Consider the following 109,943-nt stretch of genomic DNA (forward strand, 5'->3'; position numbering starts at 1 on the left):
TAAATGAATCCATAAACATTAGTGATACATTGCTTTCTAGGTATTTCTTATGTGCTTTTTTTGTAAGACAGTTTTCTGTAGTTTGGGTTGTATTTAGTTTTGAAGAAGATTCTCTTATGGGGAAGGTATCTCCGTATTTAATTCAACCTTTAAATCCATTTTTCAGATATTTTGCACAACATCTTGCAGAACAAATAACAAGATTTCCTTTCGCAATAATAATCGCATTTTTCTTTTTTATTTTTAATCCAGAAAGTATATGGATACCAAATTTAGGTATTTTACTTTTATCGATAGTATCTACTTTCTTATCCTTCTTGATTCAATTTTTAATTCAGTCAATAGTTGCATGTCTATGTTTCTGGACAGAGAAAGCGTCATCGATAGAAAGATTGTTATTTATTCCAACTTTATTTCTCTCAGGTCTTCTAGCACCAGTAGTTTCATTTCCCGCATATGTTAAATCTTGGATTTATTTAACTCCTTTTCCATATCTAATTGATTTCCCTGCAAACATACTTTCAGGTAATGAAACAAATATTCTTGGAGGGTTAATTATGCAAATTCTATGGATTTTTATACTTTTCCCATTATTTAAGAAAATCTGGTCTGAAGGAACAAAAAAATATACAGCAATGGGGTCATGAATTTAAGAAAATATCTAAAAGTTTATAAAAAATTCTTACATACTTCTTTAGCTTCTGAATTGGAGTATAAGACAAACATATTAGTTGATTTAATTACTGCAATTTTAAGTTTAGTAGGGAGTATTTTTCTATTATCTATTTTCTTTCAAAATAGTGGATATATTGGAGGTTGGAAATTTGAACAGGCACTAATAATCCAAGCTATTTATACAATTTTGAATGGGATAACAAATACATGGTTCAATCCTAATCTTACAGAAATAGTTAAACATATAAGAGAAGGAACATTAGACTTCGTACTTTTAAAACCTATTGATAGTCAATTTTTTATTTCATTAAAAAAAATAAATCCATCTGGATTTTTAGAAATAATGCTTGGATTTTTATTGTTGTTCTTCTGCATGAGAATAAATCAAATTAATTTAAATTTAAGTTTTCTGACCCTATCCTTGATTACTATAAGTTGCTCGATTTGTATTTTATATAGCTTATGGTTTTTTATCTCTACTACTACTATTTGGTTTGTTAAGACTTGGAATGCAATAGAAGTATTAAGATCATTCCTTTATATTGGAAGATTTCCTCTAAGTTCATTTTCATTTTCTTTAAGAATATTTTTTAGTGTTTTTATTCCTATTGCTTTTTTAACTACAATTCCTTCTGAAGTTTTTCTAGGACTTTCTGTATTTTGGAAAATATTGCTTGAAATTATTGTGGCGACAATATTTCTTATTAATTCAAGAAAGTTCTGGTTATTTGCATTAAAATTCTATTCATCAGCCTCTAGTTAAGTATTATTTATTAACCTCGCTACAAAATTTCCAAATTTGTTGTTTACTTTTCAAATTAGAAAGCCTAGATAATTTTTTAAAATGAGGTTTAGATTTTTCCACAGATAAAAGCCTGCAGTTGTATTCAATTTTATGAGTTCTAGATATGATGCCGAATTTGAGTGCTATATCACCAAGGATAATTATTAAAGTAAGAAAAAAAAATATTCCGAAAAATTGTAAAAATGATTTTGAATAATTTTCTTTTTCAGTTTTTAATTCAAACTTCATTACTTAACTATATGCTGAGGGCACTTAATTGCAGCAATAGCAACAGCCGTTACTTTAAAATTTTTTGACTTCTCAATAACCTTTTTAACCTCTAATGGACCAAATTTATTACTTGCATCACTGTAGGAAAGAAGTAAAGATTTATAGTTATCATGGCCTAGATTTCTATACTCACAGAAATTATCCCCAACATAATTCAAAAGAGTTAGTAGAGTTAATTCAATCATTAAAACTTTTTACTAGCGAAGTTCTTACGAATGATACTGTGCAGGACATTTTTAACAAGTAAAATTACCAAAAACATTTGAAATTATGAAATTAGATTTTCATTGATAAACTTTAAAGTTTCAAAATTATTTCAGAATTTATTAATTCACATACATGAAAATCATTAAAGCACTATCTGTAGTGTAGTAAGTTAACAATAATTGCACTACAGATAGGGGGTTGCATTTTTTAAGAAATTGGTTTAAAAATAAGATTCCCCATCACCCGGCCCCACATATGTGAGGCCTTTTTTTATGGTTTTTAAAATAAGGCATATTTAAAAGTTTTATTTAATAAAACAAGTAATTAATCCCTTTAATAATGAATAAAGATAATAATTTATTTATTTTTTAATTTATAATCATGCTTTAGAATTTTTACCAAAATGTACTGCTATCCTCCAATAATTTTATAAAAAGCTTTTTATGGATTTAAACAATAAGCTAATACCAACCAAAATACAAACTGTTATAAAAGTTTTCTTAATTAGAGTATTCCCATTTAATTTTGATAGGTGAGCTCCGAAATATCCTCCTGTAAAGGAACCAATTATTAAAACTATCAATAAATTAAATGGAACCGATCCTATTCTTGCCAAAGAAACTGCTCCAATAAAATTCCAAAAAATCCCAACAGTAAAGAATGTCATACTTATAGCTCTAAGAAAATCCATTTCAAAAGTTTTTATTAAAAGTATTGTTACGAGCAATCCAGTTCCTGAAGAAATAGAACCATTTAATATACCTATAAGAAAAATAAAAATTAAAAATCTAATTTTATGAACAAAATTAAGCTTTTTACTACCAGATGACATACCTAAATCTGGTTTAAGGAATGAGTAAAAAGCTAATAATATGGATATTATTCCTAAAATTAAGTACAAGTACTTTTCTGATATATATTCAACTACAGAAGCCCCAAAAATTACTCCTGGTAAACCAAAAATTAAAATTTGCCAAGCAACACTTATATCATTACCTAAAGATTTGTAATTTCTTAAGGAACCTCCTATTCCTAGTGCTACTGTTGCTAATTTATGACTAGCCAGAGCCTGATAATAAGGAACTCCAGATAAAATCAATGCTGGCAATTGTAATAATCCTGCTCCTCCTCCAGAAATCGCTGAGAACGTATTAGAAAAAAACGATATCAAAAAGATATAAGTACTTTTAAATAAAGAATGATCAAAATTTCCTAATAATATTGTTAATAAATAAAGCATTTACTATAAATTGCCTTTTGTATTAATAAGTGAAAATTATTCTTTTCATAAGAGGAATTTGCTTTAAGAAGTCTTAACTTATCTTTTTCAATCATACTTTAAAAAAAACTGTTATTATCAGAAAAATTATCAAGAATTTTTATGCATAGACAAGATGCAATTTACCTTGATCAGTTTTGTCCCAAGATAAGTAATAAAAATTGGAGAGATTCACTTAATAAAGTTACTAATTATAAATGTGTTTATTGCGGTAAACCCTCACAATCACTCGACCACCTTCACCCAATGTCAAAAGGGGGGATTAGCATTACAAGTAATTGTGTACCATGTTGTTTGTCATGTAATGGGAAGAAATCAGATTCGGAAGTTCTTAGTTGGTACAGAAAACAAAATTTTTATGATCCTCGAAGAGCTATGGCGATACGAGCATGGTTTAATAATGATTTAAAACTAGCGTCAGTTCTTTTGAACTACTTAAATTAAACAATGAGTGATAAATTGATTGAGATTCTAAAAAATATTTTTGTATACCCTTGAATAGGATCCTTTATTTTAGAAAGCAATGTTTTTATTAAATTATTCTTATTGTTTCTAAATTTATATTATTGCTTTCAATAATCGAGATATTAGAAAAATCATCTTTCCACATTATTGGTGAATCTATAACCTTTCTCTCCGGAGACTTTACTGAAAAAATCAATCCAAATACAAAAAGAATAGTAATCAATATGATTGTCATTACTAATTTGTCTGAAATATTATTCATTAACCTAATCTATCTTGAAAAATTTTTGTCAGGAGTAGTTTTTTCGTAAATTTCTAGAAAATATGATTTAAAATATTTAATCCCCTCATTTCCAATCAATCCAATTGACCGACCGCAATCATTTACTACTTGTGATGAAATTTGATTTGCCAAGTCACTCTTCTCAATCCATTTTTTCTGAGGATTGTAAGAGAAAGATATAATGTTTTCAGTTTTTACAATAGCTGATTTCATTGCTTCATCTTTAGAAAGACCATTTTGGATAGCATTGCAATATTTCTTAGAGAAATTATTAGAGATCCTATTTTGTAGCAAAATAACACTAGGATCGGACGTTTCAAAAGCTAAACCCATTGTAGGTTTTAGTTGGAAAATTATAAATAAAAGTAAGACAAAAAATAATTTTAACAACAGCTATTAATCAATTGTTTATAGGTAATATAATAGTATTTTAAAATTGTCTTTTCAATTAAATCTGATAATTATTAAAAGCAAATTAAATTTCAATTTATTAAAAATTCAAAGTATTGCGATAAGTTCAGCAATAATAGTCAGAGATTTATCCGACTACTTATATGTACGAATCATTGATGACATTGCTATTTTTTCCTGACTGGACAAATGGGCTACCTTCAGACTTTTTAATCCTTCATTTTTTCGTAGGAGCTGTTATTTTCCCATTTAACATGATTCATGCTAAAGCAAGAAAAATTGATAGTCAGAACCCACAGGAAGCAGCTAATGGGTATAAAAACGGTGACAATACTACATTTTTTGGATACGAAGAAATCAATTAGATTTCCATAAATTTCTTTAAGGAATTACTTAATTGATGATAATTTACCTAAATACAGCTTTAGATCTTAAAATTTTTAGCCCCAGTGAACCATTAGGAATATTAATTATTTTTTTAGGATTAATATTTACTGGTATGATTTTCTATATTATTTATGCAGTAAGTACTAATAAAGAATCACTAGAAGATAAAAAAATAAGAACTAAAAAGGAGTACTTGCAAAAGGAGAAAATAGGAAAATTATTTCCTAAGAAAAAATAGATTTTATTGTTTTATTACTACAAAGGTAGTTATTTATATTATTAATGATCAAATCGGTAGGGTCCAAAAACATAAGTTTTAACTCTTTTAAATCAAACATTTTCTAAAATTCCATTTTAACAACTAATTTTTTTTGCGAGGAGTATATATTGTTAATTGCACTACAAAATAATTTTCATATCATGCAAAAAATGTTAAAAATGGGAAAAATGATTAGAAGTCTTGGAGAATTCACCTCAATATCTATTTCTTGCTAGTGGAGTAAATAATGGAGAAGGTTTTTGGATAGTGGGAATAAAAAATTGCGATGAAAATATTCTTGAGGATGAAAATCTTTTAGATTGCCATAGAAAAGAATTAATAGGTAATGAATCAGCAAAAGATATTCTTTTAGCTATTAATTTAAACTTGAATAATTTATTAAATGAACTCAAAAACAAAAATTATTTAATTGGAAGTCCTTCAATGGGAATTTCATTTGATCTCCCTTTAGAAATCTTGGAAAATATTTTTGATTTTTGGTTAGATATTTATAAAAATCAAGAGGCTTGGGAAGCTTGTCTAGGACTTCTTAAAGTTAGAAAAAGGATTCCGTTAACAAACCTAATTGAAAGCGAAAGTTTAAAGGGAAACTCTAAAAAATGGGCAATAAAAATTGAAACTTTACATACTTATGTTCCTTCTTCACTTAAAAAAGAAAAATTAAATGAGCCAATGTGGGAATAATAATATCATTAAATACTAAAAATATTTACTTCGTTGGATATTTAAGTAAAAATAAAAAAAATTAATAATTTAAAAATGAATAAACCATATTCTTTTAGTATCGATCAAATGAACGGGATAGTTGAGGATACATACGCAAAGATAATAAATGAATGTGAAAATTTAAAAAAAAATACTAATTGTCCAAATGAGCAAGTGTTAGCACTTTTAAGTGTAATTGCTTCAAATTACGCTGCTAAAACAGTAAACAAAGATAATTAAGATGATAAGTTATTTTACTTGGAGAGAATTTGATGAGAGCGTAGAACAAATAGCTAATAAATGCAGGTTTAAGGACTTTTCTGGAATATATGGAGTTCCTCGTGGTGGCTTATGTCTTGCTGTAGCACTAAGCCATAAATTAAAAATTAAATTAATTTCAGAACCACTAAAAAATTCACTAATAGTAGATGATGTTTATGAAACCGGTCTTACATTAACGAACTTCAAGGATATTGAAGGAGCAATGTTTTTTGTATTATTTAGTAAAATCAAACCTACATGGTGGAATACAGTATTTATATCTAAAAAAAGCCAATGGATAGTTTTCCCTTGGGAAAATACTTTAACTGCAAAAAGTGACTGCGAAGATTACATCAGAAAAAGAGGTTTGAGTTGAGTAAGAAATTATATTTGGCAAATCCATATGGATTTTCAAAACAAACTAAAACACTTTTAGATGAATTTATTGAAATCTTCAATGATTTAAATATAGAAGTATTTGAACCTTTTGAGAGAGCAAAACTATTAACACAACAAAACAGTCAATGGGCATATGAAGTTGCAAAAAGTAATTTCAATGATTTAAAAGAATGTGATTGTATTTTTGCGATTGTTAATGGAAATCCTCCAGATGAAGGTGTAATGATTGAATTGGGTATCGCAATTGCTCTAAAAAAGGAAATCTTTCTATTCAGGGATGATTTTAGAAATTGTTCTGATAGCGATCAATATCCATTAAATCTAATGTTATTTCTTGGCCTGCCTAAAGATAATTGGGAAAAATATTATTTTGAATCATTACAAGACATAAAAAGTAATAAAAAAAGATTTATGGAGTGGGCAAAAAATTAGCCAAATAAACAATTAACCCTCGCTTAGAAGTTTATAGTTTAAATGTATCTGTTCAGGTGCTAGAATAAGTTTTATTTAGAAAATTTTGACACAAGTTACAGTTGGAGAGAACGAGGGGATTGAGTCAGCCCTCAGAAGATTTAAAAGACAAGTATCTAAGTCGGGAATCTTTGCAGATTTAAAAAGACTTAGACATCACGAAACTCCTATTGAAAAATATAAAAGAAAGTTGCAACAGAGAAGAAAAGCAAGAAGAAGATAGTCTGCTACAGCTCATAAATTTTTTTAATATGAGTTGATATTAAAATTTTCTTAGAAAGGTTTAAAATAAAATTTTAACTACTTAAGCTTTTTAAGCTTCTTAACAAAATTTATTCCAACTCCTGACACAGCAAGAAGATCTTTTTCATCTGCAGCGATAACTGCCTTTGTTGTTTTAAATCCAGCCTCATACAAAGCTTTTGCGCTTTTTGCTCCAACACCTGGAAGTGTAGTCAAAGTTTCAATATTTTTCTTAGAATTTACTGCTTTGGTTTTTGTTTTTGATTTTGTTTTTGTTTTTGTTTTTGCTTTTGCAGACTTTGCTGACTTTGCTACTTTTTTTTCTTTCTTTAAAGGAGTTTCAGAAATTACTTCACTTTTAAATAAAATTGATTTTAGTTTGCTGAGAAATTTAGAAATCATTGAAATATATAAGTAATAAAATTAGCTATTCAGTTTATTATTTTCTATTAAATTCTATAGGAATTAATAACAAGATAACAATAACTGTATAGAAATAATTTATTTACAATTATATAAAGACACACATTTAATATTTATGCAAGCTTACGAGCCATTGCAAGGAATTCTAAATTATTTTAAAAACTAAAAAAGTTAAAATGTATATTCAAAATTTAAAGGTATTTATAAATAGTAAAGTTAAAATCTTATTAAAGAACAAATCATAAAAATGAAGCTTATTTTTATAAGTGGACCTTCTGGAAGCGGGAAAACAACTTTATCAAATAAAATAATAAAAAAAAATAAAAATGGTTTCGTGTTAAGTACCGACAATTACTATAAGACAGGGTTATTAAGTAAATTACTACCTAAATTTATAGAAGGTTTTTTTGATAGAAGTATTAGTTTTAATAACGAACTATTCAAAAAAGATTTTGATTTTATTTATAAGAATGGAATTTCAATCTGTGATCGTTATTATAATTTCGAAAAGAAAACAATTAAAAATATCTTAAACGAAACAAATAATATTAGTTTTTTAATTGTTGAGGGTATATTTGCTAAAGAATTATCAAACACTTTAAATATTAAGGATTATATTTTTTTAGAAATAAAAACTAAAAAAAATGAGTGTATGAAAAGAGTTTTACAAAGAGATATAAAAGAAAGGGGGAAGGATAAAAAACAAGCTGAGAATGACTTCTTAAAATCATGGAGTATTTATTATGAAAAATTCAAACCTGATAGCATAAAAAATAATACAAATAAATTCATTATTGAAAAAAACACTGACATAGATAACATTCTGAAAAAATTATTTAATTAAGTCTTTAATTTTTTTTTCTAATATTAAAGCACTTAAAATTGAACCTTCAATTCTGCCAAATCCATCTCCTTCAAACCAGTCTCCGCAAAATCCAATTTTATATTTTCTACTAAGTTGTAAAGATAATGGTACGGCAAGGCCAGAAGGCTGTGAAGCTCTCCATTTCATAATAGATATTTTTTCATCAAAAGTTAATTTATTTACTAAGGAATTCTTTTCAAACAATTTATTGAAATTTTTAATTATTTTTTGTTTAAAAACTTCTTCATCTTTTGCACTAATATAAGAATTAATTAACTCTGCATTTTTTGAATGTACTACAATTCCTAATTTATTATTATCTTGCAGCTGAAAAATAATTCTTTCAAATCTATATTTTTTTTCTAAATTATTTTTTAAATAAAAATACCTTTGTTTTTTAGAATAATAATCTTTATAACTATATTTTTTATTTGTATAAATTAGAAAAGTTAACCTGGGAATAAATGTTTGTTCTTCTAAGAAATTTAATAGTAAATCTATTTTTTTATCACTATTAATAGGAATTGCTTTTCTTAATGGAATTTGATTTACGTTTAATATTTTTAAAGACCTCTTATGTAACAACAAATTAGTTGAACAAATTAGATATTTAGACTTGAATTTGACGCCATTTTTAGATGTTAGTAACCATTCCTTATCATTAAACTTCATATCTACTATTAAGGTTTCAAAGAAAAAATCAATTTCCTCTTTAAAATTATTTGACTCAATTATCTTTTTCGATAAATCACTCATGGAATCTAAAGATAAATAATTAACCCCGCAAGAAAATTCAGATTTTTTTATGGTTTCTAATTTAGAATCTTCATTTAAAAAAAATATTTCTGAGTCGTCAATTTTTATATATTTATTTTCCAATAATTCATCAATATACCTTTTTAATAGAAGATTATTTTTACTGTTAGATATATTAAAATTTGGAGAACCATGATTTAGTTTCCATCCTTCATATTTTTTGCTTATTCTTGTACTGGATCTCCCTCCAAGTCCACGACCAATTTCAATTAATCCAACTTTTTTTGTAATATTATTTTTCAGATACTTCGAAGCGAAAACACAAGCAGATATACCTCCACCTATTATTAATAAGTCATATGTAACATCACTTTTCATAGGTATGATATTGACAGAAATTATCTTTCATTTTCAAGAAAACTATAAACAGAATGAAGTTTTTCTAATGATGAAAAATCAGATTCAATTACAGGTGTAATATTATTTTTTTTATAAAAACTAACTAAATCGTTTGTGAAATCAAAAAAATTCTCCAAGTCAGATAAACACTTTTCAGATATATATACCTCTTTCCAAGGACGAAATTTAAACCGTGCTATAAATTGTTTAGAAGGAATAAATAAACTTCCAAATAAATTTAATTTTTCTTCTTTTGCTACGTTTTTAAGATAAGTCATCTCATTCTGAAGAACTTTAATATCTGTACCATATTGAAACCAAATTGAATTTATTAACCCAGTCGAAATTTTTTTTTCGAACCTTTCTCTTTCTGAAGAAATATTATAATATTTTTCCAAATATGGATTGTAAGCTATACCTAATTTAACTTTTAAATATTTTTTTCTTTTTAAATAAGCTAACACATCAACTGAGTCAAAGTTTTTTTTCTTATTTGATCCCGACACAAGCAGAATTTCATAAATTTTATTAGTCTTAGAACTTTTAACAAAATCTAAAAATTCCTGATACGATTTTTCTTTATTTTTTGAATATTGATGATAAAGACTATAGTGATAGGTTACATTAAATTCATTATAGTTTTTTGATATATATTTAATAGTTGAGTTAAATAAATCCTTCTTTATAAGTCCTTTACATGGAATATTAATATTTTTGATATTATTTAATTTGCAGAAATTAAGTTTATCGTCTAACTGAGAAATATTTTTAAATGATAATTCAAATCTTATTTTATTGTTCATTATTTAGTAGTCATATTTAGTCACTCAACATATTAACGAAAACACGCATCTGCTACGATTCTGATTTTAGAAGACGTCTTTTTATTCTTAGCCTTTAGAAGGTAACTGGGGGAAATCTCTAATGCAGCTTTTAAAGAAATTTTATCTTGTGCAGATTTTGCAATAATTTGATTAAAACATTTCCAATTTTCTGGTATTACTAAACCGGGCCATGATAAATAAAGACCTACAAAAATACCGAAAAATAAAAATAAAAATAACCTCATGAGAAATAAAATTTTAATTTTACTAATTAAAATAAAAAACAATAGTTAAATTGTATTAGAAAATAATTAACAAATTATTTCCTTTCTTCTTATCGCGGATATTTAATCCATGAAAGATTTTCATGAACTCGAGAGGTTAGAATAACAAAAAAAGTATTATTTTAGAATATGGCTAGCCAAGATTATCTAATTGCAATAGCTTTAATAGAGCAAAACTTAGTTAGAGCAATGCCTCTTGGAGGTAAAGAAGTTAAAGATAATTTAGAGGAATCAGAAAATTTCAAGAAACTTGGAGAAGAGGTAATTTTAAATCTTCTAATGAGAGTGTTTCAAAGAAGTGATGAAGGTGCTTTAAAAAGGGCTTCTGAAGAAAAAGGTTTGCTCCTTGTTCATATGCATCCTAAAAGAATGCAGAAAGAGCTTCCATTCATTAAATCTGAATGGATAAGAGATGGAGATACACAACAGTTTCTAAAATACCTTGGCAATCTCTCAAAAGAAGTATGGACTGCATCTTTCGTAAAATACAAAGGGATTGAATTTACTTCTATCTCGAAGAATGATGAGATCTAAAAGATATTAAAAATATTTTCTTTTCAAAGAATTTCTTTCTTTACAAGATTATTTTCCCTTGCAACTCTAAAGCAGTTTCTACCATTACCAAAATCAATTGTGGAATAGTCAATATCATTTTTAATATGCAAGGCACAATTGCCCTCAATACATATACAAGATTCAATAATTTCTCTCTGAATAACATCATTAACGTAAGGCTCCCTCTCTTTCTCTTCATCGAAATGCGGGCATGCAATACCTTCAACTATGCCTAAGCAATCAATTATGGCTAATTCATTAGCATATGAATCAGTTATACCTTTATCAAACCAACAAATAGCCCCAGCACTTACACCACTCATTACAATTCCTTTTTCGTAAGCATTTCGCAAAATTATATGTAAATTCCATTCTTTCCAAACAGCTAACATACTTTTTGTATTTCCTCCGCCAACATAAATGATGTCTTGAGTTAAAACTTTCTCTTCTAAGTTTTCTGTTCTAGAGAAGAAATCAATATGGCTTGTTATACAATCAAGTTTAGAAAATGCTCTATAAAAATTTAGTTTGTACAAACTACTATCGCCAGATGCTGTTGGAATAAAGCAAATTTTAGGTCTTTTTTTATTACTTAGAGAAACAATATATTTTTCAATTTCAAGTGAGCCTAATGAACGTCCAAATCCTCCTCCCCCAATTGCGACTATATTTTTACTAGGCATATTAAATAAAAGATTTGTATATGAATTTAAGACAAATCACTATTAAAGATCAACTGGAATTAAAGAAGGTTTATTTTGATTCAATTCAATCTTTAGATGAAAAAATTTATAGTCAAGAACAAAAAAGAGCTTGGTCAAGCCAAGCTTGGAATAACCCAAATTTTAATAAGTCAATAGTTAAAGGGAAAGGATGGCTTATAACTAAAAAAGGAATTATTATTGCTTTTGCCACAAGATATCCCAACGATAGAATTGCTCTATTTTACTGTAAAGGTATATTTCAAAGAAAAGGATACGGCTCTAAATTACTTCATAAATTAGAAGATGAAGCAAAGAAAGAAGGTTTAGATTCTCTTTATACTGAAGCGAGCTTAATAAGTTATGAATTATTTCTTAAAAATGAATGGGAAATTATACGTAAAGAAAAAGTCATTATAAATAACATTTTTTTTGAAAGATATAAAATGACTAAAACTATAAAAATTAATTAATAATGTCTGGCAAAAGAAAGGGATTAATTCTGATTCAAAGGGTTCTAATTTGGGCGTTATACTTTTTTTCAGGATTTATACTTTATTCAAACCAAAGTATTTTGCCTTCATTGATAATTACTTTCTCAAGAATAATTTATCCATTATCTATTTTTTGGTTACAAATAAGAATTAAAAAAAGAACCAATTTTCTGCCTATTGATTCAAAAATGACAACTTCGCAATTGTGGTTCAATTTATTACCCGTTATTGCATCTCTATTAACAGTAATTTTTTCTTTAACTAATTCTTTCTTATATATCGTAGTAAAATTAATTAATTCTTAAATAAATTAATTATTAATTATTAGCCTTAGAATTTTCTCTCATAAAAAACATAATGTAAAGAAATTTGTCTTTTACTCATATTTGTTTAAATTTTAAATAGTGATCATATAAATCATGAAGAACATTTCATTAAAGGGAAATATTAATTTTGATAAAAAAAAAGATATAAATGATTATGAATTATTTTCTTTAAAAATCACAGATAGTTTATATAAAAAAGATATTGGAAAATTCCTTGAGACTCTCTCTTCTCACTTTATTTAGGAAAATATTTTTTTTCTGATCTTCAAATTCAAACAGTCCCATTAATAAATAAGTATTTGAGGGATAATGAATAAAACTTTGAGAATACTCCAATGCAATTATTTCTTGCTGACTGCCAATTCCCAGATATTGAGAATCAAGTGAAAGCTTATCAATTATTTGTAGAAGCATGGGAAAATGGTGAAATTGCAAAATCAGATAAAACGGACAAATTTGAGATGCTATTTAGAGTTCATGCTCCAGGGGAGGGTAGAGTAGTTTGTTTATGTAAGGCAGAGAGTGATAAAGAAATTTTCGAGCATTTTGCTCCATGGAGAGCCAAATTTGGCATTCATATGGAATTTACACCTGTAATAAGTTGTCAAAATGTTGTTGATTACCATAAAGATTTGTTCAAAACATTAGGGTAATTAGCTTAAATCTAAAATTTATCGTGATTAAACCTTTTTCCAATCTTATTTATAAAAAAAAAGATAAAAATTTTCCTTCTTCAAAAAATAAGCTTAAGAAAGAAGAAAATGTCAAATCTAAACCATTAATAATATTTGGTTTTATTATCTCATTAACTTCCATCTTTTTACTTTTATTTACCATTAATAATAAATTTGGATGATATATGAGTAATTAGAACTATTACCTGGGAACAATTATGTTCTATTATTGATTTATAAATAATTAACTAAATGGCGTTTAACGAAGGGGGGATGGCATCGGGCCTTCTAATCATCGCAGTATCAATAATTTTTGCTGCTGGTTTTGGATTTTTAGTCTTGCATTTTGTACCTGGAACGCCATTTTAGGTTATCCAACTGAATTTGGTTCAAAAAATATCTTAAACATTAACAGTTTCTAAATCCTGCATTTGATTATCAACAGAATTAGATTTCTTTTTTAATCGATATGCATAAATTAATGATCCTAAAGCTACGGTACTAGAGGCAAAAATACCCGATATGAGTATCAAGGCAAAAAGACCACCTATTAGTCCCCCTTTTAATCTAAGCAAATTTGATTTAATTAAAAGTATTGATAAAAAAACAATAGTAGCTTTAAGAGAAGAGATTTTCAAAAAAGTAAATGGATAAAAAGGATTTAACAACATTTCTTTGGCGGAATATGATTTAAATTGATTCTAAAAATAAATTTAAAAAACCGCATAAAAAAAGACTCAAATGAGTCTTTTAAAATCTATATAAAATATGATGATTTATGCATCAGGGTCAAAATTCTTTAGGTTTGGACCCGCAACAAGACCAACAAGACCAAAAAGGACTAAAGAACCAATTCCAAAGCCTGCTGCCCATGGATTGAAACCACCTAAAGCAAAAGAAGCTAATAAATTCATGATTTTAAAACATAATATCTCCGAGTTAGCATACAGATTTTTATGAAAAATATACCTATATTGAGACATTTCTTCGTAATTATTAGAATCGTTTAACTATCCCTTTATAAAAATCCACAAAATTTTTATTATTTGTTTTATTATCGAGGCATTACTATTTTGTTGGTGCACTTTAAAACCATCAAAACTGTTTTTTTCTAATGACTTCCAACTATACCTTTATTTATGATGGAGAATGCCCATTCTGCAATCATTTTGCTGAGCTCCTTGAGATCAGAAGCAAATTAAATAATATTAAAGTTCTTGATGGTCGTAAAAATCTAACCCTGATTAAATCCCTCCTAGATAAAGGTTATGACCTAGATAAAGGAGCTATTCTCCTGAAAGATGAAGATATCTTTCATGGGGCAGATGCAATTAATACTATTTGCAAACAGATAAATAATCCTTCAAGTAGTTTACTTTTGTTACTTTCTAGAGTGTTTAAATCTAATAAACGAACAAATTTGATATTTCCTTTACTAGTAAGAGCAAGAAGATTGGCATTGATATCAAAAGGTATATCAATATCCCTAGTTTAAAAATAAAAACTTTCTAAATATTAAATAACATATTTATAAGCTTCTGTATCAATAAATGATAATTAATTATTTCTTGGCTAGAACTAGGTGGTAACAACAAGTATTAAATGATAGAAAACTTCAATCCCTTTATTTCATTGGGTGGTGATAACCAAAAAGTTAATCATATGGCTGAAGCGGCACTTGAAATGAATTTAACTTGCAATGATTTAAAGAAGGATTTAAATTTAACTGATGGTGATGTAGTTGATATGCTGCAACTAGTCATGGATAGGTTTAAAAATAATAATTAAAAAAATATTGTAATTAATCACCATATATCCATTATTTTTTAATGAAAACAGTACAAATTGAGTTTTCGAAATATGAATCAGTTAGCTTTTTATGGCCTGAATTAATAGAAGACTACGGATTTGATAAAGCCAGATCAATAGTTTCTCAAGCTATTGACTTACAAAAAATGAATGGGAATAAAAATAGCACCATGCCAATCATATTTTCAGGAACAGGAGGATTAGCTCTAATACCGATACAAATGCTAGAAAAAGAAAACTTGGAGATTAGTTATAAAGATAATCAAGTTTTAATATTTAATCTTAAAAGAAAGTCATTTCAAATCTTAAATGAAGCAAACTAATCTAAATTAGTAATTTCTCGATAAAGCCAAAAGTGCCTTATAGTCTAATAAAATAATTAATTGATAATGGCTTTTGAAGCGACCTACCTTGGTTCAAATGGTTGGTTTATAAAATTTAAAAAAACCAATTTAATTATTGATCCTTGGCTAAAAGGAGATTTAATATTTCCTCCTGGTGAGTGGTTTTTTAAAGGATCATTAGAAGAAGAAATTTCAATAGATAAAAATATAGATATTATTTTATTAACCCAAGGATTACCTGACCACTGTCATGTTCCAACATTAGAAATGTTCAGGAAGGATATTCCTATAATTTGCCCTAAAAGTGCTGTTGAAACATTAAAAAAAATTAGTTTTAATTCAATTAAAGTGCTTAAGCCAACTGAAAAGACAAACCTTCTTAATTTAAGTTTTGAAGCAACTGCTGGGGCTCCAGTGCCACAAATAGAAAACGGATATATTGTTAAAGACGATCAAGATAATGGGTTTTATATAGAACCCCATGGATATCTTGATGAAAATTTAAACAATCAAAGTCTTGATGCAGTAATTACTCCTACAAAAAATTTAGAATTACCCATAGTTGGTTCTTTTGTAAAAGGTGCTGATATAATCCCTAAATTGATTAACAAATTCAATCCAAAATATATACTTTCAAGCACCATAGGCGGAGATGCAAAATATTCAGGTTTTTTAAATAATTTTATTTCAGTTCAGGATTATGAAGAGGAATTAGATTGTAAGCTTGTAGATCTAAAAAGTATGCAATCTATTATGATTTAAATCGATCCAAAAAGATCTTTAATTAAGTCATTTAGCTTGAAAGTAAATCTACTTTAAAAGGAGCTCAAAAAATTCATTCATTTTTTATTACCTCAATACTTTTATTAGCTTTAAATAGTAGCTATGTATGTGAAAATTCAAAGCTTAACCTTGTGATGAGAAATAATATTAATGGTGACTTTTCCATAGTAGAAGAGATATCTGAATTAAAGCCAGGAGCATTTATAAATATTAATTGGAATAAAAAAACGCTTATGCTTCCATATTCTCTAAGAAAAGATTATATTTCCTTTACAGATAAAAAATGGGACTGGAGGTACCAATTTAATAAGGACGGATCGCCTGATATTAATAATCCTTCTCTATACGAACTACTACCTTCTGGGGAAATTAAAACACATTTTTGTGAAACAGATGATAATAAGCCAAACTTATAGTTTTAAAATAAGTATTCTAGATTTTTTAACTTCTGAACTTCTTTGTAAAGATGAATAATCCAAAAACCCAAAATAATATTTCAAGATATGTGAAACTTGAAGATTACAAAGTTTTTGATTATGAAATTCCAGAAATCTTTTTGGACTTCGTAATTAAGAAAAATGTTGTGAATGTTACGACCAAACTAAAATTGGTAAAAAAAAATAAGAATACCAGAAATCTAATTCTAGATGGTACGGATATATTAATAAAAAAAATATTTATAGATGACTCACTACTGGGAAAGGAATACTACAAACAGCAAAAAAATAACTTAAAAATTGAAAATATAAACAAAGATAATTTTTTATTAAAAATAGAGGGAATAATTAAACCGAAGGAAAATACATCCCTTTTAGGAATGTATGAGAGCAATGGAATTATAACTACGCAATGTGAGGCTGAGGGATTTAGAAGAATAAGTTTTCACTCTGATAGGCCTGATATTCTAAGCAAATACACCGTGAGAATTGAGGCAGACAAGAATGATTACCCTGTCTTACTTTCAAATGGTAACGTCGTAAAAGAAAATAATCTTGCAAATAATCGACATGAAATAATTTGGGAAGACCCATATCCGAAGCCCTCATATCTATTTGCATTGGTAGCGGGGAACCTTAATTGTGTAAAAAACAATTTCATAACAAAATCGAATAAAAAAGTAGAAATAAATATTTATGTTGAGTATGGCGATGAAAAATATGTTCAACATGCAATAAGTTCCTTAAAGAAATCTATGAAGTGGGACGAGGATAAATATAACCTTGAATACGATTTGTCATTATTCAATATTGTTGCAGTCAGACACTTTAATATGGGAGCAATGGAAAATAAAAGTCTCAATATTTTCAACTCAAAACTAATACTCGCTAATTCTGAAACAACAACTGATGAAGAATTAGAAAGAATAGAGGGCGTGATCGCCCATGAATACTTCCATAATTGGACGGGGAATAGAGTGACTTGTAGAGATTGGTTTCAACTATCTCTAAAAGAAGGCTTAACAGTATTCAGAGATCAACAGTTCACAGCAGACCTTCATAATCATGAAATCAAGAGACTTGATGATGCGAAATTTCTTAGGAAAAATCAATTTAGAGAGGATTCTGGTCCAACATCACATCCTGTAATGCCAGAGAGATACCAAGAAATAGACAATTTCTATACGACCACGATTTACGAGAAAGGAGCAGAAATAATTAGAATGCTTAATAAGCTTGTAAAAGATGAAAATTTCTATAGAGGATTTAGTAATTACATCTCAACATATGATGGAAAGGCAGCAACAATAGACCAATTTGTCGATAAAATATTAGAGCATAATAAGGAAATCGATCCTGAAAAGTTTAAAATCTGGTACAAACAAAATGGGACCCCAAAAATAAAATTCAAGAGAATCTGGGATCAAACAGGCAAAAAACTTACAATTGAAGCCTCACAATGTAATCCAATAAAGAACAACCCATATAATGATTTACCACTAATAATTCCTATAAATCTGGCTATATTTTGCGGTGATAATATAACGATAGAAAAAACAGTTGTTTTAAAAACAAAAAAACAAGAATTCATTTTTAGGAATGTAAGATCTGACATTCAAATGCCTTTAGTAACTTATTTTCGCGAATTCTCTTCACCTGTTGAGTGGGAATCAGATACTACCTTGGATGAAAAATTTTTAATTTTAAAATATGAAAAAGATTTTTTTACACTATCTAATACTGTAAAAGTATTTTATAAAAAAATTATTTTATGCAGATTAGATGAAAAACCAGATCATAAAATTGAAAATAAATTAATAAGCACCTTAATATCATTTATAAAAAATAAAGATATTAATTTATCCCTTTTATCAGAATTACTAAGTATACCGACATTTGCTGAAATTGAATCGGAGATAGAAAATATAGACCCTTTAAAGATATATAAAACTATTGACGAATTAAATCATTTATTTGGTACCAAATTAAAAGAAGAATTACGTTTTAAGCTCCAAGAAATAGAGAATAATCTAGATAAAGTTTGGCCAGAAGGTAAAAATGAAAGAAAAATAATCGAAACTATTTGGAAACTACTCTTAAGCAGTGATGATAGGGAAATTAAAGGCAAAATAATTAATTATGTCGATAGTAATTCGATGACGTTAGCAAAAGCTGCAATGAATTCTATCAGTAGAATTAATTGTCCTGAAAGAAAAATTATTTCAAATATATTCTTCAATAAATGGAAAAATAATAGTGTCGTTTTGGATAGTTGGTTCTCATTTAATGCATCTATAGAAATTGATGAAAAAACAAGCAGCATTGAAAAATTGTTTGAAAACAAGTTTTTTGATTCAAAATCACCCAACACTTTAAGAGCTATATTAAATACATTCGTAACAAAAAATAGTACTTTTCATGCAATTAATGGTTCTGGTTATAAATATATTGCAAAAAAGATAATTGAATTTGATAAATTAAATCCAATAGTAATTTCCCGTTTTGTAAAAGTATTTAGTAGATATAATTATTATTCAGAACCTTACAAAAGTAATATGATAGAAACAATAAAGCAGATTAAAAAAAATAAACTATCAAAAAACACTAAAGAAGTATTAGATGCAATAATAGATTGATTTTTTGATGATATTTAACTAAATATAATAATAACAATTGTAAATATTAATAATAAAATAAATATAAGATACTTATTAACAAAAATATAATCAAATACATTAATATTATTATCGTTATTCCACTTTTTATTTACATATTCCTTAGTTATAAATTTATTAGGTCTGCCACAATATAAACATGTTGGGGCAGTTTTTAAAATTAAATTTTTACATTGGGGGCACTTTTTTTTTTCCATAATTTAATCTTACTGAATAAAATTGAAATAAGAAACAATAAATAAAATAAGTAATTTAAATTTAAATTTAAATTTAAATTTTATTTTTATATATTGAATAATTAAATATCATTGCAAAAAAAAATTTGATTCTAACTATTTAATAAAATTAAATATAATGAAAAATTAGTATTTGGTTTGAAATGTTTGCAATTGCACTTGGAATGTCCCCTGTCGAAAAAATCACTGTTGCAATATCTGCTTCAATTTTTATAATCGCCTTTACATGGGTCTCGATTAAGGGAGATTTAAGAAAACTTGCTAATGAACTAATTGAAGATAATGAAAATAATCAGGATAATTAAAAAAATCTATCAACCTACTTTGCATGCAAGCTAGGATAATCAATAATATGCCTAATTTCTTTTAGAGAAGAACCATAGATTTTTTCACCATTAAAGTGAACACCAATCCATTTTTCCTTTTGATTAAAAAAATTACTTTTAGTAGTATCCCTCTCGAGATAATCTTTATTATCCCAATTTAAAGTTATATCCCAACCTTTATAATTTTCTATCATTGAGAAAGAGAGCACATACCCAAATAATACTCAGAGAGACACTTAATAAAAACAAAGGAAATAAGTATTTTTTTCGTTATTTTTATTTAATATTTATATACTACTGACTTTTATTTTAAAAGCAGCTTCATCTGCATTTTTTCTAGCCAAATTAATGTCAGAATTTGATGAGAGAACAACACCCATTCTTCTGCCTTTTCTGGAAACTGGTTTGCCAAATATGAGCACTTTGGTCTTTTCAAATTTTAATGCTTCATTAAGACCCTCATAAATAGGATTAGGATACTCTTGGTTAGAGAGTATAACTCTGGTTGCAGAGGGCTCTATTAGATCTATGCGCGGTATTGGTAAATTTAAAAAAGCCCTTAAATGTAATTCAAATTCATTAATATTTTGACTAACTAATGTAACCATACCAGTGTCGTGTGGTCTTGGAGATAATTCTGAAAATATAACCTCACTTCCTCTTATAAAAAATTCTACTCCGTATAATCCAGCTCCATTAAGGTTATTTAATATTCTACTTGTCATTCTCTTAGCTTCAATAATTAAGGATTCCTTGATCTCTAAAGGTTGCCAACTACATTGATAGTCTCCATTAGATTGCAGATGTCCAATTGGTAAACAAAAAATATTTTCACCATTTTCTTTTCTTACAGTTAAAAGAGTAAACTCAAAATCAAAATTAATAAATTCTTCAATAATTACACCTTTGACCTTTCCTCTTGAATTTGCTTGTGCCTGATTCCAAGCATTTTGTAAATCATTTTTTGTTTCAACCAAACTCTGCCCTTTTCCTGAAGAGCTCATTAAAGGTTTAAGTAAAAGTGGGAATCCAATTTCATCTGCTTTTTTTTCTAAATCATCAAATTCAAGAATATAATCAAACTTTGCAGTTTTAATTTTTAAATCGTTAGAAGCTAAGTCTCTAATTTTATCTCTATTCATTGTAATTTCTACAGTTCTGGCGTTGGGAACAATATTGAATCCTTCATCCTCGAGTTCTTTTAGGGCCTCAATTGAAAGTGCCTCTATTTCTGGGACAACATAATCAGGCTTAAATTCTTTTATAACACTTTTTAAAATATTTTTATCTCCCATATCAATTACTCTTGAATAATCAGCAACTTGCATTGCAGGAGCTTTTTCATATCGATCAATTGCAATAACTTCTAATCCTAATCTTTTGGATTCTATTACTAATTCTTTTCCAAGCTCGCCACTACCAAGTAATAAAATTCTCTTTTTAGAAAAAATTGATTCTTTCATATATATAAAACTTATTCCTCATCACCAGAAGGTTGTGAAGATGTATCATCTGTAATTTTTTTATCTTTAGAAAAACTAAATAAAAAATTTCTACCATACCAATTTTGACTTCGAATGCTATTGGTTATTGATTTTGAAATTGCTCCTAAAAAAAAGATTCCAATCATTGCCCAAATAATTCTTTCTAAAGCAATTGCAGGCGAAAAACCTTGACCGGAATTAATAATTTCAGTAAGTGGGTCTAAAGGGTCCAAATTTAAACTGATTTATAATAACAATTATAAATGGTTAAATAGATTAAAAATTAAAACTTACGAAAGAAATAACCAAAACTACAATATAAATTAAACACAATAAAGTCTATACAATGCTATCTTCAAAGGGTGATTTTTTTTAGACATGCAAGTTGACGTACAAAATACTACTGTTCTCTCCGCAGACGGATCAGCCATAAAACTAGGTGAATATTCAGGGGAAGTAATTTTAATTGTTAATGTAGCTAGTTATTGCGGAAATACTGCTCAGTATGAGGATCTTCAAAAGCTACATGATTTATATTCAAGCAAAGGCCTAAGAATACTTGCATTCCCTTGTAATGATTTTGGGAAACAAGAACCCGACTCTCTTTCAGAAATAAAAGATTTTTGCACAACAAAATATGGAGTTAAGTTTGAAATCTATGAAAAAGTTCATGCCAAAGGCAACACCACAGAACCATACACAACCCTTAACAAAGTTGAACCTGAAGGAGATGTTGAATGGAATTTCGAAAAGTTTCTGATTGGGAAAGACAGTAAAGTAATTGCAAGATTCAAGCCAGGTGTTAAACCGTTTGACGAAAACTTAATAGCAGCTATAGAAGTAGCTTTAGATTCATAAAAACCTTTTTATAATTCAAATTAAAATACTAAAATTAAAGACTCTTTATATTTAATTAAAAAATAAGCAATTTTTTTTAAAGTTTTTTTTTTAAGGATTTAACTTTTCTAGTATTCTTATATTTATTTTAAATCTTATTTATTATCAGAATCAACTTCTACGTCTATTATTTCATCTTTAACAGTTCTTTTTTTAGGTTTAATTGATTTTACCTTTGGCTCTATTGTCTCTCCTTTAACTTCACTTTCTTCTGGTTCCTCTGATTTTACTTCTGCCTCTATTGTTTCTTCTTTAACTTCACTTTCTTCTGGTTCCTTTGATTTTACTTCTGCCTCTATTGTTTCTTCTTTAACTTCACTTTCTTCTGGTTCCTTTGATTTTACTTCTGCCTCTATTGTTTCTTCTTTAACTTCACTTTCTTCTGGTTCCTTTGATTTTACTTCTGAATTTACTAAGCTTTGATCTTCATCTTTACTTAAGAGGAACTTTAATAGTTTTTTAAATAATAAGAAACCTTTTTCAATTCTTTTTGGACCTAAAATTGAAAGCAAAATTACTAATATTATGAATATTTCAGGTGAATTTAAACCTAATAGTTTCATTAAATTTCATATTCTATTTATATTTTAGTACATGCTAAAAATTTAATCTAATTATTCTCAAAAGTTGGTAAATAGAGTTCCCTATTTGATGCAATTAAACCTTCTTCTTTAAAAAAAATCTCTAGGTCTTTTAGATCATTTATATCTACAAATTCACCACAATTATCTAATATATTATTATGGGTAAAATTCCATAAATCAGCCAAATATTCGTCATCATCTGGAAATGCTACAAATTTCAAATATGTATTATTCAGAGCATATTCACTAGCAAAATCAGAATCTAAACCTTCCCTCTTAGCATCACAAAAAACTTTAGCAAATCTTTTGCCTACAGAAGTTTGAGCACTTGATAAATCTAAATTACCTTGTATAGCATTTACATTTATTGGTGAAATAAAAATAATTATTGGTAGAAAAATAGATACTAATATAAACAAGAAAAAATTTCCTTTTTAAATTTCAACTCAATATAAACTAGCAAAAAAAGTAATCAATTAGGCCTATTTAAGTAAAAGCACTTATTATAAATTAAGAAATAAATAAAAAACATAAAATCAGACCCTTATCTAAATTTATAATAAAGAAATATTATATAAATTTAAAATTATATGTCTTCAAATATAAGGCTAAAAGGAAGGGGAGTTAACAGGATAATTACGAGTAAGGTCATGCTATCGCCATTAGCAGGAGTTACAGATAATATTTTTAGACGGCTTGTACGTAAATGGGCTCCAAACTCTTTACTTTTTACAGAAATGATAAATGCCACAAGTCTTAAAAAAGGATATGGCACACAAAAAATCAATCAAATAGATTTAGAAGAAGGTCCAATTGGAGTACAAATATTTGATAATAGGCCATATGCTGTTTCTGAAGCTGCGAAACAAGCTGAGGATTCTGGAGCATTCTTAATTGATATAAATATGGGATGTCCAGTAAAAAAAATTGCAAAGAAAGGTGGAGGCAGTGCTTTAATTAAAGACCGAAAACTTGCTATAGAATTGGTCAAAAATGTTGTAAAAGCTGTTAGGGTTCCAGTAACAGTAAAAACACGACTCGGATGGGATAGTAAAGAAGAAAATATAGAGGATTTCTTATTTAATCTTCAAGATGCAGGAGCAACGATGATCACACTTCATGGAAGAACTAGAAAACAGGGTTTTTCAGGGGAATCAGATTGGGAAATGATCGGGAGACTTAAAAAGTTATTGGAAATTCCAGTAATTGCTAATGGAGATATCAAAAATCCAGATGATGCTCTTAATTGTTTAAAAAAAACAAATGCTGATGGTGTAATGATTGGACGCGGAATTTTGGGATCCCCATGGAAAATTGGAGAAATAGATTATGCTCTTAAAGAAAATAAAAATTTTAAAGAACCAAACACAGAAGAAAAACTATATTTAATTATTGAGCATCTTGATGAATTAATAAAAGAAAAAGGAAATCACGGATTGCTAATTGCAAGAAAACATATCTCATGGACATGCAAAGACTTTAAAGGAGCATCAAAGTTGAGAAATAACTTGGTTAGAGCTGTTGATAAAAATGAAGTTAAAAATTTAATAATTAAAATGATTAAAACTTTGAATAATGAAAAAAATAGATTAGCTTAAAAAAAATTATTTTTTAAATGAAAATTATTAGTAAAGAAACAAGTAAAAGAGTTTGTGATCACATGAACAATGATCACATAGATTCAGTGCACAAATATCTTACCCATTATGGGAAGATATCAACATTTGAGAATGCCTATATGGAAGAAATTAATAATAGTTATATAAAAATCAATTACGATGGCCAATCAGCAATTATCAATTTTAAAAATGAAATATCTGAAGAAGAAATTCATTCAACTTTAGTATCAATGATTAAAGACATTAAAGAATAAAATAATTTATAAAAAAATTCTAATTTTTATTTTCATAGTAATCAGTTATCTTTTTACATTCTTCAAATGAAAGCATGCTTAATCTAGATGTGGCTTTTATTTTTAAAATTGCACAAACAGCTAATAAATCAGCGCTATCCACAGTAAGTGCTTCAGAAAGTTCTAGGACCCTAAGACCTTTCATTAGTATTAAAAAATCTTTTTTACATTATCAAGAACCTTAAAATCAATGGGCTGCATTTTTCCCTAAACCTGCAACGAATGGAAAAGTTTGTTCATCACCAAATAAATCTTCTACCGAAGAATTAGAAATCTTATTTTTTTTATTATCAGGCTTAATTTCTTCAATTTCATTAGAAATATTATCTTTAATGTTATTTTCAATTTCATTTGCTAATAAATTATTCGTATTAGAAAATATTGAAAAAACTAATACACATAAAAACAAAACAATTTTTTTCATAAAAAAAATTTATCTAATACTATTTTTATATGCAAATAGTGTTATTTAGAAAAACTAGTTTATTTTAAAACAAATCTATATAAATCAAAATCAAAAAATATTCATCTTCCCAACTTATTTCTATTTTTAAATCTAATTAAAAAATAAAGACCTATTAACAAAAGAATTGCCAAGGAGTACTGATTAAGAAAAACATAAACCATATAGACGAGAAAGGGGAATAAGCACGCCCTCTTGAAATTTAATTTCTGTTCCTTTGACATATTTTTCCAATTTAAATATTCTTCCCATTGAAAAATCTTTTTCATTTTTCTAGTTTTATTTTTACGATTAAACATAACTTTATAAATATAGTTTTGATGATTCTTATGTTAATAAATAAAATTAATCTAAAATATCAAAATATGTTTTTTCATTGAAATAAAATTTTCTAAATAAAAGATGAACTCAAAACCAGTTTGGAAAATAGAAAAAATTGTTTTACCTCAACATGCAGATCATGCAGGGGTAATGTGGCACGGTAAATATTTTAATTGGCTTGAAGAAAGCCGAATAAATGCGCTTTCAGAAGTAGGTATAAGTTATTTCGAACTAACTAAAAATGGATTAGATTTACCTTTAATCAATACTTCTATAAAATATAAATCTCCTTTATTTCTTGGTGAAAAAATAACAATCGAGAGCGAATTCAATATTGATAAAAGTCCTAGGATTAATGTAATTTCAAAATTTCATAACAAGAAAAATGAAATCTTAACGATTGCTGAAGTCAATTTAGTCTTAATAAATAAACTGAATTTTTCTATAATAAGAAAAAGACCAGATTTCCTATCAGAAGCCTTTAGTAAATTAAATGGTTGAAATTATTATCCGCCAATTCAACGATTTAATGATTATGAATATATTTCAAGTTATTGATTCTTATCAATATGAAATGGAATCAAGATATCAAGAAAAATCAATGCTCACAAATCTTTTTACAGAGCACAAATTTATAGGATGGTTAGGGTTGTTTATAGTATTTTTCTCTATCTTTGCAATTTTTGTTTTTCAATTTCTTGAGTGGGAAAGTAATGACAATAATAAAAGTTAAGAAGATTTAATGCTTATAATTCAATTGAAAGACTTAAAAAATGGCTATCTACTTAAAAATAACTAACCCTACGGAGGTTGTTAAAAAAAAGACCTCAAAATGGCTTACAGATATTACACCTGAAAGAATTGATAGAAAATTGGTCGAGGATGAAGTAATAAAAGGCATTATCGAGCAATTAACATTAGAAGGCATAAAAGGAGAAATATCAGCAATTAATGGGTTTGAAGTAAATGAATCTTCAGTAATAACAAAAAATAATTTTGTTATTAGAAAAACAAAAACTTTTTAAATAGAAAATAAAAATCTTTAATGAAAATTTTTTTTATTTTAATTATTTTTATCATTTTTTTAATTTTTAGAATTGTAAGAGATTATCAAATTAAAAAGAAAAAATTAAAAATAAATAATGCCTTAAATTCCAATTTTTTTATTCAAACAATTAATAATTTAATAGACGAGAACAAATACAATTTGTTAGAGGAGAGGATCAGATTAAGGGAAATAGATGCTTACGGTAACGAGGATTATAAAAAATGGATTGGTAATCCACCTCTTGATGAAAAAGCCATTGAGAAAAATATATTTAATGGGTCTAAGAGATTTAAAGAGGGTATACCATACTTCTGGGAAAGAGTAATTCTAAAAAAATTTGGTAGTATGGAATTATTTTTCGAAAAGTGGAGATCATATTGTATTGAAAATCCTACTATTGATGATGAGATAGTTGGATCTATTAGAAAGCTCGAGACTGAAGATTGGTTTGTTTTCATAGCTAGTCAAATTGAGAAATCATGCTTAAACCTAATAGAAAAAAACTACTCAAGTAAAAGCAAGGGAAACTACAAAAAAGGTATTAGATTTGAAAATCATTGTATGGAAATTCTCAAACAAAATGGCTGGGAAGTAAAAGAAACCCCTAATACAGGAGATCAAGGGGTTGACTTAATTGCGTCCGTAAATGATTTGAGAATATGTATACAATGCAAAGATCATGAAAAAGCCATTGGCAATAAAGCAGTTCAGGAAATTTCAGCTGGTAAATTATTTTGGAAAGGTACACATGCAATAATAATCTCAAGATCTGGCTTTACAAAGTCTGCGCATCAACTAGCAAAATCAAATAAAGTGGAACTAATTAATGAATATCAAATAAAAGATTTAGAAAAATTTATTGTTTAAATACTTTATATCAATTGAGTTAAGCCCTCTTTGTAAAGCAAAAGAGTTGAAAAAATTCCTGAGGCCCACATTAAACCTCTAGCTGTGGGGATATTAAATACATAGGCACCAATATATAAAAAACGAAAAATAGGATGAATCAATGCTGCAATTATTGCAATATTAGAGTCAGTTAAAGTAATCAAACAAAGAAGACATGCGGGTGCATGTAGGGAAATACTTTCCCAACAATTTTGATGACACCAAACTGCTCTCTTTCCAAAAGAAGGTAATTCATCGAATAAAGCCCTTGGAGCAGACATATTTTCAACAGAATATCCCGCTTTAACTCGCCCTATAGTTAATGGAATAATCGATAATAAAACAACACCAACTGATAGACAAAGGCTCCAGGCAAAAGCTACTTGCATATGATTTAAATAATATTATTAGCTTAATAATTGAAGCTCGTTATCGTGATAAATGAAAAATCATTACCATAGATAAAACTTTGCAAAAAATGTTGTAATTTATAAAAAAAATCATTTATGGATATTTCAAAGATTTTTTTAATTTTTGGCATAAGTTTACTAATATATTCTGCTTTTCTGTTTTTAGGATTTTTTCTTAAGAATAAAAATTTAAAGGCACAGAATCTAAAAAAAGAAGAATAGATTATTAATGCCAAGAAAATTTTCTATTTTCTCAATATTTTTATATCTTTTTGAATATATTTCATGGAAATAAAGTTTGATCCAAATAATAATGAGGGATATTTGAAATCAAATAAGACAGTTGCTGGTATATGAAAAAATTTTATAAATTTCTTAAAAGTTTTCTATTTATATCACTTTGGCTTATTTTATCCTCATTTTTAAACCAATATTGGAATACCTTTCATTGGGAATATATTTACTTAAACTTCAGAATTATATTTGATAAAGAATTTTGGTTTGTTGTCGAAAAAATTCTTTTAGGATTTGATATTGGTTACTGGTTAGAAGAAGCACTAAAATTCTTAAGTTATGAAATACCTAAAGAATCATTTAAATATTTACCAATTTATTTCGTATTAAAGTCTATTTGGATAAAGAATTAATTTATTTTTTTAATAGATTTTAATAAATTCCTTGAAATTCTTGAATAAAGTAGGTGAATTTATTTTTCTTAAAACAAATAAAGTTCCTTTATCACCTCTACAGATTCTAAGCTTATTACTTAAATAAGTTATTTCTAACCACCCTAATTGTTCATTATTTATTTCTTTCATAGCCTTTATATTTTTTCTTCCAAATTTAGGACCAATAACACCAGCATGTGTAAATTTGACCCCAATTTTTTTTTCATTTATGTAATTAAGTCTTATTAAAATGCCAGTACCAATAATTGATTTTATTCCTCTAGGTTTAAGTAAATTAAGACCATTTAAATTTAAGGGATCAAGAATTTGAAGGTTATCAATAAAAGGAGAATATTTTAAAAAAGGGCTATTAGAACTACTCCACCTAAGCTCCCAAACACCCTGCAAATCATTTCTATCTTTGGTAAAGGAAAAATTATGATCAATTTCAAGTTGTTCGGCAATAGTACGTATACTCTCTGAATTTGGAGATTTAAGAAGTAAATTTAATAAATCATTTTCGGTTTCCATTTAATAAACACTAGAGTATATAGCTAAGGATAAATACTTACCTCCATGTGCTATATTCTACCCAGAATATGTTGATTTGATGACAAAGAGCTATTGGCTAAAGAAAATTTCAATTCCAAATGCTGATTTATTTCTGGAATATATAAGGACAGTATTGCCTTGGATTAAATCTGTGGGAGGAGTAATAGTAAAAAGAGATTTAATACAAGAATCAACCTCAAATGAATGGGATGGAGGGCAGCTTGGATTAGTAATTGAATTCGAATCAAAATTTGCTGCTAAAAAAGCATTTTATTCTGAAGTATTTCAAAAATATCTGCAGTCCAGAGACTTAATGGAATTAGTTACTATAAGTACTCTTTAAAAAATCAACCAATAGCGATCTCACACAAACAATTTATAAGTATTTATTCCTATTAAATTATTTATGTAATATTTATAACTTCACTAGCAATAGCATATTTTGCAAAATTTAAATGTAAAAGTAATCCGTTAATCAAATGAACTATTCAACAGAAAAGGACGATTATTTGATGACAACTCCATATACAAAAAAAATTCAGCAAAAATTTGAAAAGGTTAAATCTTTTTTAGAGCAAAATGGATTTAATCCTTCATCAGAGAGCTTAATGCAAGATATAGTTAGCTCAGAAGAATATATTGCTAAAAATGGCTTATAAAATATCAGAATATATTCAGAGTCCTTAAATAATAAAAACCACCTATTAGAAAAGGTAATAATATTCCAATAAATAAAAATATGGATTTCTTTGATTCGCCTTCTGATATGGGGTTAATTTCCGGTTCAATTGCAAAACCATTTTGTCTACCACCGCTTTCGGTTGTATAACCTTTTTTATTCATAAGAAAAATAATCTAAGCAGATTATCTCATGTAAAAACTTATTTAAAAAAATTTTTTACATTTAGAATTAAAATAATTTTAAGATCTAATAATTGATTTCTATCTGAGATTTCAATTTGGCAGCTTTTTTTAAAAGACTTACAACTTCCTTACGGCCATTAGCAAACTCAGCCTTATTAAGTAACTCGCTATATTTTTTTGTGATTTCTCTATGATTCATTTTGAGTATTATTATAAATAAATTATAAAGTTACTAAAAAAAATTTTTGTATAAAAGATATCAAAAAAGACTTTAAGTACCTTTACCTATTTAAACCAACCTTTATTCTTTGGTTTAATCTCTTCTTTAATAACTTCTTTTTTTCTCCCAAATAATCCCTTTTTTTGGACTGTTAAATTCTCTTCAACAGGTTTAGATTTTCTGCTAAATAAGCCTTTTTTAGGTTCTTTTTTAATTGATTCTTTTTTGTCGGAAATCTTTGTTTTTTTAGGATTAGATTTTGAATTTTTGGGTTTGCTATCTGCAAATAAAGTTTGATACACAAAAAAAGCAAAAACAGCAAAGAAACCTAATGCCTGTACTAAAGCAGTTCCAAGATTATCAAACATTTAGGCCTCAACTTTGTATAGTGATTCTTTTTCTTTCGCTTCTATACATTTTTTATCATCAGACAAGCATTCAATTTCTGCCTTCTTCTCAGTATGAGAACTGCAGCCACCTGCATTTGCATTAGATATCGAAAACAAAGTTAGTACCCCTAAAATTAAGGCGAATGAGATGTTAATCGGTTTCATGAATTTTATTTTTATTATGGAAAAATAATTTTGCAACTGCGAAGATAATCTTCTTTTCTGCTAAAAGTATCCCCTTTTATATATCTATTTGTAGTAATTAACTAAATCGATAATTAATATTGCTAATAATGAAAAACCTAAAATGAAAGGTAAATAAGGATATTTATTTAAAATTTTGTTTAGTTGATTTTTCGATGTTTGTTTTTCCTTTTTCTTTTCTCTAGGTGGTAAGCCTAACTCTTCCCTTCTCTTAGCTTCTCCCATAATTTTTAAACTGTTTATGACTATTCTATATATCTAGTAGTCGTAGTGTATTGTTCTAAATTTAAATTATTAACGGTTAAATTAATTTAAATTTTGGATATATTAAAAATATATAAAAAAAATTACATGATAGAAGTAGTTTGGTCAGTAAATATGATGATTGCAATTCTTATTATTGGTGTTGCCTGGGTTCTTTATTACATATTTACTTATGATCAAAAATTTACTTCCTAGATAAATGTCAGATAAAGATCTAAGTAATTTTCTAAAAAAAATAGAGCAACTTAATCAAATTGCTGAGCTAATAAAAAATAATCCTAGTAAAAAGTTATCCCTTTCAAAATGCAAGAATCATGATGAAGTAATTAAATTAACCACTGAATGGGGTTTTGATATTGGTAAAAGGTGGGGAGAATATTAATTGATTTTATTACCAGCATTATTAAAATTGCCATCAACATCAAATTAAATTCCTAATATTAATTAGTATTTCTTGTATTGGAGTTATGAAAGAAATTAGAGAGATAAAGTCAAATATATATAAAATAGCTGCTGTTACAGATAGGGGGCAAAGATTAAATAAATTAATTTCGCCAATGTATGAGGAAAAAGCTAATGAAATGGATGAATTGATTGATGCTCTTAAAAACTTTAGTTTTGAAATATCAGAAAAATTATTGTCTGGAGAGTGGGAATTGATTTTTTCTAATGTTGAATTATTTCGAAGTTCCCCTTTCTTCCTTGCTATTGAAAAGGCATTAAATGATGAATTTAAAAGTAATCTTTTTTTTAAATTACATCAATTGCAAGTAGGATCCTTTGGCATTTCAACTATTGGGAGAATTGCTCAAAAGATTGATTTTGAAAAAAAAGAATTTATATCTACTTTTGACACTACAATATTTGGGCTTACAACTATTCCTATCTTAGGTTGGTTCAAACTATTGCCTACTTTTGGTGGAAGAGTAATAACCCTAGCAAGTGATTTAGTTTTAAGAAATAATTTACTTGATATGAACTTACAAAAGACAAAAGTTTCCAAAGTTGATGGACTTAATAAGATTCCATTATTTAGTGAATTACTTATGAATCGATGGTATCCAGTTAAAGAGGTATGGAATAAGTTACCTTGGAATAAAGATTCGCCAAATTGCCAGGTTTCAATTGTATATTTAGACGATGAAATGAGAATTATGCAGGATATGTATGGGTCTATTTTTATTTATATAAGGCCTTCAATTTCCTTGTTGAATTCAAATTCAATCTCTAATGATTAATTAAAACACTGAAAATACTGCCATGAGTTAAATTCAAGATAATAATCCAGATCCTTTCAAATAAAATTTAAATAAAAGAATCACTAAAAGATTTACTATTGCTAAGGCTACTAAGCCATTTCTGTTTTTTACATCTAATTTCTTGATTACCTTAGAAAGGTAAACTACTGGATTTTCTGGCTCTTTATTATCCAAATTTTATTTAAATTTTAATTTGACAAAAAAATATCACAGTTTCATTTGAAGAATCAAAATTGTAAAGATGAATATCCAAAAAGAAATAAATAATTTTTAACCCATAATTCCTGCATTTCTTAAAAACGCTTTACCCATATTGCCAATTACAAAAAATAGAGACAGGTTAATTAAAAGGACTATTAATAATGCCAACATTTTATAGTTTGGATTAGATGAAATGCCATCAAATCCATTATTAAGAAATCTTTTAAAAAGTGATTTGTCAATTTTTAGTTTTTGTCGCTCAGAATCAAGTTTTACTTTTTCTTCTGAAGAATCTTGATTACTTGCTTTCTCTAGAAATTCTGTAAATGCCTTAACATTTTCTTCTTTTTTATTCCCCTCATTAAGATCTTTATTGTCTTCATTCAAATTGGGGGACGATTCGATTGAATTATTTTCCTCAGGATTAAGTTTTGAATCTTCCAAATTAATAGTAAATGCTAGGAGTATATTACACCATAAAAAAAACCCACTCGATCAATTGAAGAGAGGGTTAGCTAAGGTTAAAGTTCTTGTCTTGATAATAATTTATTTTAATTAAATTTGCGGTTGCAGCATAATGAAGTTTTAATTTAGATTATATTCGAGGTAATTTTTTCTTACACATGTTAGATGCAAATACTAAAAAAGCATGTAAAGATGATCCCTCAATAAGAGAAATTAAAATTAGAAATATAGAACATGCTATTGAACAAGCAGAATTGATTATAAAAGAATCAAAAATGAGCCAAGAAGAATTAATCTTTTTAAAAAGAAAAATATCGGACTCAAGACAAGATTTAGAGATACTTTATTTAATGAAAATTCAATGAAAATAAATTTGTTAATCTTTAAAAGGATTGAATATATGCAAAGAAAATTAATTTGTATATTTGAAGACTTATAAAGTTATAAGGGAATGTAATTATTTGTATAAAGGTTCTAGTTATGTCTAAAAATAATCTATATATACCTTTAAAGGTTGTTCCATACATTTTCATATCAATTACTGCCATAGCAATAACAGCAGCTACATATGTAATTACTTAGTTCTATAAGCTATGTAAAGCTTTTAGATATTAAATAAATTAAAATATTTGTAATAACTAATTATATGAATAAATTCAAAATAGCAATTTTTACAATATCAATAATCATATTTTCCCTAATTGGGATTAAAAAATTAATTTATATAAATCAAATTAAAGATATAAAAAATAAAGAAGAATCATTTTTAAATGAATCTATACGTGTTTTAAATGCATGTTTCGATCTAGAAAATAAAAATAAAAGAACTCTTAATAAATCAATTGAATTAATTGAGTATTGCTTAGAAGAATATGGATATAAAAACTGATTTCAAAACTTGAATGAAGAATTTCCTTAATACTCCACTAATATGCAAATAAAAATTTCTCATCAATAATCTTGTTATGTTCCATGATTTTTATTTAATAATATTTTCCTAATTTAATTTTTTTAAAATGACTAAAGTTAAATGTTCTTATTTAGGAAATTTAAACTGTGAGGCTATTCATCTACAATCTGGAAGTCTTATTAGAACTGATGCACCTTTAGATCACTGCGGTAAAGGTGAAAGTTTTTCCCCAACTGATTTATTAGCAACATCTCTAGGTACTTGCCTGTTAACCATCATGGCAATCAAAACCAAATCGAAAGGATATGATTTGAAAGGTATATATTTAAATATTGAAAAAGTAATGACACAAAATAGCGAAAGGAAGATAAAAGAACTAATAATAGATATTTTTATACCAGAGAGCACTTCTAATGAAACTATTGATTTTTTGAAAAAAGCTTCCAAAGAATGTCCAGTTACAAGAAATTTATCTCAAGAAATAGATATTAAAATTAGTTGGCATCATGAATAAACCTAAAATATAGTAATTACAAAAATATAATGAAATACTTTATTGGAATAATCATTCTTTTATTTGGAATATATATAATTACAGACTTGGCATTAAAGACTAGGTATACAAGAAAAAGACTTTCAAAAGGAAAAAAATAAATCTTTTAAATTTTTAATACTGCAGATAAAGTTAATAGATTTATTTTTGAAATAAGAATTAAGTCATATTTTAGTCAAATTTTTTCACTATTTTTTGGTCAATCAAACTAATTAAAGGGATCATGAAATTTACATTTATTCCAACAGTGCACCATGCATAAATAATAAGAAAAAATATTTTTATAAATAAATTAGGGGGTAAGGTGAAAAATATTTTGAAAAACCCGCCAATGAATAATACTAATATTCCAATTTGAAAAAGACCTTTGATTATCCATTTCAGTCCATTTTTTTTAATGTTTTTATAAAACCAGAAAAAAACAAAACAAAATAATAAAAAATATATAAAATTTATGATCATCGTTTTTGGAGAAAATCTAATAAATTCGCCATTATCAAGGCATGATGATAATTATCACTTTTTTATCTTCTAATTTTTTTTAAAAAAAGAAAAAGTTATACAAAAAACAATAAAAACAAATTATTTTTTAACTTTTTATCTTAAAACATTTTGGATTTTAGTAAATCAACTCTTTTTTGATTCACTCCCAAATCACTTTCTCCAACTCTTGATTCTGATCTTATTGATAAGATGTTTGATTCATTTGAAAAGGATACTTCTAAGTCGTCTACATACTTCATCCATTTACTGGTTGCCTCTGCATGAAGATAATCGCCATCAATTTCTACAATCTCAGTTCTTGGAGTGTTTTCGATAAATGTTTTAATCTCTTCAAAAGGTTTCTCAATATTATTTACTTCCCATTCTTCTCGTACACAATGAGCAATCTCTACACAAGGTTTTAGTTCTACATGTGAGGCAAATGATGAAGAAGGGAATATAAAGCTTGAACAAATTAAAATTGCTAAAAAAAGTATTTGCATTAACAGAAGAATTTAACGACTCATAATCTAACGAATTAAATTACTAATTTGTAATGAAGACCTAATTATTTTGTAAGAAAGCATATTTATTTTTATATTCAGAATTTAATATGTACTTCTAATAATCCCAAAAAAAAAGATCCCTCAAAGAGAGATCTTTTTAAAATTGATTTATAACAAGTGTTTCCTTGTTTCCACTGAAATAAATCAATTCCTCCTACACACAATCTTAATATCACACCTAAATTCAAAATATGAAATGCCCAATAGACCTCTATCTTAACTGTCACAAGGCAAAAAATACAAAAAGTACTCAAACATCAAGGTCGAGTACTTTTAAAGTTATCAGAAAAAAGTGTGTGAGGAGTTTCTGATGTATTAAATCTACTCCGTAGGGAATTTAAAAGGCTACAGTATAAATTACTAATTATTTAAATCTTTCAGAAAAATTGGGCGTTGATTAAAAAAATAATCAAAAACATAAAAAATTCATGAAAAGCATTTACAAAAAAATCATTTTTATTATTTCGGCAATTGCTCTTTTTTCAGTAATAGTAAGTGTTGTCAAATATTCGCTTACTTATATTGAAAATAATCCCGAAAAATACTTACCTACACAAAAGTAAGAAAAAAAATTAAGTATAAATTCACTTCAAAAAATCTATAAAGTGTCTTAAATATGTCCTACATAGACAGCTTGAGTCATGAAAATCCAAAATACTTCAGTTCTTAATCAGAATAATATTCATTTAACTCAATTCAAAAATAAGCATAAATATCAAATACTTGAGAATTACTGGAAGAAAAGAAAGAAAGAATGTGAAAAAAATCTTTCAAAATTTTGCTAATCGATAATTATGAATTTTATTTTTTCTTTTTTATTAGCATCTGTGATGTGGGTACAAGTTCCACAGTGGGAAGCTGACTGGTCAAAATGTGCTGTAGATGTTCCCGATTCATCATGTCACTGGTACGTAGCTGCTCCCGATAATACTTTTGGGGAAGGATTTAATTGGGAAAATGCTCCTTGGTTTGATGCTAATGGATTACAGGATGTAGCTAAAATTGAGAAAGAATCTGTAGTAGAAAAACTTCAAAATAACTAAAGTTTCTATTTCATCAATTAACTTTTAAAAGTATTTAAATCTAGTTGCTTAGTGGTTAACTTTTGATTAATTAAAAAAATTTTTATGCGTTTCAAAGTAAATCTCAAAAAAAATGGAAAGGAATTTGATGAAGTTGTCATAGCTAATAATAAAAAAGAGGCAATGCAATTAGCCTTAAAAAACAATCCTGAAGCTCAAGCATTAAACTCTGACTGGACGTTTAAGATTTAATTAATTGCGAAGTTTAGGAATCAAAAGAGATGCAACGCAAATGACACTTATTGCAGGCCCAGGCGATAGATTAAAGACTAGGGAGAGAATAAAGCCCAGAAGTGAGATGCATAAACCAAAAAATGAAGACCTCATCATTGCAATTCTTAAACTATGAGCCTTATTTAGGCCTAACAAAGTTGGGGTAGAGAGAAGAGCAATTACAAGAATTACTCCTACTGCTGACATTGAACTAACAATTACTAATGCTGTTGTAAAACTAAGAGCAAGATTTAATAAAGAAACATTTATACCACTCGCAGATGCACCTTCTGGATCCAGTCCAACGTAAACAACCTTTTCATATCCAAAAGTTATCAAGATCATAAATACTAAAAATGCAATTATTGTCCTAAGTAAATCCCCAAAATTTGCTGTCAATAAATCGCCAAATAGTACTGCTTCCAAATCAATCCTTATTCCGAGTAAAGGAATAATAAGTACTCCAAACCCAAGCATTCCAGCGAGAATAGTGTTCATAACTGCTTCATAATTTTCACTTTTTCTATTAGTTAAACTTTCCGCAATTACAGAGCCTAAAAGACCACTTATAACACCACCAATTGAGGGGTGAACTCCAAGCGCTAATGCGAGAGCAAGTCCAGGCAACACACAATGAGAGATTAAATTAACTTGTAATAATCTTTTATGAGTAATTAATACAGTCCCCATTGCTGGACATAAGATCCCTGAAAAAATTGTTATTATTAATGGAACAAGCCACCAGTTGTTATAAATAAAAGACATTATTCGAATGATTCGGTATGATCAGAAATACGGGCCATAAAAAGATCTCGAAAACAATGGTAACTAAGTCTGACATTACCAAAAGACAAGAACAACTTCTTGAAGAACTGAATAATTGTGATGATGAATTGAGCGGACAAGAGTTGCATAGGCAGCTGATGATTAAAGGTAAATCTATGGGTTTGACAACTGTTTATAGAAATCTGCAAGTCTTGATAAAACATGGCTTAATTCGTTCTAGACATCTACCAAATGGAGAAGTTCTCTATACTCCCGTTGATAGAGATATTCATCATTTGACCTGCGTTCAATGCGGAGAGACTTCGAAAATGGAAGGTTGTCCTGTTAAAGATATTCATACGCCAAAAAAAAATTCCCAAAAGTTTCAACTTTTGTTTCATACACTCGAATATTTCGGACTTTGCCAAAACTGTTACCAAGCTCAAAATTAAGAGAGAAAATTTTTTAACCACGGAAATTATTTATTGATAGAGCTTATATTTATTGCCTCTAATTTATCTTTTATTAAATCGGGACTACCAACTGCTAAAACAGTTTTATCGAGAACTATTACTTGATCGTAATTATTTAGAGACTCTCCCCAATCATGGCTACTAACAACTAAAGAAAGACCTACATCCGCCAGTTGACGAACAATTTTTAGAAAATCCTCTTTTGCAGGTGGATCCAAAGCCGCGCAAGGTTCATCAAGAAGAAAGATTTTTGCAGGGGACATAAGAGTCTTTGCCAATAGAGCTCTTTGCTGTTGACCTCCAGAAAGAGAATCAAGTCTTCTATTAGCTAAATTAGCGATACCGACCCTCTGCATTGTCGCCTCTAATTCGCAACATTTATTAATCCAAGCATTAGGATATGCGAGAAGAGTTTTGATTTGAAAAGGAGTATTACTTTTAGATTTTGAATACTTTATTTGCCCAAGAGATACCAATTTTTCTACTGTAATTGGAAACTTCCAATTCATGGAACTTCTTTGTGGCATAAGAGCGACTAGGGATCTAGATCTATGTAAATTCTCACCATCAATTTTTATTTCGCCTTTATCTGGAGCATTCTGTCCTTGCAATATCTTTAATAAAGTAGATTTCCCTGCGCCGTTTGGGCCAACTAACGCTGTTAGAGTTCCAGGTTTAATCTCAATCGATACTTTATTTAAAGCTGGCTTACTTTTTTTTGTGTATGAATAGGTTAAATTTTCAGCAACTAAAGTAGCCATTAATCAATTTTTTAAAAATCCATTTTATAAGCTTACCAATAATGCAAGCTTCGTATTATTTTCATAACATTTGATACTTTTGGTTGCCAGTAAAAATGAAAATGATTATCATTTTGAAATGTCTTTAATTTTTTATGTCTATTTTCCAAAAAGTTTTATTTAATAAAAAAGCTCCATCAAAGTCAATTATCAAAAACTCCTTAATCGCAGGATCCTTAATATTTTCTGGTTTTGGGTATGAAGTATTGGCTAAAGGCAAATCATATATTGCAGTAGAACCACTAGTTTGTGATTTAGTTAAATCAATTGCACTACCCTCTGACAAAGTTACATGCTTAGTAGATAGAAAACAGGATGTTCATGACTTAAAGATCAATCCAAGGCAAGCTCAATTATTAAATAGCGCAGACAAAGTTTTCACTTTAGGTAAAGAAATGACTCCCACTATGAAAAACTGGGAAGATAAGTCAAATACTGTTGTGGTTGGTGTTAGTGCCATCGAAGTTGAGAATCCTTCTAGCGAAGAAGGAGGAGCTTTTGAATGGGCTGGCCTATTCGAACTTACAGCAGGAAATTATAAATGGTCATTTGCGAAGGTTGATGGTGAATATGCAGACCCCGCCATGAAAATGGTCATTCTTGAATCAGATGACATTGAATTATCTGAAGAATTAGCAGAAGAGCTATTGGGATCTGATCAAAATATTGAAAAAAGCAATAATGGTATTCTTTCTGCAAGTGACAAAGCCTTCGTTTTAAATTTTGATCAAAAGAAAGATATCACGGAATTTAATGTAGAAATCAAAAAAGATGGTAAGTATGCTTTCTTTACAGAACATATGCCTTTTGAATTTGAAGCAGATGAACACTTCTTCAAAGATCTAGCTAAAAATGATATCGAACCAGTCGCTCAAGAACCTGATATGGGAGGCCATAGTGAACATGGCACAGAAGGCTTTGAATGGGCAGGAACTTTTGATCTTAAGGAAGGATCATACAAATGGTCATTTGCAAAAGTCGATGGGGAATATGCAGATCCTGCTATGAAAATGGTTATCCTCAAATCTGGCGATATTGAAGAATCTGAAGAACTTGCAAAGGAACTTTTAGATTCCGATGACTCTATCTACAAGGCTGATAATGATGTTTTATTAGCAAGTTCAAAAGCAATATCACTTAATTTTGATCAAGGTAAAGAAAGTACAGTATTTAATGTAGAAATTAAAAAAAGTGGTAAATATACATTCTTTACAGAACATATGCCTTTTGAATTTGAGGCAGATGAACACTTCTTTAAAGATGTATCCAACAATGATGTAGAGCCTATTGCGCAAGTTCCAGATGAGGGAGATGGGCATCACCACCATCATCATCATGGACATGGAAGTTTAGACCCTCATGTATGGCATGATCCAGCCAATATTATAAAAATGAGTAAAGTAATCTCAAAAAACTTAAAAAAGGATATCTCTATTTTTAACAGAAAAGATAGAAAATCCATAAATGAAAGAATTGATTCAACTGAATCTTTACTCAGTGGCCTAAATGAATGGATTCTTGACCAGGTAACAACAATACCTGAGCAAGACAGGGTGCTTGTCTCAAAACACAAAGCTATGGATTATTATGGTGCTGCATTCGGATTTGAGACAGTTAGTTTACTAGACTTCCTTGGCGATTCATCAAGCTTAAGACCTGAAAACATTAGTTCAACTTTGAATATGCTAAAGGAAGAAAATGTTAAGGCAATATTTCCAGAACAAATACCAGCGTCTAAGTTATTAAAAAACTTAAGTAGGCAAAGTTCTGTACCTTTAGCTTCTAATCAAATATTTGTTGATGGTTTAATGATGAAAGGAAATACTATAAGCGTTGCAGTTCACAACACTTGTACTATTGTTGATTCATTAGGTGGAAGTTGTGATAAAGAATCTGGCTCCAGTCTTGAGTCTGAATGGTACAAACTTTCAGATTAAATTTTTCTAATAAAAACGGTTTTCATTTCTTATTATTACTATTATTAGACTATTGTTTATTTAGTAAAAATCAGTAAATGAGCATCAAAGATAAAGTTCCCGTAACCATCCTCACTGGATTTTTAGGCTCAGGGAAGACTACTTTGCTTAATAGGATATTGAGTGAAGAGCACGGGAAAAGAATAGCCGTAATTGAAAATGAATACGGTGAAGTTGGTATAGATCAAGGACTCGTAATAAATGCAGATGAAGAAGTTTTTGAGATGTCAAACGGGTGCATTTGTTGCACTGTTCGCGGTGATTTAATAAGAGTCCTTGGCAACCTTATGAAGAGAAGAGATAAGTTTGACTATGTCTTAGTAGAAACGACAGGATTAGCAGATCCAGGGCCAGTTGCTCAGACTTTTTTCATGGATGAAGAGATTAGTTCTGAATTTACTCTCGATGGAATTGTGACTTTAGTTGATGCTGCTCATATTGATCAGCAACTAGGAAGGAGTGATGAAAGTTCAGAACAAGTAGCATTTGCTGATGTTCTTGTCCTCAATAAAACTGATTTAGTCTCTGATGATGCACTAGATACTCTTGAATCAAGATTGAGAGATATGAATCGAATGACTCGAATTATTCGAGCCGAGAATGCCAAAGTGCCAATTGAAACAGTCTTAAATCTAAGTGCATTTGATCTTGATCAGATCCTTAAACGCAGGCCAACATTCCTTGAACCAGAATATCCTTTTGAATGGACAGGTGTTTACAATCTTGATGCAGGTAAATATGAATTAATGCTGGAAGAAGGACCAGATCCAGAAATGTCCCTAGTAGCTCTTTTTAACCAAGGTGAGAGTGAGGAGGAACTTAAAGATGGTGCTGAATCCTCCGTAAGACTTTATGCAGAAAAAGCTAATACTTTAGAGCCTGGGAATACTATTCCATATGGAGATCATATAAATCTCAAATTGGATGGTAAAGGAAATAAATCCTTCATCTTGAATATAGAAAAACCAACAAAAATAGGTTTATTTACACAACATACTGCTGAAGAATTCAATATGAAAGTCATTAAAAGTGACGAAAATAAAGAGGTTCCATTTAATACTGAAAGGTTCTGGCAAGCAGAGCATGAACATGATGATGAAGTTGGCTCAATTGCTATTGAGCGTTTTGGAGATGTTGACCCAGAAAAACTAAATACCTGGATGGGAAGGCTTCTCTCAGAAAAAGGAGTGGATATATTCAGAACTAAAGGTTTCATAAGTTACTCGGGGAACCCAAGGAGAATAGTTTTCCAAGGAGTACACATGTTATTTACTGCTCAACCTGACAAAGAATGGGGTAATGAACCTCGTAGAAATCAACTTGTTTTTATCGGTAGAAATCTAAATGAAAAAGAGATGCAAGAAGGCTTTGATAAATGCCTGATATAGAACCATTTAGCCCAAGAGGCATGTTCCATGAAGGATGGACAGCTGAAGTTAACGATTATGCCATAGCATGTGGTTGGGCTCTTAAAGGTAAACAATTTATTGTTGGTGACGTGGCAGGAGGTATTTTTGCATTCGAAGGAGATACTGGAAAAATTATTTGGGAAAAAGAAAATACACACTCTGGTGGTCTACTAGCAATGGCCATTCATCCAGAGGGTGAAATTTTTGCAACATCAGGTCAGGATGGAAATGTTCAAATTTGCAATTGCCATGAAGGTAAAGTTATTAAAACACTTTATCTCGGCAAAGGTTGGGTAGAACACCTCAAGTGGTCTAATGACGGTTTATTTCTAGCGATAGCTTCCTCAAAAAAAGTATATGTTTTTAATGAAATTGGTGAAGAGAAATGGATCTCAGAAGACCATCCAAGCACAGTAAGTGCAATAACATGGTCAAATAAAAATGAGCTGGCAACTGCTTGCTATGGAAGAGTGACATTCTTTGACATAGTTAATAATAAAACGAATCAAAAACTTGAATGGCAAGGATCATTGGTATCTATGGAATTAAGTCCTGATGGAGATATAGTTGCCTGCGGTAGTCAAGACAATTCAGTTCATTTTTGGAGAAGATCAACAGGAATGGATGCTGAAATGACGGGGTATCCTGGGAAACCAAGTCACCTTTCTTTTGATGACAGTGGAAAATTACTAGCAACTAGTGGCAGCGAAAGAATTACTGTATGGAGTTTTTTAGGGAATGGTCCAGAGGGGACTATGCCAGGAGAGCTATGTCACCATACAGAACCCATTTCGAGTCTTGCCTTCTCAAATAAAGGTATGCTTGTAGCCTCAGGATCTAGAGATGGTTCTGTTGTCGCAAGTTTTCTAAAAAAAGACGGCAATGGAGACCCTGTTGGGGCTGCATTCGCGGGAGATTTAGTAGGGGCAATATCCTGGAGACCTGACGATTGTGCACTTGCAGCAGTTAATGCAAAAGGTGTTGTAAATGTATGGAAATTTAAAGTTCGTTCAAACCTTTTTTCTAAAGGGTTTAAGTAAAATTAGAAATTTATAAAATTACCAATAGTTAGCTTTTAAATGTCTTTCCATACAAATGACTTCACAGTCATTATCAATACCTTTTGGGTGAATATCACAATATGAGAGGCATTGAAAATATTCGTCTATAGGATTAGATTGATCAGTTTTCCTAACTTCTTTCGAATGATTCATAAAAGAGTTTCTCAATTATTTAGAATCAAGATAGTCGAATTAAATATCAAAAGAAATAAGCAAAACTTACTAAAAATATCCCAAAAAAATTAACACAATTGATTACCACTCTCGGACATTTTTAATAAAAAAGCAATGCGTATAAAAACGGATTGTCTTTAGAGAAATATTTTCCTAATTTTATATTGTTGAGTTCTAGGAGGTCTTTCAAAATGATCGATAGCCTGCCTGAAATTTCGGAATAAACCGAACTAATTTAATTAACTGCTCCAATTATTTTTTATCAATGTCTAAGCTTCCTTCTTCTGCATCGTTTAGGTGCCCTTTAAGAAACAAGCTTAATTCTAGAGTTTTTGCCCCAGTTAAAGACAATTAGTTAATTTTGGTGAGCATTAGCTTAAAAGAAGTTAACAACAAGGATCCATGATTTAGGTACGTTATTAACTTCAGTAAAAATATAAGGAAGAGATAAAAGAGGGCTTAAATTAGCCCTCTTTTTTTAATAGGATGACTTTCTTCTAGTTTTATAGATAATTATTAAAATAATTAAATTTAAAAATGGTTCGATATTATTGCCCATATTGCAATCCTAAATATCAATTTCAAAAACAATCCTCAAAAGGTAATTTGATTTGTGGCTTGTGCGGAGAGGATCTTGTAAAAAAACCATTTATTAGATTAAACCAGATAATCGCTTTAGTTGCTGCTTCATCATTACTTTTACCGTTGATATATACTTTTATTTTTTTAATTAAAAATCAATTAAATCCTCCTAATAAAAATTATCAAGCAAATAGTCGTTTGATGATAGTTATCAAAGAAAAGTTTTTTAAATAAAATTGAAAAATTTATGTATATCAGCTTTTATCAAAATGAAAATGATAATCATTTTTATCAAAAAGAACACTTACTTATATGAAAATGATAATCATTTTTATAATTAAATAATTTTTAAGCTAATTAATATGATTGATTTCTTAAGCTATTTTTTTATAGTTTGCGAAATATCTTTATTCAAAAATATTTATACTTATTGTTTTTAAATAGTATTTATTTATACATATCAAAAACAATTCTAGATAAATAATTTAAGCAATCAAAAAAAATTATTAAATGATTATTCCAGCTAGTAATTTCACTCAAAAATATAACTTCGAATGTAAGACTTCAGATCAAATTTCAGAGAATAATCCCTCAAGTAATAAAACATTTCTTAAAAATAACTTTTTAAATCCATCAAACGATCATGGTTACTTCTGTGCATGCATAGAATGTAAGCCAATAGGAAATGATCATGAAAATTTTATGGCTGACATGCCAGATGACCCTGCTGAAATAATTTCAGATTTTTCTAGGATGGGGCTCATCAAAAATGAAGCTTATGAAATTGCTGATGCTATTTCAACTGCAGAAATGAGAGATCTTTTATTTTATAAAAATGCTTCTAATGGTGACCCTTATAAAGAGCAATTGCTTAGAGAATTAGCTAAAGAAGCTGGTGGATTAGATCAAGCCTTTCAAGCAGCATTTGGACCTCAAGCAGGTAAGTTCTTCGCTAAAACAAAAGCCTCTTCGCCAATGGGTAGAAGACAATTTTTATCTAGCTTGGCTGCAGGTGCAGCACTAATTACAGTTGCTTGTTCCAACCAAAATAAACCTGCTAAACAACCAATTGATGATACCCCTATCAATGTAAATAATTTAGAGAAACAAACCTTAAGAGTTGGTTTCATACCTATAACTTGTGCTTCTCCCATCATTATGGCCGAACCAATGGGTTTCTATAACAAGTTTGGTATGGATGTAAAAGTTGTCAAAATGCCAAGTTGGGGAGCAGTAAGGGATTCAGCAATTGCTGGTGAATTAGATGCTTACCATATGCTAGCTCCAATGCCAATTTCCATGACACTTGGATTGGGAACTGCACCATTTAGTGTAAAACTAGCAAGCATTGAAAATATAAATGGACAAGCTATTACTGTTGCTAACCGTCATAAAGGAAAAGTTAATGGTCCTGCTGACATGAAAGGATTCGTTTTTGGGGTTCCATTCCCATATTCAATGCATAATCTTTTATTAAGATATTATCTAGCCAAAGGTGGAGTTGATCCAGATAAAGACGTTCAGATTCGTCCTGTTCCACCACCAGATAGTATTGCACAGTTAGTTGCTGGAGATATTGACGCATACTTAATGCCTGATCCGTTTAATCAAAGGGCGGTTTACGAAGATGCAGGTTTTATACATCTTCTTACTAAAGAATTATGGCCAGGGCATCCATGTTGTGCTTTTGCAGCAGGGGAACCATGGATAAAAGAACATCCTGAAACTTTCAGAGCTCTAAATAAATCTATTATTGATGCTGCCGCTTATGTCTCAACTCCTTCTAATAGAAAAGAAGTTGCAAAAGCTATTTCTGGAAGAGGATTTTTAAACCAACCTACAGAAGTAGTTGAAGCTGTTCTTACAGGCAAATTTGATGATGGATTAGGTAAAAAACAAAATGTCCCCGACAGAATTGACTTTAAGCCTTATCCTTGGCAAAGTTTCTCTCATTGGATCCAATCTCAATTAATTCGTTGGGATTTAGGAGGCGCAGTTGCTGCAATTCAAGCAGGCGATTTTAATCCTAATAGTGCTTCAATATTTTTGACTGACGAAGCTCAAGCTTTAGAAAGAGAAATGGGGGGCAATCCACCAACTGCGAGATTTAGAAAAGAAATCTTAGCTTATGATGAATTTGATCCAAGTAACCCAATGCAATACATTAAAGATCAAATTAAAAGGGACGGTTTTTAATTTATAAAAATTGTTTTTATTAGTATTTATTAATACAACAATTCTGAATTTCTAATTAAATAATCTAGGAGATGAACAAAGCTATTTCTACTCGGCTTACTTTTGCAGTAGCAATTTTGAGCCTCTTAATTTTTATCATTCTTTGGCAAGTAATTGCTCAACAAGGATTATTAGTCAAGAATTTCCCAGGTTCATTTAAAACAATAGGATCATTAATTTGGTGGGTATCAGATCCATTTTTTGATAATGGTCCAAATGATTTAGGAATTGGAACTAACTTACTTATAAGCTTAAGAAGAGTATTAATTGGATATAGCTTAGCTGTTTTAGTCGCTGTTCCTTTGGGGGTTTTTATGGGGATGTCGAAATTAGCTCAGTCCTCTTTAAATCCATATGTGCAACTTTTAAAACCCGTTTCCCCTTTAGCATGGCTTCCTGTAGGACTTTTTGTTTTTAGAAACTCAGAGATAACAGGCATTTTCGTTATTTTCATAACAAGTATTTGGCCAACATTAATTAATACTGCTTTTGGTGTAGCTAGTATTAATCCTGATTATTTGAGAGTTTCTAAATCTTTAGGAGCAAGTAAATCAACAACTATCAGGAGGGTTATTTTGCCAGCAATCATGCCAAACATTCTTGCAGGGATGAGAATATCAATGGGAACAGCTTGGCTTGTGATTGTTGCTGCAGAAATGCTATTGGGTACAGGAATTGGTTATTTTATTTGGAATGAATGGAATAATTTATCTCTTGAAAATATATTTGTTGCAATAATAATAATTGGATTTACAGGATTTATTTTGGATCAATTTTTTGGATTTCTTCAAGATAAATTCGACTACAGTATCTAAACTTATTGATTAAATGAATAAAAAATCATCAAAAAAATCATCCTCTATTGAAAATTATTCTCACCTTGAATTATTCAATTTAGGTAAGATTTTTTTTAAAGAAAAGAAGTTTATTGATTTTCGTTCCAAAGGAAATAGAAGTGGATTTGAAGCTATCAAAGATATTAACCTAAAGATAGAGAAGAACACATTTGTATCAATAATAGGTCCTTCTGGTTGTGGCAAATCAACATTACTAAATTTAATAGCAGGCTTACAAGCTCCAACATCTGGGAAAATTGTTATTGACGGACAAGCCATAAAAGGTCCAGGTCCCGATAGAGGTGTAATTTTTCAAAATTACGCTTTGATGCCGTGGTTAACAACTATTCAAAATATTGAGTTTGCCTTAAATACTGTTTTCCCAGCGAAAACAAAAGCTGATGTTAAAGAAAGAGCTAGAAAATATTTAAGAATGGTTGGTTTAGAAAAAGCTTCAAATAAATTCCCAAAAGAATTATCTGGAGGAATGAAACAAAGAGTTGCAATTGCCAGAGCCTTATCTATTAATCCAAATATTTTGTTGATGGATGAACCCTTTGGGGCTCTGGATGCATTAACCAGATCCTATTTACAAGATGAATTATTATCCATTTGGAGAAAAAATAAAGTAACTGTTGTTTTAATTACTCATAGTATTGAAGAAGCATTGCTTTTATCTGACAAGATAGTTTTGATGTCAAGCGGTCCTTCAGCCATAATTTCTGAGGAAATTTCAGTTGATTTAGAAAGACCAAGAGATCGAGAAAAAATAGAACAAGACCCTAATTATTTAAAAATAAAAATGCGTTTGGAAAAACATCTATTAAGAGAAACAAGAGCTGTAGAAGAGGTTACCTAGACTTCTTCTGCACTAAAAAAACACAACAATTAATTATGACTTTACCCTCATTTACACAAATACTATTAAAAGCAAAAAAAGAAAAAAAATTATCCTTTGAAGATTTAGGTAAATTGATTAATAGAGATGAAGTATGGGTTGCAAGCTTATTTTATGGGCAAGCTACAGCTTCTGAAGGAGAAGCTAATATTTTAATTAATACTCTTGATTTGCAATCAGAACTAGAAGATCAATTAACAACACCGCCAGTAAAAGGCTGCCTAGATCCTGTTATTCCTACAGATCCTCTTATTTACAGATTCTATGAAATAATGCAAGTATACGGGCTGCCAATGAAGGATGTAATACAAGAGAAATTTGGTGATGGAATTATGAGTGCAATTGACTTTTCAATCGAAGTCGATAAGGTTGAAGACCCAAAAGGGGATAGGGTTTTAGTAAAAATGTGTGGTAAATTCTTGCCCTATAAAAAGTGGTAGAAAACTTTTTCTTTTTTTAACCATAAAAAACAGAAATTATTAGTCATCATTTTCATTAAGTTTGAGAGTCTTATTTATTTCATTCTCGAATTCTTTAGAAGCAGTTTGTAATCCTTTTAAGGTCTTACCTATAGTTTTCCCGAGTTGAGGCAAACGTTTTGGGCCAAAAATTAGCAATGCAAGAATAACAATTACTGCAATTTCTGGTATTCCGATTCCAAAAATGTTCATTAAAAATTTAGTATTGAATTATTTTAAAAAATTTTTCTTCTTCTAAAGGTAATTAAAGTCACACATTTATTTTTATTAATCAACCAATTAATAATGGAAAGAAGCTGGGATCCCTATTATAAATATTTCAAAGAATTTGAATTTAATCTTTTTGAGATTTTTATATTTTTAGAATTTCAACAAGAAATTATTGATTTAGGATATATCGGACAAAGTCAAATTAACCAAAATGTTCTTAATCCTGGACAGTTTTGTGTTGTTGATGGATTAATAAAGGTAGTTCATGATTTACCAAAATTTTTACATGATGAAAAATTTAAAAATAATTTGGATATAGAAAAATGGAAAAAAGATTCTTATAAATTACTTTCGTTAGATATAAAGTGGATAAAAAAATCATCAATAAAAATAATTTAATACTTAATGAATATTCATTTTAAATTATAGTTTTAGAATATAATTTTTAATTTCTAAATATTACTTTAGAACTAGTATTTACCTTACAATAATGATAATCATTTTCAAGATATAGTTATTAATTTTTTTTTGAAATTTTAAAATCAATACTATGATTGATTTTATAAGCTATATTGTTAATAATTAATCATCAAATTTATTATCATGATTACTAATAAACCAAATATATTACTAACAAACATTTCTATTTCTAATGAGAAAAATAACTGTCCCAGTTGCGGTTGCACTTGTCCTTGTGAATGTACAGATTGTGAAGAATGTTCACCTTGCAAAGATAATTAATCCTCTAAATCAAATAAATAATAAGTTTAAATTTCAGTAAATTTTTCAAAATTTGAACTATCAACTGATATTAAAGATTTTCTATTTCAATTGATATTCATTAATTTTAAAGACCAAGTTCTGTAAGGCCAGGAAAATCATCCGGTCGAGGACCCTCTCCCCATGTAAAAAGACGATCTTTTTTATCTATTGGAATATCATTTATACTTGCTTCTCTTCTCCGCATTAAACCAGTTTCAGAAAATTCCCAATTTTCGTTACCATGTGCTCGAAAATAATTATATTCTTCGTCATGCCATTCATATTGAAATCTAACAGCAATTCGATTTGAATCATATGCCCATAATTCTTTAATTAGTTTATAGCCAATTTCTCTATTCCATTTTCTTTTTAAAAATTCCACAATTTCTTCTCTCCCTCTTATAAATTCGCTTCTGTTTCTCCAAAAACTATCTTCTGTATAGGCAAGTGATACAGTAACGGGATCTTTAGTATTCCACGCATTTTCAGCTAATCTCACTTTTTTTATAGCTGTCTCTTCATTAAAAGGAGGTAAAGGAGGTTTTGTTGACATTTTTCTAATTAAATTAATTTGGTTTTTTAAAAGTTAAAAAACTTACTCAATGATAATCATTTAAGATCCAATTTAAAAAAATTTGGAAATTTTTTAGGTTATCATCCTCTGCAAAGAGATTTATTTAAACAAGAATTTTTACTCTCAATATTAATTTGGTCATCAATATTTTTTAATTTGTTTTTATTACTTATTACTTTAACTTTTTGCCCACAATGTTCTTTGCAACCACCATTAAATAAATTATGTGCATGTAAACTGGAACTATTCGTAAGTAATAAAAGAAAAATTATTTTATAAATTTGATTAAAATAAGAATTCATTTTTTATTATTATTTTCCCAGACTTAGTAAATAAATAATATCAGTTAATTCCAAGGAGTGTTTATAAGTCCCCAGATATCGAAGAAAAAAAATAAAACTGCAATAACAACAAGATCCCATGCTCTTTCCCTAAAAGCCCAAGGCGCAATAAAAACTTCCCCAAGTCCGTGAAGTGCCGCCCCTACTGGTAGATGATCAAGAACTAGCAAACTATGAGAGAGGATAAAAAGAAAGCTTGCAAAATATCTAAAAAAAACAAATTGCCAATTACTAGAACTCATGCCTTTTAGATTTTTAAAAAATATACTTCAATGATCAAAATAATGATATAGATCTAATCAAGAGATATTATTTTTGGTAGCCATAAATACGAATAAAGATATAAAGCTAAAGTAAAAGTTACTAAATGATGAAATATATGTTTTCAAATTATCTGCCTAAAAATAGTTTTGATGAATACTTTAAGGATAATGTTAACTCTGCAAGAGAAATATTGATTCCACTTCTTTCTTCATTAGATAATATGGGTCTTGAAGAATTAAACAGGAATCATTCTGCAGCAAAAAAATTATTACTAAGACACGGTGCAACTTTTAGATTAAACGATACTGGTTTAAAAGGTACTGAGAGAATATTACCTTTTGATCCACTTCCTAGAATAATTAGTAAAGATGATTGGGTAACGTTAGAAAAAGGCCTAAAACAAAGGCTTGAGGCAATTGATTTATTCCTAGATGATATTTATAATTCTCAAAAAATAATTAATGATGGAATCATTCCAAGGGAATTAATAGAGAGTTCAGAAGGTTGGAGACCTCAGATGATAGGTTTCAAACCTCCACTAAATAAATGGTGTCAAATATCAGGACTTGATTTAATAAGAGACAGGGCTGGAGATTGGCATGTTTTAGAAGATAATTTAAGGTGCCCTTCTGGGGTTGCTTATTTTTTAGAAAATAGATTAGTTATGAAGAATATTTTTCCTAATCTTTTCTCTGGCAGAATAGTAAAACCAATCGATGAATATCCATCATATCTTTTAAAAACTCTTCAAGAACTTGCAGTTTGGACAGATACTCCCAAGATAGTTCTACTTACTCCTGGAATTTTTAATAGTGCTTATTTTGAACATAGTTATTTAGCTCAAGAAATGGGTATTCAATTAGTCCAGGGTCATGACTTAGTTTGTAATGATGATTATGTATATTTAAAAACTACCTCAGGATTAAAAAGAGTAGATGTCATTTACAGACGAATTGATGATGATTTCTTAGATCCTCTTAATTTCAGAAAAGATTCTTGCCTTGGTGTTAGCGGATTACTTGATGTTTTTAAGGCAGGTCATGTTGCTTTAGCAAATGCTCCTGGGACTGGAATAGCAGATGACAAAATGATTTATTCTTTTGTTCCAAAAATGATTAAATATTATCTTGATGAAGAAATTATTATTAAAAATGTAGAAACGTATATTTGTCATTATCAAAAGGATCGAGAATATGTTCTAGAAAATTTATCAAAACTTGTTGTTAAGTCTGTCGCAGAAGCTGGGGGGTATGGAATGTTAATTGGCCCTCACTCAACAACGAGTGAAATAGAAGAATTCGCTCATAAAATTAAAAAAAATCCTAGAAATTTCATAGCACAACCAACATTAGAATTATCTACTGTGCCATCGTTATGTGAAGGAGAACTATATCCATGTCATGTTGATTTAAGACCATATATCTTAAGAGGAAAAGATTCATGGGTTAGCCCAGGCGGGCTTACGCGGGTAGCCTTAAAAAAAGGATCATTAGTCGTTAATTCTTCTCAAGGCGGAGGATGCAAAGATACATGGGTTGTAGGTGAATAATATGCTTTTAAGTCGTGTAGCAGAATCTCTTTATTGGATCAATCGTTATTTAGAACGTGCAGAAAACATATCTCGTTTCGTGGAAGTAAGTGAAGCAATGTCATTAGATTGTCCACCAGGAAGTGCAGAGCCTTGGCTCCCCTTAATTGATGCTTCGAGTGACAGAGAATCTTTTGATAAGAGATTCCCAGAGAAAAAACCAGATGACGTTATTAATTTTTTAATAAGAGATCGATTAAACCCAAATAGTATAATTTCTTGCATTCAAATGGCAAGAGAAAATGCAAGACAAATCAGAGATGTCATGACCACAGAAATGTGGGAACAGATAAATATTTTATATTGGAATATGCAAGAAGGAGAGGCAATATGGAATAAACCAAGACAAGAACAATTAAGTGAAATAAGGAGGGAATGTCAGCTTTTTTATGGAATTACAGATGCGACTCTAAGCAAAGATCTTGCATGGAGATTTAGCATTCTTGGAAGATTAATCGAAAGAGCTGACAAAACATCAAGAATTTTAGATGTTAAATATTATTTACTCCTACCCAGCTTAGATGAGCTTGGAGGAGTTCTTGATGAGCTGCAATGGATAGCACTATTACGTTCAGCTGGAGCTTATCAAATGTTTAGGAAAGCAGTACAAAATTCTATAAAGCCTAATTCAGTTGCGAGATTTCTTTTACTTGATCCAATTTTCCCTAGATCAGTAAGATACTGTCTTGATGGGATAAGCAATACACTTAAAACGATAGATACCTCACCATCTACTGAAAATCCTTCAGAATTAGAATGTATGAGAGGTTTGCTTAAAGCAAAGTGGAGTTATATCAGAATTGAAGATATAATCAATGATGGTTTACATGAGGCAATCGATTCATTGCAAATGGATTTAAATAAATTAAATGATCTCATTCAAGAAAAATATTTTATTAATTAATAAGTTTATTAATGAGAATTAAATACATTCACAAACTTGAATATAAATACGAAGACCCTGTTCAATTAGGCGAGCATAGATTATGTATAAAGCCAAGGTCAAATGGATTCCAAAAGCTAAAGAATTTTGAACTAAAAATAACTCCAGAACCAGAAATTATTTATCCATTACTTGCTGCCAGCGGAGAAGAGATTAATAGAATCAGATTCAATGGATTAACAGATAATTTAACTATTGAATCAATCAGCGAAGTTGAAACTATTAAACATCCAAACATTATTGATGGAGTTAAAAATAGAGATTTAACATTACCTTTTTGTAGAAGCATTATTAACAGAGATTTACAGGGAGCATTAGAAGGATGGATGCCAAATGGACAACACGATCCTTCTGCAGTAGAACTTGCCCAAGAAGCCTTAGCAGGAAGCATTAATAACGCATTATCATTTACATACCAACTGATAGAAATTATTCAAGATCGGGTTAAATATACCAAAAGACATACTGGTCCAGCATGGCCGGCTAGCAGAACGCTTAGAGAACGTATAGGTTCATGCAGAGATTTAGCAATGCTAATGGTTGAAGCTTGCAGGTCTATAGGTATCCCAAGTAGGTTTGTAAGTGGTTATCATTTTGAAGACCCCTTACCCCCTGAATTGGATTTACACGCTTGGGCTGAATTATATATTCCAGGTGCTGGTTGGAGAGGTTTTGATCCAAGCGGAAAAGGATTAATAGATGATAGATATTTAACATTGGTATCCTCTTCAAAATCTAATTTAACCTCTGTAATTACAGGAAACTTTATAGGAAAAAATAATTTAGAAAATACTTTATCCTGGGAAATTAAACCTCTTGAAATTAAATAAACACTAAATTTTTAATCTTTTAAAAATAACAAAAAAATAAATAATAATATGTTTCTTTTTTAGTGTTAATTGATACGTTCTTGGATATATATATCTGTTTTCATTTGTTTAATCTTTAAAGAAAATTGAACTCAAGTTTAGAAATTCCAGTTATCAAATCAAACAAATCGAAAATGTTTGAATTGATAAGTTATGAAAAATTTCGCGATACAAAAGATGTAAGATTTTTTGATATTAGTGTTAATGAATCAAACTATAGAGATCTAGTTATTCACAGTGGGCCTGCAGTTAGTCCTCCAAATGATGAAGAATTTAAGAATTGGCAATTTTACATACATCACAATCAAGAAGATAATCTACTGGCTATCTCCGGGGGAAGAACATTTTTTCTTGTCAATTTTGGCTGGGATTATCCTTTTTATAAAGTTAGATTAGAATCTTGCGGATACATTTTAAGAATACCTAGAGGAACTTTTCATAGATCAGTATCTGACGAAAACGGTTCCATAGTTTTAAATCAAGCTATAAGAGACAAAGGCGGTACAGTTGAATCTGAATTCAAGGTTACGAATAGCAAAGATAACAAAAAACTTCTAGATTGTATAACTAATTTAGAGCCTAGATTCAAAATTTATAGTGTTAAATAACTTTAAAAAGGAGTTCCAAATTTAGTCATCAATTTTAAAAATTATCTAATTGTTATAAAATAATAATATTCGAATTATCTAGTATGAAATTTTTCAGATTTTTAAAATATTTTTTATGCATAACTTTTTCTTTCTTAGTTTTATCCTCTCCAGTTTTTGCTGGGGCAAATGTAGCTGTTAAGGGCGAAGGAGATGAAGTTCCAAGTTATGTAAGATCTAATATTACTGGATTTGATTTCCATGGAGAGGATCTTCATTTGTCATCTATAGCTGGAGCAGTTGCCAGAGATGCTGATTTTAGTGACGTTGATTTACATGGGACAACCTTAACCCTATCTGATTTAAAAGGTTCTAATTTAAATGGAATCGACCTGACCGATACTCTTTCTGATCGAGTTAATTTCCAAAAAACAGATCTTAGAAATGCTGTTTTAATAAATATGATCGCATCAGGTAGCAGTTTTGCAGGAGCTCAAATAGAAGGAGCAGATTTTTCTTACGCTATTCTTGACAGCGAAGATCAAAGAAATCTTTGTGAAATTGCTGATGGGATCAATCCAACTACAGGCGTTTCAACAAGAGAAAGTCTTGAGTGTAGTTAGAACAAAAACCATAAGTAAAGTTATTATAAATAAACTTTTTTACCATTATTAAATTTATAAATCCTTTGATCATCATCTTGAAATATCATTTCACCATTTAATTTGGATTTCTTAAATTTTGAAAGCCTTGCTCTGTGTATATTGGATTTTCTATTTATATTTTCTTCTTTATCATGAATTCCAATATAAATATTTATATTAGGATTTGAAAAGGTTTTTTCTTCCTCTCTTAAAAAAATTCTGTCAATATTTGTTTGCGTGCTCTGCAGTTTATTTTTAAATTTAGCTAATTTTAGATTCTTTGGTTTTTTAGAATTAATTTTTTTGTAGCAAAAAAAAATAACTCCTAAAATTAGAAAAACTAAAAATATTTTCATTACTTAATTTTTATTTTAATATCTACGCCTAAGTCACTTTTATTAGTTAATATTTCTTTTTTTATGATTCCGTAAGTAAAAATTTTAGATAAAGTTTTTAAAGATTTAAAAACTAAAAAAACAGTAAATAAAAAGAAAATAATAATGTTTTCTACAAGTAGATTTTTATTTTTGTTTTCTAAATTACTCATATAAATCTTAAATCAATTATTTTTAGTGGCTATTTGCATATGGGCCGAAAAATTCACTTGCGTCTCTTCCCATTACTTTAGCAAGATGTAAACTTTTATCTATATCCCATTTTGATGCCATTCCATAAATAATACCAGCCGCAAAAGAATCGCCACATCCATAAGAATCAACCTTTAATTTTTTGTTTTTAAGAGCCTTATATCTTCCTCCAGGGAATAGTATGCCTCCATTCTCTCCCTCCGTTTTAATAGTATATTTAGGTTTTCTGGATAATTCAGAAAAAGAAAAAACTTCCCCTGGATCAAGATTACTGCCAATTAATCCATCTAAAAGGACATTTGATTCATTAATTGTATTTAATCCTACCCTTGGTGTTGTACACAGTATTGGAGCTGATCTAGCCATTTTAAAAATCTCTGAGTCAGATGCAGTAATAAAAATTCCATCCATTTTTTTTAAAATGTTCCATTCTAACTTGTCTTTATGAGTTGGAGCTAACCTTTCTCCAATAACTGTTATTGCTCTTTCACCTTGAGAGTCAATTAAACTAAATCCTCTTCTAGTTGGTTTATCCCGCCAAGCTACATGCAACTTAATTCCCATATTTGAAAGAATCTTGAAACACTTATCTCCATAATCATCATTACCTAATGACGTAAAAAAATGAATTTGGTTTAAAGTTAAATCAGAAAGTATTTTCGCAATAATAGAGCCACCACCAGCTGGGTACTCAAGGGACTTTTCAGAATGAGAAATGACTCCTCTTTTTGGTAATTGATCGACCCTTAAAAAATTTATCCACTCAACATGACCAACTACAGCAAAATTTAAATTTCTTTTTTTAAATTTATAGTCTTCAACTTTATTATTCTTTTCAACAACCATAAGCTTTTAAATACTATTATTAAAAGAAATATTTTTGAAAAGTGAATTCATTTCTTATTTTAAAAGATAATAAACAGATACTATCTTATCTTTACCTTTTTCTATCAATTTTAGGTGCTATCCTGCCAATGTTGGCAAATTTCGAATTTGCCAGGGAATATGGGAATAGCTTTGATATAAATAACTTCATTTCTTTAGCGAATGCAAACCCTGCAGCTCAGTCAATTTCTAGAGACTTATTAGTAGGTGCAAGCGCTATTTTTATATGGATAGTTAATGAATCAAAAAAACTAAACATGAAGAATATGTGGGTTGTATACATTGGAACTTTTCTTATAGCCTTCGCATTCTCTGCACCTTTTTTCTTATTTCTAAGAGAAAGAAGAATTATTGAATTAGAAAAGATTAATTAAAATAATCTCTTAAATAGAACTGCAAATACAATAAAGCAACAACATGAAATTGAAAGCCAGATTATTGAAGCATAACCAAATAGATCTAATATGCGCCCTGAAATAAATGGGCCAAAAAAATAACCCATAGCGAAACATTGTGATAGAAGAGCAAGTGCAAACCCTTTTTTATTTGAAGGAGCTATTCTGAAAACGACATCAGTTGATGTTGGAAGAAATGAAGCAGTCCCTAAACTTACTAAAATCAATGAAAAAGAAATTAAATAAAAAGCTGGCATATTTAAATAGCTAGAAATAAATAATAAAAATGAAGCGAAAGAGAAATTTATTAAACTAAATTTTAAGCCAAATAATCTTCCTTTCTTAGATATCCAAGAACCGACAGGCCATTGTAAAAACAATAATAAAATTAACTGAATAGAAATTATAAAACTAATAATTTCTTTGCTTAATGCATCGCGATATACTCCACCTTTAACAAGGTCCAGAGGCAAAGTTACTTGAATCAAAGCTAAAGAGGTAGTAATCAATAAAATAGAAAAAATTATTATCGTTGAATTTTTATTCCATTTCAATTGCCCCTGATTGGTTGGATCTACTAATTTTTTTTGGAAATTTTCTAAATTTCTTTTAATAGAAGAACTATTTCTAGATATATAATATGTGATAACTAACATGCAAAATATATCATTAATAAATATTGATTTAGAATACAAAAAATTAGTCATAAAGCCCCCTAATAAAACACCTAGAAATATTCCTAAAGCCTCCGAACTTCTAACTAGAGCATAAGCTTTGCGTGTTTCAATAGGATGGCAAAAATAGGGGACACCAAACTCCGCAGCAGGCCAATATATTCCTGCAGCCGCGCCAACAAATGATTGTCCAATTATGTACAAAAAGGTATCTCTTGAAAAAATGAGGCATAAGCTAGCGGCAATACTTAGTATTGAAGAAGTAACTATTGGAAATTGTATTTTCCCTGTTTTATTAAGATAATTACCTGTAAAGATTCTTGTTATGGTTCCAATTATTGCTGAAATGGTAAAACCCAAGCCAATATCTGTTGCCGATAATCCTATGTTATTAAAAATAAGTGATGTTAAATAAATAACACCTCCTGCACCAAATGAAGCGTAAAATCTTATCTTGGTTATTAACCTCAAATGATATGGAAATTTAATCCACCAATTTTGGCTAATTTGTAAACTATTTGGACTAATCACAAGTGAAATACATTTTTATAATTTTTTTTAGTTTTTGTGGTTTATTTTTAAATAATGGTTTAAAGGCTGCTGAAAAAATAAATATTAAATTTGAAGAGATGGAAATCCCTCTTACTATAGAACAATTATCAAAATTAGAAAAATACAAAGATGATTCAACAGAATTAGTAGATTGGTTAAAAAAAAATAGATTAATAAGAGTTTTTGAATTATCAAAATTTTTAGAATTTCCAGTTTTCAAGGAAGAGGGATTAAATAGAGAAATATTAAGAAGTTGGATAGGGCGTAAAATTCTTACAGAATTAAGCAGAAGCATTAAAGTTCCAAATGACAATAATGGAACAGAAATTTATAACACTATAGAAAATTTATTAGATCAAAAAAAAGAAGTTTCAACTTTAGAAATCATCAAGGCATTACCATCAGAGGAAATTTCACTAGATATTGATAATTTAATTTTAATAATTTCATCTTGGAAAAATGAATTATCAATGCAACAAGAACTTTTATCCAAATTAAACAGACTTGAAAGAACGAACCATAATGTCTTTAAAAATAAGGAAAAAAAATCAACTCAAGATCTATTAAAAATTGATAAAAAAATTTATGCTCCTCACCGAGTGAAACCTTTTGAAATTGAAATATGGAAAAGAAATAAAACAAATGATGATAAAGAACTGATAATTTTTATGCCAGGACTTGGAGGCGAAATTAGTAATTTCAAATGGATAGGCAACGAATTGGCTAAAAGAGGTTGGCCAATATTATTCATAGATCATAGAGGGAGTAATTTAGAATCATTCTTAGAAGTACTCGACGGGAAGGAGACAATACCAGGAAGTGCAGACTTTTTCTTATATAGAATTAAAGATTTAGATGCTGTATTAAAAGCTCATAAAAATGGAGAATTTGGTTTACCTAATGATTCTTATATTTTAATGGGGCATTCACTAGGTGCTTTAATAGCACTTTTATATGAAGGTAATAAACCTGCTGATCAACTAGAGGATAAATGCGATTCGGCATTAAAAGACTTTGCGGTAACAAATTTATCTAAATTACTTCAATGTCAGTTGAGCGAAATACCATTCCATAATAAAAATAACACTCATAAGGCCAGTGCTATTATAGGTTTCAATTCATTTGGCAGTTTAGTATGGCCAAAAGAAAATAGTACAGGCATTAAGACACCAACTCTTCTAATAGGTGGAACGTATGACCTTATTACACCTTTAATGAATGAGCAATTTAAAGTTTTTTCTGCTTTAAATAATCCATCAAATAGATTTCTAATTATTGAAGGAGCAAGTCATTTTTCTCCAATCAGAATAAATAAAAGCCATGAAGGAAATAATGACGTGTTCAAAATAAGTAAATCTTTTATTGGTTCAGAGCCAATATTAGTACAAGATTTATCTATGAAATTTATAATTGAATTTTTAAAAAATATTAAAGAAAATAAGATCCCTAAAGTAGTTAAAAACCAAAGAGATTTGGGACTTAATTACCATCTTTTAGATATTAAAACTTTAAAAGAGCTTTCAAAAAATTAGTACTCTATTCTTGGGTCTAAATAAGCGATTAAAATATCCACGAAGAGATTCAAAGAAACTATGAGCATAGAAGTAAAAATTACAATTCCTTGAACTAAGGTATAGTCTCTCTGAGAAATTGCTTCATATAATCTTAAAGCAATACCTGGCCATGAAAAAGTTACTTCGAACAATAGAGTACCTCCTGCTAATGACGCCATAGTTAAGCCAGAGATGGTGAAAATTGGCAATAGAGCATTAGGCAATGCATGGTTTACAAAAATTTTTTTCCTCGATATCCCTCTACATAAAGCAGCATTTACATAATCACTTTTTAATGACTTATCCAAATTTACTCTAAAAGAACGACTGAATATACCACTCAAAAGAAAGCCCAGTGTAATGGAAGGAAGTGCGAGATGAAAAAGGCTATCATTCAAAGAAATAATATTATTTGAAAGAATACTATCTAAAACTAGAAAACCTGTAATTTGAGGTTGTTGCTGAAATATTGGAAATCTACCTCCAATTGGGGAAATATTAAAAAATACAGAAAATAATAATTGCGCTAACATCGCACCCCAAAAAGGAGGAATAGCATATGTGGCAATCCCTAATATTCTTGCAATATAATCACTCTTTTTACCTCTATTTCTCAAGCCAATTAATCCCAATGGGAATCCTATTAGTGTGGCACTTAATATTGAAAAGAATCCAAGCTCAAGACTTGCAGGCAAGGACTTAAAAATAATATTTAGGACTGGCTCTTCAGTACTAAGAGATTGGCCAAAATCTAAGTGCGATATATTTTTGATATATGAAAAATATTGATTTATAAAAGGTTCATTTAGCCCCAATTTATTTCTTAGAAATTCTCTTGAAACCTCATCGGCTCCAGATCCAAGTATGGCATCGACAGGATCGCCGGGAGCAACTCTCAATAAAATAAATACTAGTGAAGAAATTATCCATATCATTATTGGTATTAATGAAATTTTTAATAAGGAGTAATTTAATAGTTTATTTAAATTTCTACTCATCAATTAACTTAAGATCACTCAATGAAATTATTCCTGCACCATTAAAAATAGGTTTTGATATTTTATTTTGAGACCATGCTTTTTGAGAGGATATCCAAATAGGAATATAAGGAATTGCATTTGCTGCTATTTTTTCAATTTCATCAAGTTTTTCTAATCTTTTAATTCCACTTATTTTTTCACTCTCAAGGAATAAACCTTCCACTTTATTAGATCCCCAAAAACTACCGCTGAAAACTGATTCTCCTTTTTTACATATGCCATCAACTATTTCATTACAACTTAAAAGAGGAGTGAGATAGGCTTCTGGATCTGAATAAGCTCCAGTCCAATCGAGAATAACTGCTGTATAAAATCCTAAACTTAGATTCTTATAAATTGTTGTAGATTCAACCCCATTGAGTTCAATATCAAGACAATCTTTCAAAGATTTTTTAACTTCTTCCTGCCATGTCAGGGCAATAAGCTTGTCAGCTGGTACATTCGATCTATAAGTAAGAGGTATTTTCAGAATATTTCCATTACAATAATTTTCCTTTTGCAATAACCTTCTCGCTTCTGAATAGTCATATTTAGGCCACAAATCTTGATTATCTTTTTTTAATATCGGAGGAATAATTGATCTAGCAGGCTTCCTTAATCCATAACTTACTTTATCACTAATTAATTTTCTATTAAGACTTTTTGCCAAAGCCAGTCTTAAATTAAGATTACTTAAGGGATAAGAACTAGTTTTAAGACTTATAAAACTTAATTCAGTGAAAGGGCTATTACCTTCTTTAAACTGTTTATTTTGGCTTAAATTACTTAGACTTTTTCTCTGACTATCATCAATTGAATTTGATAAGAGTACATCAATTTGTTTACTTTTTAAAGCCCCAAAAAGAGAAGATGAATTTGAATATCCCACAAAACTAATACCCTTATTTAGAACCTTTTCACCCCAATAGTTCAAATTTGGTTCAATTAATTGAACTTCATTAGAAAAGCTTTTCAGGACATACTTGCCAGTACCAACGAATTTTTCATTTAAAAACTTTTCAGAATATTTTTTATAAAATGTTGGAGATATTGGAGTTAAATTTACTGATGTAAGTAAACCATTTAAAGAACTTGATGGTTTATTTAAATTTATAATGACTGAATATTCACTTGGGGTTTCTATTGATTTAATCTTATTTCCTAAAATGTAATTCATAGTTCCAATTCTTTTAAATCTATCAAAAGTAAACTTTATTGCATTTGAATTTAATGAAGTTCCATCATGAAAAAAAACATTCTTTCTTAAATTGATAGTTATTTGAAGTCTATCCTTTGAAATAATTGGCATCCCTGATGCCAATTCAGGGATTAATTCCCCTTTGGAATTTAATTCATATAAAGTGTCTCCCAGAGAACTGATTAATTGAATTGCTTTAAGAGTATTAGCTCTCGCTGGATCTAAAGATTCAATTTTTCCAGAACTTGCTACTATGATTTTTTTAGATATTCTTTTTGAGCCGCAAGAATTCTGAAAAAAAGAAATTAAAATAATGAATATTGATAAAAAAACTTTTTTTTTCATGTTTCTTAAATAGTTAATTATTCTGAAGAATTATTTGAACAAAGAATTTGCATAGTAATATGACCAATTTCTAAAGGAAATGTTTTTTTAGAATTACAGGCGAAAGGCCACTCTCTCACCCAACAAATTTCTTTACCTATATTTATTCCAATTACTTGAAAAGTCTTTTTACTATTTTTAATTTTTACACAAGCCCCTTTGTAAAGGTTTTCAGAACAAATTAAATTACTATTTTCATGTTTGTTTTCAAATAGTTTGGGATGGATCATGAAAGTGCTTAAACCAAACATTTACTTTCTTCGGTTTAACAGGCTATAAAGAAATTTGCAAACTTTTTTTTTAAATACAACTTAATTGACTTGCAATAATTTTGACTTCATTTAGCGAATTTATTTCATATTTTGATTTCTCAAAATCTCCATTATTCACTTCATGAGTAATAACGACAATTTCAGCTTTGTCCTCACTTGCATCTAGTTGAACGATAGATTCGATTGATACATTATTCTTTCCAAAAATATCTCCAATTTTTCCTATAACACCTGGACTATCAAGACAAATAATTCTAAGGTAATTTTTTTTATTTATTTGTGAGCTTCCTATGATATGACAGTTTCTCCAGAAATCAAAAGATAATAATGGATCGATTGAATTATTATTTTTTACTGAAGCGGCATGAAGGTTTAATATATCTGATACTACTGATGCAGCCGTTGGACCACTCCCTGCACCTGGACCATACAACATTATCTCTCCAAGAGGATCAGCCTCTATCAATAAGGCATTGTTAACTCCCTTAACTGTTGCCAATGGATGAGATTTTGGAATCAAAGAGGGTCCTACCCAAATATTTAAAGCAAGTGAATCATTATTATTAATTAGTCCCCTTTCGGAGAGCGCTAATAGTTTTATTTCAAATCCTAATTTATTGGCATATTCGATATCCTTAAGATTTATTTTACTTATGCCCTCAGAATGTATCTCCTCTCTTTTGATTTTCCCTCCAAATGCAAGTTCACTAAGAATTGAAATTTTATCAGCCGCATCATGGCCCTCAACATCTGCAGTTGGATCAAATTCAGCATACCCAAGGCTTTGAGCCAATTTTAAAGTTTCCTTATAATCAGCTTTTTCATTTGTCATTTTTGAAAGAATAAAATTTGTTGTCCCATTTATTATCCCAACCATTTTTTTTATACTATTACTTTTTAATGATCTTTTTAAGGGTTCAATTATAGGAATCCCCCCGCAAACTGCCGCCTCTGACAATATATAAACTCCTTCTTTAGATGCGGTTCTATATATCTCTTCTCCGTATCTTGCAATAACTGCTTTATTTGCTGTAACAACAGATTTCCCTAATTTTAATGATTGCAGAATAATATCTTTCGCTAAATCAACCCCACCCATTACTTCAACAATTACATCTATGGTGGGGTCATTAATTAATTTAAATGGATCATCTGTTAATAAATTATTATCTAGCTCAATATCTCTTTTTTTATTAAGATCTTTAACTGCTATTTTTGCAATTTCTATTTCTTTTAGAATTGGATGCGAATCAACTTCAGAGCTTAATATTTTATAAATTCCTGAACCTACAGTTCCAAAACCTACAATCCCAATTTTGCATTTTCTCATTTTTTATTTCTTTAACTTTGAGTTTAATTTTATATTATTAGACCTACAAATATTCATTTGCTTGAGACTGCATTTTCAATAAAATGTTTAAAAAACCATTTGATCTTGAAGGCGTTAAGCTTGCTTTTAAACCAGTATCTTCTATAAATTTCTTATCTATTTTTACAACATCATTTGGTGTTAATTCATTTAACCCAGTAATTAAAAATGCCAACAAACCCTTTGTTATGAGAGCATCAGAATATCCTTCCCAAAATAATTTACCGGCTTTAATAGTTGCCTTAACAAAAACTTCTGAAACGCATCCTTTAACTTTATTCTCTTCAACAAGGATTTCACTACCTGGTTCTTTTAATTTTTTGCCTAACCACAAAATGTATTCATATTTTCTTTTTGGATCTTCTGATTTCTGCAACTTTTCTACTAATTTTGATAAATTATTGTACTTTTCCTTATTTTCCATTTAATAATACAAATTAATAACTTTATGAGGTTCTTATTATACAAATATTTCTTTTTCTGTGATGAAGCCCGATAAAGGAATATCCCACTCAGCTCTGGTTAAAGGAATTGTACTAACACAATTAGAAGTTAATACTCCAATGCATGGAACATTTCTCCAATCACTATCTCTCCTTAATTTATCAAAATAACCTCCTCCATAACCCAATCTTGTTAATTTTTTATCAACGGAAAGACATGGTACAAATATCATGTTTATCTGCGAATGACTTAATGGGGAAGAGTTATTTGGACTTAGTATCCCCTCAGAATCTTTGGTAAGAGTTTTTTCGTCCCATGGATAAAATAACAACTCTTTTTTTTCTTTACATCTAGGCAAAGCTAAAGTAAATTCTTTCTTGAGACTTCTTATATCAACTTCATTTTTTAGAGGCCAATATATGGCTATATAACCAATATTTTTATATCCCTTAACAAATTCATCAACATATAATCTTACATTCTTTTCTACGTTTTCTCTTTGATTAAGAGAAATCCTATCTCTTAGTTTTCTAAACATTTCCCTCTCCAATTTCTTATTTTCAAAGATCGTCATATTAAATTTTCAGTTAAAGCCTTCCTCATTTAGTTTTGTGAGTGCTATGGCCAATGCATCTGCTGAATCATCAGGTTTTGGAGGTTTGTTAAGATCTAAGTCATACATAACAGCGTCAAGAATATCTTTCTTAGATGCCTTTCCAGACCCTGCAATTGTTAATTTTATCTGAGCAGGTGAATACTCACTAACATGAATTTTTTTAGATGCCAATACCATCATAATCACGCCTCTGGCCTGCACCACACTAATGGTAGTGCTTGACCTGTAAAAGAAAAATTTTTCTACTGCAGCTGCAGTTGGGTTCCAATGATTTATTAATTCATTAAGATCTTGGAATATCTCATAAAGTCTATCTTCTTCTTTCTTATCTTTACCTGTCTCAATAACGCCGCAGTCCAATAATATCTTTCTTTCATTTTCTATCTCAATTATTCCATAACCAACTCTAGCTAATCCAGGGTCAATCCCAATTATTCTCACTTTTATTAAGCTTCAGCAGACAATTGAAATTTTGAAAGATTTTCTTTTTCATCTAAATCAAATACTTTACAAAAAGCTTGAACAACTCTTTCACCTGAATCAACTTGTTCTAATGGATCTTTTCTAAGTCTATGTCTTAAAGAACAAGAAATAACCCTTGCTATGTCATCTTCTTGCACTTCAGTTCTGCCCTCAAATGCTGCAATTGCCCTAGCAGACCTATTTGTAACAATATCCCCCCGTAAACCATCCACATCTAGTTCTCCGCAGATTGCAGAAATATTCAATCTTAAGTCATCGTCCATTTGAACTGAATTTAATATTTCTTGTGCATTAATAACTTTTTGTTGAAGTTCAACCTGTTGTTTCTCAACACTCAATGAAAACTCATCAGGATTATCATCAAAAGAAGTTCTTTGATCAACTACTTGAACTCTTAATTCAGCATCTCTAACTGTCTTAACTTCAACACTCATTCCAAACCTGTCCAATAGTTGAGGCCTTAATTCACCTTCTTCTGGATTTCCTGAACCAATAAGGACAAACCGCGCAGGATGTCGAACAGATACTCCCTCCCTTTCAACAGTATTCCATCCGGAAGCTGCCGAATCTAAAAGTACATCAACTAAGTGATCATCAAGTAAATTCACTTCATCAACGTATAGTAAACCCCTATTAGCTTTTGCTAATAGACCCGGTTCGAATGCCTTAACACCTTCGCTCAAAGCCTTCTCTATATCAATGGTGCCACAAAGCCTGTCTTCAGTAGCCCCTAAAGGCAAGTCAACCATAGGTACTTGTTTTTGAATACTCTCTAGATTTTCTCCTTGAGTAATCTTTTCCAGAACTTCTTTACTTTGTAAGTCAGGATCAACTAGTGAACTATTATATGGATCGTCTTTAACAACATCGATTGCAGGCAACAAATCAGCTAAGGCTCTAATGGTAGTAGACTTTCCAGTCCCTCTATCACCCATTATCATCACTCCTCCAATTCTTGGATCAATAACATTTAACAAGAGAGCCAATTTCATTTCTTCTTGTCCAATTACAGCTGTAAAAGGAAAAACTCTTCTTTTCTTTGTTGTAGGCACAGTTTTAGTTTTCTTAAATATTCAAATAATCAATAGATGCTACTTCAGAAAATGTTTTTAGTAAATATCCCTATCAAATTAAAACAAGTTGCCAAAAATAGCTAATCAAATTTATACTTACCTATTTTTTTTTGAATTGTTCAAAAACCAGTTTATTTGATGGACAATTCCTCTTAAAACATTTATTTCTTTCATTGATGTATTTGCCCTCAAAATAAAATTTTTAAATTTACTGATTTTTGCCTTTGAGGTGTGTTTTAAGAGATATCCAACTCGCAAAAGCATTTCTTCTAACTCCACAAATGTATCATGTACTTCTTTCGATGATGCCAAGTTAAAAACTTTTAATTCATTATTTAAATTCTTTTTTGAAGACTTATTTAATTCATACAAAACTATTGAAACAGCATGTGAAAGATTTAATGAAGGATTATTCTCAGAAGTTGGAATATTAAAAGTTTTATTTGCCTGAAGTAATTCACTGTTAGTTAAACCTCTATTTTCTCTTCCAAATATAATTGCTAAATTATTTATCTTCTCAAAAGATAAAGTCCAATCAAATATATCTTCCGAAGATACAAAAAATAGATCTTTATTAAAATCAATCCTTCCACAAGATGCTAGAACCAAATCACAATCAAAAATTGCTTTTTGAAGATCATCATAAACCTTACAATTTTTAAGAAATTTTTGGCCTTTAAGAGCCATTTTTTTTGCTTCTAAAGAAAATATGTCGCATTTAGGAGAAACAATTCTTAATTCATCAACGTCAAAATTACTGCATAATCTAGCAACACTTCCTACATTTAAAGGACCATTTGGTTCAACTAAAATTATCTTTAGATTAGAAAAATTTTTTCCCAAAATCATTCAAGACTATGAAGATATTTCAATAAATTGGACATATTTTCAGGATCAATTTCAAAACTTGGCATCGGAGGAGTTAGGCCTCCAGTAACTTGTTTTATTATCTCTTTATCATTCAAGCGTTGAGTTATTGAGTGCAAGTCTGGGCCCACTAATCCTCTTGCTGTAATTCCATGACATCCAACGCAATTTATCTTAAAAAGAGCATCTCCTTCCTCAGCAGAGCCATTAAGCTCAAGAGTTTCAATAATATATTTGTTATTTTCATGATGATTTAACCAAAATATTGAAAAACAAATCAATAAAACTCCAAATACAACAAAAACAATTTTTAAGATTTCTCTCTTAAAGTCTCTTTCTGCTGCAGTTGATGAAGATGTTGACACAAAAAATATTCTCTATGTAACAATTGTGAGTAAGAAATTCAAAAAAGGCAAAAAAATGATCGAGCCTCTTCTATGTGGAATTGTTTTAGGATTGGTTCCAATAACTCTTCTTGGACTATTCGTAAGTGCATGGAATCAATACAGAAGAGGTTCAGGGATGCTGGACATTGATTAAAAATGTTAATCTTGATTGCCCATAATTTCTTACATCTATAGTTTCCCACAAAGTACTTTTTTTAATAAAAAGTTTTGGAGAATGTTCACAAATAACTGTTGAATCTTTTTTTAAAAGATTACAATTAAATAATTGATTTAAAACTATTTCATGGAAATCCAGATCATATGGAGGATCTAGATAAACAAAATCAAATTTTAGTTTGTTTAAATCGATATTTTTAGATGATAAGTTTCTCTCATAATTAGGTTTTGTCCATTTCAAAACGTCTTTACAAATAACTTCGATATCATTTCTCCTATTCTCTATATTCTCCAAGGAGAGTAAATTTTCTAAGCAAATTTTTGAGTTGATTTTGCTTTTTTCAATTGCAATTATTTTGCTTGCCCCGTGATTATAGGCTTCACAAGATATTGCCCCTGTTCCACTAAATAAATCTAGCCAGTTACTATTTTCAACTCTTTTGTTCAATATATTAAATATGGCCTCTCTCACTCTCAAAGTTGTGGGTCTGGTGTAAGAATTATTTGGAGTTTGTAGTTTTTTACCACCTATTAATCTTAAGTTAGTCTTCATCCCTAAGCATCTGTTATGGAATATTACTCAGCCATCTTCTCAAAAGTTTTTCACCGGTTTTTCCAGATTTTTCCGGATGAAATTGACAGGCCAATAAATTATCATTCTCAATCATTGCAGTTAATTTTTCAGAGCCATAATCTACCTGAGCTGCAATAATATTTAAGTCATCTGGGATTGCATGATAAGAATGTACAAAATAGACCCAATTATCTAATTCTTCAATCCCAAATAAAGTATTTTTTTTGGTAGGTAAAAGTTGGCACCAACCCATGTGTGGGATTCTTTGGTTAACAATATTAGGAATTTTTTGTATTTTTCCTTTCAAAATTCCCAGCCCTTGAATTTTTCCTTCATCACTAGATTCAAAAAGGAGTTGGAGACCTAAACATATTCCAAAAAAGGATTTCCCACTTTTAATCCAATTTTTCAAATCAGTTATCAAATCTGTATTTATGAGATTATCCATCGCTGGATCAAATGCTCCAACACCTGGAAGTATTATCGCCTTACAAAACTTGGAATCATTAAAGTTTTTAATCAATATAATTTCTTCTCCAAGACTTTCTAGAGATTTTGTTACGGAATGAATATTACCCATTCCATAGTCTATTAGTCCAATTTTATGCAAAGCTTTTAAATTTATAAATGCTTAGTTAAAGTGCTTGAGAGAGTAGCTTTTGGTACAGCACCAACAACGGTATCAACCTTTTGACCTCCTTTAAAGATCATTAATGTAGGAATACTTCTAATCCCGTATTGACTGGCTACATTTGGATTCTCATCTGTGTTTAATTTGAAAACTTTAATTTTGCCTTCAAAGTCTTTTGAGATTTCTTCTACAACAGGAGCGACCATCCTACATGGACCGCACCATGGTGCCCAAAAATCAACCAATACTGGTAGATCACTTTGCAGTACATCTTTGTCAAATGAAGAATCAGTTACGGCGGGAGCTGATGACATAATTTAAGTATTCCTTTTTGAAAATTTAGCAGGCAATTCTTTTAAGTGATGATTTCATTACAGATTAAATAATATAAGTAACAAAATATCTAAAAAAGCCCGATTAATCGGGCGATTTAGTGTGTGAGGAGTATGGGGTTTCCCCCATCATTTCATAATAACTCCTAATTAGAAAATTTTTCAAATTAATACTTAATTCACTAATGATTTATAATTTTGCTCTAAGTGAACTACTTACCCATCCCAAGCTGCTGAGCTTTTTGATAAACCTTACCTTCTGTAAGAAGCGATGGTGCGATAACTATTTCAACTTCTTGCATTTCTTTAATATTTTTTGCCCCAAGAGTACTCATTGAGGTTCTAATGGCTCCTAATAAGTTATGTGTCCCATCATCAAGCAAGGCAGGACCTTTAATTATTCTTTCTAAGGATCCTGTAGAACCAACTTCAATTCTTGTGCCCCTTGGCAATAATGGACTTGGAGTAGCCATACCCCAGTGAAATCCTTTACCGGGAGCGTTTGAGGATTTAGCTATTGGGGATCCAATCATTACAGCATCTGCTCCACATGCTAAACATTTGCAGATATCTCCGCCAGTAACAATTCCTCCATCACCAATAATAGGAATATAACGACCTCTTTCTTTAAAGTAATCATTTCTTGCCGCACTACAATCAGCAATTGCAGTTGCTTGAGGGATTCCAATTCCCAATACTCCTCTTGATGTACATGCAGCTCCAGGTCCTATCCCAACCATCAATCCTGCAACTCCAGCATCCATAAGAAGTTTGGCAACATCGTAAGTAACACAATTACCTGCAACAACTGGGACGTTCATAGATTGACAGAGATTTTTAATATTTAAGGTTTCCTTACCTTCCATGCCAAGATGTTCAGTGGAAACAACTGTTCCTTGAAGAAAAAATAAATCAATTTTGGAATTATTAAGTGTTTCTTTAAACTTAATGGCAGCTTGAGGAGTCCCACTGAAAGCTGCTATACCTCCTCTCTCTTTGACCTCATTTATTCTTTGTAAAATCAATCCCTCCTTGACCGGTTCACTGTATATTTTCTGCATTAATGGAACGAAATCATTCTTCCCGACTGATGCTATTTTGTTCAATATTTCATCAGGGTTTTGATATCTTGTTTGTATACCCTCCATATTAATAACCCCTAGGGAACCTAATTTTGTAAGTTCTACAGCCGTATTGACATCGACAACACTATCCATGGCACTAGCGACAATAGGAACTTCTCTTTTGAAATCACCTATTGACCAAGAAGGATCAGTCAAATCGTAATCAACTGTTCTTTTACCAGGAACTAAAGCTATTTCATCGATGCCATAAGCCCGTCTGACTTTTTTATTTAAACCAAGTTCAATATTCACGATAATTTCCTTTTATTCTGATTAAATTAACAACTAAAGGGGTAATAAGCCAAGATTTATTCAAAAACAACAGGTTTTATTTTGATTTGTGCGTAAATGTTAGTATTTGGGAATTAAATAAATCTTTTTTTTTATTCATTATGACAATCAGCGATTATTATTAAAGAAAGGATTTTTGTATGTCTGATATTTTAGATTCCAATAACTCAGGATTAAGCGAAAATAACGACCGAATTATTCAGACTGACCTAAGAAATGAGATGTCTCGTTCATACCTTGAGTATGCAATGAGCGTTATAGTTGGACGTGCTCTTCCAGATGCAAGAGATGGATTAAAACCAGTTCACAGAAGAATTCTTTATGCAATGTATGAACTTGGTTTAACTAGCAGCAGACCATACAGAAAATGTGCAAGAGTTGTAGGAGAAGTACTTGGTAAATACCACCCTCATGGCGATACTGCTGTTTATGATGCTTTGGTTAGGATGGCCCAGGATTTCTCTATGAGGATGCCACTTATAGATGGTCATGGAAACTTTGGTTCTGTTGATAACGACCCTCCAGCAGCAATGAGGTATACAGAATCTCGTTTACAGTCCCTTACGGATGAAAGTTTATTAGAGGATATTGAATCTGAAACAGTAGATTTCGCGGATAATTTTGACGGTTCCCAGCAAGAGCCTACAGTTTTACCTGCTAGGATCCCTCAACTACTTCTAAATGGTTCATCTGGAATAGCAGTAGGAATGGCAACCAATATTCCACCTCATAACTTGGGGGAATTAATTAATGGTCTTAAATCAATAATCAAAAACCCTTCAATTGAAGATAGAGAACTTTTTGAAATAATTAAGGGTCCTGATTTTCCAACAGGTGGTCAAATCTTAGGCAGAGAAGGTATTAGAGAAACTTTCAAAACAGGAAGGGGGTCAATAACCATGAGAGGGGTAGCAAATATTGAGCAAATTAAATCAATTGGTAGAGCAGAGAAAGATGCAGTAATAATTACAGAGCTTCCATTTCAAACCAATAAAGCGGCATTGATTGAAAGAATTGCTGACTTGGTTAATGAAAAAAAATTAGAAGGTATTTCTGATATTAGAGATGAAAGTGATAGAGATGGGATGAGGGTTGTTATTGAACTAAAGAGAGATGCCTACCCACAAGTAGTTTTAAATAATTTATTTAAGTTAACACCTCTACAAAATAACTTTAGTGCTAATATCCTTGCTTTAGTAAAAGGAGAGCCCACAACACTTTCACTCAGGAAAATGTTAGACGTTTTTCTAGATTTTAGGGTTGAGACAATAAGGAGAAGAACAGCATTTTTATTAAAAAAGGCAGAAGAAAGAGATCATATTGTGAAGGGTCTTCTATTAGCCTTAGATGCTATGGATGAAATTATAAATTTAATAAGATCAGCGAAAGATTCAATATCAGCTCGAGAAAAATTACAAAACGACCATAAATTATCTGCCATACAGGCAGATGCAATTCTGCAAATGCAATTAAGAAGATTAACAGCACTTGAAGCTGATAAAATCAAAGGGGAACATAATGAGTTAACCCGAAAAATCAACCTATATCAGCAAATATTAAATAGTAAAGAAAGAATTTTTGAAATTATTCTTGAAGAAATTAATAAAATCGATGAAAGATTCTCTTCTCCTAGGAAAACAGAAATACTGGATTTAGGCGGCGGATTAGATGATATTGATCTCATAGCTAATGACAGATCCGTAGTTCTATTAACTGAAGCAGGTTATTTAAAAAGAATGCCTATTAATGATTTTGAATCTACCAGTCGTGGTTCAAGGGGTAAAGCCGGCACAAAAACCAAAGAAGATGATGATGTGAAATTATTTATAAGCTGTAACGATCATGATACTCTTTTGCTTTTCAGCGATAGAGGAGTGGCTTACGCTCTCCCAGCATATAGGGTTCCTATGAGTAGCAGAACAGCAAAAGGAACTCCATCAGTTCAACTTCTCCCAATTCCAAGAGAAGAAAAAATAACTTCATTAGTTGCTGTGGATTCTTTTGTTGACGATCATTATTTATTAATGCTCACCAAAGCTGGCTTTATAAAAAGAACTGCACTTTCTGCTTTCTCAAAAATTCGCTCAAATGGACTAATAGCAATTAATCTTGAGGATGGAGATGCCCTAACCTGGGTCAGGTTATCAAAAGAAGGTGATAGTGTTTTAATTGGATCTAAAACAGGAATGGCGATTCATTTCAGACTAGATATTAATGAATTAAGACCTCTTGGTAGAACAGCAAGAGGGGTTAAATCAATGAACTTGAGAGAAGGAGACAATCTAGTTTCTATGGATGTTTTAACATCTAATTTGGTTGATCAATTAGCTAAAATTGACGATCTCACAGAAGATCTTGATGATGATGTTGAGGAAAACTCTTCAGATGGTCCATGGGTATTAATAGCCAGCGCATTTGGACTAGGAAAGAGAGTACCTGTAGCTCAGTTTAGATTACAAAAAAGAGCAGGCATGGGTTTGAGAGCAATAAAATTTAGAATTAAAGATGATCAGCTAGTTTGTTTGAAGGTCCTTGGCGAGGGAGAAGAATTACTACTTGTGACCGAAAAAGGTGTAATAGTAAGAACAAACGCAGATAAAATCTCTCAGCAATCCAGGGCAGCTACAGGAGTAAAATTACAAAGATTAGATGACGGTGATCATTTATCGGAAGTGGTATTGGTACCTCGTGAACAAATAGAGGAAAAAGATCAACCTAGCTCAATTGAACAAAATTAAAAGCCTTATAGTTACCTAAATAATATGGAAATACTTGATATTTTAATTTTAGGTTCAGGTCCTGCGGCATTATGTTTAGCTTCAGAATTAGCCAAGCAAGATCTAAATATTAAGGGAATATCAACAAAATCTCCAAATGAAAAATGGGAGAATACATATGGTATTTGGGCGTCTGAGTTAGAGGAATTAGGGTTAGAGTCCTTGTTATCTCACAGATGGTGTAAAACAGTTAGTTTTTTTGGAGACGGGGAAAATAAAAAAGGGGATACTCCTACAAAACACAACTACGATTATGGTTTAATAAACCAAGAAGCCTTTCAAAATGAACTTTTAAAAAAATGTAAAGGGATTGAATGGTTGAATGAGACAGCAAAAGAAATAAAAGAAAAAAACAAACTATCTGAGGTAATATGTTTTTCAGGTCTCAAAATAAAAGCGAGATTAGTCATTGACGCAAGTGGTCATAAAAGTAATTTTGTAAAAAGACCAGTTCAAAATGAAATCGCTCAACAAGCTGCCTATGGAATTGTAGGTAAATTTACATCACCACCTGTTAATAAAGAACAATTTGTTCTAATGGATTTTCGTCCAAATCATTTAAACAATAAAGAAAAGTTATCATCTCCTTCCTTTCTTTATGCAATGGATCTTGGCAACAACACTTTTTTTGTTGAAGAAACCTCATTAGCTAGTTATCCTGCATTATCCCAAGAAAATCTAAAAAAAAGACTTTATAAAAGACTTAATAGTAAGGGTATTGAGGTAAGTGAAATTTTTCATGAAGAGAATTGCCTTTTCCCTATGAATTTACCCCTCCCATTTAAAAAACAATTTGTACTTGGTTTTGGAGGGGCTGCAAGTATGGTTCATCCTGCATCAGGATACATGGTTGGATCTTTATTAAGAAGGGCTCCACTCCTTGCACAAAAATTAGCAATCTTTTTAAAAGAACCTCATCTAAGTTCACTAGAGTTAGCTTCAAAAGGTTGGGAAATTCTGTGGCCTTACGAGTTAACACAAAGACATAAACTTTACCAATACGGTCTAAGAAGATTAATGAGTTTTGACGAAAGTAGATTAAGAAGCTTTTTCTCAAATTTCTTTAGATTATCGACTAATGAATGGGTAGGTTTTCTTACTAATACACTTCCACTTCCAAAACTAATTTACGTGATGAGTAAGATGTTTATAAATTCACCTCTAAAAGTAAAACTAGGAATGCTCAAGTTAAATTAGTATTTTTATTTACGCCAATCATCAATATTAATATTTTGGAAAACTTTATCCTCTTCCTCAATATCTTCAAGAAATTTTAAATTAATATCACTATGGGTTTTAATCATTTCAACCAATTTCCAGAACCTGAATAAGTGTCTTTCTATTCTCTCTTTTGCGAGTTCTGTTGTGGTTCCAGCTCTTAGAATAAAACTCCAATCAGAAGACTCAGAAAGAAGTAGTTCTCTTGCAGCTTGCTTAAAGAGTCTTAGAGATAAATCATTATTAAAATTTTCCAAGCACAAATCTACAAATGTTGAGCCTGCCTTTGTAATTTCTGGAACGATCCATGCATTTGCATCATTAATCCAGTAATTATGGTAACCACCCTGTCCCCAGCTTGATGGCGATGGATCACAAATCTGAAGATTTGGTTTTTGCACTAAGAATTCTTTTAAATTTGTAAGCTTAATTGAATATTTACTAGAGTTCTTTAGTATATTTTCAATAAAAAAAGGGCCCTCATACCACCAATGACCAAATAACTCTGCATCAAATGGAGCTACCAATAAAGGCTTAAAGGAAGAGGATAAAGTCAATTTTTCTAGTTGTTTGGATCTCGCTAGAAGATAGGTATCAGCATGTTCTGCCGCCTTAATTTTGGCTTCATTTTCAAGGTAAAACTCTTTTCCCCCTAAAGGAATGTTTTCATCTGTAATCTTATGAAACTTTAAACCCAAAGGTCTTCTTGATGAAATACCCTTATTTTGGAGCTTTGAGAGAGGTAATTCCCACCCCAAATCTTTATGAAATTCCCTATATACTTTGTCGCCCGGGAACCCATCCTTAGCGGACCAAACGGGTAAGGTTGACTCACTATCTCTTCCGAAAAATGCAACTCCTTTTTTCGAGCATATTGGAGCGTATACACCATACCTAGGCCTTGGTGTGGAGTTTAGAATCCCGTGTCCGTCTAAGATTGTATATCTAATTCCAGAATTAAATAGTATTTCATCTAAACCCTCATAATATGCGCATTCAGGTAACCAAATACCTAAAGGCTTTGTTTCAAAAATATTTTCATGGCTCCTAATAGCTGTATTGATTTGTCCTTTTACAGTTTCAGGATTCTCCCTTAAAATTGGCAGATATCCATGAGTAGCAGCACAAGTAAGAATATCTAAATTTCCAGAGTTTTTTAAAACCCTAAACTTCTCAATTAAGTTTCCAGAACAATTTTGCCAGTATAAGTATTTATCATTAAGGTTATTCTTTAAAAATGCAGATGCATTTTTTTCTTGAAGTGGCAGTTCGTTCAGGAAATCATTCCTTGTTTTAATCCAGCTTGGGAAAGTTTCTTTAATTTGTTTATCATTTAGAAGTGATAATAATGTTGGAGACAAACTAATAGTAAGTTTTGTATTTTCAGGATTTTCATTTTTGGAAGATTCTATTGATTGAAGTAGTGGTATATAACATTCCAGAATCGCCTGAAATAACCAATCCTCTTCTAAGGAGTTTTTTTCGTTTTTTCTGACATAAGGTAGATGAGCGTGTAAAACTATCGCTAACCGGCCTAAAACATTATTCCTTGAGTATTGCCCATTCATACTTTTTATATTTATGCCTGTAGTTCTATAAAAAATCGAAATTTTTTTATAAAAAAGGCTTTAATCCTAAAACAATACTTTAAAAATTTAAGTATTTGATTTTTTTTATCAGAATTTTAACCAATATTATTTAAGTTATAAACTTTCAGCAAATTTTTATTGAACTAAATCTAGTCAAATTTTTTTAATTAGCTTAATATAAGTCTAAGTTATTCTCTCTGATGTCAAAAGATCCTGGAAGAATTTTGATATTTGACACAACTCTTCGAGATGGAGAGCAATCTCCTGGTGCAAGTTTAAATCTTGAAGAAAAGCTTGCTATTGCTCATCAATTAGCAAGATTAGGAGTAGATGTTATTGAAGCTGGATTCCCTTTCGCAAGTCCAGGAGATTTTAAAGCTGTTAATAAAATTGCTAATGTAGTAGGGAAAGAAAATGGCCCTATAATTTGCGGTTTAGCTAGGGCGTCTAAAGGAGATATAAAAGCATGTTATGAAGCAATAAGTCCTGCTCCCAAGAAAAGAATACATACTTTTATTGCGACAAGCGATATTCATCTTGAACACAAACTAAAAAAATCCAGAAAAGATGTTCTTCAAATAGTTCCAGAAATGGTAAATTATGCGAAATCCTTAGTAGATGATATCGAGTTTTCTTGTGAAGATGCCTCAAGGAGTGATCCTGAATTTTTATACGAAGTTATTCAACTAGCAATTACTGCAGGAGCGACAACAATAAATATCCCTGATACTGTTGGGTTTACAACTCCTAGTGAATTTGGCAACCTAATTGCCGATATAAATAAAAATGTTCCAAATATTGATGAGGCAGTAATCTCGGTTCATGGTCATAATGATTTAGGTTTAGCAGTAGCCAATTTTCTTGAGGCAGTAAAAAATGGAGCAAGACAATTAGAATGTACTATTAATGGAATTGGAGAAAGAGCCGGGAATGCCTCTTTAGAAGAATTAGTAATGGCACTTCATGTTAGGAAAAGTTTTTTTAATAGTTTTTTCAAAAGAAATCCAGATTCCCCAACTCCTCTTACGGCTATAAGAACAGAAGAAATAACAAAAACCTCTAGACTTGTTTCTAACCTAACCGGAATGACTGTACAACCTAATAAAGCAATTGTGGGAGCTAACGCTTTTGCTCATGAATCAGGCATTCATCAGGATGGTGTTTTAAAAAATAGACTAACTTACGAAATTATCGATGCAAAAACTGTTGGTTTGAGTGACAACAAAATATCTTTAGGAAAACTGAGTGGAAGAAGTGCGGTAAGAGCAAGATTAGAAGAAATGGGATATGACTTAAGCCGAGAAGATTTAAATGATGCTTTTGCTCGTTTTAAGGATCTAGCTGACAGGAAAAGAGAAATTACTGATAGAGACTTAGAAGCAATTGTTAGTGAACAAGTTCAGCTACCAGAAGCTAAATTTCAATTAAGTCTTGTACAAGTAAGTTGTGGTAACGCCTCTAAACCTACTGCAACCATTTCGCTTCTAAACACAGAAGATAATAGTGAGGATACTGCTGTATCAATAGGGACTGGGCCAGTTGATGCTGTATGCGAGGCTTTAAATAAATTAGCTAAAGTTCCTAACGAACTAATTGAATTTTCTGTTAAGTCGGTAACAGAAGGAATTGATGCTTTAGGCGAAGTAACAATAAGAATAAGAAGGGATAATAAAATATATTCTGGTCATTCTGCTGACACTGACGTTGTAGTTGCTGCAGCAAATGCTTACGTTAATGCTTTAAATAGACTTGTATTTTCTGAGAAAAAAAATTCAATTCATCCACAATTTGATAGTTTAGAGAATTCTGATAATAAATTTCTATCTAATCCTGCAAATTAAATTATTTTCATAGGATTATTAAGTAGCATTAAAAAAAGTCTCTCAATAATGTAGATTTAACTAATAGTCAAAGCAGGGAATAATGAGAGAAAGGATACTTGGATATTGGGCACTTTCGTGGATTGGCTTAATCGGCAATATAATTGCACTTCCAATAATCGCATTAATAATAAGTTATGGACCTCCACTAAAAGTTGCGAATATAACTCTTGCAATAAGTCTTGGATGGCCTGCTGCAATTGTTGGAATAGTTTCTTCAGCAGCTCTTTTAGCAGAGAGAAAATGGGGAGTAACTTTAACTCTGGTATCTTTATCAATGGTAATCTCTGGTATGGGTCCTTATTCAATTGTAAGGCTCATAACTCTTCAAGACATTTATGGAGTTGGTGGGTTTACTCTTTTAACAACATTATTAAGTACGCTAGCTCTTCTTTATTGGTGTAATCCGAAACATCGAAGAAGTATTAGGTTATAAAATTTAAAATTAAGAAAAAGTATTATTCTTGCCAGTTGGATACTGAATTCTTCTGTGTCTAATCCTTTTCCATACATTCAAGAATGCCCTTTTTATTAGAAAAATTTCTCCTTTAGATAAATTGCTATCATCTAATTGTCCATCTTTTTTACGAGAGTAGATAATATTAGAAATTGTTTTCAAAGCTTCTTTATCAGATGCATTAATATTCATAGCTCTAAGTGCAGCTTCACATCCATCGGCAAGCATTAAAATAGCTGTTTCTTTGGACTGAGGAATAGGGCCTTTGTATCTAAAATAATATTCATTAATGTCGAGATTTTTTTCTTTAGCTTTTTGAAAAAAATATCCCATTTTAAGGGTACCTTGATGTTCAGGAATAAAATTAGCTATCAGCTTAGGTAGTCTATTTTTTCTTGCAAATTTCAACCCTTCATCAACATGAGCTTGTAATACTTCGGCACTTTTAATCGGATCATCTAATTCGTCATGCGGATTTTTTGAACCATCCTGATTTTCAATAAACCAATTAGGTGCATGTAATTTGCCAACGTCATGATATAACGCTCCAGTTTTAATAAGATCAATATCACCACCAATCATTCTTGTCGCCTCCTCTGCTAAACCACATATAAGTAAGGTATGTTCAAAAGTACCCGGAGCTTCTAGAGACAATCTTCTAATTAGAGGCTTTTCCTTATCAGCCAATTCGAGCAATCTTGCTTTAGTTAATAATCCGAATATCGATTCAAAAATAGGAATAAATAAAATTGTAAAAAGCATAGCTATCGCCAATAGCAAGGAATCAGAAAATATATCCCCATTAGCTAAAATAAAATCTTGATTATTATTAATAAGAGATATTTTATCTTTACCTATCAATATCCATTGACTCAAGAAAGATCCTATTGGCACAAAAATTGATAATTGAAGTAACTGAGCTCTACTTCTTATTCTTCCTCCAAGAAGAGATACTATTGAAGCACAAACTAATAAAATAAAAAATAAATTGTTATTGATAACAATTTCTGGGTCAGGCCAAATAAGACTCGCTATTGATACCCAAGCTAAAGCTGTTATGGTTCCCATTCCTTGAGATATTATTAATGCCGGTGGAATTATCATAGATAATGGACTTATAGTTGAAGCTAAGGTTAATTTCGTAACTTGTACTGCTAAAAGAAGAGTAATGATTAAGAAGATCTGTCTTGAGGAAATTGTAGGATTCTCTTTTTTTGAAACTAATATCAAAACTCCAGAACTAATAAGTATTTCAATAAAGTTCAAAAACCAAGAAAAAAAATCTGCGATTTTTAAAGGCGAAATAAGAAGTAGTTTATAAGAAGAAATTATTGAAATTAAAATGCATACTAAAAAAATTATGAGATTATCAATTCTTGAAATTTTAATTGGTTGTTTTACTGGGACTTGACTTCGCCTCCACAGATAAAACAATTTTTTTAAGGTAGTTATGATGTTTTGCACAGAATATAGATAAATCTATTTGAATAATTTAAAATTATAGGCATGCTAGGTGTAAAAAGGAGAAGTTTTTCTAAATGTCATTAAAATTAGACGGTAAAAAATTATCTCTTGAAATTGAACAAAGATTATCTAACTATATCTCGGGTAATAAAAAAATTGCAAAAAGAGATCCTGGTTTAGCTTTAATAAGAATAGGTGAAGACCCCGCGAGTGGTGTTTACGTTAATAATAAGGAAAAAGCATGTTCAAGGGTTGGAGTAAAGAGCTTTATCTTTCATCTAGAAGATAGTGTAGAGCAAAAAGAAGTTGAACAATTAATAATCAAACTTAATTCTGATAAAGATATTGATGGAATGTTACTACAACTTCCCATCCCAAAGAAGTTTGACGAGCAAAAACTGATAAGCCATATTAATCCAAGCAAAGATGTAGATGGACTAAATGAGATAAACATCGGCAAACTAGTAAAAAATGAGCCTGCTATGAGATCATGCACACCGGCAGGAATTATTAATTTATTAAGGTCCCAAAATATTACAATTGAAGGCAAGAAAATCGTTGTCATTGGAAGAAGTTTACTTGTTGGTAAACCCCTATCGCTTATGTTGTTGAATCTAAATGGCACGGTAACAATTACTCACTCTAAAACAATAAATTTGAAAAAAATTTGTAGAGAAGCCGATATTCTAATTGCGGCTGCAGGAAAACCCAATCTTGTAGATTCGAGTTTTGTCAAAGAAGGTGCAGTAATTATTGATGTTGGTATACATAGATTAAAAAGTTCCGATAAAAATAAAACCAGATTATGTGGAGATGTATTATTAGGAGATGTTATTTCTAAAGTATTTGCTTACACTCCTGTTCCAGGAGGTGTTGGGCCAATGACAGTAACAATGTTACTTGTAAATACTATTTTTAGCTGGCAAAAACAATTTGGTTTATCATCAACTCTTAATGACCTTTTGCCATAAACTCCATGATGAAATTTTTTTTACTAAAGGTATAAAATGACTGAAGTTATAAATAGTATTTCTGAATTTGAAAAATATCTTAAAAACACAAAAAAGGTTGTAGAAGAAGCACTTGATTTTTCCTTGGGTCCAGAGAATCCAGAAATATTAAGAGAATCAATGAGATATTCACTCTTAGCTGGAGGGAAAAGAATACGTCCAATTTTATGTTTAGCATCTTGTGCATTGGCTGGAGGAGAACCCTCTCTTGCAGTTCCTACTGCGGTAGCTATAGAAATGATCCATACAATGTCCTTGATTCATGATGATCTACCCGCCATGGATAATGATGACTTGAGGAGAGGCAGGGCGACAAATCATAAAGTATATGGAGATGCAATAGCTATTCTTGCAGGCGATGCTTTATTAACAAGGGCCTTTGAAATGGTCTCTCTAAGAAGCCCTGGAGTCGATCCAAATAGATTATTAAATGTAGTTGGCGAATTATCTTTAGTTGCTGGTGCTCCAGGCTTAGTCGGGGGACAAGTTGTTGATTTGGAATGCGAAGGCAAAGTAGTCGACCTTGAAACTCTCGAATATATTCATCTTCACAAGACTGGGGCTTTATTGAAGGCCTGCGTTAGAACAGGCGCTATGATCGCAGGAGCTAACGAAAAACTATTACAAGCCCTTACAACGTATGCAGAGGGAATTGGTTTAGCCTTCCAAATAATAGATGATATTCTTGATTTAACTTCCAGCAGTGAAAAGTTAGGTAAAACAGCTGGCAAAGATCTTTTGGCTGACAAAACTACTTACCCTAAATTACTTGGAATGGAGGAGTCAAAGAAAAGGGCATTTGATTTAGTTGAAAAAGCAAAAAAAGCAATTGAACCTTGGGGTGCAGATGCAAAGTATTTAATATCTTTAGCTGACTTTATTACAAATAGAGATAGATAATTTTTTTTAATTTATGTCTGATTTTTTTTCTTTTTTTAATAATTCAGTTCTTTTCTGGAGCCTATTATCCTGCTTGCTAGCTCAATTTTTAAAAATTGTATTCAATTTCTTTTCAACTGGAGAGTTAAGATTTGGAATTATGTTCGAGACGGGTGGAATGCCCTCAAGTCATTCCGCCTTAATAACTGGCGCTACATCTGGTATAGGTTATGAATTAGGATTTGATAGCTCAATATTCGCATTATCAGTTGCAGTTGCACTAATAGTTATGTATGACGCTAGTGGTGTTCGAAAATCAGCTGGGATTCACGCTGCAGAAATTAATAAACTATCAAAAAAACTAGACCCTCAATCTGAATTACTGTTAAAAGAAACCCTAGGCCATACAAAAATTGAGGTCATGGTGGGGAGTTTTTTAGGACCATTAATCACTTTGCCTGGAATGTTTTTTTTAGGTTCTCCTCTCAAAATATTTGATTTAGTAATAAATTAAGAATGCTTTGAAAAAGTAATTTGGGTGGCATCTATAAAGTTTTTTGCGAGTTCTAGAGAACTTGGCAAATGTAAGTGAATCCAACTTGCATGTAATTTTTCATCAAAAAAGCCTTCATTTTTGTATTCAGTTTCCCAAGATTTAATTTTCCATGGGGAAGAAAGTTTCTTCTGATGATAAGCCTTTCCAAAATCAAGTTCAGATAAATTATTTTCAATTTCCCAATAATGAAATTCATGGCCTCTAATTAATTGATTTTGTTTAATAATCGGAGTATCTTTTAAACCCTCTATGTATCTATAACCTACTGAAAGTTTACTTTTTTTTGATCTAAAAGGCAGTATGCCACTCATTTTATGATAATTACCATTTTCATCTTTTATGAAGTCCCCTAAAATCATCATCCCTCCGCACTCAGCATATATAAATCCATTTTTGCGGAATTTCCTTAACGAATTTAAGCTTTTTGTAGAGTTACTTATATGATCAGCATATTTTTCAGGGAATCCCCCGGGAATAATTAAAGAAGAAGCCTCATTAGGTATTTCTTCATTATCAAAAATACTCCATGAAATTAATGGAATGCCTATTTCATTCAAAAACTCCTTAGTTTCAGGGTATTGAAAATGAAAGATTTTATCTTCTGCAATCGCGATAGGTTTACTTTTGTCAATTTTAAAATCTTTAAAATTGACAGAATTAAATATTTTCTTTTTAGGAGATTTCAGAAATTTTATGAGAGAAAATACATCAAGGTTTCTTTCGGCGAAATTTGCAAAATATTCAACATTAATTTCTTTTTCTTTTTCCATTGGAGATATCAAACCTAAATTAGCTTTGTTTAAAGTTATTTTTGAATCAGATGGTAAAAAACCAAGAATTTCGATTTCTTCATTTTTAAAAACCTCTTTGATCAATTTTTTATGTCTATCTGAATTAACGTTGTTAAATATAATTCCTGCTATTGACAAATCACTATCAAAATCTCTAAAACCTCGAATAGTCGCCAGAAGAGAAGCTACTTGGCCTTTAGCATTAACAATAAAAATTATTGGAGCATTTAGAAGTTTAGAAATATTTGCTGTGCTGGAATAAGTTGTTGCCCCTAATCCATCAAATAGACCCATTGCCCCTTCAATTAGCGAGAATTCATATTTCAAAGAATGTTTAAAAAAACTTTCTTGAACCCATTCCTCACCACTTAAAAAAATATCTAAATTTCTACAAATAGGTTGGCCAATTGAACTAAGTTGTTGTTGATCAAGATAATCTGGGCCAACCTTGAAAGTTTGTAACTTTATACCTTTTGAGAACGCCCAACAAGATAGCAAAAGCGATAATGTAGTTTTTCCACTATCAGTAGAAGGAGAAGATATTACACAAGGCATCTATTAGTTATTAAAACCATTAAATATTTGAAGGGCTTTTTTAATAGAATTTTCAAAAAGAGGGCTTGTACTACCTCTACTACTTCCCAATAATTTACTAACATCGTACTCTGATGTAGAAAAAGAATTTGGAACAACTTGTTCTATTAATTCCATATTAGCCATTCCCCCTGCTTCAAGTCTCATACACTCCACTGATTCACAACCAAGTATTACACAAGTATTATTTTTTTGAACCTCACTAATTTTTGAAATCAGCCTCAATCCAATAACTTGTCCTAAATGAATACTCGGCTTTCCCAAAGATAAAGGATTAATTGATGCAGAAATTATTTCGCCATTAATTCTTTTAAACTCTATTTTTATTGATTCTATATCCCTTTCAACTCTTAGAAATGACCAACCAAGCTTATCGCTAATCCATGAAATCAAAAACAAAGCTTGAATCATATGATCTCCTGCAATATCAATGTCGATATCAGTAATATGATCTAAAATTGGTCTCCTCGAAGGCGGATCAAAAATCATTGCCAATGATTCCCTCCAATTTTTCAATCTAACCCAATTCAAATCATTAATTGCTTTATTTGAGTTATTTAATTGATCTAAAACTTTTAAACATCTTTGAGGCGATCCAAGAGCAGTATCAATTATTAACCTTAGACCATAATTAGTAAAAAATTCGAAAATTTCAGGCGATTCATCCAAGCTTCCATTCCACCACAACCATGAAGGTAATTCATCAATTGATAAACCATCAATTATTTTTAATCCTTTACTAGATATTGATGCCGAGTCCCCCCTAATAACAACTAAATCCCCACATATAGGTTGCATAGCTGGAGCATCACTTAATGGACAGTAAGCTGATACAAAAGTTTTGATATCTGAATTTTTATTTAATGTTGGAGCTAGAGTTATTAATCTTCTTGGATTCAATGTACTTATTGATGATTCAAAAAATTGTCCTCTAAAATCTTCAAAGTCTCTATTAGATAAATTTTTCTTCAACAAATTCAATAATTCTTCACTATCAAGGGAAGTACTGATAGGAAGACCTTGATCTAATATAAATTTTTTAGCAACTTCAATTATCTCTGGACTTAAATTTCCAGTAATTGGTCCATTTACTAATCCTTTTTGAACCAAACATTGTTCTAGCCAAGCCGGCTGCCAGACCATTAATGTAAAAGTATTAGCTCCACTATTATCATTATCTTCTGAAAGCCATAATTTATTAAGGTAATTAGAAATTTCCTGATAAGGAAGCTCTAAAGGGGTTTGGAGTGTTAGTTGAGGTTTCATTTTTATGGTCTGCGCCAGAAAATATTATCTTTTGAAATTAATTGATCAGACTCAGGAGGTCCCCATGTCATAGATTCATAACTATAAATAGGTAACTTCCAAGGAGAATTATCCATCAATTCTATTAATGGCGTATAAAGTTTCCAGGCTGCCTCTACTTCATCACTTCGAGTAAATAGGGTTGGGTCAGAAAGCATTGCATCAGCTAATAATCTTACATAACCTTCATCTGAGGGTTCTCCAAATGATTCATCATAAGAAAATTTCATCTCAACAGGTCTTGATTTCATTCCAGAACCAGGAGATTTTACCTCAAATTTGAAAGTAGCCCCTTCATTTGGCTGTATTCTAAGGATAAGTTGATTTGGGGCAGGATTTATTATTGTTGATTCAAATAAATGAACAGGAACATCTTTAAAAGTCAAGACTATTTCTCCAAGTCTTTTAGGTAGTCTTTTACCTGTTCTCAAATAAAAAGGAACCCCTTGCCAACGCCAGTTATCAACGAAAACTTTTGTCGCAATATAAGTTTCTGTTGTGCTATTACAATTAACACCATCTTCCTGCCTATATCCTTTTAGTCGATTTGAAATATTTCCTCCTTCTCCATATTGACCTCTTATACAACAATTCCACGGTTCATTTTCGTCAGCAAGTTTGGAAGCTTGAAGAACCTTAGCTTTTTCATTTCTTATTGCTTCTGGTTCAAACTTTCCAGGAGGTTCCATAGCAGTAACAGCAAGCATTTGCGTCATATGATTTTGAAGCATATCTCTTAAAGCACCAGAGCTTTCGTAATAACCTGCTCTATCTTCAACACCCACTGTTTCAGATGAAGTAATTTGAACACTTGATATATAATTTCTGTTCCAGATTGGTTCAAAAATAGTGTTAGCAAACCTCAAAACAAGAATGTTCTGAACTGTCTCTTTACCTAAATAATGGTCAATCCTATAAATCTGACTTTCTTCAGCGCAACTTTGGACGATCTTATTCAATTTTTTTGCACTTGAATAATCTCTTCCAAAGGGTTTTTCAATCACTAAACGACTTTTCTTAGGGTCATCTAAAAGGCCAGCTGCTTTTAGAGCTTTACATCCACTTGCATAGAAATTAGGAGATACTGATAAATAAAATGTCCTATTCCCATGAGTAGCTTGTGTTTTATCAATTTCATTTAATCTCTTAGAAAGCCTTAAGACATGATCACTTTGTTGTAGATCAACTGGTTCATAGAAAAGATAATTAGAAAATTGTTCCCACTCCCTTTCTTTACCAGATATTTGATTAGATAGCTTTGCTTTCATCTTTTCTCTAAATTCATTATCAGTCCAAGGTCTTCTAGCACAACCAACTATTCCAAATTCACTAGGAATTCTTCTTTGCAAATAGAGTTCAAATAAGGCTGGTATTAATTTTCTATGAGTAAGGTCTCCACTAGCACCAAAGATTACTAAGCATTGTGGAGATATAACTCTTTCTTGCCGTAAACCTAATCTTAGAGGATTACTTAAAGTTGAAGGCATATTTTTAGTATTCTTTATTTAAAATCCTCTTTTTTTTAAATATTAGCTACTCATTGTGTCTAAACCAAAAAGTATTTAATTGGGGAAACTTAATTCCAAATATAAAATTTTAGTAAGTTTCTACGTGCCATCTTCCTGCTTTTTTAAGTTGAGGTCTTAATTCTGACCAGTTCAAACCTTTTTCTTCTGCTGCCTTAGTCATTGCTTCATCTATTCCAGGTTCCATACCCTTTAATCCACAAAGATATATGTGTGTCTTTTCATCTTCAATCATATTGAAAAGTTCATTGGCTGACTCTAAAACTCTATCTTGGATGTACATTCTTCCTCCCTTTGTATTTTGCTGCTCGCGACTAATTGCTTTTGTATATTTAAAGTTATCTGGATTATCAACAAGGTATCTTTGAAGATCTTCTTCGTATAACAAATTAGCTGATTTTGGAGCACCCATAAATAACCAAGCTTTACCCTTGAAATTCCATTTGTTTTTTTCTTTTTCAGTTGGTTCGAACATTCTTCTTAAATAAGCCCTCATTGGTGCTATTCCAGTTCCAGTGGCTAACATAACAATGTTTGCGTCCTCTTCATCAGGGAGAAGCATTTCTTTACCAACAGGACCTGTTATTTTTACTTTATCTCCAGGCTTAATATCACATAAGTAAGTAGAGCAGACACCATTAATGGTTTCGCCATCTTTTTCATACTGAAGCTGTCTTACACAAAGAGAAACAGTGTTTCCATTAAAGTCATCACCGTGTCTAGTGCTAGCAATTGAGTATAGTCTTAATTTATGAGGTTTTCCATTAGCATCCTCACCAGCAGGCATAATACCAATACTTTGCCCTTCTACATAATTTAAAAACGGATCACTATCTTTAAGGTCGAAAGTTATGTGATTAACTCTACCAATTGCTCCTTCTTTAAGAAGACTATAGTTTTCAATAACTGTTCCCTCATAAGGTGTTTTAGGACGGTAAATATTGACTGGAACATCTGCATGTTTTTTCTTAACTATTTTTGGAGCTTCTGTTTTTGGAGCTTCTGTTTTTGAAACAGCGACCTTTTTAGTTTCCACAGCTTTTGCCTCAGGTTTTTTTGGTTTTGCTTCTTCAACAAATTTTAAAGCTCTTTTATTAAAAGTTGTGAGTATAAAATAAAAAACAGCTATTACTACCGGTATATGAGCTAATCCGCCTGCGATTACTTTTGCTTGTGAATACATTTTTTAGATTTCTTTTATAAAAGATTATCAATTTGTAGTTTAATTTGTAGTGATTTTACAAAAATGGTTACGTTTTGAGATCGGGATAAATAAAAGAAATTATTTTAATTTTTCAGTATTTGTTGTTTTTATCAGTATAGTTACACAGAAATAATTTTTTATCTAATTAAAAAATTCATTTATGAATAATCCTCAAGAATCAGAAGATCATTCTAAGAACAATGATTACAGGACAATTGAGCAGACGATGGAGAAGTTTCCTGGTGGGACAAGACGACTGGCAGCTCAACTTACAACTTCTGCAAGTTTTGATTCTTTGTGGAGTGTTTTAACAGATTATGATCGGCTAAATCACTACATACCAAATCTTTTATCGAGCAAAAAAATATTTCAGAAGGGAAATAATGTTCACCTTAAACAAGTTGGGGCTCAGGATTTCCTTGGCATGAAGTTTTCAGCTGAAGTAACTATAGATTTATTTGAAAATAAGGAACTTGGCCTCTTAAAATTTAATTTAATAAAAGGAGATTTCAGAAAGTTTGAGGGTAGTTGGAAAATTCAAAATATTAAAAACACTTCAAAAAACTCATTAATTTATGATCTTACTGTTCAAGGTTGTCAATGGATGCCAATAGGGATGATAGAGAAAAGACTGAAAAAGGATCTTTCAGAAAATTTAATTGCCGTAGATAGGCGAGCAAAATCATCAAAAAGATCGTTATAAATTTAAATTAATAGCCCCAAGGGGATTCGAACCCCTGTCGCCTCCGTGAAAGGGAGGTGTCCTAGGCCTCTAGACGATGGGGCCAGGAAACTAGCATAACAGCTTATTAAAAACTAAGAGTAAGGCTAGCCTTTCGTCAAGTATTGTTGCTCTTTGTTTTGTCCTTGCCACACAGGAACTGTGAAATGGAAGCAGGAACCTTCCCCTACTTCAGATACGACCCATATTCTTCCTCCATGGACTTGTACTATTCTCCTACATACTGATAACCCTATACCAAATCCTGAAGTACCTTCAGAAGTCTGGGGAAGTCTAACCCTATCTAGAAAAATTCTTTTTTGTTCGCTCAAAGGAATACCTGCACCTTTGTCACAAATTGTTATTTCTACCCATTGATTTGTCTTATGAATCATAGTGATTTTTATAGATCCAGAATCTTTAGAAAATTTAATAGCATTTTCAATTAAATTTAAAAATACTTGCCTCATTCTTCTTTGATCTGCAAATACACTTGGCAGATCAGATGGGATATCAGTATCAATTTCAATATTCCTTAATCTCCAGAATTTTTCTAATTCGAGTATTACTTCAGCACTAATATTACCTAAATCAATTTTCTGAGGATTAAATAATGCTTCCCATTTAGTTGTTCCAACCTCTAAAAGATCCTGAGATAAGAGTTCAATCTCTTCAAGACGTCTTTTAATAACCTCCTGCAATTTTGAAATATCTATTTGTCCGAGTTTTTGACTTTGAACAGCCAAAGTAGCAGCAGTTAAAGGTGTTCTTAATTCATGCGCTACCATTCTTAATAATCTTTCCTGAGATTCTATTCTTTTTGTTAATGTCTCATTTTCTTGTCTTAAAACAAGAAGTTCGTCTTCCAATAGAAATTCTTTTTGAGTTCTTATTGAATCAATTTTGGATGGCTGCAAATTAATACCAAGATTTTTTGTTAAGCCTTCCTGTGACCACCTTGGCAACCATTTTTGCAACTGAGAGAAAATATTACTACCAGCAAATATTTGCTTAGGAGCTGGGGAAACCTTTATAAGAGCAGGAATAGCGACTAATCTATGTAATTCAAGTAATTCTGGCTGTTCTGTGGGTTCAGAGATCTGGAGAGATATCTCAAATTTACAATCATCTGATTCCAAATAAGCTATTAGGGACTTAATATCATTACTAGAAAGTTGATTTCTAGCTGCAACAAGTATTAATTTTAGCTCTTTTTTATCATTCAAAGGAATTCCTCTGAAGTGTTGAAAAGCTGTTAATCCTTACAAACACCTTAAGATATTTTTTTTTATTTTACAGATAAGCTATTAAATAAATAGGACTTTTTTATAAATGGTTGCTATTAATCCAAAGAAAAATTTAAATTTTGGAGAAAACCCACCTGAAATCAATTTAAATAGTAATTTAAAAAGGTGGTTTTCCAGGAATATTGGATTATGGAAGTCTAATAGAACGTATTTTCTCGATGAAGCACAAAAAACTTATAATTTAAGCATGAATATAAATATTCAAGCTCTCGAGAGTAAATCAGAATGGGAGTCTCATTATAAATTTACTTGGTATCCAGAAAAAAAATATAATTTCTTTGACGAAAACCCCCAGTATAAAGAACGAGGAGAAATGCATGCCTTTTTAAAAGGCCATCAACTTAAGAGGGAAAAATTTTATTTAAGTAATAATGAAGGTATTTCAAATATTAAGCAAGTCGACGAACATGAAATGATTTTTGAATCTTCTTACAAAGATTGGTATATCCTTGAACATACAAGACTTGTAGATTCTGATAATTATAGATTTAGGGTTATATACTCATGGAACAAAGATATGCTTAAAATAGTAGAAAATCATCACGAAATTAAAATTATTAAATAAATTCTGTTGGCAGATTTAATTTAAAAAATTAAAAATGTTATCTTTAATAATATGAATCAAAAATAAATCAAATATGAGTTTTAAAATATCGAAAATTTTTGCAATCCCTCTAATTTTTTCATCTTTTTTATTCGATGCAAATAATGAATTTAATAAAGTAAATGCAAATATTAAAAATTCTCCTGCCAATAAAAATGATTTAGATTTATATCATGGTATGGGTGTTTCATTTCTATGTAATGCCACAAGAAAAGGATTTGATTTGGATTTCCCAAAAACATTAAATGTTGCCTCAGCAACGTTCGCATCAGTAGTATCACAAAAACATGGAGGGAAAATAATAGAGAAAAAGAAAGAGCAAAAAGTTGATATGAAACAATTACAATTTATTGCATCTCTGCAATTAGTGGAATCCGCTCTTCAAGTGTGTCCAAATAATGTCCCTGAAAAGATCGAAAAACAGTTTAAGATTGAAACTGAGAGACTCAAGAAATTACAAGGATTGTAAAAAAATAATTTCTTTTATCTAAACATAGAACTAACAGAACTTTCTTCGTGAATTCTCCAAATAGCTTCCCCCAACATATTTGCGACTGAAAGAACTTTTAACTGTGGAAAATTATCTTTATGTATAACTGGTATGCTGTTAGTAACAATAACTTGTTCGAAAAGATTTTTAGAACTTAATCTTTCATAAGAAGGAGGAGAAAATACGGCATGTGAGGCACATGCAAATATTCTATTAGCTCCTTCTTTTTTTAATAAATTTGCTCCAGAACAAATTGTACCTCCAGTGTCTATCATGTCGTCTATAAGAATAGCCGTTTTACCTCTGACTTCACCGATAACTGTGAGACTTTCAGCGGTATTATGCGCAGATCTCCTTTTATCAATGATAGCTAACGGCGCATCCTTCATTAATTTCGCGAATGCTCTTGCTCTCGCCACACCGCCCACATCAGGAGAAACTACAACTATTTCTTCTAGATTTAAAGTTTCTAGATAATCAATTAATACAGGTGAACCGTAAATATGATCGCATGGTATATCAAAGTAGCCTTGTATTTGAGCCGAGTGTAAGTCCATCGCTAAAACTCTATCAACTCCTGATTTCTCTAGTAAATTGGCAGTTAATTTGGCAGTTATTGACTCTCTTCCTGAGGTCTTCCTATCTGCCCTTGCATATCCAAAATACGGAATTACGGCCGTTATTTGTCTTGCAGAAGCTCTCTTGCATGCATCAACCATAATCATAAGCTCCATTAAACTATCGTTTACAGGAGCGCATGTAGGTTGTATGAGGAATACATCACACCCTCTAATAGATTGCTGAATCTGAACATAAAGTTCTCCATCTGCAAATCTTTTAGATATTAAAGGTACATTTTCAATCCCTAAGTATGATGCAATTTCTTCAGCTAATTTAGGGTTTGTTGTCCCACTTACTAACCTTAATCTACTATTAGTTAGATTAAAGTTGGATTCTTTACTCTGCATTGCCGTGATAAAACTTGTCACGAAATTTGCACCATAAAACTATATTATTATCGTAGTCGTTTATGCGAATTTCGCAAAAGATAATGACTAGATGTTTTCAAAAATCACCTCAATTAAGCAAAAATTGTTGATTAAAATTTATAATTTATATTTATCCAGACTTAAAAACCAGCAATGATATTTGTCAATTAAAAAAAATTTGTATAAGGTTGAATTTAGAGAATTAAAAACACGTTAAGTGTAAAGAATCAAAATATTTTGAAAACATGCCTATAGATTCAATTATTGCAAGAAAATCATTAGGCTTACTTATGCATCCAACATGTATTCCTGGAGGAAGAGTATGTGGAACTTTTGGGAGAGGAGCTAAAGAATGGATAAAAAAACTTCATAAGTATGGAATTGAATACTGGCAATTTTTACCTCTCACGCCTACTGATTCTACAGGTTCTCCATATAGTTCCCCTTCTAGTTTTGCACTAAACCCATGGTTTTTGGATATAGAAGATTTAATCGAAAAAGGTTTTATATTTATTTCAAATAAAGATAATCTAGGTCCAATAACTCAGAATAAGGATCATTTTGATTTTGATATTGCAGATGATTTAACAAAAAAATTAGGTCTCCTCCTTTTGCAAGGTTGGAGTTCTCAATCTGAAGAGAGAAAAATTAATTTTAACAAATGGGTCAGTAGGCATTCTTGGGTTGAAGATTATGCGACATTTGTTGTTATCAGAGAGGAATTTAATATGTTGCCTTGGTGGGAATGGCCTCAAGAATTTAAAATAAAAAATAAAAAGTTCTTAAAATCGTGGATTAAGAAAAAAAGTGAAGAGATACTTATTAAAAAATTAATACAGTGGCACCTTGATGAGCAATGGAGCGTCATAAAAAACTTTGCAAAATCAAAAAATATTAAGCTAATTGGAGATTTGCCTTTTTATGTTTCCAGAGACAGCGCCGATGTATGGAGTAATAAATCATTATTTTCAATTTTTAAAAATGGAGATTTAATCTTTCAAAGTGGTGTTCCACCTGATTATTTTTCATCAACAGGACAATTATGGGGTACCCCAACTTACTTTTGGTCAAAGCATAAAAGGACTAATTTCAATTGGTGGAGAAAAAGATTTCAAAGACAATTTGAACTTGTGGACATATTGAGATTTGATCATTTCAGGGGTTTAGCGGGTTACTGGAGAGTTAATGGCAGTTCTAAAACGGCAATTATTGGAAAATGGATAAATTCCCCAGGTAAAACACTATTAAATAAAGTAAAAAAGGATCTAGGGGGTAACTATCTACCAATTATTGCAGAGGATCTGGGAGTAATAACCCCAGATGTAGAGAAATTAAGGAAAAACTTCGAACTGCCTGGCATGAAAATATTACAATTCGCTTTTGATGGCAATGAAGATAATCCTTATTTACCTAAGAATATTGAAGGAGAAAATTGGGTTGTTTATACAGGTACTCACGACAACTCTACTTCTGTTTCATGGTGGGAATATTTAGATTATGAATCCAAAAAAAGAATAAAAGATGAGTATAAGTTTTCTGAAAATCCTTCTTGGGATTTAATAGAAATTGGCATGAAAACGAATGCTAATCTCTTTATCGCTCCATTACAGGATCTATTATCTCTAGATGATTCAAGTAGATTAAACAAACCTGGCACCACAAAAAATAACTGGAAATGGAAGTTAAATCGTCCTTTAGAAGAAATAGAAAATAATGTAAAAATGTTTAGTGAGTTAGGGAATAATTTTGGAAGAACTCTAAAGTAGAATTTATTAAAAATTATTTATCAACCATTTGATTTTCAATATTTTGAATCTCTATAACATTCACATTTAAAATAAAATATCTTTTTAATATAAATATAGTTAGAACTAATATAAAAAAATACAAAAGACTTCCTTGCCATGTATTGATAAGATCAAATTTCTTGAACAGAAAAAACTTCCCCTCTTTCTTTAAAATTTTTCTTTCTTTAACTGCTAACTTTAAAAGGGTATTTTTTTTTAATACTAAGCATTCCTCTAATTTAATTAATATAGATCGTATAAAAGGATACTCTGGCCTAATATTTTTATTATTATTTTCAATAGAGTCTATTATTCGTTCAGAAATTTTTGAAATGTAAGACAATTCTTTGATTGTAAGGTTTTGTTCTATTCTTGCTTCTTTTACTAACTTTGCAATTTCAATATATTGGTCAACCAATCCAGAATTCAAGTCTTTATTTTTTTCAGATTTTTTCTTATGTATAAAGAGATTTTTCAAAATATTCATTTAATTTCCAAAAATAAATAATCCTTTTACTTCTCATTTCTTAAACAATACATCCAATTCTAATCGAATTAAAATCATAAGTAAGTTAATTAGATATAAATATAAAAACTAAACTGTAGAAATAATATTCTGTACTGCACTTTTTGCAATATTAAGAGGGCTAAAAGTATCTCTAATTAAAGCTAAGAGTTTTTTTGCATCAGTAAATTCTAATTTTTCATCTTTTATAAGACTTAAAAGAAGATTTTTCCTAACTTCGGATCCTTTTTTACTTACAAATAATTTCAATCCAGCGTTCGCAACTGGTATGAGATCTGAATTAATATTCTCTGAATCTTTAAATAAAATGTTTAATAAACTTTCAACTTTTTCTATTTGGATTTGACCTTTTTTATCAAAAACCACTTCTAAAAGTATGTCTAAAATCTCTTCAGAATTATCAGTCAGTAGTTTTTTAGCAATATATGGATAAGCTATTTTTAAAATTTTAAATTCAGGATCTAACCTTAGGGCTAAACCTTCTTGACTAACAACAGCTCTTATTATTAAGGCAAACCTACTGGGAACTCTGAAAGGATAGGAATACATTAGTTTTGAGAATTTGTCAGTTACATTTTTAAGATTAAAGTTACCAACCTCAGCGCCAAAAGATCCTCCTAGAACTTCTTTTAATGGTTCAACAAGTTTTTGAAGATCTTGTTCTTTGGTTAAAAAACCTAATTTCTGGAAATCTTCTGCGAGAAGATAATATTCTTCGTTAATTATGTGAACAATTGCCTTAATAAGAGTAAGTCTATCTGAATTTGTAATAGTATCCATCATTCCGAAATCAACATAAGCTAAATTCCCACAATCGGCATTTCCTCCTCTGAGAGCGAACATATTTCCTGGATGTGGGTCCGCATGAAAATATCCAAATTCAAATAATTGCTGCAGCCCACTAATGACACATGTTTTTATAAACGAAGCAGGTATTAAGTTATTTTCCTCTAGTAAAGCTCTATCTCTCAACTTAACTCCATCAATCCAAGAAGTTGTGATTATCCTCTTGGATGAAAACTGTTTTTCTAATTTAGGAATAAAAATATTTGGGTTTTCTTTGAATAAATTTGCAAACCTCAAAGCATTTTCAGCCTCTTTTAAATAGTCAATTTCATCAAAAAGTGCCCTACCGAATTCATCAATTATTTCTCCAATTCCAACCCCTATATTTAATGGTAAGAGTGGGGATAAAAAAGTTCCTAAAAACCTCAAGATTACAACATCCCTTCTTATGAGAAAGTATAAATTTGGCCGCTGTACTTTCACAGCCAGATAAGAATTATTTATTTTTGCTTTATAAACTTGACCTAAGCTTGCTGAAGCAATAGGACTATCTGGAAACTCTTCAAATAATTCATCAGCAGGTGCTCCGAGTTCCTCTTCAATGATTTTTAAAGCAATTTTATGATCAAATGCTGGGAGATTGTCTTGCAATTTTGTAAGTTCTGTAAGCCAATCTTGTCTAACAAGATCTGGTCTGGTTGAGAATGCTTGGCCTAATTTGATAAAACAAGGGCCTAAATCCGTTATCACATCAAAAAGATACTTAGAGAGATTTTTTTGTACATTTTTATTTTTACTGTTACCTTGAAAAAGTATTCTTAAAAAAAGAAAAATAAAAGTTAAAAGGATATATAAAACTCTTGGGATAAAAATCCATGGTCTCAAAATCAACCAAATTAAGTCATCTTTTGCCGAATATTTCGAATAAGATCCTTTCATTAAAGTTAAAAAATATCAAAAAAGATTACTACGTAGTCCATTCTATATATGTCAATAATACTTTATGAGCATTTCATCTTTTTTAACTAAAAAGTTTTTAAAATCTTTATTCTTTCCCTCTCATAACAGAGGGGCAGCTTTACCGAAGAAATTAGTGAAGCTTTTAAAATATCCACCTGGTTATTGGGACCTGCCCGAACTTCCAGAAATAGGCTCCCCACTATCCCAAAGCGGATTAGTTGCTAATTCTCAAAGAGAATTTTCTGACAAATTTGGAGCTAAAGGATGTTTTTTTGGAGTTAATGGAGCCTCCGGATTAATACAATCAGCAGTAATTGCTATGGCAAATCCAGGCGAAAATATCCTGATGCCTAGAAATGTCCATATAAGTGTTATAAAAATCTGTGCGATGCAGAATATAAATCCAATATTTTTTGACCTAGAAATTTCAACCGTAACGGGGCATTACAAACCAATTACAAAAATTTGGTTGGAAAATGTATTTAAAAAATTAAATTTTGATGAGAATAAAATTGCAGGGGTTATTCTTATAAATCCCACTTATCATGGTTATACCGGAGATTTAGAGCCTTTAATAGATTGTTGTCATCAAAAGAATTTACCTGTTTTAGTTGATGAAGCCCATGGTTCATATTTCCTTTTTTGTAAAAACCTTAATTTGCCAAAACCGGCCTTATCATCAAATGCTGATTTAGTCGTTAATTCATTGCATAAGTCGCTCAATGGATTAACTCAAACGGCGGTACTTTGGTACAAAGGGAATCTAATAAATGAAGGTAATTTAATCAAAAGTATTAATTTACTGCAAACTACCAGTCCAAGTTCTTTATTACTTTCTTCTTGTGAAGAGTCTATTAGGGACTGGCTTAACAAAAAAAGTTTATCAAAATATCAAAAAAGAATTTTAGAGGCAAAAAGTATTTATAAAAAATTAATTCAAAAAAATATTCCTCTCATAGAAACTCAAGACCCCTTAAAAATTGTAGTAAATACCTCTAAGGCAGGGATTGACGGTTTTAGTGCTGATAATTTTTTTTATAGAAATGGCCTTATTGCCGAATTGCCAGAAATGATGACTCTCACTTTTTGCTTGGGATTTGGAAATCAAAAAGATTTTCTTTATTTATTTGAAAAGTTATGGAAAAAATTACTATTAAATTCCAAAAAATCAAAAAGTTTAGAAGTGCTCAAATCGCCCTTTAAATTAGTTCAAGCTCCCGAAATCGAAATTGGAATTGCTTGGAGAAGTAGGACTCGAAGTATTTCTTTCTCACAATCATTAAATAAAATATCTGGGGATATTATTTGCCCTTATCCTCCTGGGATACCTTTACTAATTCCTGGCGAAAAAATTGATATAGATAGGTTTAATTGGATAAATAATCAAAGTTTATGCAACAAAGATCTGGTAAATTTTAATATAAGAGTCTTAGAAACATAGCAATTTCATATGAGATTAAGAAGTGGATTACTTATAGGAATTTTTGGTTTAATTGTTGTTTTGTTGGGTGGATGGTTTTTTACATTAGCAACTGCTTTGCTTACATATCTAGCATTATTAGAATTTTTTAGAATGGCAGAATTCAAAGGTATAAGACCAGCTACAAAAACCACATTATTTTCAACCTTTATTATTATAGTTTCTACTTATCTTGAGACCATTGGTTTGCTTGAAGGCGAAATTTCAAATTCAATTTTGCCAATCTGTTCAGTTGGGATATGCACTTGGTTACTTTTACAACCCAAACCTGGGACAATTTCAGATATTGCAGCCTCTATTTTTGGATTATTCTATTTAGGTTTTTTACCTAGTTACTGGATAAAGTTAAGAGGATTAGATTCAGTGATAATAAATTCAAATCAGGGTTTTATGTCGTTTGAGAACTTATCAAATACTACTGGTCTTCATTTAACTTTAACTTCTTGTTTTTTAATTGTAGCTAGTGATATTGGCTCTTATTTCATTGGGAAGTCATTTGGTAAAACATCTCTATCTCCAATATCTCCGAGCAAAACTATAGAAGGTTTAATTGGAGGAATATCCTGTTCAACTTTGCTAGCAATATTTTTCGCATTTTTAATGAATTGGGAAAATCCATTATTTATTGGAATAATATATGGTATTTCAATTTCTCTTATGGCATTAGTTGGAGATTTAATTGAATCTATGATGAAAAGAGATGCAAAAATAAAAGATTCCGGAACTTTTTTACCGGGACATGGAGGAATTCTTGACAGAATTGACAGTTACATCTTTATTCCATCAGTTTTGTATTACATTTTTATACTTCTAAAGTATCTAAATTAATTAAAAAATCTTTTATTCCAAAAAATAATCTTGGATAATTTTACTAGATAATGATGGTAGATCAATATGTGGAAGATGACCACAATTTTGTAACCCCACAAAATTTAATTTTTCAATACTTCTTATATTTTTAATCTCTTTTTTTCCAAGAATTCGATCATTCTCTCCACATAATGTTTTAATTGGGATATTTTGGATATATTTTTGAGTGCCTGCAAACCCACCACTTTTCGCAAATGATGCAAGTGAATTCCTCCATCCTTTACAACCTAGATGAATTGAAGCAATTTGCTCTTCCATCTCACCAACACATTCATCTGGAAAAGCAAATGCTTGCCTACAAAGACTTTTTCTGACCTGAGGCAATCCAAGAAATGAGGCGCCAATTTGGTTAAGAGGAAAAGGGATAGTCTTAGGTTCTCCAAACAAGCCGGCAGGGGACAAAAGAATAATTTTATCAATAGAATCAGGAATTTGGAAGGCAAGTTTTAAAGCTATTGAGCCTCCCATAGAGGCACCAATAATATTTAAATTCTTTGTTATCTTAAAGGTCTTAAGGAGATCAGTTAAATGTAAAATAATTTTCGAGGAATTGTATTCATTTGTTGCGCACCTGGGACTAAAACCAAAACCGAGCAGATCAGGAATAATAATTTGAAAATTTCTTTTTAGTGATTTATATATTCTCCTGAATTCTAAAAAACTACTATCAAAGCCATGTAAAAGAAGTATGGGTGGACCTTTCCCTCCCATAACTACTGGAAATTTTAAAGAATTCCATTTTTGGTTAAGTTTTATCCACTTAACATCGTTTGCCAAATAAAGACCTAAAGGATCTAATAGTGACAATTTGGCACTTTCAAAAAATTCTGCATTTAAATCACTTAATTGTTCAAAATTGTTTTTAGTCAAAAAAGTTTATGTTTTAATTTTTTGTTCTTCAAAATTTGAAATGACCTCTGTTATATCCCGTTTATTAATTTCAAAAGGCAAAAAGTGAATCTCAGATTTATCTCGACAAGTAAATTCTACAATTTTCTCTAAATTATTATTTTCAAAAACATTTATTCCAAGTTGTCCGATAGTAGTTGGTAAATTCAATTCTTTCATGAGAACAAATAATTGTTTAATTGATTGATCAGCTAATTTATTATTATTTTTCATTTCTTCTAATCTTAATTGCAATAATAATCCAACCCCAACAATCTCACCATGTAAGAATTTATTAGGGGTGATTATCTGAGTAATTGCATTATGAATAGCATGTGCTGCAGCAGTCCTACATTTTTCTCCTCCAATACCACCAACTAATCCTGCTGTCAGTCCACATGCTTCTATAGTATTTTGCCAAGAAGGATAATTGTCAAATTGTCCCTTAAACGCTTTTTCTCCATCTATTAATAGTTGATCTCTTAAAACTCTTGATATCTGAATTGCTTGTTGTACAAGACCATCATCTATCGTTGAACTTGTTATTGAGGATTCGTACCATTTTGCTAAGGCATCTGCTATGCCACTTGCAAGAGTTCTTGATGGAGCTGTTTGAATAAATTTATGATCATAAACTAGTATTTTCGGACAAGATCTTAATTCGACATCCTTGATGAATTGACCATCCTTTGTATATATATTTGATAAGGCTGTCCAACCTGCACATGTAGAAGCACTAAGGGGGACTGTAATACAAGGGATATTAAGAGACTCGGCTATATATTTTCCAGAATCTAGAACTTTGCCACCTCCAGCTGCGATAACAGAATCATTATTATTGTTCGAAATAATATTCTTAACTCTTGAAATATCTTCGTAACAACAATCAAATTGCAAATTAGCAGAATTAACATTAAGGTTTTGATTTTTTAAATCATTAAATATATTATTTCTCAAATTATTCGTTTTAATCCCTCTACCTAGAATTAATGGACTTTTAGTTAATTTAGTAATTTGAGGTAAAGATTCTTCCCAAGCAGAATTTCCCCTGTATATGGTTTCTGGAGAGATTGACTGCATATTTATTTTGAATGATTAGAAGTTAGCACCTGCTAACTCTTGAGAAGATTCTTCAGAAGAAATATTTATTGTAACTTTTTTATTATCATCTATATCAACTAAAGCATTATCTCCATCTTTTATTCTCCCAGATAGAACTTCTTCAGCCAAACTATCTTCGAGTAAACGCATAACTGCCCTTCTCAATGGTCTTGCTCCGTAAGAAGGATTATAACCTTCTTCAACAAGTCTTTCTTTGAAAGCATCAGTTACATTTAATTTAATGCCTTTATCTTGTAATCGGACAAAAACTTCTTGCAGCATTATTTCAGCAATTTCTTTAACTTCATTTTTAGTTAATTGTCTGAATACAATTATTTCATCAAGTCTATTTAAAAATTCAGGCCTAAAGTATTGCTTAAGTTCTTCATTAACTAGTGATTTAATTCTATTATATTGGCTATCTTCAACTGAATCACCTGAGAATTCGAATCCTAATCCGCCGCCTCCTTTCTCAATAACTTTTGAACCGATATTAGAGGTCATTATTAATAATGTATTTTTAAAATCTACAGTCCTACCTTTGGAGTCAGTTAATCTCCCGTCTTCAAGTAGTTGCAATAATAAGTTAAAAACATCTGGATGCGCCTTTTCAACTTCATCAAATAAAACGACTGTGTAGGGACGTCTTCTAACCGATTCTGTAAGCTGACCACCTTCATTAAAACCAACATATCCAGGAGGCGAGCCGATGAGTTTACTAACTGTATGTCTTTCCATAAATTCTGACATATCTAATCTAATCATTGCTTCTTCACTACCGAAGAAATATGAAGCTAATGATTTAGTCAATTCAGTTTTACCGACACCAGTAGGACCAGAGAAGATAAAACTTGCGATGGGTCTATTAGGATTTTTTAATCCAACTCTTGCTCTTCTTATGGCTCTTGAGACGGCTTTTACAGCTTCATCTTGTCCAATTAGCCTTTGGTGAAGTGTTTCCTCCATATTAAGGAGCTTGACTGATTCAGTTTCTGTTAATTTTTGAACAGGGACTCCTGTCCATGAAGCCACAATGTGTGCTACATCCTCTTCACTAACAAGAGGACTTTGTAAAAATTTTAAATCACTTTTTACAGGATTATCAGCATCAGATTGATCTTCAACTGTAGATTCTTTTTTATTATCCAAAACCTCTTTAATTTTTGCGGACAATTCCATCTCTTTTTCACGTAATTGGCCAGCTTGATCGAAATTTTGGTTTCTTACAGATTCTTCCTTCTGTTTCTGGACTTGTCTTAGTTCTCTATCTAGCTGTTTTGCTTCAGGCGGAAGTTTAGAGTTTATTAAACGCACTCTACTTCCAGCCTCGTCGATCAGGTCAATAGCCTTATCAGGTAAAAATCTGTCAGAAATATAACGATCTCCTAAGTGAGCGGCTGCCTCTAGGGCTTCATCAGTAATTTTAAGACGATGATGTTGTTCGTAACGCTCTCTAAGACCTTTTAAAATTTCGATTGTATCTTCTATTGATGGCTCTCCTACCATTACAGGCTGGAATCTTCTTTCTAAGGCAGCATCTCTTTCAATATGTTTTCTATATTCATCTAGGGTGGTTGCTCCAATACATTGAAGTTCCCCTCTAGCTAATGCTGGCTTAAGAATATTTGCTGCATCTATAGCTCCTTCAGCAGCTCCAGCACCAATTAAAGTATGCACTTCATCAATGACAAGAATGACGTTACCTGCTGATTTAATTTCCTCCATTATTTTTTTTAACCTTTCTTCAAATTCACCTCTATATTTTGTTCCTGCTACCAAAAGACCTATATCAAGAGTCAAAACTCTTTTATCTTCAAGTATGTCTGGGATATCCCCAGTTTGTATTCTTTGAGCTAAACCCTCAGCGATAGCTGTTTTACCTACACCTGGCTCCCCAATAAGAACAGGATTATTTTTTGTCCTTCTACCTAGTATTTGAACTACTCTATCTATTTCTGAATGGCGTCCAACGACTGGATCTAATTTTGATTCACTTGCTAATTTTGTTAAATTTGTTCCGAATTCATCAAGAGTAGCGGTTTTTAAGTTACCCTTAGTTGTACTAGAACCTGTGCCTACTTCGGCTGTTTCACCTAGCATCCTAATGACTTGAGTTCTAACTTTTGTAAGGTCAATATTAAGATTTTCAAGAACTCTTGCAGCAACACCTTCACCTTCTCTTATTAAACCTAATAAAAGATGTTCTGTACCAATGTAATTATGACCTAATTGACGAGCCTCTTCGAGGGATAATTCCAAAACTCTTTTAGCTCTAGGGGTAAAAGGTATCTCTACCGCAACAAACCCTGAACCTCTACCTATTATCTTTTCTACCTCTATCCTTGAATCTTTTAAGTTAACTCCAAGTGATTTGAGAACTTTCGCTGCAACTCCAGTTCCTTCTCCGATTAACCCCAAAAGAATTTGTTCAGTTCCAACGAAATTATGACCGAGTCTTCTAGCTTCCTCTTGAGCAAGCATAATGACTTTAATAGCCTTTTCTGTAAATCTTTCAAACATTAGAAGATTAAGTTTCCTATTAATAACCTACCAGTAATATGTCAATTTTGTGTTCAGAATGAGCTTTTGTGAATACCCAAAAGTATATTTTATTAAGTGAAATTGAACTTTTTTAGTGATATAGCAAGAAATTACAGTAATTTCAAGCATGCTGGTTATCCGAACAATTAAATTTTTACATTATTTTGTTGTTAATTTTTTTTCTTTTAAGAGAGCATGTGAACCATCCTTATAATAATTTTTTCTTATTCCTACAGTAGAAAAATCAAATCGACTATAAAATTTTTCAGCAGTAACATTACCCTGAGAAACCTCCAATAATATTTTTCTTAAATTTAATTTTTCACATTTTTTTATTAAATAGCTCATAAGATATGATCCAAAACCCCTTTTCCTAAATTTCTTATTTACAACAAAATAATTTATTTGAGCTTCATCAAGAACAACCTGAAAAACACATATTCCAATAACCAAATTTGTAATTAATAATCCAAAGATTTTTGTATCTTCTTTTTTGAATTCGTTAGCCCATTGTGTCTTATTCCATAAGGAAATTGTATCTGAATCTAATTCATAACATAAATCAATATCTTTCTTATAAATTTGTTCGATAGATATCATTTTATTATGTAATTATGTATATTTAAAAAGTTCAAATCTAGAGTCATTATAAAATATGACGGTTTTGGCAAAACTTTATTTAAAGTTCTCCCATGGAAGAAAAACAATCTTTTTTAAAAGAGAAAATTGACTTAGAAAGTCCTAATAAAAATATTGTACCTATTTCCACATCCATTGGAGGAGATGGGAAATTGTCAGTTGGCGGATGTTCTATTGAAGAGTTGGTTAAAAGATATGATTCCCCCCTTTATATATTGGATGAAATCACTTTGAGAAAGTCTTGTAGAGCTTATAAAAAAGCATTAGAAAAATATTACCCAGGGGAATCTCTACCTATATATGCTTCCAAAGCAAATAGCTCTATATTCATGAGTAATCTTGTTTCCTCAGAAGGTTTAGGACTTGATGCAGTGTCAGAGGGAGAATTATTAACTGCTCTAAAGGGTGGGGTACCAAACGAAAAAATTGTTTTTCATGGGAATAATAAATCTGATAAAGAAATTGATTTCGCAATTAGAAATAACATCAAAATAATTGTAGATAATGACTATGACTTAAGAAGATTAGAGGAAGTATCAAATTCATTAGATCATGACTTAGAAATAATGATTCGCTTTACTCCTGGAATCGAATGCCATACACATGAATACATAAGAACAGGTTCATTTGATAGCAAGTTTGGTTTTGGAATTGAATATCTGAATAATTTATTTGCGACCATAAGCGAAACTAAACATTTAAAATTAAAAGGCCTACATGCCCATATTGGTTCCCAGATCTTTGAACTAGACCCACATAAGGATCTAGGTGAAATAATGGTAAAAGTTATTTTAGACGCCAAAAAATTTGGCCATAATATTAATGAACTTAATGTCGGTGGAGGTTTAGGCATTAAATATACAACATATGACGATCCACCTTCTATCGATGAATGGGTTAAAACAATTTCCAACTCGGTTTTTAAAGCTTGTAAAAAACACAATTTAGATCTACCAAAATTGATGTGTGAACCTGGAAGATCCATCGTTTCTACAGCAGGCATAACAATTTACAAGATTGGAGCTTTTAAAGAAATTCCTGGAATCAGAACTTATTTGTCAGTTGATGGCGGGATGAGTGATAATCCAAGGCCAATAACATATCAATCAAATTATTCTGCCTGTTTGGTAAAAAACCCCTTAAATATTAACTCAAAAAATAAATATACAATCGCTGGTAAACACTGCGAATCGGGAGATGTATTGTTTAAGGAGATAGAACTAGCAAATTGCGAAACAGGAGATCTAATATGTGTTTTTGGTACTGGTGCTTACAATAATTCAATGAGTTCTAACTACAACAGAATTCCGAGACCTGCATCACTTTTAGTTTGTAATGGAGAAGCAGAGATTATTCAAAAAAGAGAAAGTCCGCTTGATCTTTTGAAATATGATGTTTTGCCTGATCGCTTTATTAAATAAAATTAGGTAAATTTAAATTAATTTTGTTTTTAGTGTGAATTTTTGGGGAATTATAAATTTTAAGCTTTTATTAGATGTCTTATTTGCTCTTGGTTTCGGACTTTTATTATTCTCTAGAGTAAAAGAACAAAGAACATTATGGCTTCTAAGAGGCTATTTGTTTTTGGTATCATCCGCATGGTTTATTCAAAGATATGCATCCTTACCCCTAACATCAAAATTAATTGATGCTGTTGTCCTAGCTTGCTCTCTTTCATTAGCGATTCTTTGGCAAGGAGAGTTAAGAAGATTAATGGAATTACTAGGCACTGGAAGGTTAGCTGTATTACTTGGGAATCCACCAAAAGAATTTAGAGCAACTTCAACTACTATTACTCAGTTAGTTGATACTGCAGGTAAACTTTCTCAAAATAGAAGAGGCGCTTTAATCGTTGTAGATTTGGGGAGTGATTTAAGACCTGAAGATTTTTTATATTCAGGCACCAAAATTGAGGCACAATTATCAACTGACCTTTTAATAAATCTTTTTGCAACAGATACGCCTTTACATGACGGAGCAGTTCTTGTGAAAGGGAATAAAATAATTTCTGCCGGCGTAATACTTCCTCTTTCAAGACAAGGTATAAGTAGATATGGCACTAGACATCTAGCAGCATTAGGTATTACAGAAAGATTTGACAGATGTATTTGTATTGTTGTTTCTGAAGAAACAGGTACATTATCATTAGCAAACCAAGGCAAACTCGAAAGGCCAATAACCAGCAGCAGGTTACAAGAACTTCTTGCAAAATTGATTGGTAATCAAAACTCTATGGGATCAAATAAAGTATCTTTAAGTAAAAATGTCTTATCCCAAAAAACAGACTCAGATGATAATATTATCACTGATATTAATAAAAAAGAGTCAGAAAAATCAGAAATTTTTATTAACAAAAAGGATTAGCTAATGAGTTTAGAAAATGTAATAGAGGATAAAATTAATGACTTATTATTAAAAATAGATAAGCAAAAATTACCCAACCATGTAGCAATAATTATGGACGGCAATGGGAGATGGGCGACCAGAAAAGGTTTACCCAGATCATTTGGTCATAAACAGGGCGTTAATGTATTAAAAAAAGTTCTCAAAGCTGCTAAAAATTTAGGTTGTAAAGTAATTACTGTTTATGCTTTTTCAACTGAAAATTGGACAAGGCCAACAAAAGAAGTTGATTTCCTCATAAATCTTTTTAGTGAAGTTTTAAAAAAGGAAATTAAAGAGATACATGAAGAATCAACAAAAATAAAATTTATTGGGGATTTAACTCCTTTCCCAAAAAATTTAAAAGAACTAATCTCTAGTTCAGAATCACTTACTGAAAATAATAATAAATTTTTATTTAATGTTTGTGTTAACTACGGAGGTAGACAAGAAATTGTTCAAGTTGCAAAAGAACTAGCATTAAAATCTTCTGCTGGGGAAATTAAACCAAGTGAAATTAATGAAGAATTATTTAATTCAGAACTATTAACTGGAGGTATTAAGGATCCAGAATTATTAATAAGAACTAGTGGCGAAAAAAGGATAAGTAATTTTTTACTATGGCAATTAGCATATTCAGAAATTTATATATCTGATGTACTTTGGCCAGAGTTCAATGAGCATGAATTTTTTAAAGCCATAATTGATTACCAATCAAGAAATAGACGTTTCGGCGGTATAGAATCATTACCAAATGAATCTTTTGAAGATTCTCAATATTTATCCTAATAAATATGGCTAATTCGAATAATCAGTTATTAAAAGAAATTAGGTTTGATTGGAATAAAGAGGAGATATTGGAAATACTTAATATGCCTCTTATTGATTTAATGTGGGAATCACAAAACGTTCATAGGAAATTTAATAAGTACGATATTCAATTAGCATCATTGTTCAGCGTAAAAACTGGTGGATGTGAGGAAAATTGTTCCTACTGTAGCCAATCTATTTATAGTGCTAGCGAAATTAAAAGTCATCCACAATTTCAAGTTGAACAGGTTTTAGCAAGAGCTCAAATAGCAAAAAATGAAGGTGCAGATAGGTTTTGTATGGGTTGGGCGTGGAGAGAAATTAGAGATGGGAAATCTTTTAATGCAATGTTAGAGATGGTTAGCGGTGTAAGAGATTTAGGGATGGAAGCATGTGTTACTGCAGGAATGCTTACAGAAGATCAAGCTTCAAGACTGGCTGATGCAGGTTTGACCGCGTATAACCACAATCTTGATACTAGTCCTGAGCATTATAAAAATATTATTACGACTAGAACTTATCAAGACAGACTAGATACTATAAAAAGAGTAAGAAATGCAGGAATAAATGTTTGTTGTGGAGGGATAATAGGCTTGGGTGAAACTAATGGAGATAGAGCATCTCTTTTGGAAGTCCTTTCAAACATGAATCCACACCCAGAAAGTGTTCCTATAAATTCATTAGTAGCTATTGAAGGTACTGGTTTAGAAGATAATCAAGAAATTGATTCTATTGAAATGATAAGGATGATAGCTACAGCAAGAATTCTTATGCCTAAAAGTAAAATAAGATTAAGTGCAGGGCGAGAAAAGCTTTCAAAAGAAGCCCAAATTTTATGTTTTCAATGTGGGGCAAATTCAATTTTTTATGGAGATGAGTTACTAACAACTTCAAATCCATCTTTTCAATCAGACAGAAAACTTCTTAAAGAGGTAGGATTATCATTTAACAAAGATTTTGAAACTCGTGAAAAAACATTATCTTCTTTATGAAAGGCAAAAATTATAAAATAGTCTCTCTTTACTCTTTCTTCCCATTTCAAGAAAACTTAATTATTGATCTAAAAAATAAATTATTAGAAATCGAAAATGAAAATGATCTTTCAGGATTGTTAATTTTTGCTAGTGAGGGTATTAATGGAACTATTTGTGCCGAGAAAAATGTAATTGATTTTGTTATCAATTTAATTAATAAATATGCAGGTAATAGAAATTTGAATATAAAAGTAAACTTTTCAAAAGAGAAAGTCTTCAAAAAATTAAAAATAAAAATCAAAAAAGAAATAGTTACCATGGGTGTCCCTGAAATAAACCCTGCAGAAAATAATGGGACCTATATTGACTCAGTTGATTGGAATAAGTTAATTAAAAATCAAAATACAATAGTAATTGATACTAGAAATCATTATGAGGTTTCTTTAGGTACATTTCAGAACTCTATAAACCCAAATACAAGAAATTTTCGCGAATTCCCCAAATGGGTAGATGATCATTTAGAAACCCATTTAGAAAATAAACAGAATACAAATATAGCAATGTTTTGTACCGGAGGAATAAGATGTGAAAAAGCTACTAGTTTACTTAGAAAGAAAGGTTATAAAAATATTTATCACCTACAAGGGGGTATACTTCAATACCTTGACGATATACCAAAAGAAAAAAACTTATTTGAAGGTGAATGTTATGTTTTTGATAAAAGAGTTGCTTTAGATCAAGATTTAGAAAAAGGATCTTACTCGATTTGTCATGCATGTGGAATGCCAATTTCAATTCAAGATCAAGAAAGAAAAGAATATAGAAAGGGTATCCAATGTCATTTCTGCATAGACAAATTCAGCGATGATGATAGGAAAAGGTTTGAAGAAAGACAAAAACAAATCGATAGATCAAAAGTGGAAAATCATAAAATCTATAAGGACTAATTTTCAAAATCATGAAAGTTGAAGAATTAGAAAAATTAGCAGGTTCCATTGGATTATTAATTAAAATTCAAGTTAGAGAAACTATCGGATTATGTTTTTTTAGAATCGTAATTGCAGAACAGAAAGATAACATAATTAAGATTTGGGCCGAAATGAAAGGTTGGACTTATTTAAATAAACAAGGTATTCAGCTTGATACATTAAGAATCCTTAGTAAAGCTCCTGCTTTTGTTTCGGAATTAATATGGGCAACAACTATGGCTTGGGCAATTGAAAAAAAATCAAGCAACAAAGTAAGACTTTTAGCTATTTTTGATAGTGAAGGATATAGTAAAAAACTTGTAAGATATTTCAAGTTAATAGGATTCAAAATTGTCAAAGAAGTTGGTTCTAGCCCAGAAGATCTTTTATTAAGGTTGATTTGGGGAGGTGCTGGCACACTTATGAACGGGGAATGTATTTCCATATTGAAAAGACTTGAAAAGAAACTCTCTTTAATTGGAGAAAGTTAACCCGCGTGATAACTACTTCTAACTAAAGGGCCAGAAGATACTTTTTTGAATCCTAATTCCTTAGAGAAGCG

At 30.4% G+C, this 109,943-nt stretch carries 144 protein-coding genes and 1 tRNA gene (2 of these 145 running past the window's edge); 78 read left to right on the top strand and 67 right to left on the bottom strand.

Annotated features, from left to right (window positions below):
• Positions 1-647: the 3' portion of an ABC transporter permease gene (locus EV02_RS06985; RefSeq protein ID WP_032518961.1), read on the top strand. The gene continues 148 nt to the left of window position 1, outside the view; 647 of the gene's 795 nt are visible here — the last part of the coding sequence; its start codon lies beyond the left edge, outside the window; the stop codon is at positions 645-647.
• Complete coding sequence (locus EV02_RS06980) at positions 644-1,438, top strand: ABC transporter permease (protein ID WP_032518963.1); 795 nt, start codon at positions 644-646, stop codon at positions 1,436-1,438. The genes EV02_RS06985 and EV02_RS06980 overlap by 4 nt, the downstream gene beginning before the upstream one ends.
• A gap of 269 nt (positions 1,439-1,707) precedes the next feature.
• On the opposite strand, the gene EV02_RS06970 is transcribed toward EV02_RS06980, so the two are convergent.
• Together EV02_RS06970 and EV02_RS06965 are read right to left on the bottom strand one after the other, a co-directional pair.
• A complete protein-coding gene (locus tag EV02_RS06970) occupies positions 1,708-1,935 on the bottom strand; it encodes a hypothetical protein (protein WP_032518965.1) in 228 nt (75 codons plus the stop codon).
• A gap of 449 nt (positions 1,936-2,384) precedes the next feature.
• Complete coding sequence (locus tag EV02_RS06965; protein ID WP_032518966.1) at positions 2,385-3,197, bottom strand: sulfite exporter TauE/SafE family protein; 813 nt, start codon at positions 3,195-3,197, stop codon at positions 2,385-2,387.
• A 141-nt stretch (positions 3,198-3,338) separates the two neighbouring features.
• On the opposite strand from EV02_RS06965, the gene EV02_RS0108585 reads away from it, so the two are divergent.
• The gene (locus tag EV02_RS0108585; RefSeq protein ID WP_032518968.1) at positions 3,339-3,680 is read left to right on the top strand and encodes an HNH endonuclease; all 342 of its coding nucleotides are present in this window, start codon (positions 3,339-3,341) and stop codon (positions 3,678-3,680) included.
• An 88-nt stretch (positions 3,681-3,768) separates the two neighbouring features.
• Here EV02_RS0108585 and EV02_RS06960 read toward each other — a convergent pair whose 3' ends face one another.
• On the bottom strand, positions 3,769-3,963 hold the full coding sequence (locus EV02_RS06960; protein ID WP_032518970.1) for a hypothetical protein: 195 nt from the start codon (positions 3,961-3,963) through the stop codon (positions 3,769-3,771).
• 9 nt (positions 3,964-3,972) lie between these two features.
• On the bottom strand, positions 3,973-4,374 hold the full coding sequence (locus EV02_RS06955; RefSeq protein ID WP_032518971.1) for a hypothetical protein: 402 nt from the start codon (positions 4,372-4,374) through the stop codon (positions 3,973-3,975).
• A gap of 179 nt (positions 4,375-4,553) precedes the next feature.
• On the opposite strand from EV02_RS06955, the gene EV02_RS06950 reads away from it, so the two are divergent.
• The 7 genes from EV02_RS06950 to rpsU all read left to right on the top strand — a co-directional run bounded on the left by EV02_RS06950 (position 4,554) and on the right by rpsU (position 7,121).
• Positions 4,554-4,760, top strand: coding sequence for a hypothetical protein (locus EV02_RS06950; RefSeq protein WP_241433696.1), 207 nt, complete (start codon positions 4,554-4,556; stop codon positions 4,758-4,760).
• Positions 4,761-4,795: 35 nt separating this feature from the next.
• A complete protein-coding gene (locus EV02_RS06945) occupies positions 4,796-5,020 on the top strand; it encodes a hypothetical protein (protein ID WP_032518973.1) in 225 nt (74 codons plus the stop codon).
• A gap of 222 nt (positions 5,021-5,242) precedes the next feature.
• A complete protein-coding gene (locus tag EV02_RS06940; protein ID WP_032518974.1) occupies positions 5,243-5,746 on the top strand; it encodes a hypothetical protein in 504 nt (167 codons plus the stop codon).
• 75 nt (positions 5,747-5,821) lie between these two features.
• A complete protein-coding gene (locus EV02_RS06935; protein WP_032518975.1) occupies positions 5,822-6,007 on the top strand; it encodes a hypothetical protein in 186 nt (61 codons plus the stop codon).
• Position 6,008: 1 nt separating this feature from the next.
• Positions 6,009-6,404, top strand: coding sequence for a phosphoribosyltransferase (locus EV02_RS06930; RefSeq protein ID WP_052043479.1), 396 nt, complete (start codon positions 6,009-6,011; stop codon positions 6,402-6,404).
• Positions 6,401-6,859, top strand: coding sequence for a nucleoside 2-deoxyribosyltransferase (locus EV02_RS06925; protein ID WP_032518976.1), 459 nt, complete (start codon positions 6,401-6,403; stop codon positions 6,857-6,859). Before EV02_RS06930 ends, EV02_RS06925 begins: the two co-directional genes overlap by 4 nt.
• Positions 6,860-6,944: 85 nt before the next feature.
• The gene (gene rpsU / locus EV02_RS06920) at positions 6,945-7,121 is read left to right on the top strand and encodes a 30S ribosomal protein S21 (RefSeq protein ID WP_002806486.1); all 177 of its coding nucleotides are present in this window, start codon (positions 6,945-6,947) and stop codon (positions 7,119-7,121) included.
• Between the two features lie 77 nt (positions 7,122-7,198).
• Here the strand turns inward: rpsU and EV02_RS06915 are convergent, their stop codons facing one another.
• A complete protein-coding gene (locus EV02_RS06915) occupies positions 7,199-7,543 on the bottom strand; it encodes a helix-hairpin-helix domain-containing protein (protein ID WP_032518978.1) in 345 nt (114 codons plus the stop codon).
• Between the two features lie 268 nt (positions 7,544-7,811).
• Here EV02_RS06915 and EV02_RS06910 point away from each other — a divergent pair, with 268 nt between their 5' ends.
• Positions 7,812-8,408, top strand: a complete 597-nt coding sequence (locus tag EV02_RS06910; protein WP_032518979.1) for a uridine kinase family protein — start codon at positions 7,812-7,814, stop codon at positions 8,406-8,408.
• On the opposite strand, the gene EV02_RS06905 is transcribed toward EV02_RS06910, so the two are convergent.
• Positions 8,397-9,563, bottom strand: coding sequence for an NAD(P)-binding protein (locus tag EV02_RS06905; protein ID WP_032518981.1), 1,167 nt, complete (start codon positions 9,561-9,563; stop codon positions 8,397-8,399). The genes EV02_RS06910 and EV02_RS06905 overlap by 12 nt on opposite strands.
• Positions 9,564-9,583: 20 nt before the next feature.
• Positions 9,584-10,387 (bottom strand): hypothetical protein, encoded by an 804-nt coding sequence (locus EV02_RS06900; RefSeq protein WP_032518983.1) that lies wholly within the window; start codon positions 10,385-10,387, stop codon positions 9,584-9,586.
• A gap of 434 nt (positions 10,388-10,821) precedes the next feature.
• Between EV02_RS06900 and EV02_RS06890 the strand changes: the two genes are divergently transcribed.
• Complete coding sequence (locus EV02_RS06890; protein ID WP_032518985.1) at positions 10,822-11,226, top strand: hypothetical protein; 405 nt, start codon at positions 10,822-10,824, stop codon at positions 11,224-11,226.
• Between the two features lie 23 nt (positions 11,227-11,249).
• Here the strand turns inward: EV02_RS06890 and EV02_RS06885 are convergent, their stop codons facing one another.
• Positions 11,250-11,930, bottom strand: a complete 681-nt coding sequence (locus EV02_RS06885) for a peptidase E (protein ID WP_032518987.1) — start codon at positions 11,928-11,930, stop codon at positions 11,250-11,252.
• 20 nt (positions 11,931-11,950) lie between these two features.
• Here EV02_RS06885 and EV02_RS06880 point away from each other — a divergent pair, with 20 nt between their 5' ends.
• From EV02_RS06880 to EV02_RS06870, 3 genes are all read left to right on the top strand, one after another.
• Entirely contained in the window at positions 11,951-12,421 is a 471-nt protein-coding gene (locus tag EV02_RS06880) for a GNAT family N-acetyltransferase (protein ID WP_032518989.1), read from the top strand.
• A 440-nt stretch (positions 12,422-12,861) separates the two neighbouring features.
• Complete coding sequence (locus tag EV02_RS09430; RefSeq protein WP_167315823.1) at positions 12,862-13,011, top strand: hypothetical protein; 150 nt, start codon at positions 12,862-12,864, stop codon at positions 13,009-13,011.
• 92 nt (positions 13,012-13,103) lie between these two features.
• Positions 13,104-13,421: a DUF3303 domain-containing protein gene (locus tag EV02_RS06870; RefSeq protein WP_025923271.1), complete on the top strand. Its 318-nt coding sequence runs from the start codon at positions 13,104-13,106 to the stop codon at positions 13,419-13,421.
• 422 nt (positions 13,422-13,843) lie between these two features.
• Here EV02_RS06870 and EV02_RS0108595 read toward each other — a convergent pair whose 3' ends face one another.
• Both EV02_RS0108595 and EV02_RS0108600 read right to left on the bottom strand, forming a co-directional pair.
• Complete coding sequence (locus EV02_RS0108595) at positions 13,844-14,113, bottom strand: hypothetical protein (protein ID WP_032518996.1); 270 nt, start codon at positions 14,111-14,113, stop codon at positions 13,844-13,846.
• 105 nt (positions 14,114-14,218) lie between these two features.
• Entirely contained in the window at positions 14,219-14,356 is a 138-nt protein-coding gene (locus tag EV02_RS0108600) for a hypothetical protein (RefSeq protein WP_002806597.1), read from the bottom strand.
• A 200-nt stretch (positions 14,357-14,556) separates the two neighbouring features.
• Here EV02_RS0108600 and EV02_RS06865 point away from each other — a divergent pair, with 200 nt between their 5' ends.
• From EV02_RS06865 to EV02_RS06835, 7 genes are all read left to right on the top strand, one after another.
• Complete coding sequence (locus EV02_RS06865; RefSeq protein WP_032518999.1) at positions 14,557-14,937, top strand: DCC1-like thiol-disulfide oxidoreductase family protein; 381 nt, start codon at positions 14,557-14,559, stop codon at positions 14,935-14,937.
• A 107-nt stretch (positions 14,938-15,044) separates the two neighbouring features.
• A complete protein-coding gene (locus tag EV02_RS06860; protein WP_025888435.1) occupies positions 15,045-15,230 on the top strand; it encodes a hypothetical protein in 186 nt (61 codons plus the stop codon).
• 41 nt (positions 15,231-15,271) lie between these two features.
• Complete coding sequence (locus tag EV02_RS06855; protein WP_032519002.1) at positions 15,272-15,574, top strand: hypothetical protein; 303 nt, start codon at positions 15,272-15,274, stop codon at positions 15,572-15,574.
• A gap of 66 nt (positions 15,575-15,640) precedes the next feature.
• Positions 15,641-16,357, top strand: coding sequence for an MBL fold metallo-hydrolase (locus tag EV02_RS06850; protein ID WP_032519003.1), 717 nt, complete (start codon positions 15,641-15,643; stop codon positions 16,355-16,357).
• Positions 16,358-16,512: 155 nt separating this feature from the next.
• The gene (locus EV02_RS06845) at positions 16,513-16,794 is read left to right on the top strand and encodes a hypothetical protein (protein WP_241433697.1); all 282 of its coding nucleotides are present in this window, start codon (positions 16,513-16,515) and stop codon (positions 16,792-16,794) included.
• A 50-nt stretch (positions 16,795-16,844) separates the two neighbouring features.
• Positions 16,845-19,451, top strand: coding sequence for an aminopeptidase N (gene pepN / locus EV02_RS06840; protein WP_032519005.1), 2,607 nt, complete (start codon positions 16,845-16,847; stop codon positions 19,449-19,451).
• Between the two features lie 418 nt (positions 19,452-19,869).
• The gene (locus EV02_RS06835) at positions 19,870-20,031 is read left to right on the top strand and encodes a hypothetical protein (RefSeq protein ID WP_025933616.1); all 162 of its coding nucleotides are present in this window, start codon (positions 19,870-19,872) and stop codon (positions 20,029-20,031) included.
• A 14-nt stretch (positions 20,032-20,045) separates the two neighbouring features.
• Here the strand turns inward: EV02_RS06835 and EV02_RS06830 are convergent, their stop codons facing one another.
• The 3 genes from EV02_RS06830 to EV02_RS06820 form a co-directional block, all read right to left on the bottom strand.
• Positions 20,046-20,246, bottom strand: a complete 201-nt coding sequence (locus EV02_RS06830; protein WP_032519007.1) for a hypothetical protein — start codon at positions 20,244-20,246, stop codon at positions 20,046-20,048.
• A 93-nt stretch (positions 20,247-20,339) separates the two neighbouring features.
• On the bottom strand, positions 20,340-21,515 hold the full coding sequence (purT, locus tag EV02_RS06825; protein ID WP_032519008.1) for a formate-dependent phosphoribosylglycinamide formyltransferase: 1,176 nt from the start codon (positions 21,513-21,515) through the stop codon (positions 20,340-20,342).
• A gap of 11 nt (positions 21,516-21,526) precedes the next feature.
• The gene (locus tag EV02_RS06820; protein WP_032519009.1) at positions 21,527-21,769 is read right to left on the bottom strand and encodes a hypothetical protein; all 243 of its coding nucleotides are present in this window, start codon (positions 21,767-21,769) and stop codon (positions 21,527-21,529) included.
• A gap of 145 nt (positions 21,770-21,914) precedes the next feature.
• Between EV02_RS06820 and EV02_RS06815 the strand changes: the two genes are divergently transcribed.
• Positions 21,915-22,394, top strand: a complete 480-nt coding sequence (locus tag EV02_RS06815; protein ID WP_032519010.1) for a glutathione peroxidase — start codon at positions 21,915-21,917, stop codon at positions 22,392-22,394.
• 134 nt (positions 22,395-22,528) lie between these two features.
• Here the strand turns inward: EV02_RS06815 and EV02_RS06810 are convergent, their stop codons facing one another.
• Together EV02_RS06810 and EV02_RS06805 are read right to left on the bottom strand one after the other, a co-directional pair.
• Entirely contained in the window at positions 22,529-22,996 is a 468-nt protein-coding gene (locus EV02_RS06810) for a hypothetical protein (RefSeq protein ID WP_032519011.1), read from the bottom strand.
• Between the two features lie 47 nt (positions 22,997-23,043).
• Positions 23,044-23,436 (bottom strand): hypothetical protein, encoded by a 393-nt coding sequence (locus EV02_RS06805; RefSeq protein WP_032519013.1) that lies wholly within the window; start codon positions 23,434-23,436, stop codon positions 23,044-23,046.
• A 171-nt stretch (positions 23,437-23,607) separates the two neighbouring features.
• Here EV02_RS06805 and dusB point away from each other — a divergent pair, with 171 nt between their 5' ends.
• Both dusB and EV02_RS0108610 read left to right on the top strand, forming a co-directional pair.
• Complete coding sequence (dusB, locus tag EV02_RS06800) at positions 23,608-24,615, top strand: tRNA dihydrouridine synthase DusB (RefSeq protein WP_032519016.1); 1,008 nt, start codon at positions 23,608-23,610, stop codon at positions 24,613-24,615.
• Positions 24,616-24,632: 17 nt separating this feature from the next.
• On the top strand, positions 24,633-24,890 hold the full coding sequence (locus EV02_RS0108610) for a DUF2470 domain-containing protein (RefSeq protein WP_032519017.1): 258 nt from the start codon (positions 24,633-24,635) through the stop codon (positions 24,888-24,890).
• Positions 24,891-24,909: 19 nt separating this feature from the next.
• Here EV02_RS0108610 and EV02_RS09435 read toward each other — a convergent pair whose 3' ends face one another.
• Positions 24,910-25,074 (bottom strand): translation initiation factor IF-2 N-terminal domain-containing protein, encoded by a 165-nt coding sequence (locus EV02_RS09435; protein ID WP_179850545.1) that lies wholly within the window; start codon positions 25,072-25,074, stop codon positions 24,910-24,912.
• Positions 25,075-25,116: 42 nt separating this feature from the next.
• Positions 25,117-25,353: a hypothetical protein gene (locus EV02_RS06795; RefSeq protein WP_032519019.1), complete on the bottom strand. Its 237-nt coding sequence runs from the start codon at positions 25,351-25,353 to the stop codon at positions 25,117-25,119.
• 441 nt (positions 25,354-25,794) lie between these two features.
• Here EV02_RS06795 and EV02_RS06785 point away from each other — a divergent pair, with 441 nt between their 5' ends.
• From EV02_RS06785 to EV02_RS06775, 4 genes are read left to right on the top strand one after another with little or no spacing between them, the layout of a single operon-like run.
• Positions 25,795-26,214, top strand: coding sequence for an acyl-CoA thioesterase (locus tag EV02_RS06785; protein WP_025891745.1), 420 nt, complete (start codon positions 25,795-25,797; stop codon positions 26,212-26,214).
• Between the two features lie 34 nt (positions 26,215-26,248).
• On the top strand, positions 26,249-26,446 hold the full coding sequence (locus EV02_RS0108615) for a hypothetical protein (protein WP_011818539.1): 198 nt from the start codon (positions 26,249-26,251) through the stop codon (positions 26,444-26,446).
• A gap of 40 nt (positions 26,447-26,486) precedes the next feature.
• On the top strand, positions 26,487-26,738 hold the full coding sequence (locus tag EV02_RS06780; RefSeq protein ID WP_011818540.1) for a hypothetical protein: 252 nt from the start codon (positions 26,487-26,489) through the stop codon (positions 26,736-26,738).
• A gap of 20 nt (positions 26,739-26,758) precedes the next feature.
• Complete coding sequence (locus EV02_RS06775) at positions 26,759-27,628, top strand: restriction endonuclease (RefSeq protein ID WP_032519022.1); 870 nt, start codon at positions 26,759-26,761, stop codon at positions 27,626-27,628.
• 5 nt (positions 27,629-27,633) lie between these two features.
• Here EV02_RS06775 and EV02_RS06770 read toward each other — a convergent pair whose 3' ends face one another.
• Positions 27,634-28,038, bottom strand: a complete 405-nt coding sequence (locus tag EV02_RS06770) for an MAPEG family protein (RefSeq protein ID WP_025952860.1) — start codon at positions 28,036-28,038, stop codon at positions 27,634-27,636.
• A 374-nt stretch (positions 28,039-28,412) separates the two neighbouring features.
• On the opposite strand from EV02_RS06770, the gene EV02_RS06765 reads away from it, so the two are divergent.
• Positions 28,413-28,706: a hypothetical protein gene (locus EV02_RS06765; RefSeq protein WP_032519024.1), complete on the top strand. Its 294-nt coding sequence runs from the start codon at positions 28,413-28,415 to the stop codon at positions 28,704-28,706.
• A gap of 9 nt (positions 28,707-28,715) precedes the next feature.
• Here the strand turns inward: EV02_RS06765 and EV02_RS06760 are convergent, their stop codons facing one another.
• The gene (locus EV02_RS06760) at positions 28,716-29,258 is read right to left on the bottom strand and encodes a PAP/fibrillin family protein (RefSeq protein ID WP_032519027.1); all 543 of its coding nucleotides are present in this window, start codon (positions 29,256-29,258) and stop codon (positions 28,716-28,718) included.
• Positions 29,259-29,337: 79 nt separating this feature from the next.
• Between EV02_RS06760 and EV02_RS06755 the strand changes: the two genes are divergently transcribed.
• Both EV02_RS06755 and EV02_RS06750 read left to right on the top strand, forming a co-directional pair.
• The gene (locus tag EV02_RS06755; RefSeq protein WP_011376579.1) at positions 29,338-29,622 is read left to right on the top strand and encodes a DUF1330 domain-containing protein; all 285 of its coding nucleotides are present in this window, start codon (positions 29,338-29,340) and stop codon (positions 29,620-29,622) included.
• A 136-nt stretch (positions 29,623-29,758) separates the two neighbouring features.
• Positions 29,759-29,938 carry a hypothetical protein gene (locus tag EV02_RS06750; protein ID WP_011863071.1) on the top strand — a complete coding sequence of 60 codons (180 nt, stop codon included), beginning with the start codon at positions 29,759-29,761 and terminating at the stop codon, positions 29,936-29,938.
• Positions 29,939-29,942: 4 nt separating this feature from the next.
• Here EV02_RS06750 and EV02_RS06745 read toward each other — a convergent pair whose 3' ends face one another.
• The 4 genes from EV02_RS06745 to EV02_RS06730 all read right to left on the bottom strand — a co-directional run bounded on the left by EV02_RS06745 (position 29,943) and on the right by EV02_RS06730 (position 31,181).
• On the bottom strand, positions 29,943-30,122 hold the full coding sequence (locus EV02_RS06745; RefSeq protein WP_011818547.1) for a hypothetical protein: 180 nt from the start codon (positions 30,120-30,122) through the stop codon (positions 29,943-29,945).
• 306 nt (positions 30,123-30,428) lie between these two features.
• Entirely contained in the window at positions 30,429-30,731 is a 303-nt protein-coding gene (locus EV02_RS06740) for a hypothetical protein (protein WP_032519028.1), read from the bottom strand.
• Positions 30,732-30,917: a hypothetical protein gene (locus EV02_RS06735; RefSeq protein ID WP_241433699.1), complete on the bottom strand. Its 186-nt coding sequence runs from the start codon at positions 30,915-30,917 to the stop codon at positions 30,732-30,734.
• Positions 30,918-31,001: 84 nt separating this feature from the next.
• On the bottom strand, positions 31,002-31,181 hold the full coding sequence (locus EV02_RS06730) for a hypothetical protein (protein ID WP_025888492.1): 180 nt from the start codon (positions 31,179-31,181) through the stop codon (positions 31,002-31,004).
• Positions 31,182-31,419: 238 nt separating this feature from the next.
• Here EV02_RS06730 and EV02_RS06725 point away from each other — a divergent pair, with 238 nt between their 5' ends.
• Entirely contained in the window at positions 31,420-31,602 is a 183-nt protein-coding gene (locus EV02_RS06725) for a Nif11 family protein (RefSeq protein ID WP_025888496.1), read from the top strand.
• 85 nt (positions 31,603-31,687) lie between these two features.
• Positions 31,688-32,458 carry a PAP/fibrillin family protein gene (locus EV02_RS06720; RefSeq protein WP_032519030.1) on the top strand — a complete coding sequence of 257 codons (771 nt, stop codon included), beginning with the start codon at positions 31,688-31,690 and terminating at the stop codon, positions 32,456-32,458.
• A gap of 33 nt (positions 32,459-32,491) precedes the next feature.
• On the opposite strand, the gene EV02_RS09440 is transcribed toward EV02_RS06720, so the two are convergent.
• Together EV02_RS09440 and EV02_RS06715 are read right to left on the bottom strand one after the other, a co-directional pair.
• Positions 32,492-32,653 carry a hypothetical protein gene (locus EV02_RS09440; protein WP_193742606.1) on the bottom strand — a complete coding sequence of 54 codons (162 nt, stop codon included), beginning with the start codon at positions 32,651-32,653 and terminating at the stop codon, positions 32,492-32,494.
• A gap of 96 nt (positions 32,654-32,749) precedes the next feature.
• Entirely contained in the window at positions 32,750-33,124 is a 375-nt protein-coding gene (locus EV02_RS06715) for a hypothetical protein (RefSeq protein WP_032519031.1), read from the bottom strand.
• 179 nt (positions 33,125-33,303) lie between these two features.
• On the opposite strand from EV02_RS06715, the gene EV02_RS06710 reads away from it, so the two are divergent.
• The 3 genes from EV02_RS06710 (at position 33,304) to EV02_RS06700 (ending at position 34,569) form a co-directional block, all read left to right on the top strand.
• On the top strand, positions 33,304-33,510 hold the full coding sequence (locus EV02_RS06710) for a hypothetical protein (RefSeq protein ID WP_011818557.1): 207 nt from the start codon (positions 33,304-33,306) through the stop codon (positions 33,508-33,510).
• 281 nt (positions 33,511-33,791) lie between these two features.
• The gene (locus EV02_RS06705) at positions 33,792-34,034 is read left to right on the top strand and encodes a hypothetical protein (protein WP_032519032.1); all 243 of its coding nucleotides are present in this window, start codon (positions 33,792-33,794) and stop codon (positions 34,032-34,034) included.
• Positions 34,035-34,161: 127 nt separating this feature from the next.
• The gene (locus tag EV02_RS06700) at positions 34,162-34,569 is read left to right on the top strand and encodes an OsmC family protein (RefSeq protein WP_032519034.1); all 408 of its coding nucleotides are present in this window, start codon (positions 34,162-34,164) and stop codon (positions 34,567-34,569) included.
• A 641-nt stretch (positions 34,570-35,210) separates the two neighbouring features.
• Here EV02_RS06700 and EV02_RS06690 read toward each other — a convergent pair.
• Positions 35,211-35,594, bottom strand: a complete 384-nt coding sequence (locus EV02_RS06690) for a DUF1499 domain-containing protein (protein ID WP_032519035.1) — start codon at positions 35,592-35,594, stop codon at positions 35,211-35,213.
• 704 nt (positions 35,595-36,298) lie between these two features.
• Between EV02_RS06690 and EV02_RS09445 the strand changes: the two genes are divergently transcribed.
• The 3 genes from EV02_RS09445 (at position 36,299) to EV02_RS09450 (ending at position 36,931) form a co-directional block, all read left to right on the top strand.
• Positions 36,299-36,442 carry a hypothetical protein gene (locus EV02_RS09445; RefSeq protein ID WP_193742607.1) on the top strand — a complete coding sequence of 48 codons (144 nt, stop codon included), beginning with the start codon at positions 36,299-36,301 and terminating at the stop codon, positions 36,440-36,442.
• Positions 36,443-36,451: 9 nt separating this feature from the next.
• Positions 36,452-36,700, top strand: coding sequence for a hypothetical protein (locus tag EV02_RS06685; RefSeq protein WP_011376589.1), 249 nt, complete (start codon positions 36,452-36,454; stop codon positions 36,698-36,700).
• 84 nt (positions 36,701-36,784) lie between these two features.
• The gene (locus EV02_RS09450; RefSeq protein ID WP_193742608.1) at positions 36,785-36,931 is read left to right on the top strand and encodes a hypothetical protein; all 147 of its coding nucleotides are present in this window, start codon (positions 36,785-36,787) and stop codon (positions 36,929-36,931) included.
• On the opposite strand, the gene EV02_RS06680 is transcribed toward EV02_RS09450, so the two are convergent.
• Positions 36,932-37,717 (bottom strand): metal ABC transporter permease, encoded by a 786-nt coding sequence (locus tag EV02_RS06680; protein WP_032519037.1) that lies wholly within the window; start codon positions 37,715-37,717, stop codon positions 36,932-36,934. It abuts the gene before it with no gap.
• 17 nt (positions 37,718-37,734) lie between these two features.
• Here EV02_RS06680 and EV02_RS06675 point away from each other — a divergent pair, with 17 nt between their 5' ends.
• The gene (locus EV02_RS06675; RefSeq protein ID WP_032519038.1) at positions 37,735-38,169 is read left to right on the top strand and encodes a Fur family transcriptional regulator; all 435 of its coding nucleotides are present in this window, start codon (positions 37,735-37,737) and stop codon (positions 38,167-38,169) included.
• 26 nt (positions 38,170-38,195) lie between these two features.
• Here the strand turns inward: EV02_RS06675 and EV02_RS06670 are convergent, their stop codons facing one another.
• On the bottom strand, positions 38,196-38,951 hold the full coding sequence (locus tag EV02_RS06670) for an ABC transporter ATP-binding protein (RefSeq protein WP_032519039.1): 756 nt from the start codon (positions 38,949-38,951) through the stop codon (positions 38,196-38,198).
• A 134-nt stretch (positions 38,952-39,085) separates the two neighbouring features.
• Between EV02_RS06670 and EV02_RS06665 the strand changes: the two genes are divergently transcribed.
• The 3 genes from EV02_RS06665 (at position 39,086) to EV02_RS06655 (ending at position 43,415) form a co-directional block, all read left to right on the top strand.
• Positions 39,086-40,927: a metal ABC transporter solute-binding protein, Zn/Mn family gene (locus EV02_RS06665; RefSeq protein WP_032519041.1), complete on the top strand. Its 1,842-nt coding sequence runs from the start codon at positions 39,086-39,088 to the stop codon at positions 40,925-40,927.
• 77 nt (positions 40,928-41,004) lie between these two features.
• Positions 41,005-42,354, top strand: a complete 1,350-nt coding sequence (locus EV02_RS06660) for a CobW family GTP-binding protein (RefSeq protein ID WP_032519042.1) — start codon at positions 41,005-41,007, stop codon at positions 42,352-42,354.
• On the top strand, positions 42,342-43,415 hold the full coding sequence (locus EV02_RS06655) for a WD40 repeat domain-containing protein (RefSeq protein WP_032519044.1): 1,074 nt from the start codon (positions 42,342-42,344) through the stop codon (positions 43,413-43,415). Before EV02_RS06660 ends, EV02_RS06655 begins: the two co-directional genes overlap by 13 nt.
• 18 nt (positions 43,416-43,433) lie before the next feature.
• On the opposite strand, the gene EV02_RS09455 is transcribed toward EV02_RS06655, so the two are convergent.
• Positions 43,434-43,589, bottom strand: coding sequence for a hypothetical protein (locus tag EV02_RS09455; RefSeq protein WP_193742609.1), 156 nt, complete (start codon positions 43,587-43,589; stop codon positions 43,434-43,436).
• 558 nt (positions 43,590-44,147) lie between these two features.
• On the opposite strand from EV02_RS09455, the gene EV02_RS0108625 reads away from it, so the two are divergent.
• The 5 genes from EV02_RS0108625 to cynS all read left to right on the top strand — a co-directional run bounded on the left by EV02_RS0108625 (position 44,148) and on the right by cynS (position 48,601).
• On the top strand, positions 44,148-44,426 hold the full coding sequence (locus EV02_RS0108625) for a DNA gyrase (protein ID WP_032519046.1): 279 nt from the start codon (positions 44,148-44,150) through the stop codon (positions 44,424-44,426).
• A 276-nt stretch (positions 44,427-44,702) separates the two neighbouring features.
• The gene (locus EV02_RS06650) at positions 44,703-46,388 is read left to right on the top strand and encodes an ABC transporter substrate-binding protein (protein ID WP_052043481.1); all 1,686 of its coding nucleotides are present in this window, start codon (positions 44,703-44,705) and stop codon (positions 46,386-46,388) included.
• A 71-nt stretch (positions 46,389-46,459) separates the two neighbouring features.
• The gene (ntrB, locus tag EV02_RS06645) at positions 46,460-47,242 is read left to right on the top strand and encodes a nitrate ABC transporter permease (protein ID WP_032519048.1); all 783 of its coding nucleotides are present in this window, start codon (positions 46,460-46,462) and stop codon (positions 47,240-47,242) included.
• A gap of 13 nt (positions 47,243-47,255) precedes the next feature.
• Positions 47,256-48,122: an ABC transporter ATP-binding protein gene (locus EV02_RS06640; protein ID WP_032519051.1), complete on the top strand. Its 867-nt coding sequence runs from the start codon at positions 47,256-47,258 to the stop codon at positions 48,120-48,122.
• Positions 48,123-48,157: 35 nt separating this feature from the next.
• Positions 48,158-48,601: a cyanase gene (cynS, locus tag EV02_RS06635; RefSeq protein WP_025924573.1), complete on the top strand. Its 444-nt coding sequence runs from the start codon at positions 48,158-48,160 to the stop codon at positions 48,599-48,601.
• 39 nt (positions 48,602-48,640) lie between these two features.
• On the opposite strand, the gene EV02_RS06630 is transcribed toward cynS, so the two are convergent.
• Entirely contained in the window at positions 48,641-48,832 is a 192-nt protein-coding gene (locus EV02_RS06630) for a TatA/E family twin arginine-targeting protein translocase (protein ID WP_025924574.1), read from the bottom strand.
• A 93-nt stretch (positions 48,833-48,925) separates the two neighbouring features.
• On the opposite strand from EV02_RS06630, the gene EV02_RS06625 reads away from it, so the two are divergent.
• Together EV02_RS06625 and EV02_RS09460 are read left to right on the top strand one after the other, a co-directional pair.
• A complete protein-coding gene (locus EV02_RS06625; RefSeq protein WP_032519055.1) occupies positions 48,926-49,249 on the top strand; it encodes a hypothetical protein in 324 nt (107 codons plus the stop codon).
• A gap of 204 nt (positions 49,250-49,453) precedes the next feature.
• Complete coding sequence (locus EV02_RS09460; RefSeq protein WP_193742610.1) at positions 49,454-49,591, top strand: hypothetical protein; 138 nt, start codon at positions 49,454-49,456, stop codon at positions 49,589-49,591.
• Between the two features lie 106 nt (positions 49,592-49,697).
• On the opposite strand, the gene EV02_RS06620 is transcribed toward EV02_RS09460, so the two are convergent.
• From EV02_RS06620 to EV02_RS06610, 3 genes are all read right to left on the bottom strand, one after another.
• Entirely contained in the window at positions 49,698-50,165 is a 468-nt protein-coding gene (locus tag EV02_RS06620) for a DUF1348 family protein (RefSeq protein ID WP_032519057.1), read from the bottom strand.
• 101 nt (positions 50,166-50,266) lie between these two features.
• Positions 50,267-50,488, bottom strand: a complete 222-nt coding sequence (locus EV02_RS06615; RefSeq protein ID WP_032519059.1) for a hypothetical protein — start codon at positions 50,486-50,488, stop codon at positions 50,267-50,269.
• Positions 50,489-50,532: 44 nt separating this feature from the next.
• A complete protein-coding gene (locus EV02_RS06610; RefSeq protein WP_011818573.1) occupies positions 50,533-50,769 on the bottom strand; it encodes a hypothetical protein in 237 nt (78 codons plus the stop codon).
• Between the two features lie 128 nt (positions 50,770-50,897).
• Here EV02_RS06610 and EV02_RS06605 point away from each other — a divergent pair, with 128 nt between their 5' ends.
• From EV02_RS06605 to EV02_RS06585, 5 genes are all read left to right on the top strand, one after another.
• The gene (locus EV02_RS06605) at positions 50,898-52,340 is read left to right on the top strand and encodes a circularly permuted type 2 ATP-grasp protein (RefSeq protein WP_032519060.1); all 1,443 of its coding nucleotides are present in this window, start codon (positions 50,898-50,900) and stop codon (positions 52,338-52,340) included.
• Position 52,341: 1 nt separating this feature from the next.
• Positions 52,342-53,283 carry an alpha-E domain-containing protein gene (locus EV02_RS06600; protein ID WP_025890918.1) on the top strand — a complete coding sequence of 314 codons (942 nt, stop codon included), beginning with the start codon at positions 52,342-52,344 and terminating at the stop codon, positions 53,281-53,283.
• 11 nt (positions 53,284-53,294) lie between these two features.
• The gene (locus tag EV02_RS06595) at positions 53,295-54,152 is read left to right on the top strand and encodes a transglutaminase family protein (RefSeq protein WP_032519062.1); all 858 of its coding nucleotides are present in this window, start codon (positions 53,295-53,297) and stop codon (positions 54,150-54,152) included.
• A 173-nt stretch (positions 54,153-54,325) separates the two neighbouring features.
• A complete protein-coding gene (locus EV02_RS06590) occupies positions 54,326-54,799 on the top strand; it encodes a hypothetical protein (protein WP_032519191.1) in 474 nt (157 codons plus the stop codon).
• A gap of 83 nt (positions 54,800-54,882) precedes the next feature.
• Positions 54,883-55,401 (top strand): pentapeptide repeat-containing protein, encoded by a 519-nt coding sequence (locus EV02_RS06585; protein WP_025955840.1) that lies wholly within the window; start codon positions 54,883-54,885, stop codon positions 55,399-55,401.
• Positions 55,402-55,424: 23 nt separating this feature from the next.
• Here the strand turns inward: EV02_RS06585 and EV02_RS06580 are convergent, their stop codons facing one another.
• From EV02_RS06580 to EV02_RS06570, 3 genes are read right to left on the bottom strand one after another with little or no spacing between them, the layout of a single operon-like run.
• Entirely contained in the window at positions 55,425-55,778 is a 354-nt protein-coding gene (locus tag EV02_RS06580) for a hypothetical protein (RefSeq protein WP_032519064.1), read from the bottom strand.
• The gene (locus tag EV02_RS06575) at positions 55,778-55,969 is read right to left on the bottom strand and encodes a hypothetical protein (protein WP_032519065.1); all 192 of its coding nucleotides are present in this window, start codon (positions 55,967-55,969) and stop codon (positions 55,778-55,780) included. The genes EV02_RS06580 and EV02_RS06575 overlap by 1 nt, the downstream gene beginning before the upstream one ends.
• Before the next feature lie 22 nt (positions 55,970-55,991).
• Positions 55,992-56,855, bottom strand: a complete 864-nt coding sequence (locus EV02_RS06570) for a carbohydrate kinase family protein (protein WP_032519066.1) — start codon at positions 56,853-56,855, stop codon at positions 55,992-55,994.
• A gap of 41 nt (positions 56,856-56,896) precedes the next feature.
• Here EV02_RS06570 and EV02_RS06565 point away from each other — a divergent pair, with 41 nt between their 5' ends.
• A complete protein-coding gene (locus EV02_RS06565) occupies positions 56,897-57,268 on the top strand; it encodes a DUF2834 domain-containing protein (protein ID WP_032519067.1) in 372 nt (123 codons plus the stop codon).
• Here the strand turns inward: EV02_RS06565 and EV02_RS06560 are convergent.
• On the bottom strand, positions 57,265-58,494 hold the full coding sequence (locus tag EV02_RS06560) for an MFS transporter (RefSeq protein WP_032519068.1): 1,230 nt from the start codon (positions 58,492-58,494) through the stop codon (positions 57,265-57,267). The two genes, EV02_RS06565 and EV02_RS06560, sit on opposite strands and share 4 nt — an antisense overlap.
• A gap of 2 nt (positions 58,495-58,496) precedes the next feature.
• Between EV02_RS06560 and EV02_RS06555 the strand changes: the two genes are divergently transcribed.
• Positions 58,497-60,047 (top strand): alpha/beta fold hydrolase, encoded by a 1,551-nt coding sequence (locus EV02_RS06555; RefSeq protein ID WP_032519069.1) that lies wholly within the window; start codon positions 58,497-58,499, stop codon positions 60,045-60,047.
• Here the strand turns inward: EV02_RS06555 and EV02_RS06550 are convergent.
• The 10 genes from EV02_RS06550 to EV02_RS06505 form a co-directional block, all read right to left on the bottom strand.
• Complete coding sequence (locus tag EV02_RS06550) at positions 60,044-61,066, bottom strand: ABC transporter permease (protein WP_032519070.1); 1,023 nt, start codon at positions 61,064-61,066, stop codon at positions 60,044-60,046. The genes EV02_RS06555 and EV02_RS06550 overlap by 4 nt on opposite strands.
• The gene (locus tag EV02_RS06545; protein ID WP_032519071.1) at positions 61,059-62,630 is read right to left on the bottom strand and encodes an ABC transporter substrate-binding protein; all 1,572 of its coding nucleotides are present in this window, start codon (positions 62,628-62,630) and stop codon (positions 61,059-61,061) included. The genes EV02_RS06550 and EV02_RS06545 overlap by 8 nt, the downstream gene beginning before the upstream one ends.
• 17 nt (positions 62,631-62,647) lie before the next feature.
• Positions 62,648-62,920: a hypothetical protein gene (locus EV02_RS06540; protein WP_032519072.1), complete on the bottom strand. Its 273-nt coding sequence runs from the start codon at positions 62,918-62,920 to the stop codon at positions 62,648-62,650.
• 49 nt (positions 62,921-62,969) lie between these two features.
• Positions 62,970-64,271, bottom strand: a complete 1,302-nt coding sequence (locus EV02_RS06535; RefSeq protein ID WP_032519073.1) for a homoserine dehydrogenase — start codon at positions 64,269-64,271, stop codon at positions 62,970-62,972.
• A gap of 43 nt (positions 64,272-64,314) precedes the next feature.
• Positions 64,315-64,734 (bottom strand): SufE family protein, encoded by a 420-nt coding sequence (locus EV02_RS06530; protein ID WP_032519074.1) that lies wholly within the window; start codon positions 64,732-64,734, stop codon positions 64,315-64,317.
• A 36-nt stretch (positions 64,735-64,770) separates the two neighbouring features.
• Entirely contained in the window at positions 64,771-65,328 is a 558-nt protein-coding gene (locus EV02_RS06525; protein WP_032519075.1) for a 5-formyltetrahydrofolate cyclo-ligase, read from the bottom strand.
• Positions 65,329-65,337: 9 nt separating this feature from the next.
• The gene (gene ruvC / locus EV02_RS06520) at positions 65,338-65,811 is read right to left on the bottom strand and encodes a crossover junction endodeoxyribonuclease RuvC (RefSeq protein WP_032519076.1); all 474 of its coding nucleotides are present in this window, start codon (positions 65,809-65,811) and stop codon (positions 65,338-65,340) included.
• A gap of 5 nt (positions 65,812-65,816) precedes the next feature.
• Positions 65,817-66,905 carry a magnesium chelatase ATPase subunit I gene (bchI, locus tag EV02_RS06515; protein WP_032519077.1) on the bottom strand — a complete coding sequence of 363 codons (1,089 nt, stop codon included), beginning with the start codon at positions 66,903-66,905 and terminating at the stop codon, positions 65,817-65,819.
• Positions 66,906-67,022: 117 nt separating this feature from the next.
• Positions 67,023-67,775: an RNA methyltransferase gene (locus tag EV02_RS06510; RefSeq protein WP_032519078.1), complete on the bottom strand. Its 753-nt coding sequence runs from the start codon at positions 67,773-67,775 to the stop codon at positions 67,023-67,025.
• Positions 67,772-68,158 carry a c-type cytochrome gene (locus tag EV02_RS06505; RefSeq protein ID WP_032519079.1) on the bottom strand — a complete coding sequence of 129 codons (387 nt, stop codon included), beginning with the start codon at positions 68,156-68,158 and terminating at the stop codon, positions 67,772-67,774. The genes EV02_RS06510 and EV02_RS06505 overlap by 4 nt, the downstream gene beginning before the upstream one ends.
• A gap of 55 nt (positions 68,159-68,213) precedes the next feature.
• On the opposite strand from EV02_RS06505, the gene petG reads away from it, so the two are divergent.
• Positions 68,214-68,333 carry a cytochrome b6-f complex subunit V gene (gene petG / locus EV02_RS0108630; protein ID WP_011376619.1) on the top strand — a complete coding sequence of 40 codons (120 nt, stop codon included), beginning with the start codon at positions 68,214-68,216 and terminating at the stop codon, positions 68,331-68,333.
• Here petG and rsmD read toward each other — a convergent pair.
• From rsmD to EV02_RS0108635, 4 genes are all read right to left on the bottom strand, one after another.
• Positions 68,310-68,909, bottom strand: coding sequence for a 16S rRNA (guanine(966)-N(2))-methyltransferase RsmD (gene rsmD, locus EV02_RS06500; protein ID WP_032519082.1), 600 nt, complete (start codon positions 68,907-68,909; stop codon positions 68,310-68,312). The two genes, petG and rsmD, sit on opposite strands and share 24 nt — an antisense overlap.
• 13 nt (positions 68,910-68,922) lie before the next feature.
• The gene (gene hisH / locus EV02_RS06495) at positions 68,923-69,540 is read right to left on the bottom strand and encodes an imidazole glycerol phosphate synthase subunit HisH (RefSeq protein WP_032519083.1); all 618 of its coding nucleotides are present in this window, start codon (positions 69,538-69,540) and stop codon (positions 68,923-68,925) included.
• An 11-nt stretch (positions 69,541-69,551) separates the two neighbouring features.
• A complete protein-coding gene (gene trxA, locus EV02_RS06490; RefSeq protein WP_011376622.1) occupies positions 69,552-69,875 on the bottom strand; it encodes a thioredoxin in 324 nt (107 codons plus the stop codon).
• A gap of 230 nt (positions 69,876-70,105) precedes the next feature.
• Positions 70,106-71,269, bottom strand: coding sequence for a GuaB3 family IMP dehydrogenase-related protein (locus EV02_RS0108635; RefSeq protein ID WP_032519085.1), 1,164 nt, complete (start codon positions 71,267-71,269; stop codon positions 70,106-70,108).
• Positions 71,270-71,448: 179 nt separating this feature from the next.
• Here EV02_RS0108635 and gyrA point away from each other — a divergent pair, with 179 nt between their 5' ends.
• Positions 71,449-74,046 (top strand): DNA gyrase subunit A, encoded by a 2,598-nt coding sequence (gene gyrA / locus EV02_RS06485; RefSeq protein WP_032519087.1) that lies wholly within the window; start codon positions 71,449-71,451, stop codon positions 74,044-74,046.
• A gap of 24 nt (positions 74,047-74,070) precedes the next feature.
• Positions 74,071-75,282 (top strand): lycopene beta cyclase, encoded by a 1,212-nt coding sequence (gene crtL / locus EV02_RS06480; protein WP_032519089.1) that lies wholly within the window; start codon positions 74,071-74,073, stop codon positions 75,280-75,282.
• 5 nt (positions 75,283-75,287) lie between these two features.
• On the opposite strand, the gene EV02_RS06475 is transcribed toward crtL, so the two are convergent.
• A complete protein-coding gene (locus EV02_RS06475; protein WP_032519090.1) occupies positions 75,288-76,871 on the bottom strand; it encodes a glycoside hydrolase family 57 protein in 1,584 nt (527 codons plus the stop codon).
• A 221-nt stretch (positions 76,872-77,092) separates the two neighbouring features.
• Here EV02_RS06475 and EV02_RS06470 point away from each other — a divergent pair, with 221 nt between their 5' ends.
• Both EV02_RS06470 and EV02_RS06465 read left to right on the top strand, forming a co-directional pair.
• The gene (locus EV02_RS06470; RefSeq protein ID WP_032519091.1) at positions 77,093-78,733 is read left to right on the top strand and encodes a 2-isopropylmalate synthase; all 1,641 of its coding nucleotides are present in this window, start codon (positions 77,093-77,095) and stop codon (positions 78,731-78,733) included.
• A gap of 82 nt (positions 78,734-78,815) precedes the next feature.
• Positions 78,816-79,208: a hypothetical protein gene (locus EV02_RS06465; protein WP_032519093.1), complete on the top strand. Its 393-nt coding sequence runs from the start codon at positions 78,816-78,818 to the stop codon at positions 79,206-79,208.
• Positions 79,209-79,217: 9 nt separating this feature from the next.
• Here EV02_RS06465 and EV02_RS06460 read toward each other — a convergent pair whose 3' ends face one another.
• Positions 79,218-80,693 carry an HDIG domain-containing metalloprotein gene (locus tag EV02_RS06460; RefSeq protein WP_032519094.1) on the bottom strand — a complete coding sequence of 492 codons (1,476 nt, stop codon included), beginning with the start codon at positions 80,691-80,693 and terminating at the stop codon, positions 79,218-79,220.
• Between the two features lie 74 nt (positions 80,694-80,767).
• Here EV02_RS06460 and folD point away from each other — a divergent pair, with 74 nt between their 5' ends.
• Genes folD through EV02_RS06445 form a run of 3 tightly spaced genes read left to right on the top strand, consistent with a single transcriptional unit; the run spans position 80,768 to position 83,096 of the window.
• Positions 80,768-81,664, top strand: a complete 897-nt coding sequence (gene folD, locus EV02_RS06455; RefSeq protein ID WP_032519095.1) for a bifunctional methylenetetrahydrofolate dehydrogenase/methenyltetrahydrofolate cyclohydrolase FolD — start codon at positions 80,768-80,770, stop codon at positions 81,662-81,664.
• 36 nt (positions 81,665-81,700) lie between these two features.
• The gene (locus tag EV02_RS06450) at positions 81,701-82,603 is read left to right on the top strand and encodes a polyprenyl synthetase family protein (RefSeq protein WP_032519097.1); all 903 of its coding nucleotides are present in this window, start codon (positions 81,701-81,703) and stop codon (positions 82,601-82,603) included.
• Positions 82,604-82,616: 13 nt separating this feature from the next.
• On the top strand, positions 82,617-83,096 hold the full coding sequence (locus EV02_RS06445; RefSeq protein ID WP_032519098.1) for a divergent PAP2 family protein: 480 nt from the start codon (positions 82,617-82,619) through the stop codon (positions 83,094-83,096).
• Here EV02_RS06445 and EV02_RS06440 read toward each other — a convergent pair.
• The 4 genes from EV02_RS06440 to EV02_RS06425 form a co-directional block, all read right to left on the bottom strand.
• On the bottom strand, positions 83,093-84,484 hold the full coding sequence (locus tag EV02_RS06440; RefSeq protein ID WP_032519101.1) for a cobyrinate a,c-diamide synthase: 1,392 nt from the start codon (positions 84,482-84,484) through the stop codon (positions 83,093-83,095). The two genes, EV02_RS06445 and EV02_RS06440, sit on opposite strands and share 4 nt — an antisense overlap.
• 3 nt (positions 84,485-84,487) lie before the next feature.
• Entirely contained in the window at positions 84,488-85,789 is a 1,302-nt protein-coding gene (locus tag EV02_RS06435) for a glucose-6-phosphate dehydrogenase assembly protein OpcA (RefSeq protein WP_032519103.1), read from the bottom strand.
• 2 nt (positions 85,790-85,791) lie between these two features.
• Positions 85,792-87,315, bottom strand: coding sequence for a glucose-6-phosphate dehydrogenase (gene zwf, locus EV02_RS06430; protein WP_032519105.1), 1,524 nt, complete (start codon positions 87,313-87,315; stop codon positions 85,792-85,794).
• 109 nt (positions 87,316-87,424) lie between these two features.
• Positions 87,425-88,537, bottom strand: coding sequence for an FAD-binding oxidoreductase (locus tag EV02_RS06425; protein ID WP_032519107.1), 1,113 nt, complete (start codon positions 88,535-88,537; stop codon positions 87,425-87,427).
• A gap of 181 nt (positions 88,538-88,718) precedes the next feature.
• On the opposite strand from EV02_RS06425, the gene EV02_RS06420 reads away from it, so the two are divergent.
• Positions 88,719-89,261 (top strand): SRPBCC family protein, encoded by a 543-nt coding sequence (locus EV02_RS06420; protein WP_032519109.1) that lies wholly within the window; start codon positions 88,719-88,721, stop codon positions 89,259-89,261.
• Positions 89,262-89,272: 11 nt separating this feature from the next.
• On the opposite strand, the gene EV02_RS06415 is transcribed toward EV02_RS06420, so the two are convergent.
• Both EV02_RS06415 and EV02_RS06410 read right to left on the bottom strand, forming a co-directional pair.
• A tRNA-Glu gene (locus EV02_RS06415) sits at positions 89,273-89,345 on the bottom strand.
• 41 nt (positions 89,346-89,386) lie between these two features.
• Positions 89,387-90,505: a histidine kinase gene (locus EV02_RS06410; protein WP_032519110.1), complete on the bottom strand. Its 1,119-nt coding sequence runs from the start codon at positions 90,503-90,505 to the stop codon at positions 89,387-89,389.
• A 106-nt stretch (positions 90,506-90,611) separates the two neighbouring features.
• Between EV02_RS06410 and EV02_RS06405 the strand changes: the two genes are divergently transcribed.
• The gene (locus EV02_RS06405; RefSeq protein WP_032519111.1) at positions 90,612-91,151 is read left to right on the top strand and encodes a hypothetical protein; all 540 of its coding nucleotides are present in this window, start codon (positions 90,612-90,614) and stop codon (positions 91,149-91,151) included.
• A gap of 73 nt (positions 91,152-91,224) precedes the next feature.
• A complete protein-coding gene (locus EV02_RS06400; RefSeq protein ID WP_032519112.1) occupies positions 91,225-91,659 on the top strand; it encodes a hypothetical protein in 435 nt (144 codons plus the stop codon).
• Between the two features lie 14 nt (positions 91,660-91,673).
• Here the strand turns inward: EV02_RS06400 and EV02_RS06395 are convergent, their stop codons facing one another.
• A complete protein-coding gene (locus EV02_RS06395; RefSeq protein WP_032519113.1) occupies positions 91,674-92,669 on the bottom strand; it encodes a ribose-phosphate pyrophosphokinase in 996 nt (331 codons plus the stop codon).
• A gap of 245 nt (positions 92,670-92,914) precedes the next feature.
• Here EV02_RS06395 and malQ point away from each other — a divergent pair, with 245 nt between their 5' ends.
• On the top strand, positions 92,915-94,435 hold the full coding sequence (gene malQ / locus EV02_RS06390; protein WP_032519115.1) for a 4-alpha-glucanotransferase: 1,521 nt from the start codon (positions 92,915-92,917) through the stop codon (positions 94,433-94,435).
• Between the two features lie 13 nt (positions 94,436-94,448).
• Here the strand turns inward: malQ and EV02_RS06385 are convergent, their stop codons facing one another.
• Complete coding sequence (locus EV02_RS06385) at positions 94,449-94,943, bottom strand: helix-turn-helix domain-containing protein (RefSeq protein ID WP_032519118.1); 495 nt, start codon at positions 94,941-94,943, stop codon at positions 94,449-94,451.
• Positions 94,944-95,051: 108 nt separating this feature from the next.
• Positions 95,052-96,707, bottom strand: coding sequence for an ABC1 kinase family protein (locus EV02_RS06380; protein WP_032519120.1), 1,656 nt, complete (start codon positions 96,705-96,707; stop codon positions 95,052-95,054).
• Between the two features lie 64 nt (positions 96,708-96,771).
• Between EV02_RS06380 and EV02_RS06375 the strand changes: the two genes are divergently transcribed.
• Together EV02_RS06375 and EV02_RS06370 are read left to right on the top strand one after the other, a co-directional pair.
• Positions 96,772-98,169, top strand: coding sequence for an aminotransferase class I/II-fold pyridoxal phosphate-dependent enzyme (locus EV02_RS06375; RefSeq protein WP_032519122.1), 1,398 nt, complete (start codon positions 96,772-96,774; stop codon positions 98,167-98,169).
• A 9-nt stretch (positions 98,170-98,178) separates the two neighbouring features.
• Positions 98,179-99,036: a phosphatidate cytidylyltransferase gene (locus EV02_RS06370; protein ID WP_032519123.1), complete on the top strand. Its 858-nt coding sequence runs from the start codon at positions 98,179-98,181 to the stop codon at positions 99,034-99,036.
• A 12-nt stretch (positions 99,037-99,048) separates the two neighbouring features.
• Here the strand turns inward: EV02_RS06370 and EV02_RS06365 are convergent, their stop codons facing one another.
• The 4 genes from EV02_RS06365 to rimI form a co-directional block, all read right to left on the bottom strand.
• Positions 99,049-99,948, bottom strand: coding sequence for an alpha/beta fold hydrolase (locus EV02_RS06365; RefSeq protein WP_032519124.1), 900 nt, complete (start codon positions 99,946-99,948; stop codon positions 99,049-99,051).
• Between the two features lie 6 nt (positions 99,949-99,954).
• Positions 99,955-101,046: an iron-containing alcohol dehydrogenase gene (locus EV02_RS06360; protein WP_032519125.1), complete on the bottom strand. Its 1,092-nt coding sequence runs from the start codon at positions 101,044-101,046 to the stop codon at positions 99,955-99,957.
• Between the two features lie 15 nt (positions 101,047-101,061).
• Entirely contained in the window at positions 101,062-103,587 is a 2,526-nt protein-coding gene (locus EV02_RS06355; protein ID WP_032519126.1) for an ATP-dependent Clp protease ATP-binding subunit, read from the bottom strand.
• A gap of 180 nt (positions 103,588-103,767) precedes the next feature.
• Positions 103,768-104,208, bottom strand: a complete 441-nt coding sequence (rimI, locus tag EV02_RS06350) for a ribosomal protein S18-alanine N-acetyltransferase (protein ID WP_032519128.1) — start codon at positions 104,206-104,208, stop codon at positions 103,768-103,770.
• 92 nt (positions 104,209-104,300) lie between these two features.
• Between rimI and lysA the strand changes: the two genes are divergently transcribed.
• The 6 genes from lysA to EV02_RS06320 are packed head-to-tail and all read left to right on the top strand — an operon-like array spanning position 104,301 to position 109,872.
• Entirely contained in the window at positions 104,301-105,668 is a 1,368-nt protein-coding gene (lysA, locus tag EV02_RS06345) for a diaminopimelate decarboxylase (RefSeq protein WP_032519129.1), read from the top strand.
• Positions 105,669-105,702: 34 nt separating this feature from the next.
• Entirely contained in the window at positions 105,703-106,611 is a 909-nt protein-coding gene (cdaA, locus tag EV02_RS06340; protein ID WP_032519131.1) for a diadenylate cyclase CdaA, read from the top strand.
• A gap of 3 nt (positions 106,612-106,614) precedes the next feature.
• The gene (locus tag EV02_RS06335) at positions 106,615-107,418 is read left to right on the top strand and encodes an isoprenyl transferase (RefSeq protein ID WP_032519133.1); all 804 of its coding nucleotides are present in this window, start codon (positions 106,615-106,617) and stop codon (positions 107,416-107,418) included.
• Between the two features lie 5 nt (positions 107,419-107,423).
• Positions 107,424-108,431 carry a biotin synthase BioB gene (bioB, locus tag EV02_RS06330; protein WP_032519135.1) on the top strand — a complete coding sequence of 336 codons (1,008 nt, stop codon included), beginning with the start codon at positions 107,424-107,426 and terminating at the stop codon, positions 108,429-108,431.
• Positions 108,428-109,360, top strand: a complete 933-nt coding sequence (locus EV02_RS06325) for a rhodanese-related sulfurtransferase (RefSeq protein WP_032519136.1) — start codon at positions 108,428-108,430, stop codon at positions 109,358-109,360. The genes bioB and EV02_RS06325 overlap by 4 nt, the downstream gene beginning before the upstream one ends.
• 11 nt (positions 109,361-109,371) lie before the next feature.
• The gene (locus EV02_RS06320; protein WP_032519139.1) at positions 109,372-109,872 is read left to right on the top strand and encodes a hypothetical protein; all 501 of its coding nucleotides are present in this window, start codon (positions 109,372-109,374) and stop codon (positions 109,870-109,872) included.
• Here the strand turns inward: EV02_RS06320 and lipA are convergent.
• Positions 109,869-109,943, bottom strand: the final stretch of a protein-coding gene (lipA, locus tag EV02_RS06315; protein WP_032519140.1) for a lipoyl synthase. 825 nt of this gene lie beyond the right edge of the window; 75 of the gene's 900 nt are visible here — the last part of the coding sequence; the start codon falls outside the window, past its right edge — the gene reads right to left on this strand; it ends in the stop codon at positions 109,869-109,871. The genes EV02_RS06320 and lipA overlap by 4 nt on opposite strands.

The sequence above is a fragment of the Prochlorococcus marinus str. SB genome, assembly GCF_000760115.1.
Taxonomy (GTDB): Bacteria; Cyanobacteriota; Cyanobacteriia; order PCC-6307; family Cyanobiaceae; genus Prochlorococcus_A; species Prochlorococcus_A marinus_D.

What these genes read in the sequence shown, in the direction of transcription:
- EV02_RS06980 (WP_032518963.1), top strand. Translation starts at nt 644, where the DNA reads ATGAATTTAAGAAAATATCTAAAAGTTTATAAAAAATTCTTACATACT.
- EV02_RS06970 (WP_032518965.1), bottom strand. Translation starts at nt 1,935, where the DNA reads ATGATTGAATTAACTCTACTAACTCTTTTGAATTATGTTGGGGATAAT.
- EV02_RS06965 (WP_032518966.1), bottom strand. Translation starts at nt 3,197, where the DNA reads ATGCTTTATTTATTAACAATATTATTAGGAAATTTTGATCATTCTTTA.
- EV02_RS0108585 (WP_032518968.1), top strand. Translation starts at nt 3,339, where the DNA reads ATGCATAGACAAGATGCAATTTACCTTGATCAGTTTTGTCCCAAGATA.
- EV02_RS06960 (WP_032518970.1), bottom strand. Translation starts at nt 3,963, where the DNA reads ATGAATAATATTTCAGACAAATTAGTAATGACAATCATATTGATTACT.
- EV02_RS06950 (WP_241433696.1), top strand. Translation starts at nt 4,554, where the DNA reads ATGACATTGCTATTTTTTCCTGACTGGACAAATGGGCTACCTTCAGAC.
- EV02_RS06945 (WP_032518973.1), top strand. Translation starts at nt 4,796, where the DNA reads ATGATAATTTACCTAAATACAGCTTTAGATCTTAAAATTTTTAGCCCC.
- EV02_RS06935 (WP_032518975.1), top strand. Translation starts at nt 5,822, where the DNA reads ATGAATAAACCATATTCTTTTAGTATCGATCAAATGAACGGGATAGTT.
- EV02_RS06930 (WP_052043479.1), top strand. Translation starts at nt 6,009, where the DNA reads ATGATAAGTTATTTTACTTGGAGAGAATTTGATGAGAGCGTAGAACAA.
- EV02_RS06915 (WP_032518978.1), bottom strand. Translation starts at nt 7,543, where the DNA reads ATGATTTCTAAATTTCTCAGCAAACTAAAATCAATTTTATTTAAAAGT.
- EV02_RS06910 (WP_032518979.1), top strand. Translation starts at nt 7,812, where the DNA reads ATGAAGCTTATTTTTATAAGTGGACCTTCTGGAAGCGGGAAAACAACT.
- EV02_RS06905 (WP_032518981.1), bottom strand. Translation starts at nt 9,563, where the DNA reads ATGAAAAGTGATGTTACATATGACTTATTAATAATAGGTGGAGGTATA.
- EV02_RS06900 (WP_032518983.1), bottom strand. Translation starts at nt 10,387, where the DNA reads ATGAACAATAAAATAAGATTTGAATTATCATTTAAAAATATTTCTCAG.
- EV02_RS06890 (WP_032518985.1), top strand. Translation starts at nt 10,822, where the DNA reads ATGGCTAGCCAAGATTATCTAATTGCAATAGCTTTAATAGAGCAAAAC.
- EV02_RS06885 (WP_032518987.1), bottom strand. Translation starts at nt 11,930, where the DNA reads ATGCCTAGTAAAAATATAGTCGCAATTGGGGGAGGAGGATTTGGACGT.
- EV02_RS06880 (WP_032518989.1), top strand. Translation starts at nt 11,951, where the DNA reads ATGAATTTAAGACAAATCACTATTAAAGATCAACTGGAATTAAAGAAG.
- EV02_RS09430 (WP_167315823.1), top strand. Translation starts at nt 12,862, where the DNA reads ATGAAGAACATTTCATTAAAGGGAAATATTAATTTTGATAAAAAAAAA.
- EV02_RS06870 (WP_025923271.1), top strand. Translation starts at nt 13,104, where the DNA reads ATGCAATTATTTCTTGCTGACTGCCAATTCCCAGATATTGAGAATCAA.
- EV02_RS0108595 (WP_032518996.1), bottom strand. Translation starts at nt 14,113, where the DNA reads ATGTTGTTAAATCCTTTTTATCCATTTACTTTTTTGAAAATCTCTTCT.
- EV02_RS0108600 (WP_002806597.1), bottom strand. Translation starts at nt 14,356, where the DNA reads ATGAATTTATTAGCTTCTTTTGCTTTAGGTGGTTTCAATCCATGGGCA.
- EV02_RS06865 (WP_032518999.1), top strand. Translation starts at nt 14,557, where the DNA reads ATGACTTCCAACTATACCTTTATTTATGATGGAGAATGCCCATTCTGC.
- EV02_RS06860 (WP_025888435.1), top strand. Translation starts at nt 15,045, where the DNA reads ATGATAGAAAACTTCAATCCCTTTATTTCATTGGGTGGTGATAACCAA.
- EV02_RS06855 (WP_032519002.1), top strand. Translation starts at nt 15,272, where the DNA reads ATGAAAACAGTACAAATTGAGTTTTCGAAATATGAATCAGTTAGCTTT.
- EV02_RS06850 (WP_032519003.1), top strand. Translation starts at nt 15,641, where the DNA reads ATGGCTTTTGAAGCGACCTACCTTGGTTCAAATGGTTGGTTTATAAAA.
- EV02_RS06845 (WP_241433697.1), top strand. Translation starts at nt 16,513, where the DNA reads ATGAGAAATAATATTAATGGTGACTTTTCCATAGTAGAAGAGATATCT.
- pepN (WP_032519005.1), top strand. Translation starts at nt 16,845, where the DNA reads ATGAATAATCCAAAAACCCAAAATAATATTTCAAGATATGTGAAACTT.
- EV02_RS06835 (WP_025933616.1), top strand. Translation starts at nt 19,870, where the DNA reads ATGTTTGCAATTGCACTTGGAATGTCCCCTGTCGAAAAAATCACTGTT.
- EV02_RS06830 (WP_032519007.1), bottom strand. Translation starts at nt 20,246, where the DNA reads ATGATAGAAAATTATAAAGGTTGGGATATAACTTTAAATTGGGATAAT.
- purT (WP_032519008.1), bottom strand. Translation starts at nt 21,515, where the DNA reads ATGAAAGAATCAATTTTTTCTAAAAAGAGAATTTTATTACTTGGTAGT.
- EV02_RS06815 (WP_032519010.1), top strand. Translation starts at nt 21,915, where the DNA reads ATGCAAGTTGACGTACAAAATACTACTGTTCTCTCCGCAGACGGATCA.
- EV02_RS06810 (WP_032519011.1), bottom strand. Translation starts at nt 22,996, where the DNA reads ATGAAACTATTAGGTTTAAATTCACCTGAAATATTCATAATATTAGTA.
- dusB (WP_032519016.1), top strand. Translation starts at nt 23,608, where the DNA reads ATGTCTTCAAATATAAGGCTAAAAGGAAGGGGAGTTAACAGGATAATT.
- EV02_RS0108610 (WP_032519017.1), top strand. Translation starts at nt 24,633, where the DNA reads ATGAAAATTATTAGTAAAGAAACAAGTAAAAGAGTTTGTGATCACATG.
- EV02_RS09435 (WP_179850545.1), bottom strand. Translation starts at nt 25,074, where the DNA reads ATGAAAGGTCTTAGGGTCCTAGAACTTTCTGAAGCACTTACTGTGGAT.
- EV02_RS06795 (WP_032519019.1), bottom strand. Translation starts at nt 25,353, where the DNA reads ATGAAAAAAATTGTTTTGTTTTTATGTGTATTAGTTTTTTCAATATTT.
- EV02_RS06785 (WP_025891745.1), top strand. Translation starts at nt 25,795, where the DNA reads ATGAACTCAAAACCAGTTTGGAAAATAGAAAAAATTGTTTTACCTCAA.
- EV02_RS0108615 (WP_011818539.1), top strand. Translation starts at nt 26,249, where the DNA reads ATGAATATATTTCAAGTTATTGATTCTTATCAATATGAAATGGAATCA.
- EV02_RS06780 (WP_011818540.1), top strand. Translation starts at nt 26,487, where the DNA reads ATGGCTATCTACTTAAAAATAACTAACCCTACGGAGGTTGTTAAAAAA.
- EV02_RS06775 (WP_032519022.1), top strand. Translation starts at nt 26,759, where the DNA reads ATGAAAATTTTTTTTATTTTAATTATTTTTATCATTTTTTTAATTTTT.
- EV02_RS06770 (WP_025952860.1), bottom strand. Translation starts at nt 28,038, where the DNA reads ATGCAAGTAGCTTTTGCCTGGAGCCTTTGTCTATCAGTTGGTGTTGTT.
- EV02_RS06765 (WP_032519024.1), top strand. Translation starts at nt 28,413, where the DNA reads ATGAAAAAATTTTATAAATTTCTTAAAAGTTTTCTATTTATATCACTT.
- EV02_RS06760 (WP_032519027.1), bottom strand. Translation starts at nt 29,258, where the DNA reads ATGGAAACCGAAAATGATTTATTAAATTTACTTCTTAAATCTCCAAAT.
- EV02_RS06755 (WP_011376579.1), top strand. Translation starts at nt 29,338, where the DNA reads ATGACAAAGAGCTATTGGCTAAAGAAAATTTCAATTCCAAATGCTGAT.
- EV02_RS06750 (WP_011863071.1), top strand. Translation starts at nt 29,759, where the DNA reads ATGAACTATTCAACAGAAAAGGACGATTATTTGATGACAACTCCATAT.
- EV02_RS06745 (WP_011818547.1), bottom strand. Translation starts at nt 30,122, where the DNA reads ATGAATAAAAAAGGTTATACAACCGAAAGCGGTGGTAGACAAAATGGT.
- EV02_RS06740 (WP_032519028.1), bottom strand. Translation starts at nt 30,731, where the DNA reads ATGTTTGATAATCTTGGAACTGCTTTAGTACAGGCATTAGGTTTCTTT.
- EV02_RS06735 (WP_241433699.1), bottom strand. Translation starts at nt 30,917, where the DNA reads ATGAAACCGATTAACATCTCATTCGCCTTAATTTTAGGGGTACTAACT.
- EV02_RS06730 (WP_025888492.1), bottom strand. Translation starts at nt 31,181, where the DNA reads ATGGGAGAAGCTAAGAGAAGGGAAGAGTTAGGCTTACCACCTAGAGAA.
- EV02_RS06725 (WP_025888496.1), top strand. Translation starts at nt 31,420, where the DNA reads ATGTCAGATAAAGATCTAAGTAATTTTCTAAAAAAAATAGAGCAACTT.
- EV02_RS06720 (WP_032519030.1), top strand. Translation starts at nt 31,688, where the DNA reads ATGAAAGAAATTAGAGAGATAAAGTCAAATATATATAAAATAGCTGCT.
- EV02_RS06710 (WP_011818557.1), top strand. Translation starts at nt 33,304, where the DNA reads ATGTTAGATGCAAATACTAAAAAAGCATGTAAAGATGATCCCTCAATA.
- EV02_RS06705 (WP_032519032.1), top strand. Translation starts at nt 33,792, where the DNA reads ATGAATAAATTCAAAATAGCAATTTTTACAATATCAATAATCATATTT.
- EV02_RS06700 (WP_032519034.1), top strand. Translation starts at nt 34,162, where the DNA reads ATGACTAAAGTTAAATGTTCTTATTTAGGAAATTTAAACTGTGAGGCT.
- EV02_RS06690 (WP_032519035.1), bottom strand. Translation starts at nt 35,594, where the DNA reads ATGCAAATACTTTTTTTAGCAATTTTAATTTGTTCAAGCTTTATATTC.
- EV02_RS09445 (WP_193742607.1), top strand. Translation starts at nt 36,299, where the DNA reads ATGAAAATCCAAAATACTTCAGTTCTTAATCAGAATAATATTCATTTA.
- EV02_RS06685 (WP_011376589.1), top strand. Translation starts at nt 36,452, where the DNA reads ATGAATTTTATTTTTTCTTTTTTATTAGCATCTGTGATGTGGGTACAA.
- EV02_RS09450 (WP_193742608.1), top strand. Translation starts at nt 36,785, where the DNA reads ATGCGTTTCAAAGTAAATCTCAAAAAAAATGGAAAGGAATTTGATGAA.
- EV02_RS06680 (WP_032519037.1), bottom strand. Translation starts at nt 37,717, where the DNA reads ATGTCTTTTATTTATAACAACTGGTGGCTTGTTCCATTAATAATAACA.
- EV02_RS06675 (WP_032519038.1), top strand. Translation starts at nt 37,735, where the DNA reads ATGATCAGAAATACGGGCCATAAAAAGATCTCGAAAACAATGGTAACT.
- EV02_RS06670 (WP_032519039.1), bottom strand. Translation starts at nt 38,951, where the DNA reads ATGGCTACTTTAGTTGCTGAAAATTTAACCTATTCATACACAAAAAAA.
- EV02_RS06665 (WP_032519041.1), top strand. Translation starts at nt 39,086, where the DNA reads ATGTCTATTTTCCAAAAAGTTTTATTTAATAAAAAAGCTCCATCAAAG.
- EV02_RS06660 (WP_032519042.1), top strand. Translation starts at nt 41,005, where the DNA reads ATGAGCATCAAAGATAAAGTTCCCGTAACCATCCTCACTGGATTTTTA.
- EV02_RS06655 (WP_032519044.1), top strand. Translation starts at nt 42,342, where the DNA reads ATGCCTGATATAGAACCATTTAGCCCAAGAGGCATGTTCCATGAAGGA.
- EV02_RS09455 (WP_193742609.1), bottom strand. Translation starts at nt 43,589, where the DNA reads ATGAATCATTCGAAAGAAGTTAGGAAAACTGATCAATCTAATCCTATA.
- EV02_RS0108625 (WP_032519046.1), top strand. Translation starts at nt 44,148, where the DNA reads ATGGTTCGATATTATTGCCCATATTGCAATCCTAAATATCAATTTCAA.
- EV02_RS06650 (WP_052043481.1), top strand. Translation starts at nt 44,703, where the DNA reads ATGATTATTCCAGCTAGTAATTTCACTCAAAAATATAACTTCGAATGT.
- ntrB (WP_032519048.1), top strand. Translation starts at nt 46,460, where the DNA reads ATGAACAAAGCTATTTCTACTCGGCTTACTTTTGCAGTAGCAATTTTG.
- EV02_RS06640 (WP_032519051.1), top strand. Translation starts at nt 47,256, where the DNA reads ATGAATAAAAAATCATCAAAAAAATCATCCTCTATTGAAAATTATTCT.
- cynS (WP_025924573.1), top strand. Translation starts at nt 48,158, where the DNA reads ATGACTTTACCCTCATTTACACAAATACTATTAAAAGCAAAAAAAGAA.
- EV02_RS06630 (WP_025924574.1), bottom strand. Translation starts at nt 48,832, where the DNA reads ATGAACATTTTTGGAATCGGAATACCAGAAATTGCAGTAATTGTTATT.
- EV02_RS06625 (WP_032519055.1), top strand. Translation starts at nt 48,926, where the DNA reads ATGGAAAGAAGCTGGGATCCCTATTATAAATATTTCAAAGAATTTGAA.
- EV02_RS09460 (WP_193742610.1), top strand. Translation starts at nt 49,454, where the DNA reads ATGATTACTAATAAACCAAATATATTACTAACAAACATTTCTATTTCT.
- EV02_RS06620 (WP_032519057.1), bottom strand. Translation starts at nt 50,165, where the DNA reads ATGTCAACAAAACCTCCTTTACCTCCTTTTAATGAAGAGACAGCTATA.
- EV02_RS06615 (WP_032519059.1), bottom strand. Translation starts at nt 50,488, where the DNA reads ATGAATTCTTATTTTAATCAAATTTATAAAATAATTTTTCTTTTATTA.
- EV02_RS06610 (WP_011818573.1), bottom strand. Translation starts at nt 50,769, where the DNA reads ATGAGTTCTAGTAATTGGCAATTTGTTTTTTTTAGATATTTTGCAAGC.
- EV02_RS06605 (WP_032519060.1), top strand. Translation starts at nt 50,898, where the DNA reads ATGAAATATATGTTTTCAAATTATCTGCCTAAAAATAGTTTTGATGAA.
- EV02_RS06600 (WP_025890918.1), top strand. Translation starts at nt 52,342, where the DNA reads ATGCTTTTAAGTCGTGTAGCAGAATCTCTTTATTGGATCAATCGTTAT.
- EV02_RS06595 (WP_032519062.1), top strand. Translation starts at nt 53,295, where the DNA reads ATGAGAATTAAATACATTCACAAACTTGAATATAAATACGAAGACCCT.
- EV02_RS06590 (WP_032519191.1), top strand. Translation starts at nt 54,326, where the DNA reads ATGTTTGAATTGATAAGTTATGAAAAATTTCGCGATACAAAAGATGTA.
- EV02_RS06585 (WP_025955840.1), top strand. Translation starts at nt 54,883, where the DNA reads ATGAAATTTTTCAGATTTTTAAAATATTTTTTATGCATAACTTTTTCT.
- EV02_RS06580 (WP_032519064.1), bottom strand. Translation starts at nt 55,778, where the DNA reads ATGAAAATATTTTTAGTTTTTCTAATTTTAGGAGTTATTTTTTTTTGC.
- EV02_RS06575 (WP_032519065.1), bottom strand. Translation starts at nt 55,969, where the DNA reads ATGAGTAATTTAGAAAACAAAAATAAAAATCTACTTGTAGAAAACATT.
- EV02_RS06570 (WP_032519066.1), bottom strand. Translation starts at nt 56,855, where the DNA reads ATGGTTGTTGAAAAGAATAATAAAGTTGAAGACTATAAATTTAAAAAA.
- EV02_RS06550 (WP_032519070.1), bottom strand. Translation starts at nt 61,066, where the DNA reads ATGAGTAGAAATTTAAATAAACTATTAAATTACTCCTTATTAAAAATT.
- EV02_RS06545 (WP_032519071.1), bottom strand. Translation starts at nt 62,630, where the DNA reads ATGAAAAAAAAAGTTTTTTTATCAATATTCATTATTTTAATTTCTTTT.
- EV02_RS06540 (WP_032519072.1), bottom strand. Translation starts at nt 62,920, where the DNA reads ATGTTTGGTTTAAGCACTTTCATGATCCATCCCAAACTATTTGAAAAC.
- EV02_RS06535 (WP_032519073.1), bottom strand. Translation starts at nt 64,271, where the DNA reads ATGAGAAAATGCAAAATTGGGATTGTAGGTTTTGGAACTGTAGGTTCA.
- EV02_RS06530 (WP_032519074.1), bottom strand. Translation starts at nt 64,734, where the DNA reads ATGGAAAATAAGGAAAAGTACAATAATTTATCAAAATTAGTAGAAAAG.
- EV02_RS06525 (WP_032519075.1), bottom strand. Translation starts at nt 65,328, where the DNA reads ATGACGATCTTTGAAAATAAGAAATTGGAGAGGGAAATGTTTAGAAAA.
- EV02_RS06510 (WP_032519078.1), bottom strand. Translation starts at nt 67,775, where the DNA reads ATGATTTTGGGAAAAAATTTTTCTAATCTAAAGATAATTTTAGTTGAA.
- petG (WP_011376619.1), top strand. Translation starts at nt 68,214, where the DNA reads ATGATCGAGCCTCTTCTATGTGGAATTGTTTTAGGATTGGTTCCAATA.
- rsmD (WP_032519082.1), bottom strand. Translation starts at nt 68,909, where the DNA reads ATGAAGACTAACTTAAGATTAATAGGTGGTAAAAAACTACAAACTCCA.
- trxA (WP_011376622.1), bottom strand. Translation starts at nt 69,875, where the DNA reads ATGTCATCAGCTCCCGCCGTAACTGATTCTTCATTTGACAAAGATGTA.
- gyrA (WP_032519087.1), top strand. Translation starts at nt 71,449, where the DNA reads ATGTCTGATATTTTAGATTCCAATAACTCAGGATTAAGCGAAAATAAC.
- crtL (WP_032519089.1), top strand. Translation starts at nt 74,071, where the DNA reads ATGGAAATACTTGATATTTTAATTTTAGGTTCAGGTCCTGCGGCATTA.
- EV02_RS06475 (WP_032519090.1), bottom strand. Translation starts at nt 76,871, where the DNA reads ATGAATGGGCAATACTCAAGGAATAATGTTTTAGGCCGGTTAGCGATA.
- EV02_RS06470 (WP_032519091.1), top strand. Translation starts at nt 77,093, where the DNA reads ATGTCAAAAGATCCTGGAAGAATTTTGATATTTGACACAACTCTTCGA.
- EV02_RS06465 (WP_032519093.1), top strand. Translation starts at nt 78,816, where the DNA reads ATGAGAGAAAGGATACTTGGATATTGGGCACTTTCGTGGATTGGCTTA.
- folD (WP_032519095.1), top strand. Translation starts at nt 80,768, where the DNA reads ATGTCATTAAAATTAGACGGTAAAAAATTATCTCTTGAAATTGAACAA.
- EV02_RS06450 (WP_032519097.1), top strand. Translation starts at nt 81,701, where the DNA reads ATGACTGAAGTTATAAATAGTATTTCTGAATTTGAAAAATATCTTAAA.
- EV02_RS06445 (WP_032519098.1), top strand. Translation starts at nt 82,617, where the DNA reads ATGTCTGATTTTTTTTCTTTTTTTAATAATTCAGTTCTTTTCTGGAGC.
- EV02_RS06440 (WP_032519101.1), bottom strand. Translation starts at nt 84,484, where the DNA reads ATGCCTTGTGTAATATCTTCTCCTTCTACTGATAGTGGAAAAACTACA.
- EV02_RS06435 (WP_032519103.1), bottom strand. Translation starts at nt 85,789, where the DNA reads ATGAAACCTCAACTAACACTCCAAACCCCTTTAGAGCTTCCTTATCAG.
- zwf (WP_032519105.1), bottom strand. Translation starts at nt 87,315, where the DNA reads ATGCCTTCAACTTTAAGTAATCCTCTAAGATTAGGTTTACGGCAAGAA.
- EV02_RS06425 (WP_032519107.1), bottom strand. Translation starts at nt 88,537, where the DNA reads ATGTATTCACAAGCAAAAGTAATCGCAGGCGGATTAGCTCATATACCG.
- EV02_RS06420 (WP_032519109.1), top strand. Translation starts at nt 88,719, where the DNA reads ATGAATAATCCTCAAGAATCAGAAGATCATTCTAAGAACAATGATTAC.
- EV02_RS06405 (WP_032519111.1), top strand. Translation starts at nt 90,612, where the DNA reads ATGGTTGCTATTAATCCAAAGAAAAATTTAAATTTTGGAGAAAACCCA.
- EV02_RS06400 (WP_032519112.1), top strand. Translation starts at nt 91,225, where the DNA reads ATGAGTTTTAAAATATCGAAAATTTTTGCAATCCCTCTAATTTTTTCA.
- malQ (WP_032519115.1), top strand. Translation starts at nt 92,915, where the DNA reads ATGCCTATAGATTCAATTATTGCAAGAAAATCATTAGGCTTACTTATG.
- EV02_RS06385 (WP_032519118.1), bottom strand. Translation starts at nt 94,943, where the DNA reads ATGAATATTTTGAAAAATCTCTTTATACATAAGAAAAAATCTGAAAAA.
- EV02_RS06380 (WP_032519120.1), bottom strand. Translation starts at nt 96,707, where the DNA reads ATGAAAGGATCTTATTCGAAATATTCGGCAAAAGATGACTTAATTTGG.
- EV02_RS06375 (WP_032519122.1), top strand. Translation starts at nt 96,772, where the DNA reads ATGAGCATTTCATCTTTTTTAACTAAAAAGTTTTTAAAATCTTTATTC.
- EV02_RS06370 (WP_032519123.1), top strand. Translation starts at nt 98,179, where the DNA reads ATGAGATTAAGAAGTGGATTACTTATAGGAATTTTTGGTTTAATTGTT.
- EV02_RS06360 (WP_032519125.1), bottom strand. Translation starts at nt 101,046, where the DNA reads ATGCAGTCAATCTCTCCAGAAACCATATACAGGGGAAATTCTGCTTGG.
- EV02_RS06355 (WP_032519126.1), bottom strand. Translation starts at nt 103,587, where the DNA reads ATGTTTGAAAGATTTACAGAAAAGGCTATTAAAGTCATTATGCTTGCT.
- rimI (WP_032519128.1), bottom strand. Translation starts at nt 104,208, where the DNA reads ATGATATCTATCGAACAAATTTATAAGAAAGATATTGATTTATGTTAT.
- lysA (WP_032519129.1), top strand. Translation starts at nt 104,301, where the DNA reads ATGGAAGAAAAACAATCTTTTTTAAAAGAGAAAATTGACTTAGAAAGT.
- EV02_RS06335 (WP_032519133.1), top strand. Translation starts at nt 106,615, where the DNA reads ATGAGTTTAGAAAATGTAATAGAGGATAAAATTAATGACTTATTATTA.
- bioB (WP_032519135.1), top strand. Translation starts at nt 107,424, where the DNA reads ATGGCTAATTCGAATAATCAGTTATTAAAAGAAATTAGGTTTGATTGG.
- EV02_RS06325 (WP_032519136.1), top strand. Translation starts at nt 108,428, where the DNA reads ATGAAAGGCAAAAATTATAAAATAGTCTCTCTTTACTCTTTCTTCCCA.
- EV02_RS06320 (WP_032519139.1), top strand. Translation starts at nt 109,372, where the DNA reads ATGAAAGTTGAAGAATTAGAAAAATTAGCAGGTTCCATTGGATTATTA.